This window comes from Paenibacillus sp. 01T442 (genome assembly GCF_056398345.1).
Genome location: NZ_JBFTPF010000018.1, coordinates 1 through 104,651, shown reverse-complemented (window position 1 = coordinate 104,651; position 104,651 = coordinate 1). Strand labels below are relative to the sequence as shown.

At 45.1% G+C, this 104,651-nt stretch carries 96 protein-coding genes, 1 tRNA gene, 1 rRNA gene and 5 pseudogenes; 29 read left to right on the top strand and 74 right to left on the bottom strand.

The window, feature by feature from the left end; all coding sequences use genetic code 11:
• The 3 genes and pseudogenes from AC1DLM_RS16835 to AC1DLM_RS16825 form a co-directional block, all read right to left on the bottom strand.
• Positions 1–185 (bottom strand): annotated as a pseudogene (locus AC1DLM_RS16835) (phage tail protein); the annotation flags it as partial.
• A 23-nt stretch (positions 186–208) separates the two neighbouring features.
• The gene (locus AC1DLM_RS16830; protein ID WP_477570623.1) at positions 209–688 is read right to left on the bottom strand and encodes a GyrI-like domain-containing protein; all 480 of its coding nucleotides are present in this window, start codon (positions 686–688) and stop codon (positions 209–211) included.
• A 116-nt stretch (positions 689–804) separates the two neighbouring features.
• Positions 805–1,227, bottom strand: a complete 423-nt coding sequence (locus AC1DLM_RS16825) for a DoxX family protein (RefSeq protein WP_477570622.1) — start codon at positions 1,225–1,227, stop codon at positions 805–807.
• A 90-nt stretch (positions 1,228–1,317) separates the two neighbouring features.
• Between AC1DLM_RS16825 and AC1DLM_RS16820 the strand changes: the two genes are divergently transcribed.
• Complete coding sequence (locus tag AC1DLM_RS16820; RefSeq protein WP_477570621.1) at positions 1,318–2,283, top strand: helix-turn-helix transcriptional regulator; 966 nt, start codon at positions 1,318–1,320, stop codon at positions 2,281–2,283.
• A 372-nt stretch (positions 2,284–2,655) separates the two neighbouring features.
• Positions 2,656–4,569 (top strand): ATP-binding protein, encoded by a 1,914-nt coding sequence (locus AC1DLM_RS16815; RefSeq protein WP_477570620.1) that lies wholly within the window; start codon positions 2,656–2,658, stop codon positions 4,567–4,569.
• Here AC1DLM_RS16815 and AC1DLM_RS16810 read toward each other — a convergent pair.
• The 4 genes from AC1DLM_RS16810 to AC1DLM_RS16795 all read right to left on the bottom strand — a co-directional run bounded on the left by AC1DLM_RS16810 (position 4,541) and on the right by AC1DLM_RS16795 (position 7,693).
• Entirely contained in the window at positions 4,541–4,783 is a 243-nt protein-coding gene (locus tag AC1DLM_RS16810) for an NHLP leader peptide family RiPP precursor (RefSeq protein ID WP_477570619.1), read from the bottom strand. The two genes, AC1DLM_RS16815 and AC1DLM_RS16810, sit on opposite strands and share 29 nt — an antisense overlap.
• Positions 4,784–5,061: 278 nt before the next feature.
• The gene (locus AC1DLM_RS16805) at positions 5,062–5,313 is read right to left on the bottom strand and encodes an NHLP leader peptide family RiPP precursor (RefSeq protein ID WP_477570618.1); all 252 of its coding nucleotides are present in this window, start codon (positions 5,311–5,313) and stop codon (positions 5,062–5,064) included.
• Between the two features lie 84 nt (positions 5,314–5,397).
• The gene (locus AC1DLM_RS16800) at positions 5,398–6,339 is read right to left on the bottom strand and encodes a hypothetical protein (protein ID WP_477570617.1); all 942 of its coding nucleotides are present in this window, start codon (positions 6,337–6,339) and stop codon (positions 5,398–5,400) included.
• A gap of 160 nt (positions 6,340–6,499) precedes the next feature.
• A complete protein-coding gene (locus AC1DLM_RS16795; RefSeq protein ID WP_477570616.1) occupies positions 6,500–7,693 on the bottom strand; it encodes an MFS transporter in 1,194 nt (397 codons plus the stop codon).
• 270 nt (positions 7,694–7,963) lie between these two features.
• Between AC1DLM_RS16795 and AC1DLM_RS16790 the strand changes: the two genes are divergently transcribed.
• A complete protein-coding gene (locus AC1DLM_RS16790; RefSeq protein ID WP_477570615.1) occupies positions 7,964–8,551 on the top strand; it encodes a TetR/AcrR family transcriptional regulator in 588 nt (195 codons plus the stop codon).
• 144 nt (positions 8,552–8,695) lie between these two features.
• Here AC1DLM_RS16790 and AC1DLM_RS16785 read toward each other — a convergent pair whose 3' ends face one another.
• On the bottom strand, positions 8,696–9,577 hold the full coding sequence (locus AC1DLM_RS16785; protein ID WP_477570614.1) for a MerR family transcriptional regulator: 882 nt from the start codon (positions 9,575–9,577) through the stop codon (positions 8,696–8,698).
• Between the two features lie 178 nt (positions 9,578–9,755).
• On the opposite strand from AC1DLM_RS16785, the gene AC1DLM_RS16780 reads away from it, so the two are divergent.
• From AC1DLM_RS16780 to AC1DLM_RS16765, 4 genes are read left to right on the top strand one after another with little or no spacing between them, the layout of a single operon-like run.
• On the top strand, positions 9,756–10,688 hold the full coding sequence (locus tag AC1DLM_RS16780) for a methyl-accepting chemotaxis protein (RefSeq protein WP_477570613.1): 933 nt from the start codon (positions 9,756–9,758) through the stop codon (positions 10,686–10,688).
• A gap of 33 nt (positions 10,689–10,721) precedes the next feature.
• The gene (locus AC1DLM_RS16775) at positions 10,722–11,732 is read left to right on the top strand and encodes an EAL domain-containing protein (RefSeq protein WP_477570612.1); all 1,011 of its coding nucleotides are present in this window, start codon (positions 10,722–10,724) and stop codon (positions 11,730–11,732) included.
• Positions 11,720–13,531, top strand: a complete 1,812-nt coding sequence (locus tag AC1DLM_RS16770) for a DegV family protein (RefSeq protein WP_477570611.1) — start codon at positions 11,720–11,722, stop codon at positions 13,529–13,531. The genes AC1DLM_RS16775 and AC1DLM_RS16770 overlap by 13 nt, the downstream gene beginning before the upstream one ends.
• Entirely contained in the window at positions 13,532–14,311 is a 780-nt protein-coding gene (locus AC1DLM_RS16765) for a DUF1295 domain-containing protein (RefSeq protein ID WP_477570610.1), read from the top strand. It begins immediately after the preceding gene.
• A 99-nt stretch (positions 14,312–14,410) separates the two neighbouring features.
• On the opposite strand, the gene AC1DLM_RS16760 is transcribed toward AC1DLM_RS16765, so the two are convergent.
• The gene (locus AC1DLM_RS16760; protein ID WP_477570609.1) at positions 14,411–16,150 is read right to left on the bottom strand and encodes an ABC-F family ATP-binding cassette domain-containing protein; all 1,740 of its coding nucleotides are present in this window, start codon (positions 16,148–16,150) and stop codon (positions 14,411–14,413) included.
• Positions 16,151–16,441: 291 nt separating this feature from the next.
• Between AC1DLM_RS16760 and AC1DLM_RS16755 the strand changes: the two genes are divergently transcribed.
• A complete protein-coding gene (locus tag AC1DLM_RS16755; protein ID WP_477570608.1) occupies positions 16,442–17,164 on the top strand; it encodes a YheC/YheD family protein in 723 nt (240 codons plus the stop codon).
• A gap of 86 nt (positions 17,165–17,250) precedes the next feature.
• Here the strand turns inward: AC1DLM_RS16755 and AC1DLM_RS16750 are convergent, their stop codons facing one another.
• Both AC1DLM_RS16750 and AC1DLM_RS16745 read right to left on the bottom strand, forming a co-directional pair.
• On the bottom strand, positions 17,251–17,574 hold the full coding sequence (locus tag AC1DLM_RS16750) for a hypothetical protein (protein ID WP_441990081.1): 324 nt from the start codon (positions 17,572–17,574) through the stop codon (positions 17,251–17,253).
• A 340-nt stretch (positions 17,575–17,914) separates the two neighbouring features.
• Positions 17,915–18,328, bottom strand: a complete 414-nt coding sequence (locus tag AC1DLM_RS16745; protein WP_477570607.1) for a winged helix-turn-helix transcriptional regulator — start codon at positions 18,326–18,328, stop codon at positions 17,915–17,917.
• A 112-nt stretch (positions 18,329–18,440) separates the two neighbouring features.
• Between AC1DLM_RS16745 and AC1DLM_RS16740 the strand changes: the two genes are divergently transcribed.
• A complete protein-coding gene (locus AC1DLM_RS16740; RefSeq protein WP_441990079.1) occupies positions 18,441–18,914 on the top strand; it encodes an SRPBCC family protein in 474 nt (157 codons plus the stop codon).
• A 121-nt stretch (positions 18,915–19,035) separates the two neighbouring features.
• On the opposite strand, the pseudogene AC1DLM_RS16735 reads toward AC1DLM_RS16740, so the two are convergent.
• Positions 19,036–19,653: pseudogene (locus AC1DLM_RS16735) on the bottom strand (phosphopentomutase); the annotation flags it as partial.
• A 159-nt stretch (positions 19,654–19,812) separates the two neighbouring features.
• The gene (locus AC1DLM_RS16730) at positions 19,813–20,199 is read right to left on the bottom strand and encodes a hypothetical protein (RefSeq protein ID WP_441990078.1); all 387 of its coding nucleotides are present in this window, start codon (positions 20,197–20,199) and stop codon (positions 19,813–19,815) included.
• Positions 20,200–21,324: 1,125 nt separating this feature from the next.
• Here AC1DLM_RS16730 and AC1DLM_RS16725 point away from each other — a divergent pair.
• On the top strand, positions 21,325–23,040 hold the full coding sequence (locus AC1DLM_RS16725) for a methyl-accepting chemotaxis protein (protein ID WP_441990077.1): 1,716 nt from the start codon (positions 21,325–21,327) through the stop codon (positions 23,038–23,040).
• A 13-nt stretch (positions 23,041–23,053) separates the two neighbouring features.
• Complete coding sequence (locus AC1DLM_RS16720; protein WP_477570606.1) at positions 23,054–24,016, top strand: HD-GYP domain-containing protein; 963 nt, start codon at positions 23,054–23,056, stop codon at positions 24,014–24,016.
• Between the two features lie 230 nt (positions 24,017–24,246).
• Here the strand turns inward: AC1DLM_RS16720 and AC1DLM_RS16715 are convergent, their stop codons facing one another.
• From AC1DLM_RS16715 to AC1DLM_RS16650, 14 genes and pseudogenes are all read right to left on the bottom strand, one after another.
• Positions 24,247–24,474, bottom strand: a complete 228-nt coding sequence (locus tag AC1DLM_RS16715; protein ID WP_441990075.1) for a DUF1330 domain-containing protein — start codon at positions 24,472–24,474, stop codon at positions 24,247–24,249.
• A 118-nt stretch (positions 24,475–24,592) separates the two neighbouring features.
• On the bottom strand, positions 24,593–25,288 hold the full coding sequence (locus tag AC1DLM_RS16710; RefSeq protein ID WP_441990074.1) for an ABC transporter ATP-binding protein: 696 nt from the start codon (positions 25,286–25,288) through the stop codon (positions 24,593–24,595).
• Positions 25,288–26,409, bottom strand: coding sequence for an ABC transporter permease (locus AC1DLM_RS16705; RefSeq protein WP_477570605.1), 1,122 nt, complete (start codon positions 26,407–26,409; stop codon positions 25,288–25,290). Before AC1DLM_RS16705 ends, AC1DLM_RS16710 begins: the two co-directional genes overlap by 1 nt.
• A 118-nt stretch (positions 26,410–26,527) precedes the next feature.
• Complete coding sequence (locus AC1DLM_RS16700; protein ID WP_477570604.1) at positions 26,528–27,097, bottom strand: TetR/AcrR family transcriptional regulator; 570 nt, start codon at positions 27,095–27,097, stop codon at positions 26,528–26,530.
• A gap of 319 nt (positions 27,098–27,416) precedes the next feature.
• Positions 27,417–34,265 (bottom strand): polysaccharide lyase family 8 super-sandwich domain-containing protein, encoded by a 6,849-nt coding sequence (locus AC1DLM_RS16695; protein WP_477570603.1) that lies wholly within the window; start codon positions 34,263–34,265, stop codon positions 27,417–27,419.
• A 193-nt stretch (positions 34,266–34,458) separates the two neighbouring features.
• Positions 34,459–35,280, bottom strand: a complete 822-nt coding sequence (locus tag AC1DLM_RS16690; protein WP_477570602.1) for a carbohydrate ABC transporter permease — start codon at positions 35,278–35,280, stop codon at positions 34,459–34,461.
• 1 nt (position 35,281) lies between these two features.
• Positions 35,282–36,235 carry a carbohydrate ABC transporter permease gene (locus AC1DLM_RS16685; protein ID WP_477570601.1) on the bottom strand — a complete coding sequence of 318 codons (954 nt, stop codon included), beginning with the start codon at positions 36,233–36,235 and terminating at the stop codon, positions 35,282–35,284.
• Positions 36,236–36,301: 66 nt separating this feature from the next.
• A complete protein-coding gene (locus AC1DLM_RS16680) occupies positions 36,302–37,633 on the bottom strand; it encodes an ABC transporter substrate-binding protein (protein ID WP_441990068.1) in 1,332 nt (443 codons plus the stop codon).
• A 130-nt stretch (positions 37,634–37,763) separates the two neighbouring features.
• Positions 37,764–38,567 carry a response regulator transcription factor gene (locus AC1DLM_RS16675; RefSeq protein WP_441990067.1) on the bottom strand — a complete coding sequence of 268 codons (804 nt, stop codon included), beginning with the start codon at positions 38,565–38,567 and terminating at the stop codon, positions 37,764–37,766.
• A gap of 16 nt (positions 38,568–38,583) precedes the next feature.
• Positions 38,584–39,909 carry an ABC transporter substrate-binding protein gene (locus tag AC1DLM_RS16670; protein WP_477570600.1) on the bottom strand — a complete coding sequence of 442 codons (1,326 nt, stop codon included), beginning with the start codon at positions 39,907–39,909 and terminating at the stop codon, positions 38,584–38,586.
• A gap of 25 nt (positions 39,910–39,934) precedes the next feature.
• Positions 39,935–41,692 carry a sensor histidine kinase gene (locus AC1DLM_RS16665; protein WP_477570599.1) on the bottom strand — a complete coding sequence of 586 codons (1,758 nt, stop codon included), beginning with the start codon at positions 41,690–41,692 and terminating at the stop codon, positions 39,935–39,937.
• Positions 41,693–42,048: 356 nt separating this feature from the next.
• A pseudogene (locus AC1DLM_RS16660) lies at positions 42,049–42,842 on the bottom strand (hypothetical protein).
• 69 nt (positions 42,843–42,911) lie between these two features.
• Positions 42,912–43,731 (bottom strand): annotated as a pseudogene (locus AC1DLM_RS16655) (hypothetical protein).
• 1 nt (position 43,732) lies between these two features.
• Positions 43,733–44,302 carry a TetR/AcrR family transcriptional regulator gene (locus AC1DLM_RS16650; protein ID WP_441990064.1) on the bottom strand — a complete coding sequence of 190 codons (570 nt, stop codon included), beginning with the start codon at positions 44,300–44,302 and terminating at the stop codon, positions 43,733–43,735.
• Positions 44,303–44,451: 149 nt separating this feature from the next.
• On the opposite strand from AC1DLM_RS16650, the gene AC1DLM_RS16645 reads away from it, so the two are divergent.
• Together AC1DLM_RS16645 and AC1DLM_RS16640 are read left to right on the top strand one after the other, a co-directional pair.
• The gene (locus AC1DLM_RS16645) at positions 44,452–45,381 is read left to right on the top strand and encodes a ketopantoate reductase family protein (protein ID WP_477570598.1); all 930 of its coding nucleotides are present in this window, start codon (positions 44,452–44,454) and stop codon (positions 45,379–45,381) included.
• Positions 45,365–45,727: a hypothetical protein gene (locus tag AC1DLM_RS16640; protein WP_441990062.1), complete on the top strand. Its 363-nt coding sequence runs from the start codon at positions 45,365–45,367 to the stop codon at positions 45,725–45,727. Before AC1DLM_RS16645 ends, AC1DLM_RS16640 begins: the two co-directional genes overlap by 17 nt.
• Positions 45,728–45,741: 14 nt before the next feature.
• On the opposite strand, the gene AC1DLM_RS16635 is transcribed toward AC1DLM_RS16640, so the two are convergent.
• The 4 genes and pseudogenes from AC1DLM_RS16635 to AC1DLM_RS16620 all read right to left on the bottom strand — a co-directional run bounded on the left by AC1DLM_RS16635 (position 45,742) and on the right by AC1DLM_RS16620 (position 48,303).
• Positions 45,742–46,284, bottom strand: a complete 543-nt coding sequence (locus AC1DLM_RS16635) for an HNH endonuclease (protein ID WP_477570597.1) — start codon at positions 46,282–46,284, stop codon at positions 45,742–45,744.
• 265 nt (positions 46,285–46,549) lie between these two features.
• A complete protein-coding gene (rlmH, locus tag AC1DLM_RS16630; RefSeq protein WP_056622595.1) occupies positions 46,550–47,029 on the bottom strand; it encodes a 23S rRNA (pseudouridine(1915)-N(3))-methyltransferase RlmH in 480 nt (159 codons plus the stop codon).
• A gap of 231 nt (positions 47,030–47,260) precedes the next feature.
• Positions 47,261–47,516 (bottom strand): annotated as a pseudogene (locus tag AC1DLM_RS16625) (SDR family NAD(P)-dependent oxidoreductase); the annotation flags it as partial.
• 34 nt (positions 47,517–47,550) lie between these two features.
• Positions 47,551–48,303, bottom strand: a complete 753-nt coding sequence (locus tag AC1DLM_RS16620) for an SDR family NAD(P)-dependent oxidoreductase (protein ID WP_441990060.1) — start codon at positions 48,301–48,303, stop codon at positions 47,551–47,553.
• A gap of 181 nt (positions 48,304–48,484) precedes the next feature.
• Between AC1DLM_RS16620 and AC1DLM_RS16615 the strand changes: the two genes are divergently transcribed.
• Entirely contained in the window at positions 48,485–49,129 is a 645-nt protein-coding gene (locus AC1DLM_RS16615; RefSeq protein ID WP_477570596.1) for a TetR/AcrR family transcriptional regulator, read from the top strand.
• A gap of 48 nt (positions 49,130–49,177) precedes the next feature.
• Here the strand turns inward: AC1DLM_RS16615 and AC1DLM_RS16610 are convergent, their stop codons facing one another.
• On the bottom strand, positions 49,178–50,491 hold the full coding sequence (locus AC1DLM_RS16610; protein ID WP_477570595.1) for a purine/pyrimidine permease: 1,314 nt from the start codon (positions 50,489–50,491) through the stop codon (positions 49,178–49,180).
• Positions 50,492–50,605: 114 nt separating this feature from the next.
• Here AC1DLM_RS16610 and AC1DLM_RS16605 point away from each other — a divergent pair, with 114 nt between their 5' ends.
• Positions 50,606–51,481, top strand: a complete 876-nt coding sequence (locus AC1DLM_RS16605) for a LysR family transcriptional regulator (protein WP_477570594.1) — start codon at positions 50,606–50,608, stop codon at positions 51,479–51,481.
• A 128-nt stretch (positions 51,482–51,609) separates the two neighbouring features.
• Here AC1DLM_RS16605 and AC1DLM_RS16600 read toward each other — a convergent pair whose 3' ends face one another.
• Both AC1DLM_RS16600 and AC1DLM_RS16595 read right to left on the bottom strand, forming a co-directional pair.
• Positions 51,610–51,777 (bottom strand): CxxH/CxxC protein, encoded by a 168-nt coding sequence (locus tag AC1DLM_RS16600; protein ID WP_063795715.1) that lies wholly within the window; start codon positions 51,775–51,777, stop codon positions 51,610–51,612.
• Positions 51,778–51,874: 97 nt separating this feature from the next.
• Positions 51,875–53,104 carry a S1C family serine protease gene (locus AC1DLM_RS16595; protein ID WP_441990056.1) on the bottom strand — a complete coding sequence of 410 codons (1,230 nt, stop codon included), beginning with the start codon at positions 53,102–53,104 and terminating at the stop codon, positions 51,875–51,877.
• Positions 53,105–53,354: 250 nt separating this feature from the next.
• On the opposite strand from AC1DLM_RS16595, the gene AC1DLM_RS16590 reads away from it, so the two are divergent.
• Positions 53,355–53,564 carry a hypothetical protein gene (locus AC1DLM_RS16590; protein WP_056622608.1) on the top strand — a complete coding sequence of 70 codons (210 nt, stop codon included), beginning with the start codon at positions 53,355–53,357 and terminating at the stop codon, positions 53,562–53,564.
• On the opposite strand, the gene AC1DLM_RS16585 is transcribed toward AC1DLM_RS16590, so the two are convergent.
• The 8 genes from AC1DLM_RS16585 to AC1DLM_RS16550 all read right to left on the bottom strand — a co-directional run bounded on the left by AC1DLM_RS16585 (position 53,533) and on the right by AC1DLM_RS16550 (position 63,250).
• Complete coding sequence (locus tag AC1DLM_RS16585) at positions 53,533–54,333, bottom strand: MBL fold metallo-hydrolase (protein WP_171636271.1); 801 nt, start codon at positions 54,331–54,333, stop codon at positions 53,533–53,535. The two genes, AC1DLM_RS16590 and AC1DLM_RS16585, sit on opposite strands and share 32 nt — an antisense overlap.
• A gap of 54 nt (positions 54,334–54,387) precedes the next feature.
• A complete protein-coding gene (gene yycI, locus AC1DLM_RS16580; RefSeq protein WP_441990055.1) occupies positions 54,388–55,203 on the bottom strand; it encodes a two-component system regulatory protein YycI in 816 nt (271 codons plus the stop codon).
• 30 nt (positions 55,204–55,233) lie between these two features.
• Positions 55,234–56,520 carry a YycH family regulatory protein gene (locus tag AC1DLM_RS16575; RefSeq protein ID WP_441990054.1) on the bottom strand — a complete coding sequence of 429 codons (1,287 nt, stop codon included), beginning with the start codon at positions 56,518–56,520 and terminating at the stop codon, positions 55,234–55,236.
• Complete coding sequence (gene walK, locus AC1DLM_RS16570) at positions 56,517–58,352, bottom strand: cell wall metabolism sensor histidine kinase WalK (RefSeq protein WP_477570593.1); 1,836 nt, start codon at positions 58,350–58,352, stop codon at positions 56,517–56,519. The genes AC1DLM_RS16575 and walK overlap by 4 nt, the downstream gene beginning before the upstream one ends.
• Before the next feature lie 2 nt (positions 58,353–58,354).
• On the bottom strand, positions 58,355–59,074 hold the full coding sequence (gene yycF, locus AC1DLM_RS16565; RefSeq protein WP_056622616.1) for a response regulator YycF: 720 nt from the start codon (positions 59,072–59,074) through the stop codon (positions 58,355–58,357).
• A 182-nt stretch (positions 59,075–59,256) separates the two neighbouring features.
• Positions 59,257–60,816: a peptidoglycan DD-metalloendopeptidase family protein gene (locus tag AC1DLM_RS16560; protein ID WP_441990052.1), complete on the bottom strand. Its 1,560-nt coding sequence runs from the start codon at positions 60,814–60,816 to the stop codon at positions 59,257–59,259.
• A gap of 318 nt (positions 60,817–61,134) precedes the next feature.
• Positions 61,135–61,812 carry a hypothetical protein gene (locus AC1DLM_RS16555; protein ID WP_441990051.1) on the bottom strand — a complete coding sequence of 226 codons (678 nt, stop codon included), beginning with the start codon at positions 61,810–61,812 and terminating at the stop codon, positions 61,135–61,137.
• A 151-nt stretch (positions 61,813–61,963) separates the two neighbouring features.
• Positions 61,964–63,250 carry an adenylosuccinate synthase gene (locus AC1DLM_RS16550; RefSeq protein ID WP_171636278.1) on the bottom strand — a complete coding sequence of 429 codons (1,287 nt, stop codon included), beginning with the start codon at positions 63,248–63,250 and terminating at the stop codon, positions 61,964–61,966.
• A gap of 686 nt (positions 63,251–63,936) precedes the next feature.
• On the opposite strand from AC1DLM_RS16550, the gene AC1DLM_RS16545 reads away from it, so the two are divergent.
• Both AC1DLM_RS16545 and AC1DLM_RS16540 read left to right on the top strand, forming a co-directional pair.
• Complete coding sequence (locus AC1DLM_RS16545; RefSeq protein ID WP_441990050.1) at positions 63,937–64,254, top strand: transposase; 318 nt, start codon at positions 63,937–63,939, stop codon at positions 64,252–64,254.
• Positions 64,255–64,265: 11 nt separating this feature from the next.
• Positions 64,266–65,129, top strand: coding sequence for an IS3 family transposase (locus AC1DLM_RS16540; RefSeq protein ID WP_441990153.1), 864 nt, complete (start codon positions 64,266–64,268; stop codon positions 65,127–65,129).
• Positions 65,130–66,046: 917 nt separating this feature from the next.
• Here the strand turns inward: AC1DLM_RS16540 and dnaB are convergent.
• From dnaB to rpsF, 15 genes are all read right to left on the bottom strand, one after another.
• Positions 66,047–67,420, bottom strand: a complete 1,374-nt coding sequence (gene dnaB / locus AC1DLM_RS16535) for a replicative DNA helicase (protein ID WP_056622622.1) — start codon at positions 67,418–67,420, stop codon at positions 66,047–66,049.
• Positions 67,421–67,555: 135 nt separating this feature from the next.
• Positions 67,556–68,005 (bottom strand): 50S ribosomal protein L9, encoded by a 450-nt coding sequence (gene rplI / locus AC1DLM_RS16530; protein ID WP_056622624.1) that lies wholly within the window; start codon positions 68,003–68,005, stop codon positions 67,556–67,558.
• On the bottom strand, positions 68,002–69,963 hold the full coding sequence (locus AC1DLM_RS16525; protein WP_477570592.1) for a DHH family phosphoesterase: 1,962 nt from the start codon (positions 69,961–69,963) through the stop codon (positions 68,002–68,004). Before AC1DLM_RS16525 ends, rplI begins: the two co-directional genes overlap by 4 nt.
• 18 nt (positions 69,964–69,981) lie before the next feature.
• Positions 69,982–70,896 carry a DUF2232 domain-containing protein gene (locus AC1DLM_RS16520; RefSeq protein WP_441990048.1) on the bottom strand — a complete coding sequence of 305 codons (915 nt, stop codon included), beginning with the start codon at positions 70,894–70,896 and terminating at the stop codon, positions 69,982–69,984.
• A 6-nt stretch (positions 70,897–70,902) separates the two neighbouring features.
• Positions 70,903–71,214, bottom strand: coding sequence for a MazG-like family protein (locus AC1DLM_RS16515; protein ID WP_056622632.1), 312 nt, complete (start codon positions 71,212–71,214; stop codon positions 70,903–70,905).
• Positions 71,215–71,404: 190 nt separating this feature from the next.
• Complete coding sequence (locus AC1DLM_RS16510; RefSeq protein WP_477570591.1) at positions 71,405–72,145, bottom strand: tyrosine-protein phosphatase; 741 nt, start codon at positions 72,143–72,145, stop codon at positions 71,405–71,407.
• A 36-nt stretch (positions 72,146–72,181) separates the two neighbouring features.
• On the bottom strand, positions 72,182–72,880 hold the full coding sequence (locus tag AC1DLM_RS16505; protein ID WP_441990045.1) for a GntR family transcriptional regulator: 699 nt from the start codon (positions 72,878–72,880) through the stop codon (positions 72,182–72,184).
• Complete coding sequence (locus AC1DLM_RS16500; RefSeq protein WP_477570590.1) at positions 72,880–73,710, bottom strand: carbohydrate ABC transporter permease; 831 nt, start codon at positions 73,708–73,710, stop codon at positions 72,880–72,882. The genes AC1DLM_RS16505 and AC1DLM_RS16500 overlap by 1 nt, the downstream gene beginning before the upstream one ends.
• A gap of 12 nt (positions 73,711–73,722) precedes the next feature.
• Entirely contained in the window at positions 73,723–74,682 is a 960-nt protein-coding gene (locus AC1DLM_RS16495; RefSeq protein WP_477570589.1) for a carbohydrate ABC transporter permease, read from the bottom strand.
• Between the two features lie 102 nt (positions 74,683–74,784).
• Positions 74,785–76,077 carry an ABC transporter substrate-binding protein gene (locus AC1DLM_RS16490; RefSeq protein ID WP_477570588.1) on the bottom strand — a complete coding sequence of 431 codons (1,293 nt, stop codon included), beginning with the start codon at positions 76,075–76,077 and terminating at the stop codon, positions 74,785–74,787.
• A 37-nt stretch (positions 76,078–76,114) separates the two neighbouring features.
• Positions 76,115–76,945 carry a metallophosphoesterase family protein gene (locus AC1DLM_RS16485; protein WP_477570587.1) on the bottom strand — a complete coding sequence of 277 codons (831 nt, stop codon included), beginning with the start codon at positions 76,943–76,945 and terminating at the stop codon, positions 76,115–76,117.
• Between the two features lies 1 nt (position 76,946).
• On the bottom strand, positions 76,947–77,954 hold the full coding sequence (locus AC1DLM_RS16480; protein ID WP_477570586.1) for a metallophosphoesterase family protein: 1,008 nt from the start codon (positions 77,952–77,954) through the stop codon (positions 76,947–76,949).
• Positions 77,955–78,179: 225 nt separating this feature from the next.
• On the bottom strand, positions 78,180–78,467 hold the full coding sequence (gene rpsR / locus AC1DLM_RS16475) for a 30S ribosomal protein S18 (RefSeq protein ID WP_028557221.1): 288 nt from the start codon (positions 78,465–78,467) through the stop codon (positions 78,180–78,182).
• Between the two features lie 25 nt (positions 78,468–78,492).
• A complete protein-coding gene (gene ssb / locus AC1DLM_RS16470) occupies positions 78,493–78,981 on the bottom strand; it encodes a single-stranded DNA-binding protein (protein ID WP_171636291.1) in 489 nt (162 codons plus the stop codon).
• 34 nt (positions 78,982–79,015) lie between these two features.
• Positions 79,016–79,303 (bottom strand): 30S ribosomal protein S6, encoded by a 288-nt coding sequence (gene rpsF, locus AC1DLM_RS16465; protein ID WP_056622648.1) that lies wholly within the window; start codon positions 79,301–79,303, stop codon positions 79,016–79,018.
• Between the two features lie 243 nt (positions 79,304–79,546).
• On the opposite strand from rpsF, the gene AC1DLM_RS16460 reads away from it, so the two are divergent.
• Positions 79,547–79,738 carry a YjzC family protein gene (locus tag AC1DLM_RS16460; protein WP_028557224.1) on the top strand — a complete coding sequence of 64 codons (192 nt, stop codon included), beginning with the start codon at positions 79,547–79,549 and terminating at the stop codon, positions 79,736–79,738.
• A 106-nt stretch (positions 79,739–79,844) separates the two neighbouring features.
• Here AC1DLM_RS16460 and AC1DLM_RS16455 read toward each other — a convergent pair whose 3' ends face one another.
• From AC1DLM_RS16455 to AC1DLM_RS16435, 5 genes are all read right to left on the bottom strand, one after another.
• Positions 79,845–80,279 carry a hypothetical protein gene (locus tag AC1DLM_RS16455; RefSeq protein WP_477570585.1) on the bottom strand — a complete coding sequence of 145 codons (435 nt, stop codon included), beginning with the start codon at positions 80,277–80,279 and terminating at the stop codon, positions 79,845–79,847.
• A gap of 177 nt (positions 80,280–80,456) precedes the next feature.
• Positions 80,457–80,544: transfer RNA gene (locus tag AC1DLM_RS16450), tRNA-Ser, on the bottom strand.
• Positions 80,545–80,620: 76 nt separating this feature from the next.
• Positions 80,621–80,836, bottom strand: a complete 216-nt coding sequence (locus tag AC1DLM_RS16445; protein ID WP_171636294.1) for a DUF951 domain-containing protein — start codon at positions 80,834–80,836, stop codon at positions 80,621–80,623.
• A 1-nt stretch (position 80,837) separates the two neighbouring features.
• Positions 80,838–81,692 (bottom strand): mechanosensitive ion channel family protein, encoded by an 855-nt coding sequence (locus AC1DLM_RS16440; protein WP_477570584.1) that lies wholly within the window; start codon positions 81,690–81,692, stop codon positions 80,838–80,840.
• A 12-nt stretch (positions 81,693–81,704) separates the two neighbouring features.
• Entirely contained in the window at positions 81,705–81,947 is a 243-nt protein-coding gene (locus AC1DLM_RS16435) for a putative Se/S carrier protein (RefSeq protein WP_063868179.1), read from the bottom strand.
• Positions 81,948–82,043: 96 nt separating this feature from the next.
• Between AC1DLM_RS16435 and yyaC the strand changes: the two genes are divergently transcribed.
• Positions 82,044–82,667, top strand: a complete 624-nt coding sequence (yyaC, locus tag AC1DLM_RS16430; protein WP_056622658.1) for a spore protease YyaC — start codon at positions 82,044–82,046, stop codon at positions 82,665–82,667.
• Here yyaC and AC1DLM_RS16425 read toward each other — a convergent pair.
• The 12 genes from AC1DLM_RS16425 to rpmH all read right to left on the bottom strand — a co-directional run bounded on the left by AC1DLM_RS16425 (position 82,642) and on the right by rpmH (position 93,615).
• The gene (locus tag AC1DLM_RS16425; protein ID WP_441990038.1) at positions 82,642–83,133 is read right to left on the bottom strand and encodes a DUF4446 family protein; all 492 of its coding nucleotides are present in this window, start codon (positions 83,131–83,133) and stop codon (positions 82,642–82,644) included. The genes yyaC and AC1DLM_RS16425 overlap by 26 nt on opposite strands.
• 15 nt (positions 83,134–83,148) lie before the next feature.
• Positions 83,149–84,309, bottom strand: a complete 1,161-nt coding sequence (locus tag AC1DLM_RS16420; RefSeq protein ID WP_441990037.1) for an aminotransferase class V-fold PLP-dependent enzyme — start codon at positions 84,307–84,309, stop codon at positions 83,149–83,151.
• Positions 84,310–84,491: 182 nt separating this feature from the next.
• Positions 84,492–85,364: a ParB/RepB/Spo0J family partition protein gene (locus tag AC1DLM_RS16415; protein ID WP_056622671.1), complete on the bottom strand. Its 873-nt coding sequence runs from the start codon at positions 85,362–85,364 to the stop codon at positions 84,492–84,494.
• Entirely contained in the window at positions 85,361–86,119 is a 759-nt protein-coding gene (locus AC1DLM_RS16410) for a ParA family protein (RefSeq protein WP_056622827.1), read from the bottom strand. Before AC1DLM_RS16410 ends, AC1DLM_RS16415 begins: the two co-directional genes overlap by 4 nt.
• A 164-nt stretch (positions 86,120–86,283) precedes the next feature.
• Entirely contained in the window at positions 86,284–87,099 is an 816-nt protein-coding gene (gene noc, locus AC1DLM_RS16405; RefSeq protein ID WP_441990036.1) for a nucleoid occlusion protein, read from the bottom strand.
• A 304-nt stretch (positions 87,100–87,403) separates the two neighbouring features.
• Positions 87,404–88,129 (bottom strand): 16S rRNA (guanine(527)-N(7))-methyltransferase RsmG, encoded by a 726-nt coding sequence (rsmG, locus tag AC1DLM_RS16400; RefSeq protein WP_441990035.1) that lies wholly within the window; start codon positions 88,127–88,129, stop codon positions 87,404–87,406.
• 4 nt (positions 88,130–88,133) lie between these two features.
• Positions 88,134–90,029 (bottom strand): tRNA uridine-5-carboxymethylaminomethyl(34) synthesis enzyme MnmG, encoded by a 1,896-nt coding sequence (gene mnmG / locus AC1DLM_RS16395; RefSeq protein ID WP_441990034.1) that lies wholly within the window; start codon positions 90,027–90,029, stop codon positions 88,134–88,136.
• A 46-nt stretch (positions 90,030–90,075) separates the two neighbouring features.
• Entirely contained in the window at positions 90,076–91,452 is a 1,377-nt protein-coding gene (gene mnmE / locus AC1DLM_RS16390) for a tRNA uridine-5-carboxymethylaminomethyl(34) synthesis GTPase MnmE (RefSeq protein WP_441990033.1), read from the bottom strand.
• Positions 91,453–91,526: 74 nt separating this feature from the next.
• Complete coding sequence (jag, locus tag AC1DLM_RS16385; protein ID WP_056622682.1) at positions 91,527–92,144, bottom strand: RNA-binding cell elongation regulator Jag/EloR; 618 nt, start codon at positions 92,142–92,144, stop codon at positions 91,527–91,529.
• Positions 92,141–92,914 carry a membrane protein insertase YidC gene (gene yidC, locus AC1DLM_RS16380; protein WP_246303121.1) on the bottom strand — a complete coding sequence of 258 codons (774 nt, stop codon included), beginning with the start codon at positions 92,912–92,914 and terminating at the stop codon, positions 92,141–92,143. Before yidC ends, jag begins: the two co-directional genes overlap by 4 nt.
• A gap of 71 nt (positions 92,915–92,985) precedes the next feature.
• Positions 92,986–93,345, bottom strand: coding sequence for a ribonuclease P protein component (gene rnpA / locus AC1DLM_RS16375; protein ID WP_441990032.1), 360 nt, complete (start codon positions 93,343–93,345; stop codon positions 92,986–92,988).
• A 135-nt stretch (positions 93,346–93,480) separates the two neighbouring features.
• Positions 93,481–93,615, bottom strand: a complete 135-nt coding sequence (rpmH, locus tag AC1DLM_RS16370) for a 50S ribosomal protein L34 (protein WP_028557239.1) — start codon at positions 93,613–93,615, stop codon at positions 93,481–93,483.
• A gap of 625 nt (positions 93,616–94,240) precedes the next feature.
• Between rpmH and dnaA the strand changes: the two genes are divergently transcribed.
• The 9 genes from dnaA to AC1DLM_RS16325 form a co-directional block, all read left to right on the top strand.
• Positions 94,241–95,608 (top strand): chromosomal replication initiator protein DnaA, encoded by a 1,368-nt coding sequence (dnaA, locus tag AC1DLM_RS16365; RefSeq protein WP_056622690.1) that lies wholly within the window; start codon positions 94,241–94,243, stop codon positions 95,606–95,608.
• 180 nt (positions 95,609–95,788) lie between these two features.
• Positions 95,789–96,931, top strand: a complete 1,143-nt coding sequence (gene dnaN, locus AC1DLM_RS16360) for a DNA polymerase III subunit beta (protein ID WP_171636310.1) — start codon at positions 95,789–95,791, stop codon at positions 96,929–96,931.
• A gap of 12 nt (positions 96,932–96,943) precedes the next feature.
• On the top strand, positions 96,944–97,159 hold the full coding sequence (gene yaaA, locus AC1DLM_RS16355) for a S4 domain-containing protein YaaA (protein ID WP_056622694.1): 216 nt from the start codon (positions 96,944–96,946) through the stop codon (positions 97,157–97,159).
• A gap of 27 nt (positions 97,160–97,186) precedes the next feature.
• A complete protein-coding gene (gene recF, locus AC1DLM_RS16350) occupies positions 97,187–98,305 on the top strand; it encodes a DNA replication/repair protein RecF (RefSeq protein ID WP_056622696.1) in 1,119 nt (372 codons plus the stop codon).
• Between the two features lie 5 nt (positions 98,306–98,310).
• Positions 98,311–98,559, top strand: coding sequence for an extracellular matrix regulator RemB (remB, locus tag AC1DLM_RS16345; protein WP_173117070.1), 249 nt, complete (start codon positions 98,311–98,313; stop codon positions 98,557–98,559).
• Positions 98,560–98,594: 35 nt separating this feature from the next.
• Positions 98,595–100,511 (top strand): DNA topoisomerase (ATP-hydrolyzing) subunit B, encoded by a 1,917-nt coding sequence (gyrB, locus tag AC1DLM_RS16340; RefSeq protein WP_171636314.1) that lies wholly within the window; start codon positions 98,595–98,597, stop codon positions 100,509–100,511.
• A 48-nt stretch (positions 100,512–100,559) separates the two neighbouring features.
• Positions 100,560–103,052: a DNA gyrase subunit A gene (gyrA, locus tag AC1DLM_RS16335; protein ID WP_441990031.1), complete on the top strand. Its 2,493-nt coding sequence runs from the start codon at positions 100,560–100,562 to the stop codon at positions 103,050–103,052.
• Between the two features lie 81 nt (positions 103,053–103,133).
• Complete coding sequence (locus tag AC1DLM_RS16330; protein ID WP_441990152.1) at positions 103,134–104,201, top strand: HD-GYP domain-containing protein; 1,068 nt, start codon at positions 103,134–103,136, stop codon at positions 104,199–104,201.
• Between the two features lie 326 nt (positions 104,202–104,527).
• Positions 104,528–104,651 (top strand): 16S ribosomal RNA (locus AC1DLM_RS16325); the annotation flags it as partial.

The window sequence follows — 104,651 nt, the reverse complement described above, 5'->3', positions numbered from 1 at the left end:
AAAATTTGGTTCACATAATCAAGGTTCTCCTGACTTTCGCTAGCGGGTATAACCGTAAATTCATGTTTGTATTTGTTCATAAAGTAACGGGCTTCATTCGCACGTAAACCAGCAAGCGCTTCTACGACAGGTGAAGACTCTAAACCTACCGTAGACACATTTTTAAAATCAACAATCTGAGACACGCTAATCCCTCCCATGACCTCGTTTATTTCCCTACAACAGGAATCCATACTTCACCATAGACGAGACCGTCTCGCTGCCCCATCTCAACCGTTGCATTTGGCCCGCCAACATAGGCAAAATTCTGGGCTTCAGGCAGAACTTGACCAAAGGCAATGCCAGTGAGCTTATTACTCAACTCATCCGCCGTCTTCCCTTCGCCTTTAACGACGAGATATTGTCCCTTAGGGAATTGAATAACTCTGTGTTCTTCCGGTACCGATGCTCCTGTCATGACGCCAGCATAATACATCATCTTGTGATTCACCGCTTCGTTCACGGCKAAAATGTAGTCGTTCGTGGCAATTGCTTTTAAAGCGTCAAGCCTTCCATCTTGCTCTACGGCCCGCCAAAAGTTTTCCTTCTCCTTGTTGATACCGGCATAATCCGTGTAATTGCTCTTCAGCTCCGTGCCAATACCTAGAACGATAAAGCTGTCTTTTTCCTCAAGGGTATACATTGTCATAATTAAATCTCCTTTTTTCAAATTAATGATTTTTTTTACTTAATACGTTTATATTAACCTTAAATCATGTCAAAATATGATACTGTTTAGAAGATCCGATGAATCTCAACTACCTATTAAAGTTTGCGGCTTTGGGGACGCAGCGCCCAAGAGGCGATACTAAGCACGGCATAGAAAAGCGGAAGAATAAGATGGAATCCGTAATCACCGTAATCGTTGGCGAACACATGAGATAAGGCCGCACCCGTCATTAGAAAAAAGATACCGCTATAAGCCCATTCCTTAAGTCGGGGGAATCCTGGCATTACGATTGCAATGACGCCAAGCAACTTCCAAGTTCCGAGAATGTTTGTGACATATAACGGGAAACCAATATCGGTCACTAGATCGACATTCCCCCCGTATCGCATTAGTTGCCCGATACCACTTAATGCAATTGAGAATGCGAGTAGGATTGTGACGGTCCAATAAACGGCCATCCTTCCAAAAGGGCGGGACTCTACTTTTGTCATTTTTTCATTACTAATGATCGTACTCATGTTCATTCCTCCTCTGGATTTCTTTTTTTACTTGATAGCTTTATAATAACCATAAACCATGTCAAAAAATGATACTGTTTAGAGGATCCGATGAAAAAAGTAGAACGAATTAACATCATCATGCGGTATATCAATAACCGAGCCCACTTTACCATATCTGAGATTATGCAGGAATTTCATATCTCTCGTTCGACAGCCATTAGAGATATCAGAGAAATTGAGACGATGGGGATGCCGCTTGTCGCTGAAGTCGGGAGGGATGGTGGTTATTTTGTCATGAAAAATTCCGTCCTACCGACTGTCCGCTTTACCGATAATGAGATAAAGGCCCTTTTTATTGCCTTCATGGCCACGAGAAATCAACAACTTCCCTATCTCAAGAGTCGTCACTCTTTAGCGGAAAAATTACTCGGACTTATATCGGAAAACCAACAAGATGATCTTGTTCTGTTAAATCAAATCTTGCTATTTGAGGGAACCAACCCCCACAATCCCGATCTGCTTGATCTGTCCGATCTGCCCCATCCTATGTTAGAACAACTTATCCAAATCATTATTATGGATAGCTACTTAGTGGTTTCCGTCGAAGTAGGGAGGGAAATAAAGACTTATCCCATCTATCTGTTGCACTTATATCGTGAAAAAAGCTCTTGGCAGATTGAAGGCTTTGACCTAGAGGAAGAGAAGAGGCGGATTATTCCTGTCGACAATCTTACCGATGTTACACCCTACTCTGGGAAAAAAAGAACGGCCAAGAAGAAGATTATAGAACAACTAAGCAAACAGGAAAAAGTCATCAATCTTGTCCTTGAACTTGGTCCTAAAGCGATTGCCCAGTTCAAAAAATACCATCCGTTAAAAATGTCAATTTCATACACGAATCCTTATCAGTCTACGGCAATTTTAAAAACGTTCATCAATGTTCATCACTCGGATGAATTGGACGAAATCACAAATTGGCTGCTTTTCTTAGGTGGAGATATCACGATTAGGGAAATGCCTAAAGAGGTTGTGGAAGGTTTACAGGAGAGAATGGTTCTTTTCACGAATACGTAAAATGATTAATGAAGAAGAGGCATCGACTGTTCTAAAAGAACTGGAGAGCAGCCCTCCCTGGAAAAATCTAAAAGCAGTCAAAAACGGAAACGTCCACGTTGTTAACTATAATTACTTGTATAATGAGGATCTTATTGCCGTCGAGAATCAGATCGATATCTTGGCTGATGCCATTCTGGCTGGCCGATAGCATGTAATGCCGTAATCTGAATACAGACCCTCTTCTATCCGTTCGTTTACGGTTGTGAAGTGGGTCTTTTTGCATGTTGAAGGATTTGTAAAAATTTGTCGGCAACTGAAGGATTCATACACTATTTTGTCGAAATTATAGGCATACATGAAAATACTGGGTTATTCCTACGAGGTGCACAAATGAAGCGTTTCCACTTGTTCTTGTTACTACTCACATTAGGCGGCGCTGCCTTCTTGGCTTTGCTCTTGTATCCCTATATAGCTTCTTCGGAGGATTCCGCCAGTACTCCAATATCCACCTGGAAAGTGCAATGGATTCCTGTTGGAGCTCCTGAAGACTCCCCGCCTGACATGGACGGAGAGTGGCTGTCTGCCACGGCAGAAGACCCGTTTAATACGATTCCCAAAGGAAAGGTCGGCGCATGGATTCACCTGACTGTCCCTCCGACGTCCAACTTATCCAAACCTGGCCTATATATTGAACGCTTGTTCGCTATGGACATAACAGTTTATGAGAACGGCAAGCCCGTCTATCAGGTCGATCGCAGCTTTGACTTCGAGCGCACCCTTCTCCAACTGCCGCTCGACCATACTGAGATAGCCAGAGATCTCTATCTGCGGCTCACAGCGAAGGAACGGGCAGGCATCAGCAGTGATATCCATCTTGGCGAGCTTCCCGAAATCTCCCAGCAAGTCATCCGCAAGGAACTGCCTGACCTGTTGCTAGGGGGAGGCTTCATTTTCCTGTCGCTCCTAATGTTTCTCTGCTCTTGGTACTTGAACCGGGCCCTACGCAGTACCGCCCTGGCGCTTACCTTATTCGTCATGTGCAGCGGCATTCTAATCATGGCCTACTCAGATATACCCTACTACTATTTTCCTGAGCTTGGGCACATTTTTGTATTTATATTTGATACGTCTATTTACATTTTGTTTCCAGCCTTGCTGTACTTCGTCACCCACATATTCGAAGGCCGGTATCCATGGATCAAGCGGGTATTCCGCTGGCTTGTCGTCTATTATATGATTAACTTCTGCGTTATGGTAGGGTATAAGATTATTGGAACTCCCTTGTATTCTCTTTACGGATTTCTAACCTTCTGGCTGGGTGCACCGCTCATTATCGGACAATTGATTCTCATTAGCTTCCTCGCCTTTCGGAACGCCATGCAGAATCCCAATTCCCTGATCCTCTCCTTGGGAATATTGAGCCTTGCCCTTTGCGGTGTAACAGATCTCTTGCTGATGTACGCGATAGATACACCCCATATATTCAGTTTATGGAAACTTGGCATCATCATTCTGATTGCCTCTTTGGTAATGATCCTAAACCGCCGCATTGCATTTGACTATGCCCGGCTCCTATCCTACTCCAAAGAATTGGAACTTTACAATCACCAACTGCAGCGGACGGAGAAAATGCAGATCATTAGTGAACTAGCCGCATCCATTGCCCATGAGGTGCGCAACCCTCTTCAAGTCACAAGAGGTTTCTTGCAACTACTCTCGGGAAAATCAATGGAGCACGACAAGTCCTACTTTTCCTTGGCCATTCAGGAGCTGGATCGGGCATCAGGCATTATAACGGACTTCCTAACCTTTGCAAAACCAGAGCTGGATACATTGGTAGAGCTAAATTTGCAGCAGGAGCTAGCACAGATCGAAACGATGATGACGCCGCTGGTCTTGCTGAACAATGGGGAGCTGGAGGTCCACGTGCCCGAACCCCAAATTATTTTGGGCAACTCATCCAAGTTCAAGCAGGCATTGATCAACATCATCAAGAATAGCATCGAATCCCTTCACGAAGAAGGTCACATTACAATCACCGCCTGGGACGAGGGAAGAACCGCTGTCATACGCATTGCAGACAACGGCGAAGGCATGGAACCGGAGCAGATCGCGAAACTAGGAGAACCGTACTTCTCAACGAAAACCAAAGGAACTGGCCTAGGCCTGATGGTTACCTTCCGTATCATTGAAGTGATGGAGGGCACCTTGGAATTCCATAGTGAAAAAGGAAAAGGAACCGAAGCCATCGTCCGGTTCCCTCTCGTTTCCAACCCTAGGTCCAAGTATACTGCACCTCATTAGATTTCATTTGATCCACTTCCTCCGGTTGCGGGGGAATGACAAGCGCATAATGAGCTGGTGTTTCCGCCAGCACACTCAGCTCAATACCTTCAGGAACTTCAATTCCGAAGTCCTGCTTCAGCGCACTTCGGGGATCTGCCAACAAGCGTGCCTTGAAATCTGCGTCTTCCCAAGCCTTCTTAATAATCTTTACTTTCAACGTATCCATGGACATGACAACACAACCCTTCAAAATGTAGGATATCTGCATTTTCATAATACCATGGAACTAGATCTTTTGTACCATTATTAACCATTTATCGACAAATAAATTTTAAATTCGCCATCATTCAACAAACCAGCGTAATGCTCTCTTATCTTGTTAGCCTTGCGCTGCAAGCTTTGACCGAAGGCGGGTGCGAAAACCTGGAGAGTTGGAGGGCACTCTGGCATTCCAAAGTGAAAAAGGAAAAGGAACCGAAGCCATCGCCCGGTTCCCTCTCGTTTCCAACCCTAGGTCCAAGAAATCATCTGTGGTTGTACTCCAGTAGCTGTTAATTCATCCAATTCCTCTGGCTTCGGGGGAATGATCAGCGCATACTTACTAGGTGTTACCGCCATCACATGAAGCTCAATACCTTCAGGAATAGTATGTCCGAAGTCCTGCTGCAACGCACTACGGGGATCTGCCAGCAAACGTGCCTTGAAATCAGGGTCCTTCCAAGCCTTCTTGATGATATCCACTTTCAACGTATCCATGGACATGACAACACAACCTTCCAAATATTAGGATAATTTGCATCCTCATAATACCATAGAACTAGACGTTTTGTACCATTATTAACCATATTAACCATTCATCTTCAAATAAATTGAAAATCCGCCATCATTCAACAAACTATCGTAATGATCTCTGATCTCGTTTGCTTTGCTCTGCAAGCCTTGAGCGATCGCAGATGCGAAAACCTGGAGGGATGGAGGAGCATCCTTCATGGCGCTCAACCGATCTGCATAATCGATTGCAAGGGTCGCAAGCCCTCCTAAGGCCTGCTCTTGATAAATGCTGCGTTTCACCATACTCTCATCCAAAACTTCGCCTGCCTCTAGCTGAAGGTTCTCCCGCAATAACACTAGGAAAGCGTTACAGGCGGCCGTCGGCAAATCCTCCCGCCAATCTATCCAGTCATCGGAGAGTTGGAGTATCGCAAGGGCCAAATCGATGGCTGTTTCCATAACCCGAATCTCTTGGGCCCTTCCAGCTTGGAGCAACAGTGCTGCGGCACACAGTTTCACCGGGGCAGCCTTGCGGGCCAATCGGCCAGGATCCCGCGGGTCCATAGGCTCGTCCACCTCACGGTACATCGCATCTGCCCATTCCGCTAAATAACGATTATAACAAACCCACAGCTGAGCGTTTCCTGAAAAACACCGCTGATAAGCCTCCAAGAACCGTTGATTCAAAAGCGTGCTCAGAGCCAGCGAACGCCGGACCTCCCTCTTCTCATCCATTACATCGTCCAAGAGAAAAAAGGACAACATCCCGTAGACATTTCCCACCGCTAACTCGCGACACAGCTCGATCGGACTCCCCAAGGTCTCTCCAACCCAATACGGAAGCAGGTAGCTGATCATATTAGGTCCTTCACTGTCCTTCCTGTCCAACGGATAGCACCCGCCAAGAAGCGCCAAAGCTTGCTCCTTCAGTTCCTCCGGAAACGTCTGCAATTGAGCCGACGCTTCCCCGAAGATCCGGACAATCTCATCGCTATATTGATCTATTAATCGGTTCATGGATGGGAATCAGTTCCTTCCTTATTGTGAAAATCGTTTATCTAGGTCGGTCACATGTTTTCCATAATTATACTTCTGATCCATCTAGGCGTAAACCTTGCAGTTCACCCATATGATTACTAATCCGTATTCGTCTCTCTTCAACGAACTTGGGAAATGATCACTTCTTCTCTGTCGCAAAATAAAGAATAGCTGCGATGGGGAAAGCCATTCCAATCCATAATACGGCACTCCAACCTCCTGTAGCATATGCCCATCCACCAATTGCAGATCCGATGGCACCGCCAAAAAAGAAGATAGCCATAAAAAGGCCATTCAGCCGACTGCGAATTTCTGGACTCAGTGAGAACAACGCACGTTGTCCCAGCACAAGATTTGCGGATACGCCGGCGTCCAATAAAATAGCTGAAACGACGAGAATAACGATTCCGGTCATTGAACCCGTACGGATCATAAGCGGTATCAACATCGAAATGATGACAGTGCCGAGTGCAATCCCTGTTGCGGGTTTAGTCCAGCCACGGTCCGCCAACCGTCCGGCCACAGGCGCAGCTATAGCCCCCGCAACTCCTACAAGCGCGAACAACGCAATATCTATCTGCGAAAAATGAAAGACTGGGCTGGATAACAGTAACGGAACTGTTGTCCAAAATAGACTAAACGATGCAAACACAAATGCGTGATAAGCTGCCCGACGGCGTAAGATCGGGGTTGTGCGCAGCAAGTGCCACATCGAACCGAGCAGAGCGGCATAGCGTGTGTTCGCCGTTGGCTTTCTTTGGGGTAACACCTTTGAAAGTACGATCGCCAAAATAATAATCGCTGCGGCTGACAAAGCGAATACGGCATGCCAGCCCAGGAATTCGGCCACTAGGCTCGACAATGGTCGCGAGAGCATAATGCCAAGCAACAAACCACTCATGACATTGCCGACAACGCGACCGCGTGAAGAATCCGATGCAAGGTATGACGCAAAAGGCACGAGTACCTGCGCCGCGACTGACCCTACTCCGATGACAAACGATGCCGCCAAGAATGGCGCAGCTTGCTTCGAAACTGCCGCAACTGCAAGAGCAACACCTGTAAGAAGTAAAGATGCGACAACCAACCTTCGATTTTCAACGATATCTCCCATAGGTACAATAAATAACAAGCCGACTACATAACCTATCTGTGCTAACGTCACAATCAAGCCGGAGCTATTTGCGGACAACCCGATGGAAGAGCTGATGACCCCTACCAAGGGCTGCGCATAGTAAAGATTAGCTACAATGACGCCGCATGCGGCAGCCAGCACTAGGGTTAACCATGTTGGGATATTTTTCTCGATAGCTTGTTTTTTTAAAGCAGTCATTTTAAGCAACTCCTTATATAGAAATATATTGTGTTCTATTTTCTCAATACATTCATGGCTTCACGACAGCTACAATTCCATCCTGCTTCCTCCTTACATAATTCCTTTATTTATTTTAAATACTAAACGTATAGTTTATTAAATGTATATTTGTATAATATACTGAACGTGTAGTTTTGTAAATGGGTAATTGCAACTTTATTTCTTATTAATAATTGGTATACTGGACGTATAGTTTATTTGTTTCGGATCAGATATGTATGAAAGAGGATGATGACGATGAATGGAAAAAGAGGCAGGCCGCGGAATATTGAATCTCAAAAGTCTATCCTTTCCGCATCTTACGAGTTATTGCTGGAAAATGGCTTTCAAGCCGTCACCGTGGATAAAATCGCTGATCGTGCCCAAGTTAGCAAAGCCACGATATATAAGTGGTGGCCTAACAAGGCTGCCGTGGTTATGGATGGTTTCCTGCATGCCGCCACGGACAGACTACCTATCCCTGATACAGGTACAACATTTAGTGACATTCTCATTCACGCCACGAATTTAACCGGGTTTTTGACAAGCCGAGAGGGAACCATCATTACGCAGTTATTAGGCGAAGGGCAGTTTGATTCAGGATTGGCGGAGGCCTATCGTGCTCGGTTTTTCCGTCCCCGCCGACTTGAGGCCCGAGGTCTTTTGGAAAAAGGGGTTCAACGCGGGGAATTGAAAAATAATCTCGACATTGGCATATGTATTGATCTCATTTACGGGCCTATTTTCTATCGTTTGCTTGTGACAGGCGAAACCTTGGACGAATTCTATGTCAAGAATTTAGTGAAAAACGCATTTGAAGGAATCCGTTTAATTTGAGTCGTATTTGCCGTTTTTCAAGCGGCTTTGGCGCTTCGTAACCTCTATACAGCAAAACCAAAAGGCACCCGAATCGGGTGCCTTTCGATTTTAGAAGGTCACTACCCTCACTGATAGATGCCCCTCCTACTGACCCAGTTATTCTTAAGCGTTATGCCAATCTTCCCATTCTTCGACAGACATATAACGCACATTAGCTTTAACAGGGCGCCATTCCTCTAAGTCGAATGCGGCCCCCCCGAGAAGGAACCTCAATCGAGGATGGTTCCGTATGGCTACTTCAATCCACTCCAAGAGCTTGTCCACATGTTGTCGGTCCGTAACGGAAACTGCGATAAAAGATACATTGTGATTTACGATGATGCTATCCAGATCCATCAAAGGCGTATCGGGTCCTAGATACAGCACCTCAGCTCCGCGTTTACGCAAGAACAGGCTAAACGACATGAGTCCGAGATGGTGCCGTTCTCCCTCGGGGCAAAAAGCCAATACAACAGGCATGCTTGGATTCACGGGAAAAATTCTGAACAAGGCAGATATTCTTCGCATAATCGTTTCCGTAGCGAAATGTTCCTGTGCTACGACGATTTTCCCTGCCTCCCAATCTGCTCCGGCCCTATAAAGGACAGGAACAATGATGCGTCGGAATGCCTCTTCGAAGTCATACAAGGCAAATGCCAGATCTATCGTCTCGTCTGCTTGGACGGATCTGAATTGGATCAAATCCATGTATAGCTTTTCGGCCAAAATGTCGTATGTTCGTATGCTAGCCGCCTGTTCTGCTTCCTGTACCGGAKGGTTAGACTTGCTTTGCTGCAGCAGTTTTGCCACTGCTTCGCTGATCTTCAAGCCGTTTTGTTCGATTTGGTTTTTAAGGAAGCGAAGCTTTGAAAGATCTTCTTCGCTTAGCAGGCGATGTCCGCCGCCGCTTCGGCTCGGGGAAATAACCCCGTATCGGTTCTCCCAGGCCCGAATCGTCACGACCGGGATGCCCAGCAGCTCGGACGCCTTTTTCATGCTATACATGATTTCGTCCCCTCCTCCACTTAATTATACATAATCAATACAAAATGAGGAGAGCTTTGTCAAAATTTTCGTCGATTTTCCGAAATTTTTCGCTAATTCTCAAAATCCCTTGCTAATATTGTATAGGTTTTGTACAATTATAATCAAAAATCTATACATAATCGAGGTGCTTATTCTAATGGATAAAGAGCAAGCAACGGCTTTAAAAGAGACGCATGGCGATAAGAAACTTCTATCATTGATGACGGCCATTGAAAGCTCCCTTGCCATGATTGAATTCGACATGGAGGGCACCGTGCTTTATGCCAACAATAACTTCGCGAGCTCCATGGGTTATCAGACATCGGAAATGCAAGGAATGCGACATGCCTCGTTCTGTACGCCTGAATTTCGAAATAGCGCTCACTACCACCAGCTGTGGGAAGGATTTCGACAAGGCAGGGCGTTCCAGAACAAAATCCACAGAGTGCGAAAAGACGGGCGTCTTATTTGGCTTGAAGCCACTTATATGCCGATCCTCGGTGAAGATGGACTACCATCCGGCGTGTTGAAGATCGCGACTAACATCGACGAGCGAGAACAGGCGGCTGCCCGATTGACAGGGGATCTTTTGCAAATGTCCGAGGATCTGCTGCATCGGGCACGGGAAGGCATGGCTCGCAGCAAGGAGATCGAAGAAGCGGTTGGCAACGTCGTATCGGGCTCCGAGGAGAATATGGCTGTTTTACTTCAATTGGAACACCAGTCCCATTCCATTCGCAAAATCGTACGATCAATCAAAGACATTGCTTCGCAAACAAATCTTCTTGCCCTTAACGCGGCGATCGAAGCGGCTCACGCAAAGGAGCACGGTCGAGCTTTCGCTGTAGTCGCGAGCGAGGTGCGCAAGCTTGCAGCCCAAGTCGAACAAGCGACTAAGGAAGCAAGCAATTACGTCGAAGAAATCGAGGCCCATGTCCGGGAAGTCGGGGAAAGCACGAAACGCTCGCAGATTTTTGCTTCCGAGAGCCAGAGACGAATTCAGCAAGCTGTAGGAGAGTTCCAGGACATCGGGAAAGCCGCCAATGAGCTCGATGGGAAAGCGAACGAAATCAAGTTGATCCTGAATTAACAACAAATCCGATTACAACGGGAGGAAATGCCAATGAGCTGTCAGGGTTGCGGACTGAATGAGTTGCTCATCGAAATTAAAGTTGAAGGGGCCCATAACCGGAATTTGTTGCGTGATATGTCTAATCTTATGCGAGTTAGAAACGCCTTGCACCATGCGAATGAAGACACTTTAACGATTAAAGAGTTCGGAGCTCGTGAGCTTGCGGACTTTTGCAACGATCACCTGGATCGAGAGAAAATGAGAATTCGGCTGCCAGGAGAGGACTGGAGGCCCATGTCGGAGCTTCCGGTGATTCCTGAAACGAAGTGGATCGACAAGTTAATCGCTGAACGTCAAGTTTGCATGTATTTTCAACCTATTGTTGACAGCGAAGAACGGATTTATGCCTATGAAGCCTTGGCGAGATTCATGGACGAAGACGGTTCCTTGCTATATCCGAACATCGTCTTCCCGGCTGCTAAGACACGTGGTCGGCTATACGCTTTAGACCGGCTATGCAGGATGAAAGCAGTAGAAGAAGCTGCGCCTCTTCGGGCCAAAACGTTTATTAATTTTATACCGACGTCCATTTATTCTCCCGAATTTTGTTTAAAGTCCACCATCGACTTAGCTGCAAAACTGAACATTGAGCCTTCGCTGTTTGTTTTCGAAGTTGTTGAAACGGAGAAGACCGAGGACTTGGCTCATTTGAAGCGTATATTAGCGTTTTATAGGGAAAAAGGGTTTAAATACGCCCTCGATGATGTCGGAGAAGGCTTCAGTACGGTGGAAATGCTGGTGGAGCTTAAGCCTCAATACATGAAATTGGATCGTACCCATGTACATGGAGTCTCACGAAATTCAGCGATGCAGCGGATGGCGGAACTTTTCCTCGAAACAGCTTTACGCATCGGGTCAGTACCGCTAGCGGAAGGGATCGAATCCAGAGAAGATTTCGAATGGTTAAAACAACGAGGGTATCGGCTATTTCAAGGCTACTTATTCGGAAAACCCAGCCTTCCTCCGAGCCCTCAACAGGAGGTCCAGACTTGCAAGTTCTAAATCACCAAACGTTATTCCGCATGATCTTGGCCGGAGCCAACGAAATTATTGCGAGGGAAAAAGAGTTGAACGCTATCAACGTTTTCCCCGTTCCTGATGGGGATACGGGAAGCAATCTTGCTCATTTAATGCGAATGCTCGTACGGGAGATGAAATGGAGCGATACCTCCTCCGAGATGCTCGAAAGTATGAAACGGGCTTGTTTAAGAGGATCTCGCGGCAACTCAGGGATGATTTTCTCCCAGTTTATCCTTTCTATGTGCAGTTATATGGCCGCTCGCCCGGAGCTAAAGAAAGCACAGTTTATTGAAATGTGCGAGCAATCTGTGGCGATGTCTCGGCGTTCTGTGCATGAACCGAAGGAAGGAACCGTGTTGTCAGTCATGGATGACTGGGTCAACGTTCTTCAAACAGCATTCGCTCCTTCGGAGGGGCTTGCGGACATGTTGCAACGCTCGTTCGCCGAAGCGTGTATTTCGTTGGAGAATACGAAGCACCAGCTGGACGTACTTCGAAAGCATAACGTCGTCGATGCGGGAGCGAGGGGCTTTATCCATTTCTTGCAGGGATTTATCGCTTCATTGGACGATACATTCCCGGTTGCTGGAAAGGTCTTTGAAGAACCGGAACCATTCGCTTCATCTGGCGTCGCTGTCCACAGCCATTCACATGAAGTCACAGATTCCCTTGCGTATCGTTATTGTACCGAATTTTTGTTCGATATCAGGACGAATTTGGAAGAAGTCAAAGGGCATATCGCCACTATGGGTAACTCGATCGTAGCCGTTGGTGAGTGCCATCAGGGCAAAATCCATATTCATACAAACGTTCCTGCACAGGTCGCCGAAGTCATTCAAAATCACGGCTGGATCGTCTATCAGAAGGTTGAAGACATGAAGCGGCAGAACGACATGATTTACAACCGCCAAGCGTCCATTGCCCTTGTGATCGATTCTGCCTGCGATATACCAGAGTCGTGGCTAGATGACTATCAGATTCATAGGATTCCTCTACATCTCCAGCTCGGTCGTTCGACATATCTAGATAAAGTAACCCTTCAATTAGATACATTTTATGACAAGCTCGACGGGATGACCGATCAACCGACCACCTCGCAGCCTGCTCAAGAAACCATTACGTTGCTCTATGAACAGTTATTGACTCATTATGACCATATTATTTCTATTCATCTATCTAAGCCGCTAAGCGGCACCTACGATGCATGCCGACAAGCAGCCGAGCGCATTGATTCGGACAGAATACATGTGGTAGACTCGAGGACTTTGTCAGGTGCTTACGGGCTTATCGTTCATCTAACCGCGGAGGCCGTTAAAGCAGGCAAACCGATTGACGAGGTGCTTGATTTGCTAGCTTCGTCCATACCTCGTACGGAAATTCTCGTGAGCGTCCCAACATTGAAGCACATGATTAGAGGCGGAAGAGTAAGCCCGCTTCAAGAGAAAATCGGGAGATGGCTCGATATGAAGCCTATTGTATCAGTCAATCAAGAAGGCCAATCGATCCTGTATGGCAAAACCTTTTATAAACAATCCAATCTTGGCAAAATGCTGAAAATGATCTCCCTCATCCATCGCCGTAATCCAATCCAACGCTATGTTATCCTTCATGCTGGAGCTGAGGCGGACAGCACGCGTTATGTAGAAGAAATGGTCCGGATGACTGGACAAAATCCACTGTACATCACCGGGGTAGCACCTGTCATCGGGCTGCATGCAGGCAAAGGAGCGGTGAGCGTTGCCATGATGCTAAGCAGCGAAAATACGAGGAGGAATACGTAAATGTGGACATTGTATGGAATCAGCGGAGCTGCTGTCTTTATTTTTATGGCCTTATTATTCTTAGTAGCACAAGTCAAGAAAGACAACTCGATTGTAGATATCGGTTGGGGCTTAGGATTCGTCATCATCGCACTGACGACGTTCGGGTATCAAGAAGATTTTGACGGTAGACAATTGCTTATTACGATCTTGGTGTGCATATGGGGTATTCGGTTGGCGGTCTATCTATTCATTCGTTCTATGGGTCGCGGGGAAGATTACCGCTATGCCAACTTCCGTAGACAATGGGGGAACCGCGCAACGCTCATCGCCTTTTTCCGCGTCTTTATGATGCAAGGATTCATTATGCTGCTGCTCGCATACCCGATCATTCGCGTTCATTCGGAACAGAGCAGCGTCTTTGATCTAGCTGCTTACCTAGGTTTGGCTGTTTGGATTGTCGGGTTCGGGTTCCAAACGATTGGAGATTGGCAACTTCGACAATTTAAGAAGAACCGCCGGAATCAAGAAGAAGTGCTGACAAGCGGGTTATGGCGCTATACTCGCCATCCCAATTACTTTGGCGAAGCCGTTATGTGGTGGGGAATCGCACTGATCGTCCTCCCTTTACCCGGCGGTTGGGGTGCGTTAATCAGTTCCCTGTTGATTAACCTTCTACTTATCAAGGTTTCCGGCGTACCGTTCCTCGATCGGCGTTACGCGCATAATCTGGCTTACCAGCAATATAAAAGAGAAACGAATCGATTCATACCATGGTTTCCTCGGATCGAAAGCCGGTAAACTGTCCTCTTCCATGCTACAAATAATTCTCGTTTATGGTCTTAACTAAGAATCACTTTGTGCATGGAACAGAACCACATTCAATCAGAGGGTTGTCATTCAAAGCAACTTAATCAGCTCTTCTAGCTCCTCAACCAATACTTTTGCAAGTTCAAAATTCGTATCTTTTAAAGCCAATTCTATTTTCATTTCAACTGATTTTTTATTTTGTTCATTTTCTAGATAGTCTCTATCAAAATGACTCGCATATATCATCTGTCTAAATTTTCGCATACTCATTTTTCTAATCGTCTTATCGTCAATGATCAGAACATAATCCATACCATTTACAACAGAGTAGAAATCATGCGAAATCATGAGAATCGCACCTTTATAGTCCTCAATGGCTTTCTCCAGTGCTATTTGTGTATAGGTGTCTAAATGGCTTGTCGGTTCATCAAGAAGCAATACGTTTGCTTTACTGGCAGAAACTTTAGCTAATTGAAGCATATTTTTTTCCCCACCAGATAAAGATGCTATCTTTTGATTAACGATTTCTCCTTCAAAGCCATAGTTTGAAATAAACGATCTAACCTCATCATACGTTTTAAACCCAGCATCGATGAATTCTTCTAGTATGGTATTAGAATCCTTTAGCACTTCGCCTTGATTCTGAGATAAATAAGCCACTTTAACATCAGCATTTATTTCAATTGAATCGTGATTATTTGTAAAGATATCGCGGAGTAAAGTCGTTTTCCCGGTACCGTTTGGACCAATAATGGCTACTTTATCCGTAGATTTTATCTCAAAGTTCACATTGTCTAAAAGCAACTCATCAAAGGTAACACGATAATTATTGACATTTACAACAATGGTGTCTTCAATCTCATTTTCAATACCAAAACTAATCTTCGGTTGCTTAATATCAACAAAAGGCGCTTTAATTCTACGCGCTTCCAATCTTTCTTGAAACCTAACTCTAGCTTTTAATGCTCTCCCTCTAGAGGCTTCTGAATTATACGTTGCGATAGCTCTAAGATTATCAATAATGTTATCGTATCTCTCAATTTCTTCTTGTTCAGCGACTGCGATTTCTTGCAACTCAATTTTTGTCTGAAGTAATGAGAAATTATACTCAATATACCGCCCATCAAACTCTTGGATCTCCATGTTTTCAAGGTGTATCATTTTGTTGAAACAATGATTCAATAGATATCGGTTGTGCGTAACAACTAGCAGCATTCCTTTGTGAGAATTAATCAGATTTTTAAGCGCATTTAGGTTTTCAAAGTCTAAAAACACATCTGGTTCGTCCATAATCATTAGGTCTGGACTACTAAGCATTTCCTTCATCACTTGAATAAGTTTGAATTCCCCACCACTCAGGTCGGATACCCTAAGATCTTTTAGCTTCATGAGGTTTGCTAGATTTAGTTTTTTATGAATGTTGCTTTCAAAATCAGCCCCACCGATTGTATCAAATGTGTCTAAAGCTAATTGATACTTTTCTAATAACGCATCCATATCCGATGCTGTTTCCATCTCCGTACAAATCGCTGTTATTTCATTTTGTATCTTAATAAATTCTTCCCCTATATATTCAAAAACTGTTGTTTCTTTCGTTTTGTCGAATTGTGGGAATTGACTTACATGCCGAATATTGCAAGTCGGGTCTATTTCTAACTTGCCCTCGAACAAATATCTTTCTGGATCCATCAGTATATCGATCAATGTACTTTTCCCACTGCCGCTTGTTCCTATAAAAGCGCAATGTTGTCCCTCTTCAAGCGTAAATGAAATGTTGTTATATAGTTCTTTTTGCGGAAATGAGAAGGATAAGTTTTCAACTTTTATCATAGTATTACCTTTCTTTATAACAAAATTTGTGACTATTTTTAAAAGTATTGCAAAATATAAATTTTGAATTCCATATGCCCACCATTCTACCACACATAGCGGAGAAAACAGAAACGATCCGAGTCACGCGGTTCTAGCCGAGCAGTTCTACTTGCAACCCAAAGACCCGTTCCTGACGCCCGAGCATCGGATCACCTGCTTCGGCTCATAAATATAGACGAATAGTCACTTATGCTCATCACCATTTTGACTTAGAATTAACGTAGAAGATTGAAAAAGGCTGGGATTGCCATGTTAATCAAAAGAGACAAATGGTTGCAATATCGCATCCTTCGCAATGGGTCCTTTCTCGCCAGACGGTTGCCAAAAACACAGTTGCTTAAGAAGAACGCCTTATCCAAGATGCTGCATCACTATCAGAGCGTCGTACTGAAACCTCGCGACGGGAGTTACGGAAGGGATATCGTGTTCATTAAACGGAACGGTGCAAACGCCTATCGTATTCATAACGAGAATAATGCTGTCACCATGAGAGACACTGATAAGCTACTCAAATGGCTCCGTAAAAAAAACAGAGGTCGAGGATATATTGTCCAAAGGCGTCTACAGCTTGCTCAAATTGGGCACAGGCCGTTCGACATTCGGATAATGGCTCAGCGAAAAAAAGGCTCTTCATTCACTTGGAACGTGACAGGCTCATACGCGAAAGTTGCGGCGCAAGGTTATCTAGTCACGAATGTGACCAGCCGCACCATCCCAGTGCTTGAGGCGCTAAAACTAGCCCGAATCGGAGATCGGAGCTTGCTTATCAAAGCGGAACGCATCGCACTATTGGCTGCCAAACGACTGGGTGAGCGTTACCCCAAGCTTAGACAAGTCGGGTTCGATATCGGCATCGACAGGAAACGGCGGATTTGGATCATCGAAGGCAATTACAACCCGGACTTGCGCCCTTTCCGGCTCTTGAAAGATTCCTCGATGCATCGCAGAATATTATGGTATAAGAAACATTAAAACAAAAAAGACGACCAGCCTTTTATCTTTGGCCTGTCGTCTTTTCATGTTTGGTACCTATTCTTAATAATGCCCCGCTTGGGAATTCACTTGCGTCTTGTGCCACTTACAACGCGCGTCACTTGGAACCTATTTACCCCTACCTGTATAATGGCAAACTGGCTGAAAGAAGTGCCGGAAGAAGTATAAGGTTCCGCTTCAATATTTCCACTCGGCGTTTTAACCGTTGCGGAGATTTTAGTCACCAAACAGACTCCACGGCTAGATGCTCTCCAAGTCTCGTCACGCTGAACACTATAATTGTCGTCACTACAAAAGATGGATGCATATTCAACTGTCCCAGACGCATTAAACGAAGTGGAGTTAAATATCTGAACGGGGTCATAACCCCCAGGTCCTCTATTTCCCATCCTCAAAGCCTCCTTTTTTATTGATATAGTTCAGTAGATGCAATTGATATCGTTTTGGTAAGGTATAAATGTGGACAAGGAAAAAAAGTACGTTTGTCCGGTGGTCGCGAGGATACGGCAGCTTATGACGTGCGCAATAGAGAGTATTTCCTCGAGAGGTTATGCACAAGTAACGGCATGTTTTTGAAATAAAACAAAGGGCACTCTCTAGAGTGCCCCTGGCTAAAACCCACTGTTTTCAGTTTTTTTGACCGATCGCTTCAAGACCGATATCGATACTTTCTCCGTATACATCTATTTTCATGGCTAAGAACGAACGTAGGAATTGTGACGAGATTTTTTATGATGTAATATCGTCGAAATTCAGCAAAAGGCGCAGCTCCAGCCCTTTTTCGTTTGTTGTTAGTTCTTGCATGATCGGAATCGTCATATCGGTATTGGGGTTGTATTTCAGGCCCCAGTGCATAATGGCAAAAACGGCAGGAAACAGGTCAAGTGCCTTTTGCGTTGGTCGGTACATGGTTTGTGCGCGGTTAGTATCTCCTTCTATCTTGACGAGCAGGCCTGTTTCAACGAGTGATTGGAGCCGTGCACTCAAAATATTAGTTGAGATCTGCTCGCGTGAAGCAAGAAACTCGCGGTAATACCGCTTGTTATGGATAAGGACGTCACGAAGTATGACTAGGCTCCAGGGATCACCCCATATATCGAGCGCATATACGATTGGACAGACTGTGGAAGGTCGCTTTTTCATGAGAATGATTATACAATTCGTGCTTGCATTTTGCAAGTTTGTACTTGCATTTTGAAAGTACAGAATTTATACTCGGTGTGTAGTCAATAATTAACGAGAGGAGATAACTTCTATGAATCAAAGTTACAGTACTTTTTTTAAGGTAGACCAAAGCCCCGAAGAAGTCTTCGCCGCCATCAATAACGTCCGCGGATGGTGGTCAGAGGAAATTGAGGGTAGGACCGACGAACTCGGTGAATTTAAGTATCACTACCAAGATATTCACCGCTGCGCCATCCAAATCACCGAGCTTGTTCCAGGTGAAAAGGTTGTTTGGCACATTACAGACAACTACTTTAACTTCGTAGAGGACAAGAGCGAGTGGAAGAATACCAACATTGTCTTTGAAATCGCCAAGAAGGACGGCAAAACAGAAGTTCGATTTACGCACGTAGGCCTCGTTCCCGCGTATGAATGCTACGCCGTCTGTACGGACTCCTGGGGCATCTACATAAGCGGCAGCCTTCGCGACTTGATCACCAAGGGTAAGGGCCAGCCCAACCAAAGCGAGCAAATTGTAATCAAACACGGCATAGAAAATTCTTAAAAACCCCATGCCATAGACCGAAGCTCGGCGCTTAGCAACTTGTGCTGCCTCTTCTGAAAGCGTCGAGCAAAGTATTGGCAATAGTCACAGGGTGGGATTACCATGTTTATTGAAATGAAGTTTATTTAAGCTGCTGTAAGAGACTCTGTCCATATTGTGGCGCTTTTACATCAAAGTTATCTGCAACCGTTGCCCCAATATCCGAAAATGTCTTACTTACCGGCAGCTCACTTTGCCCAGTGAAACTTTTGCTGTAGATGAGTAAAGGAACATATTCACGGGTATGATCTGAACCAGCATGAATGGGGTCATTGCCATGGTCAGCCGTAATTATGAGAAGATCATCTTCACTCAGTTCCGCGAGAACTTCATTTAATCGCTCATCAAATTGTTCTAGTGCTTTCCCATAACCAATCGGATCTCTACGATGTCCATAGAGTGCGTCAAAATCAACAAGATTCAAGAAACTAAGTCCTGTAAAATCAGTATGAATGATCTCCATGAGTTTATCCATGCCATCCATGTTGGACACTGTGCGCAATGACCTAGTAACACCTTCGCCATCATATATATCTGAGATCTTGCCAATCGCTAGTACATCGAGCCCAGCATCCTTGAGCTCATTCATCACGGTTCTTCCATAAGGTTTCAAGGCATAATCATGACGGTTCGATGTTCTCTTGAAGTCTCCAGRCTGTCCGAGGAATGGCCTCGCGATCACTCTGCCCGGCGTGATTTTCACCGCCTGCCATTGTTCATTCGACAGATCGTAATAGTAGATATCCCCGACGTTGTTAAACCGCCGCTCCAGCGAATGTTCGCTTCCCACGAAGGTAGCCTTCATTTCCATGATGCCGAGTGCTTGTCCCATTGCATCCTCGTCTGGAGCTCTACCTGTCTACTCATAATAATATTTTTTGGTAAGCCATAGCCGAAACTTTTTGCTTTTCACTTTCAAGCATTCAAAGTGATTGGCGCTCGGTACTTTGGCGTAGGCTTCGCTTATCTCGTTGCGGAAATATTCAGCTTCCCCGCACAGTCGGACGAGAATGTCCGCTTGCTTTTCCTTCTCTTCAGTTTTCCCGCCAGCATTGCCTGAATGCTCTGGTTCATACAGGCTCCTTAGCTCAACGCCATCCGTTTCCTTGACGGCTGTTCTTATGGCAATCTGCGACAAGTCCTCCTTTATCGAACCGGAGTATATAGGCGCTGCGGTTCGTATGATCTGCATTCCACGGGCATGTTTTAAGCACGTATTTGTCGACTTTGTTCTGCCAGCGACCATTAACGGCAACCTCCAGCCCGTGCTGATTCACCCATGTTTCCATATTAAGTTGTGCAGATTCAATATGTTTCCTTATTTTCGGCGCTTCTGTATGAGGCGGCCTTAGCTTCTTTGTCAGCTCTTCAATCTGTTCGGCAGATACAATCTCTAATGTTTCCGGATTCTCCGGCAACCCTGATATGCGGTGCGGACGCTCCAGCGTGTCATCACCCTTGCAGGATTGGGTGCCGTAGAGCTTACAAATGCATCACCTTTTCATCGCTATAATGCCAGTCCACCGTTTCAAGGAACTGCTTGATATGGTCCCGGCTGTAACTGGCGATCAACAAGGTTTTGAAGTAGGTGTATAGTATGAGATACAGTTCGTGTATAAGGCGCTTATCATCTTCATTACTCTTCTTGAGTCTTTAGAAGGGGTTACCTCTCAAACGGTCTTAAGATGAAATGGGCCCTCCTTTTTGAAGAGCATCTGTAGAATCGCGTCTAGTCTCTGAGCAAGTCTCAATACTGTTAGTAAGCATGTCCCTCCTCTCTACGAGTGTTTCGTAATCTGACCTATTCTGAATTGGAGTCACCTCCCTTCCTTGTGCGCGGCTGCATAAGCTTCGGAAGAAACAAATGGGATCTCCAATTCGGAAACCTATTTCCAGTTCTATAGGGCTACCCTTACTTTGATGGTAATCGATTGGGGCTGCCCTACTTTCTCGTTGTTCCATTGTAGCTACCACCAAAAAGCGAATCGTACCCTCAGGATCAAAAGATGTTTTAAGAAATTCTATGATACTTTGTTGTTCTTCCTTATCCATAGTAAGTCTTCATTTCCCATAATACGGTTGTTGCCATCTGTTATTTTTCTTTCGTTTTGAAGTTGATTTGCGAGATAGTCAGATTATTAGAACTGCTTCTTATTCGTAGTGTTACAAAATCCGACATTAATCTGTCGATAAATAGCGATATTTCAACTTTAAGATCAAAATCGGAGACAATTTTTGTTGCTATTTTGGTACTTTTGTACTATCATTCGATGTGTTTGTAGAAATGATACCCATTTATGGGATGATTGAGTTGGTTGCATCGAGGATTCTTCCAGTAAATTATCTCCAATTTTCTTGAAGGGAGTTTACTATGAAATTAAATATCAGAATTTTTAGATTAACAATAGGCAAAAAGTTAATGGGGTCATTTTTAATCATTGCTATCCTGCTGGGGATTACTAGTGGTATGTCATTTTATTACTTAAAAGAAATAGACCGTTCMGATTCCGATTTAATCGAGAGACGCGCGGTTATCTTGTCAAATGCACAAGCCATGCAGCTAGAAGCTGTACAACAATCCAGTAGAGTACGCGGCTATCTCTTGACAAAAGATTCACTATTTAAAGATCAATTGCAAACATCCAATGATAACCTGTCTAAGCTAGTCAATAAAACAATGACGTTGGTCCAAAGAGAGGCGGATAAAGAGAAGCTAAGAAAATTAGATGAACTCAACCTGCAGTTCAAACAAAAGTATGATCAGTTGCTGCAGATGGTTCAAACTAACCAAAACTCAACCCAAACGATGGATTTTTATAATAATGTTGTACTGCCTTTAGGGAGACAACTAGAACCAGTTGCTGATGAAATAGCCCTCGGACAGAAGAAATTAATGGACGAAGGAAGTAAGAACAATACCGAAACGACCAACATTGCAATTGCGAGCGTTTCAATTCTAAGTGTTATTGCATTTATATTATCGATTTTGATTGGTTATTTTAGTTCACGTATGATATCCAAACCAATTGTTATTATGGAAAAGTTCGCCCAGAAGATAGCATTAGGTGATGTATCTGTATCAAACATTCTGGTGAAAAACAGGGATGAAATTGGCTCTTTAGCTGACTCCTTTAATCAAATGAAGGAAAATCTCAACAATTTGGTGAGGCAGATTAATCTAAGCGCTGAGCATGTAGCTGCATCCTCGGAGGAATTGACAGCAAGCGCAGAACATACTAGTCAGGCTTCCGAAACAATTACTTCTACCATTCAAGCGGTCGTCGTTAGCGCAGAGAGACAATCATACAGTGTAGAAGAAAGCGTACGAGCAATGAATGAAATGTCCGCTGGGGTACAGCAAATCGCCGCAAATACACAAGTAGCTTCTTCTATGTCTATGCAAGCCGCTCAAAAAACATTGGAAGGAAACAACGCCATTCATTCGGCGGAGGAACAAATGGGATCGATTCAAACTTCATTTAATCAGCTTACTGTTGAAGTAAAAGAAATGAGTGAGCGTTCAGGAGAAATTGGACAGATTATCAACGTGATCTCCGATATCGCAGCCCAAACCAATCTACTCGCTCTAAACGCGGCGATTGAAGCTGCAAGAGCAGGTGAGCAGGGACGCGGATTTGCAGTAGTTGCGGGTGAAGTTCGTAAGTTAGCCGAACAATCATCACAATCTGCTGAGCAAATTACGCAGTTAATTACGCATATCCGAATTGGGATTGAGAAGACGATTCAAGCGGTGGAGAGCGGAACCAAGGAAATTAATGAAGGTATCCGTGTAGTACATACTGCAGGTGGAACTTTCGAAGAGATTAAGGAATATGTAGACCAAGTAGCCAGTCAGGTGCAAGAGGTCTCAGCGGCCTCGCAACAAATATCGGCTAGCTCAGAACAGATCGTTCATTCCTTTGAAGAAATTTCGGAGGGATCGAAATCAGTGGCTTCCGGGTCTCAAAACGTATCCGCTGCCACTGAGGAGCAATTGGCGTCCATGGAGGAGATTTCCTCATCTGCCGCTTCTCTGTCTAAAATGTCGGAAGAACTACAGGCGCTAGTTGGTAAGTTTAAAGTATAGTTGGGGGTACAACATGATCGACTCCATGAACAAGGTTAAGATAAATACTTGGTTAGCTCGGAAGACTACTCCCTTTACTGTAGTCTTCTTCTTCCTTATATTTGTAATCATATTAATTGACGAGATTAACCCCACACAAAATCTGACGAGTATGTATCTAATTCCCTTAGTAGTTGCAGGCTTTGCATTCTGGAAGAACATGTTTATACAATTTATTGTATCTGGCGTTTTGTCATGGGTTCGTGATCATTTTGCCCCATATGGTCATGATCTAAGTATACATTTGGTTGTATCTCATTGGTTAACCTACACATTGGCCATATTGTCCGTATCCAATTCGATAAAGTTTTATATTAGGGAGAAAGAGAATACACTTAATCTAACCCTTGCACTAGCCAAATCTTTGGATTCTAGAGATACTCACACAGCGTTTCATTCAGAGAATGTTGCAAAATATGCATTTAAAATAGCTAAAGAAATGAAGCTATCTAGCAGACAATGCGATCATATTTACTTAGGAGGTCTCCTACATGATATCGGGAAAATAGGGGTGCCGGAATCTATTTTATCGAAGCCTACACCACTAACAAAGGATGAATATGACTCTATTAAACAACACTCTATCATCGGTTATAACATGGTTAAGCATATCCCCTCGTTCGAAAAAAGTGGTATTTTGGATATGATCTTATATCATCATGAACGGTTTGATGGTACTGGATACCCTGGTAGGTTAAAGGGTGAGCAAATTCCCCGATTAGCCCGTATATTGTCTGTCGCTGATTCTTTTGATGCGATGACTTCTACACGGGTATATAGAAACAGGATGGAACTGGAGTATGCCGCCAACCAGATCCGAAAAAATAGGGGGACACAATTTGACCCCGAAATTACCGACGTTTTCCTAAAGATACTGGAAAAAGAAGGATCGAACATTTTATTGCACATAGAAGGCATCAAAATGGGCCCGTATTAGCCTTATACCAAGCTAATCGGGCCTTTCTATGCCATTGTCACTTTACCCGCTCCAACCTCTACCTTGCCTCTTCGCCCTTCCGCACGAAAAATTTCGGCATCACTTATGATACGGTTCCCCGTAACGAGGTATCGGCGAAAAATCAGCCAAAGTGTGTCGCACGGCGGCCTATATGATCCCCAAAGTACTATTTTGCCGCCAGTAACTTTTACCATCCCATTATTGATTCCTTATTCTTTCCCTTCAACAATAATGCCCCTATAGGCTGCTCCTTTGAGGCGATGCTTCACAGCTTCTTGATAAGCTGGGCTGTAGTACCATGTCTCAGCTTCTTCAAAGCTTGGGAATTCCATCTTCAATTCATTTGTATTTCCATCCCTCAACTGTCCACATAAAACCATCATATCATCAGCGCTTTTTGCATACTTGATTCGAGTTGTACAATAAAACAAGGGCACTCTCTAGAGTGCCCCCGGGCTAAAACCCACTGTTTTCAGTTTTTGTTGACTGATCAACGAAGACTCTTGTGGGTTTCTCCCCAGATTTGTCTGTCCAATGACTTGCACCATTAACACCTTAGTGGATGGACTCAACTTTCGCTAATGATAACTTCCCGTCTTCCATCCGGTATACCTTGTCGCAGTAGGTTAGCAGCCGCTCATCGTGGGTTACCATAATTGCCGCTTTATGGCGTGTTCTCACCTCATGAGCGATCAAGGAAACTACTTCATGGGCACGCTTGGTATCAAGGCTTGCTGTAGGTTCGTCCGCCAAGATGACATTAGGATCGTTAATTAGAGCCCGGGCAATGGCGGTACGCTGTTTTTCTCCCCCAGATAGCTCCTCAGGGAAGCTCTTCAGCTTTGTGCCTAGACCCAGTTCTTCAAGCAATTTTGCAGCAAAAGCTTGATCTGCTGCACGAACCTTTCCCGACATCCGCTTGACGACAAGCAACTGATCAAGTACGTTCAGGTATGGAACCAAATTCGAAGCTTGCATAATAAAACCAATCTCATGCAATCGGATGTCGGATAGTTGGTTACCTGACAATTTCGATATGTCCTTACCATTTAATATAACCTCACCCTCGGAGGCTCTAAGCAGTGCGCCCGCAACGGATAAGAAGGTGCTTTTTCCAGAACCGGATGGTCCTACGACCGCGATGAATTCGCCCGGTTCCACTTTAATGGATACGTTATCTAGTGCCGAAATACGATTCAATCCTTCATAGTAATACTTTGATGCCGCCGTAATTTGCAATCCCTTAGTCATTATTCAACCCTCCCAAGCGCCTGCAGCGGATCAATTTTCGATATCTTGCGAACCGATACCAACGAACTAAGCAATGAAATCACCAGCAAAACGATCGAATACGTGAAAACCAACTTTGTGTCAAGCATGAAGGGCATGCCTTTTGGCATGATTGCCGCTGTTCCATAAGTCAGGATTATGCCAACTATAATGCTAGAAAGCGACAAAACGAACACCTGTGAGACGACCGCTTTGCCCAAGAACCCATTTTTGGCTCCGATCGCTTTCATTATCCCGAACTGGTTGGTCTTCTGCATCGTAAATACATAGAAGAAAACGCCAAGTACGAATGCTGAAATCGCAAGCAGGAACGCAAGCATCATCATGATCGTGCCATTCTCTTCTTTGTAGCCAGGCATTCCCTGTACCGCTGCTGCACGAGTAACAATATTGGTACCCGATAGCTGTTCATTGATGGCAGTAGGATCAATATCATTACCTTGAAGCATTATCGCATTGACTGGGATCGTGACTCCTTTGTCCGAGCCAGGTGCCGCAAACGCAATTTTTCGCCACTCTGCAATGGGTGTAAAAACAGCTGCTACGTGGTTATAAGTCTGATCCTTGACGAAACCGACAATAGTCAATGACTCCGTCGAGCCATCCAGCTGGAAGGTGTCCCCCAACTTAAACCCCTCGTCTTTCATGGTGTCATTTACGATAACCTTCGTCATGCTATCTGATGTCAGTCTCGAACCTTCTATTGTCACCGGTTCTAAAAAACTCCCCGGCTCAATCCCAATAATAGCTATATCTACTTTATCCTCACTCAACTTGCTTTTTCCTTTGATGGCTGATGCCATGATGGTTCCCATTGACGACACGGCATTTACGTTCGGGATCTCTTTTAATCTCACTGTCAATTCATTAGACAATAAAGACTTACTCATTGAAGCTTTCGAGCCTTGTTCAAAAACTACGTAATCTGCCTTCATATTCTTGAACGTCGAAGCCGCTAGTGTAGATAACCCATTCCCCAAACCAGATAGTATGAATACCAACCAAGAAATAAGCACAAAAATGATGGCAATCATCAAAAACCTTGTCTTGTTGTGTTTCAATTCCCTCAATGCCAAAAACATAATCTATCCCTCTCCTCCGTAAAAATAAATGACACGAGTGTCAAATTAAGCCTCCCTCGTCTGACAAGTATTTATTATAATCTTTATTTGACACGGGTGTCAAATAAATTCGTACTCCTTAGTGTCTCCCTGCCCCTCCTAACCACATTTKGTACAATAACTTACTCCACTGAGATATAGGAATATTCATCATATTGGGAGTATCGATAAGGTTAAAAAAGACACCTATTATCGCAGGGAGTGGGATGCTTGGATTGAAGTGCCCCTCTTCCTGTGCACGAACGAACAATCGCTCAAGTTGATTTTTTAAAGTCATATGTGCTTGCTCAACAAATTCAAGATCATCGGCCGCCGCTACAGAACTAGCTTTATTAACTTTGTGCGCATCTCCAAGCAGTTGGTGAAAATTCGCCTCTTCCAGATATATAGTAAGCAGACTCTGCAGGGCATCCATGCAATCCGTATCATCAATAGCCGACGCCTTTTGTAGTACATTTTCCATTACTCGTTTCATACATGCAGCAACAATCTCTTCTTTATTGGCATAATATTGGTAAATTGTACTCCTTGCTCCAACCAGACTTCTCGATAACAATTTAAGCTGAAACCCCTCATAACCGTGTTCGAGAAGCACTCTCTTGGTTTGGTCAAGTAACTCCGATTTTGTAAAAGCCTGCTTTCTTCCCATGTTAATCACCGTCCCTAATCGCTAACATACTCGACATTATAACAGAAATTACGCCCTATTTGTGATAAGGTTCACCGTAACGCTCATAACGGCGAAAAAGACGAATGGAGCTGTCGCGGCCAGCTCCTATAGTCCCTTGCTCCATCATTTGATATTTCAAATTGCAGTCAAAATGGCCGCCAGCTTCGGATTGATGGACAGGCTTAAATCGTACACTTGGCTGCCCGACTGAATTCCTGCATTTCGCCGTGCCGAATGTATCATCGGCATAATAACCAAACGGGGTTTCCCAAATAAAAGGAAAACCCCGTTTGCTAGACTACCTGTTATACAAGTTATAAATGATAACTGCTGTTTCAGCCCTTGTTGCTGTAGCCTTCGGATTTATTGAATTGCCGCTGCCTTCTATAATTCCAGCTTTAATCAAAGCTGCAACATTATTTAATGCGTAACCGCTTATTTGTGCCGAATCAGAATAGCCCTTCAGTTCCGATTCGGAAGCATTTGCCAATTGTCTTCCAGCCTTATTCATAGCTCTTGCTGCAAGAACAATCATGTCTTCCCTTGATATCTTGGCATCTGGATTGAAATTATTGTTACCAACCCCAACTGTAATTCCAAGAACCTTAGCTGTTGCCAGAGCTTCTGCATAATAGGCACTTGAGCTTACATCTGCAAAGTTGCCCTGTGTTTTTGCAGATAACCCAAGAGCCTTAACAAGCATGAGTATGAAGTCTGCCCGCTTAACATCGGCAGAAGGATCGAAGGTTGTTTCAGAAGTACCGTTAATAACACCTTTAGATGCCAAAACTTCGATTGCCCTACTTGCCCATGAATATCCGCCAATGTCTCCAAAGCTCTTCTTCACATGTGCCACTGCATAATTGCCGAAGTGTGTTGTTTTAAAGGTTACCTTACCCGTTCTGGAATCATATTTGCCTGTTGGTACCGCCACTGCCTTTCCTGCTTCATCAATGTACCATACGACGATATGTTCTGGATCGGCAAGCTCAGCTGCTGTAGGCGTATACGGTATTTCCACGGTAACAGGCGCTTCAGGATTGCTCCATGATATCCTGCTGCCGTTTATACTTACATTGAGTTCTACTGCAGGTCTCATACCTATTTGTGACTTTACTGCCTTATCAATCACTACGTTTGTATCTGCTTTTGCTAGGGTGAGGCTTATACTCTGTGCCCCTTTTACATCTAATGGTGTGAGCATGTTTCCAGGTATTGATACCTTACCGAGTTCCGTTGCTATTTCGATCTTCTTTGATGCATGTTCTGCCATCAGAGCTGGTACCGTGAAGACCGCTTCATATGCACGGGCTCCCTCAGCCTTCGGTACATTGATTATTGCTGTATCCGATGTTTTGAGAGCTTTGGTCAATGCATCTGCATCAATGGTAGTTGAAGCTACGCCTGCATCATTCACTACAGGTGCAGATGCCTGAATTGTACCCGGAGCATTTTCTATCGGCGTTGTTGGCGGTGGGGTTACTGGCGGTATTGTTCCCGGTGTTCCGGATGAATCACCTCCGCTAGGATCGCTTCCACCATTACCGCTTCTTCTGACGGTTACCAAACATGTTGCTGTCTTACCTCCGTCTTCGGTTGTTACGGTAATTATCGCTGTTCCTGCTGCCACAGCGGTTACCCTACCATTACTGTCGACTGTTGCAACACTGGAATTACTGCTCGACCATGTTACATTCTTGTTTACTGCACTGGACGGTGTTATGGCAGCTGTCAGCTGTCCGCTACTTCTTACCGTCAAATCCATTGTGTTCTTGTCAAGTGTTACTCCATTTACTTTCTTCGCTGCTTCCACCAGTTCCTCATACTGTCTTTCTGCAACTGCCAGTTCTTCATAGTTATCCACTAATGCTTTCGGATCATCAGACAGTTCATTATACGCTTGCCGTGCAGCATCGATATCTCCCTTGCTTTTCAAGGTAACCACACCGATTGCATGAATCAATGCCTTTACTGTTTCCACTTCTGCATCAACAACTCTTATCTCCTGTTCATACATAAGCTGCGGATTAGCAACACTGATCGCTCTTACAACCACGGTTCCTACGCTAATTGCTTTTATTAAACCTTCGTTCGTTACGAGGAGTACACGTTCATCACTGGAAGTCCAGCGAATGTTCTTTATTGATGCATTATCGGGAGTAACTGAAGCATCAAACTGAGCAGTTGTCCCTTTCTCGATGATAGCTACACCACCTCGCACCTCAAGACTGGAAACTGGTATGGGAGCACCGATATAATCGGTTACCGTTACTTCACTACTCGCATAAACAGCATCAGAAACCGTAGAATACGCCTTAATGATTGCCGATCCTGTTGTTATACCCGTAACAACACCTTTATTTGATACCGTTGCTATTTCAGGGCTTAGGCTGACAAATGCAACACTTCCCTCATTTATATAGGGTGGATCTGTAAGAATAGCAGCTGTTTTCTTATGGTTTCGCAAAACAGTAAATTTTTCAGAAGCAAACTGAATGGAATTAACAGTTGTTTCTGCCAAACTTCCAATGACCTCAAATTCATATAAAGAATATCCAAACGTGGAACCGCGCTTAATACCTTGCATACGAACGTATCTTCCCTGTATCGGCTCATCAAATACATACCGCTTCCATCCGGCAGCACCGCTTTTTTCATAGACTACATTCGTTACCGAATCGCTCTCATTGTACACCTGAATGTTATACTCTTTACCATAAGCTGCTTCCCAAAGCAAGTTAATCTGATAAATATGGCTTTGAGCACCTAAGTCAATGGTATACCACTGATTGTCTGATCTCGCAGACGCCCAACGCGTTGATGGATCTCCATCTATAGCAGCTTTAGGATCGCTATTCGTGGTGTCATTGCCGCTTGTTGTTGCGATTTTTCCAAGTGCAAGATTTTGAAGTACAACTCCATCTTGTCCGCTTTGTGCTTTAAACGAGAGAACACGGAACTCATAAAGTGAATAGGCAGCAGGTGCTTGTGTACCACTTAATCTAACATATCGATATTTTTGTACTTCATCAAATGCAATCCAGACATTACCGCCCTTACCGTTCGTCTCCGTATAAAGATTTACCCAGACGTTGCCATTCAGAGAACCCTGAACCACATAATTGGTTGCATATTGCTGCCAGTTAAGCTCTATTGCTCCAAACCCCTTTGGTGATCCTAAATCGACCTGCAGCCATTGAACATTTCCTACACTGGATTCCCATCGCGAAAGATAATCACCATCTGTCGCTTTATTAGCAGTGTAAGTACCATTGGCAGAACTTGCAGAAGTATTTGCGTTAAGTGCGAGGTTTTCTGAAGTACGGACATGAATATTTGCACTTACATCTTCCTTCGTTCCAAGAACCTTAGCTGTCAGAACCGCTGGTCCGAGTGCCCCAGCATGCAATGCCCCTGTTGAAGAATTCACTGTAGCAATATCCTTATCTGAAATCGTATAGTTTATTTCACCGGTCGCATTCATCGGTGCCAATTTGACGACCGGGGCTAAATTATACTTCATAACGGCTTCTAGCTGCTTATCCTTAAAACGGATCTTTTGTATGGGTGCAATTTCATGGACATAGGATAAGTGTAGGTCGGCAATCGCAATTGAATCGGCTTCACCGCTTATTGTAAGCAATAGGTAGTTCGTACCATCCTCTAATTCAGGAATGTTGTAAACCACTTTATTGTAGTTCCCATAATCACGACCGGCAATCTCTTGACTGGAAGCAACAGGCATATAGCTTTTCCCGTCTTTGGAAGACATAATCGAAACGGTACCGCCATTTGCTTTGGCGATAAAAGCAGTAAAATTGGCATTTCGTATATTGGTATAACTATAAAGCATCGTTGCATGTTCAGAGCCGTTTTTTATCAGAATATCCTTATCCCCGCCGAATTTAACACCATCTCCCTTTATATAGGCGGCATCACCTTTTACCTCATAGGTTCTGGAATCATCCAGCATCGTATCCATTACAAAACGGTCAGAAGACCAGGCATAATTGATTACCAGTTTTGAAAGCTGTGGTGCCCAAATTTTGGTATTATTGGAAACGGAAATCTTAATAAACTTTATGGAGCGATCCAATTCCGCTGAATTGGTATATACAACTTTACTCCATTTATCTTTAACTACGGTTCCGTTTTTTGTTGCCGGAATAGGAATCCAGTTCTCATTATCTGTTGAACCAAAGAATTGAAGGATGGTATTATCCCCTGCACTAGCCAAACCATAATCATAGGTTGTCAGTTCAAAGTCTTTTGGCGTTGGCGTATAGTAGGTTACATATTCCTCTCGTCTTGGATTCGTTTTATCAGCATCATTTCTCTTAAAACGAGTAGAATCTCCATCATAATAAGTATTCGCATTGGAAGCGTCGAATGCCCATCCACCGGAATAACTGACCGTCTTGGAGAAATCTTCGAATTCTTCGATCAAAGTACGTGTGTTGCCAATACGATAGGATATTTCAGGCGATAGGCTGCCTTCCCCTGAATCATTCATTGCTTTAACTGCAAAATAATAAGTCGTATTTGCATTTAATCCTTTGATTTGCGCTGTATTTCCGAAAGTAAAAAGCGATTCCGTATAATTTCCACTTTCCGTACCGTAAACCAGTTTATAACCTGTTGCTCGCGAAGCTTTTGCAAATTCAAGACTCAATGTGACATCGTTTAATGCCATATTTGTAATAGATGTTTCTCCTGGCGCCTCAAGTGGTTGGAAGGCAAACTCAGCTTCGATCGGATTCCCAAAAGAATGATCGACATCCAGCTCAAACCTAATTGACGGAGAAGTTTGAATAACTTTAATCCGGCTATCTTTAGATATAACCCCGACAGCTGCCCGATTAATATCCACGGTAATTGTGCCCGAATTTCTATTTGTCGTATCTGAAAGAGCAAAGCTAAGTTTATGATCATCTTCTTTTATCATCATAGATGCAGCTTTATCAACAGTAAGATAATCTTTTACACCCATTGCATCAATGGATTGATCACCATCTTGCCAGAAGTTTGCGCCAAGAGTATGGAGCGTTTTCTCATATACAGCGTGTACATTATTATCCTGGCGGATGATTTCAATATCGCTGGAATCTGCATAGTTTTCAACCTGCTCTGCGGTCATTTCAGGCAATAGAACGTATGCATAGCTTTCATTCACCGGCTTTGAGCCATGATCAATCCACATCGTAAGGTAATCGGCTGATTGCACATCTTCATCTACATTATAAGAGCMCAAATCCGTCCATTTTCCTTTACGGGTTTCACGGACTGCGCCGATCTTGGTTTCTTTCGGGAAATAAACGCCAATATTGGAGCCTTTAACATTTCCTTCTATTAGTGCCCACCTGGCATTATCGATTTTACCGTTCCAGCCAAGCTTGTTCGACTGTTTTTCTCCATTGATAATTAGAGCATTATTACCTGTAATATAATGGTTGTCAATCGTAGTTTCAACATTGTTATTATGTGTAGAAGTAATACCTGATCCTAATGCTACAACTTCGTTATCAAACATAAACCACGATTTTTTTGCGCTCACTTTTGTGCTGCCGGATGAAATCTCCAGGCCGGCAGTACTGTAAGAACCATTAAGCGTGGTGCTTCCTGCAAAGGAGTTTGCATTTTTATGGCTGCCAACCGTGATGCCATTAACGGCAGTTACACCAGCAAGCCGATACCAGTCAACTGTTGGTTTTTGATAGGTATACTGTCCAATATCAGGTGTATACACATAAGTCTGTCCAAGACCCGTATACCAACCTTTTGTATTACTATCCCCTTGCTCAAAGGTTGTGATATCTTTGCTATACATAGAAAGACCAAAAGAGAACTTGTCTGTAGTATGAACGGTTCTTACACCTTTACCAAAGGTATAGCTTTTTCCCGCATTGGAAACCGGCTTGATTGAATCATCCTTAAGGATTTCCAAAGTTTTGGAGAGATTATATACGGGGAACATATACCATGCAACACCAGCACCCTCATTTAAAGTACGTATTGCATTTTCATTATTCATCCATTCCTTAATCATTCCTTTAAATCTCTTGCCCGTTTCCTCAGATACCGATTCGGAGAACAGTAGAACATCGAGGCTAATGGTAATGCCAGCATAGGCATCGGTCGTATCTTTACGGGTGATTTCACGTCCCCTTACCATATCCATGAAGACGCCTTTATACATAAAAGGCACATAACTTTTTTCCACGATGGTACTCATATTATCTCTTTCAGGGCCGGTAATTTTCCATGGAGAGTCATCAAGCATATAAATAAAGTGACTCACATCGGAGAATGCTTCTTTACCATAACCGCCATTATAAACAACATTTCCGTGCTGCATAAAAGTACCGTCTTCATAATAGCCATCGCCGCTTTTAACATATCCCATAAAGGAAGGAACATCATTTTTTACATATGCAAGGATTGAACTATCTTTAAGAAGAATTCCCGAATACATGCGGACACGATCTCTCCACAAAGCATTTGCACCCACATACATATAGGGGTCTCCCCCGACTTTGGTCGCTCCCCGATAAGCAGTTGATGTATAAGCCTGGATCTGTTCTGCTGTCAGATAATCATACATAAGCAGAACTGTCTCGCTAAAATAAATCGGCCCCCCAATTTCCCAAGTAAACCAATTCCCATAGGAATTCGTTTCTACTCCTATCTTAAAATGATTTTTATAAATATAATCCATTCCGCGGAGTATCTCATTTTTCAATCTTTCATTCTGATAAAGTTCACAGCCTTTCGTCTGAAGGGCTAATGCCATAAACTTAAGGCTTCGGATCGTGAACTGGGTATTATTTGAATCACTATATGCAGAACCGCGATTGCCAAGCATATATTCCTTCCAAAGGTAATCATTGTCGCCCCAATCCGGTGTAGGATTAGGATTGATCCTGTCAAGAAGATCCTGCGCCACATTATTGATAGCGTGAAGCAACCCTTGCATACTCGGGTCCTTGGGATCATAATCACCGCCCATAGCCAAATACCGCCATTTTTCTCGCAGTTTATCAAATTCATCGACTGTTTTCCCTTGGGCGGGAACCGTTACACTGTTCAAAACCATGGTCAGCATCATTAGAAACGCTAAAATAATACTCAATAGTCGTTTTTGCTTCATAACGACTCTCCTTCATAAAATATTTTCAAGTGAAAAAAATTAATACACTTCATACCGGATTGTCGTATTTAGGCCTTGACCTTTGCCGCTGCCGGCGTAATCAAGCGTTGCAACCGCTTTCTTACAGCTGGAACTTGAGGCCCAGCCACTGCTGGCCGGGCCTATTTCATAAACGAATGACAGCTTGGAGTGGCTATCCTTTAATCGATCCCGCGAGCAATCCGCGTATGAAGAATTTTCCCAAGAAAATATATACGGCGAGGGTGGGCGTTGCCGCCAACAGCGCTCCCGCCATCTGCACGTTCCATTGCACGATCTGGCTTCCGGACAGGTTCTGCAGCGCGACCATAATCGGCTGCTGTTTCTGCGAAGTGAGCGATACGGCGAACAAGAATTCGTTCCATACGCTCGTAAACTGCCAGATGCCGACGACGACGAATCCGGTGATCGACAGCGGGAAAATTACCCTTCTGTAAATCCCCATGAAGCCGTTGCCGTCGATTTGCGCCGCTTCCAGCAATTCGTTCGGTATGCCGGCGTAGAAATTGCGGAACATTAGGGTGCATATAGGCAGACCATATATGACGTGAATCAGGATGAGGCCGGGGATCGAGTTATAGAGCTGCACTTGCTGCAAAAATTGAATCAGCGGAATGAGAATGCTCTGGTACGGGATGAACATCCCGAACAGCATCAACGCAAACAACGTATCAGAGCCCCGGAATTTCCATTTGGACAGCACATAACCGTTCATAGAACCCAGCAGCGAAGACAGCAGCGTCGCCGGGACGGCCAGATAGAAGCTGTTGGCCAGGTTCGGAATCAGCTTGTCGTAAGCTTCGTTATAGGCTGAGAAATTCAGACGGGAGGGAAGCTTCCACATCTGGTCCAGCGTAATTTCATCCACGCTCTTGACGCTCGTGACGAGCATGACATAGATCGGGACGAGGAAGACGGCTGCAAGCACAGCGAGTGTGAAGTACAGAACAAGCCGTTTCGAGCGCGGAATCGCCATTCTACGACTTCTCCTTTCGGAACGCGGAAATCAAATAGGGCACGATGACGAGAGATATGAGCAGCAGCATGACCATCGCGATACCCGCGCCTTGGGCGTAATGATTCCCGCGGAAAGTCGTCTCGAACATATACATGCCGGGAACGTCCGTCACGAACATGGCGCCGGGACCCGTCATCGCGTAGATTAAATCGAATATTTTCAACGAGACATGCGCCAGAATGATGATCAGGCTCATAGAGATCGGTTTCAGCTGCGGAAGGATGACTTTGCGGAAGATTTGACGTTCGGCTGCACCGTCAACGCGTGCGGCTTCACGCAGATCTTCGGGAATGGCCCGTAATCCGGCCAAATACATCGCCATGGCGAAACCCGCCATTTGCCATACGGCGGCCAACACGACGGCGATAATCGCCATCGGAATGCCGAAATCGATCTGCCCGGTATGAACTTTCGGTATGATCTGGGTGCTGACGAACCAATCGGGCACATGCGTAAAACCGATATCCTTCAGAATCAGATTCACTCCGGTTTTGGGCGATAGGATCCATTGCCAAACGACCCCGGTAACGATGAAGGACAATGCCATCGGAAAGATGAATACGTTGCGGAAGAAAATCTCCCCGCGGACTTTCGTATCGACAATCCGGGCCAGGAACAGGCCGACCATCATGGACAAGCCGATGAACAACACGGTAAAGAAGAGCGTATTGCGCAAATCGGACTGAAACCGAAAATCCTGAAAAAGGAAGCGGTAATTGTCAAAGCCGATCCAATTGGACGATTTCACGAGCGTATTCCAATCCGTAAAGGATACATAACCTGTCCAAGCGATGAATCCGTAAACGAATATCCCGATGACCACAAAAGACGGCAGGATCATCAGAATCGGCGCCATCCGGGCGAATGTCCGGCTGCGGCGTCTTGGAGCTGTTACGGAACCAGTGTCTGTCATAAGCGATCACTCCCAATAAGGAGGGCCAGCCGCGCGATTCACGCGTCTGGCCCTTAATGCTATTCTCTACTTGATGCTAGAGCTTTGCGCTTGCTTCAGCGCTTTCAACGCTTGATTCACATCGCCGTTGGTGACGAAAATGTTGACGGCCTGGTTCGCTTGCGTCGTGAAGCCTTCGGGAGCGGCGGAGCCGTGAGCCATGCTCGGCGCCAGCTTGCTTGCCTTGAAATCTTCAATCGTCGATTGCCCGTACACGTCATACTTGGATTTGTCCGCATCGATGCGAGCCGGAATGGAGCCCTTCAGCGGGTTGAACACATCCTGTCCTTCTACCGAGCCGAGCACTTTCAGCCATTCTTTGGCTGCCTCTTTGTGCTTGGTGCCCTTCGGAATCGCGAACGTGTCGGTGACGACCATGAACATGCCGGACGAGTTCGGCGTCGCCACCCAGCCGAAGTCTTTGTTCGCGGTTAATTTCAGATCCGTCGTGAAGTAGCCCTTCGCCCAATCGCCCATCACGTTCATCGCTGCTTCGCCTTTCGCCACCAGCTGCGCGGCGTCCTGCCAGTTGCGGGCGGCATGGTCGGAGTTGATATAAGATAGCATCTTCTTGAACGTTTCCAGCGAAGTCTTCACCTTCGCGTCGTCGAAAGACAGCTTGCCCGTCCACAGTTTCTTGTAATCCTCCGTGCCGAGCTGACCGAGCAGCACGTTCTCGAACAGCATCGTGGCCGTCCACGGCTCCTTGTCGCCCAATGCCAGCGGAACGATGCCCTTGGCTTTCAAAGCGTCAGCCACCGCGAAGAACTCGTCAAACGTCGTCGGGGCTTTCAGGCCGTTGCTGTCGAAAATTTTCTTGTTGTAGAACACCACGTTGCCGCGATGGATGTTAACCGGTACCGAGTAGATGTTGCCGTCTTTGCTAACCAGGTCGATCAGATCTTGCGGAAATTTGGTTTTCCAACCTTCCGCCTCGTACAGATCGTTCAGCGGGATGACCTTGTCAGCCGCCACCCAGCCGGTATTCAGTTCAGCGCCGCCGTGCACCTGAAACGCATCTGGCGGATCTCCGCCCTGCATCCGGCTTGCCAGCACCGCCTTGGCGTTTGTGCCGGCGCCGCCGGAGACGGCAGAATTGATGACTTTGATGTTGGCATGCTTGCCTTCAAATTCCTTGATGAGTCCTTTCAGACCCGCTTCCTCGCCCGCGCCGGTCCACCAGCTGAAGATTTCGACTTGTTGATTGCCGCCGGGCGTGGCGGATGCGCTTGCGCTCGGCGGTGTGCTTGGAGAAGCCGCGGAAGGCGAAGCGCCGTTGTTCGATTTGCTGTTGCACCCCGTCAGCAGCATGCCGAGGGCGGCCGCCGCCGTAAAAACCAGGCCCGCTTTTTGTTTCATGTCATTACCCCTTTCGATCCGATGAATGATGTAATCGCTTAACATCCTTTATCCTAATCGATCGGGACAATCGATATAATGAGGCGAATCTATCTTTTCGTCCGTTTTTTCGCCCAATTTTGAACCGCTTTCATATTTGCCTTTTCCGGAAATCCCCCGGCGACATGCCCATATTTTTCTGGAACCACTCGCTGAAATAACGCGGATTCGGATAGCCGACCGCTTCTCCCACTTGATAGATTTTCAGCTTGCCCTCCGTCAGCAGGCTGCAGGCTTTATCGAGGCGTATCCGGGACAAGTATTCGATAAACGATCGTCCGGTCTCCTGGCGAAACAATCGACTCAAATAGTTCGGCGTCACGAACAACTCGCCCGCGATCTCCGCCAAATGAACCTCTTCGGTAAAGTGCGCTTGAATGTAGTTTAGTGCCTTCTTGATCAAATAAGAGCTTGGTTCCTCCAATGGCTCGATGGCACCCGGCATTCTGGACGGAGAAACTCTGTCCGAAGCGCAAAGCGCCTTGGCCTTCAGCAGGGCGTTTTCGATCTCCTCCACCTCTGTCGGCTTGAGCAAATAATCGACTGCTCCCAGCCGCAGCGCTTCCTGCGCGTATTGGAAATCACCATAACCGCTCAAGAAGATCACCTTGATGCCGGACAAGTCTTTGACCGTGACCGCGTCGGCTTCCCCGTCTACGCGGCCGCTGACGCGAAGCCGGGCCACCAGTTCGAGCCCGGTCATATTGGGCATGCGTATATCGGACAAGACGATGTCAACCGGGTCTTTCTCCAAATAAGCAAGCGCTTCGGCGCCGTCCTCGAAAACGTTAACGAGCTCAATGCCGAGCTTCTTCCACTCGATATGTTCGCATAGTCCTTCCCGAATCCAGGCCTCATCGTCGATAATCATCGCGCGGTATTCTGCGTTAGCCAACCTGATCCCCTTCCTTTCACGGAGCCGCCCGCACCGCCAGACGGCGCAGAACGGTGGACGCCTCCCGGAATGCGTCCTGCGGTTCTTCGTACAGCGTCACGACTTTGGCGAGAGCCCGTTCCACCGCATCCACCATCGCCGGATAGTAAGTAACTGACGGCTCGTTCTCAGCCATCTTCATCGATTCCAGAATGAGCGAAAAATCTGGGCGCTTCTCCCGGAACGCCGGGTCGCCGAGCAGCGAACGTCTCGCCGGCACGCCGTCGGCATCGGCGTAGATCATTCCCCCGCGTTTACCGGTGGCATATGCGAGAAACTTCCACGCTGCTTCCTTGTTGTCCGAGTTCGCGTTGATCGCCAGCGTCCAGCCGTGCTGGAAAGGAACGCGTTGAACCGCTCCGTCGCTGTCTTTCCTCCCCGGAAGCAACGCGATCCGAATGAAGCCCGCGTAAGGGCCGTCGCTTAGCTTGATCATCGGATATGCCGAGTTCCAATACGGTGCTGCCATGGCGGCTTCCCCGGACAAGAGAGCGTCCCTCGTCCGCACGAAATCCCAGGACAGAAGATTGTCCGGTACAATCTTATCCCGAACAAGCCGCTGCAAATAGTCTCCAGCACGGACCGATGCTTCCGAATCCAGCAGCACCTTGCCACTGTCTTCCTCCAGGAAGTTCCCGCCAAAAGACCACAGCAAGGAGGCGAATATTTTGGTCCGCTCTTCCGGAACGACGCCCGGCATCGCCAGCCCCCATCTCGTAGGGGACTTCGGGTTCCCGAATTGCGAGAATCTCTTTGCGGTCTCGTACACTTCCTCCCAGGTATCGGGCGGACTCGGAATCAAATCGCTGCGGTAGTACAGAAAATGCGTACTGATGTCCGTGGGCAAAGCATAGATCGAACCTTTGTAGCGATACACCGTCAGAAAATCGTCGAGATCGAACCCTTCGGGATCGGATGATTGCGCACTGCTTATGTAACCGTCCAAAGGCGCGATCGCTTTCGCCGAAGCAAACTGGGCGATAGACGTGTTCGGGACGAAGACGATATCGAACGTGTTCGAACCGGCGAGCAGTTGCGTACCTACAGCTGTAAAGTAACCGTCGCGACCGATCTCAATGAATTCGACCTTGATCCCCGTATCGTTTTCAAATGGTGCCAGCAGCTGTCGCAACGCTGCAGACTCGGTTCCCGTCCGGATCAGTACCTTGATTTTGCGAACCGGCTCCGAAGCAGCCGGCGAATCCGCAGTCTCGAGATTCAGCAGCATGGTTCCGCTCATTGCCCAGACGAGCAGCAAGACGAAAGAAACGATGATCAACCCGTTGTATTTCCTGCGATTCAAGCCGTCCCCTCCTCAGCGCCGTTATCTAATTCAATTCGTTGTGGGGAATGCAAACCGTTACCGCCGTCCCTTCCGCTTCGCCCGCTTCCAGACGGATGCCGTAATCTTGGCCGAATGCCAGGGAAATGCGCTGCTGGACGTTGCGAAGCCCCAGATGCTCATTGGACGATTCCTGCAAAAGAAGGCTGACCCGCTCCATATCGACTTTCCGCCCGGTATTGTGGATGACGATGTTTACGCATTCGCCCTTCTTGAAGGCGCGGATCGTGACTTTGCCGCCCCCGCCAACCTTGGATATACCGTGTTCGAGTGCGTTCTCGACAATCGGCTGCAGGAGAAGAGGCATAATTCTCGTATCCTTTGTATCCGGATCGGCGACGATTTCATATTGAAGCCGATCCCGGTAGCGGAATGATTGAATTTGCAAATAGTTTTCGATATGCTCGAGCTCCATCTGCAAAGTGGTCCATTCCTGCTCCGCGTTCAAGGTGAACCGGAAAAACTTGCCCAGCGCGGTCACGAGCTTGCTGATCGGTTCCGCCTTGTGCTTCTTCGACATCCAGTAGATCGTGTCGAGCGTATTGTACAGAAAATGCGGCTTGATTTGCATTTGGAGCGCTTGAAGAAGCGCCTTCCGCTTCTCCTTCTCCTGCTGCTCGTTCTCTTGGATCAGCTGTTGAATCCGCTGCATCAATCGGTTGAAATTGCGCTGCAGGACGCCAATTTCCTGAACGGAACCCTGAATTTCACGCACCTGCAGCTGGTCGATTGAAGGTGACGACATCAGCTTGGCCAAATTGATGACCGGCTTGGATATCGCGGTTGCCATGAGAACGGACACAATGGTGAAGATGACCGCGCCCAAACCCGCCATGACGAGCAAGTATTTCAAAATTTTCTGATTCGGGCTCATGAGCTCGTTTAACGGAACAACCGCTGTCATTCTCCAGCCGCTTACTGCAGACGTTTCGTGGGCCGTCAACCATCTTCCTGCGAATTTACCGACTGCCTCTGCGGGATGCGACAGCGATTTCACCAAACCCTCAATGCCCGGCTCATCGAACAAGGCCGACTGCTGCCGATAAATGTCGTCCCCCGCCGCGTCGGACAACATGAGAGCCCCGGTCGAGCCGATTCGGACTGGGGCTAGACTATCGTCGATAAAGCGATCGTTCAATTGGATGAACAGATACCCTCTCAGTTCGGACGTATTGCTGTCGATGAGTTGCCTCGCCGCCGTCACGGAATCGCGCACCGGGGTCTTAAAGCCGTCCTTGGCCCGATAAATCGCCCACTTGTCGCTGAACCAACTCATTTTAAGCGGCTTCATCTGAATCTGTTCGACAATATAGTTGAAATTTCCGACATCCAACTGTTCGTAAGATTGAAAGGCGTTGTCCGTGGACAGCACCGTTCGGTTCGGGGTGATCAAATAAACGGCGCGGATATGATCCAGCCGGCCCCGCAGCAGGTCCGAATACATCAACTCTTTGAACTTCTGATTCGCTTCCTGCAGCAAGTACGGGGTATTGATGGGCTTGTCCAGAAAATCGAGCGGGCGCTGATACAGCAAGGGCCACGTAAGCCGGTCGATCTCCGTAAGATCCGCTTCCAACGCTCGCTGGGTCTGACTGACGGTCTGCAGCAAATATTGGCTGACMTGCTTTTGAAAAATCCCGTTTTGTTTCTCGTACGTGATATAGGTGATGACGACCAAAGGAAACAGCATAAGAAGCAAAAAAACGGTTAGCAGCATCGCTCGTATGGAAATCGGCCTGTTCAACGCAAAGATTGTTTTTCCTCCTTCCCGCTCCCGGTAGTTTCCCTTTATCGCTCGGTATTGCGAATAGGGAATGCCCCCATCGTAAATTGGCTAACTCCTTGAGCGTCGTTTAGCGCCCTTCGGTGCAAATAAAGCGCTCTCAAAATGAAAGCCTCAACGATCGATCCGCAAATTGACATCGGATAAGAAGATCATACAGAACCTTAGCCGAAAATTTAATGAGGCAAAACTTACTTTTATTCTGTTTTTATACACCCCCTCAACAAGTATAACATTACCCACCCTCCCCAGGAACGGCGGATGGAACAGAGCCCGAGCCCCGGATTTCCGGTGGATGATACGGCTCTCCGTATCGTCTAAAGAGCGTAAGCCCCGAAGTAATAGTCAAGCGCTTCTTCGGAGTATCATCCCCCTGCCACTTCGAAACGGAGTTAAAATCATGACCTGCACCTCTATGTTTATGGGGCGTATCACACCGCGTCAGCAATCCGGCATATCCCCATACTTCCATCACCACATCCCGTTCTTGTTTGCTACAAACCATCGCATTCTTCCAACGCTTCTCCAACATCCGGGCGCTCTCATTGTCCGCACAGCTCCGAATCGCTTCGAGCATGTTGTAAAGGATGGCCACATCCTCGTCCGTACATTCCATTGTTTCCTCTCTACTGAGTAGTTCGAGGTCCAGCCAACAATACAGAAGATCGTTCAAACGGACGCCCCCCCATTTGACCCGCTCGAAATTCAGCACATTTAAATCCTCCTCCACATATTCCCGATCCGCCATGAGTTGATGATAATTACAATCCCCGCAGCTGCTGGTATTTGTCCCCACCGAGCTCCGCTATTCATAGGTATGCAAAGGCAATCCGGAAGTCAGAGCCCAGCTTGAAAGGGAGCTCCTCAGATAGACTTTTCTCGTAGACAGACTGTGCAGGAACGCAGCGGCTACCCGTTCCTTAGTAATCTCCTGATGCAATTCGTGCAATCGCTTAATGAGATCATCATGATGGATCGTTATAGGATCGAACATAAGCCCTTTGCTCTTGGCATAGTTGAAGTCCTCGCCAGCAAAGGCATACGGTCCGTCTTTCCACCCCCTTGAAGACCAGAAGGTATTCAGCAATATCTTTTGGGCTTTTTTATCCATTCGGCCTCCTCCTTTTCCGGCGGTTTAGCGACCGTACTGTGATATCCGACCACATTGTTCTCATATAAATCAGTATTTGCGCGCTAAATCGAACCAGCGTAGAGCCATATCTTCCGTTATAGGCTGGCTAATCAGGTGATCAGCCTGGCTGAGCTGCCAAACGGCTTCACCAAGGTCCTCTCGTTCGGTGGTTTCGATGCCTTTGAGCGTGTTGAAACGCATGGTGAACGCAGTAATTGCCGCCTCGGCTTCGGCAAAGCTGCCGGCCTGTGCTAGGTTTGCCAGGGCAACGATGTAAGCTTCGTTAGCCAGCTTGGCCAGATGTTTAGGCCAGGACKAGAACGGGCGTCCGAACTCGGCAGCCCACCATTCAGGCTTCCGCAATTGAAATGTAGTGAGTTTAGGTTTGGGAAGCGGCTCAGAAATGCTAGCGAGATGGGCTGCCCCAGCGGTGCATTATGTAAGGCAAGGCTCGTCACTTGGTGCAGCTCACCCAGGTCGGGCATCAAGAATGGGGTGTCATTCTTGCGTCTACCGGTACGCGGCGCCAGTGTCAGAGAAGATGGCATATCGCCTGTGCCCGAGAAACGTGATAAATTGCCGGACACGCCCAGAAGGAAACATCGCTTCGGAAGCTTCAGGGTTAATCGCCCGCCTGCGTCACTTCCCGTATAATGCAGATATCGTGGCCAGAGTGAACCCGCCGGCGTAGAAAAGGCATCGAATACGGTCCAATCGATTTTCGCATCAGGCGCAACATGAAGGTCAGCCTTCTTCCCCAGCTGCGACGGCCCAACCGATAGACTGCCCGGACTGTCAGGTCGATGGGATAACAACCATCTTCTCTGATCGAGCCAACGGGAGGACGAGCTTGGTTATCTTTTGACATTTTACTCTTTCTTGACCGTGCCAAAGATATGAAACGGCGTTATCCCATTTGCGAATAGGCTATCTATCAGCTTGACCAATTCTTCCGACGATAAATCTTTGCCGTTGCGTATCCAAAGGCGAAACAAAGATAGCAATGTTGATATATAAAACTCAATCAGGTATGGCGCTAAGATATCATTTGTTGGAAGATTCACAATCAATCTCTCAAAGGGAATTTCTCTTTTCAGGCGTTCAACGAAATGAACAGAACCATAGTCACCCAGGAGGGCTTTTAGGACAGAAATATCTTCTGTACTTTCCAAGCATTGAAGCGCATCTTGGAAAGTATGCGTTGAAAGCTCCCTGTTTGCCATTTCCTCGTTAATGGATTTCAAAACCTTCTCTTCAACATAGTCCAACAACTCATAAATATCTGTAAAGTATTGATAAAATGTACTGCGGTTATATCCTGACTTGTTGGCAATCTCTTGAATAGATATTTTTTCAATTGGCTTTTGGCTATATAAATCACAGAACACATTTATAAAGGTCTGCCTGGTTTTGTCCGTAATTTCAGGTTGCTTGTTCATGCTTTGTCTCCATTTCCGGTTCAATAGATGATCCGACAGATATTGAAAATCTGATGGTTGATGTCCGTATAGTGAATCCATACAATATTATTATACAACACGTTGTTTGATCATCAATAAGGAATATCAACTCTTTGGGGGAGTCTAACATGAAAATTTTATTCTTCGGTAGAGGTGTAATATCGACCCAATATGCGTGGGCTTTCGAACAGGCAGGTCATACAGTTGAGTTTTACGTTAGAAAGGGGAGGAAAGAAACCTTCGGAAGCAGTATCGAGCTTGAAATGTGGGACGCACGAAAAGGGAAAAAGCTAATAAAAGAAAGCTGGAACGTCAAACTACATGAGGAGATCCTTCGAAATAATGATCTCATTATTGTGAGCGTCAACACGGAACAACTCCCAGAAGTAGCACAATTCCTATCAACTGCCGCAGGAAATACCCCTATCCTCATATTCAATAACATTTGGCAAGACCTAAAGTCATCGATCGCACCATTGTCTATGAACAATGTTGTCTTTGGCTTCCMCGGAGCAGGAGGCGGCATAGCGGACAATAAGCTTAGAGGCGGCTTTTTGAAAATGGTATTTCTAGAAAAACCACGGACAGGCACTGAACCTATTAACCAATTGGTCAAGGAATGTTTTGAAAGTGCCCATTTTAAAATTAGCTGGGTAAAGGATATGCAAAACTGGCTATGGAATCACTTTGCCATGAATGCAGCGATGGAAGCCGAGGTGTTAAAACGGGGAAGTTTTCCAGCGCTCATGAACCATAGTGACTCATTTTCCAATCTTGGGTTGAATATGAGGGAAATGATTCCTGTACTTAAAGCAAGAGGTGCAAAGCTTGATACCATTTCTCTCCTGCTGACTAAAATTCCACCGGGACTTCTCGGCACACTTTTTAACAAGATTATTTTTGCAAAAGGCAGCTTACCGCGACTTTTTGTGGAATACAACAATAGTAAAGCAGGTTTTGCGGTACTTGAAGTTGTGAGAGAAGCAAAAAAGGTAAGCATACCTTTGCCGCGTCTTACGATGGCATTTGAAAATACTGAATATGCAAAAGAAATTTAAAGAAGCCTTCGATATAACCGCTATGAGAACTGGAGCAACAAGCGCAGACGAGGCAAGAGTGATGAGCCGATTATATCCGATGGAGAACATGAAGCCATTATCCACGATACATACATTATGGGAGAGAGTCCAGTTCCTTCTCCAGAAGAAGTCGTTCACGCCATCTCGCTTCTTTGACGGTGAGTTCCTGCTGTCCGGGCTGATCCGCTGTCCGAAGTGTGTCGCAGCGATGGTTGCTTGCCGTACCCGGAGCAAGGGACTCACCACCGCTTCATACGAACAGCGAAAAACGTTGCTGCACATGTATATCAAGCGGATTACGATGAACACAAGCAAGACAAGCTAATGGAAAATGTGTGTCTAGCTGCGTCTATTCAGTTCCTCAGCTATCTGAACAAATATGCTTGAAAGGGTAATTTCCGATCCGCCCTTAGTTTGATTCATATGAACGCCAGAATTACTAAAGAAGCGTTTCATTAAAGCTTTATCTGTCAGTATTTCATTTACATCATCAATTCGGTCTAAGAGTTCAAAACTCCTCAGCTCTCTCAATATATCTTCTTGAATCAGTGTTGTGTAATCTTGTCTTTCAACCCAATTTAAAAATGCCTCACGAGATTTTGTTTTTGGAGCCCGATCATGACAGCTTTTACACATCAGAAATAGATTTTCCGGGATGTCCTCTCCGCCAAATTGACGTGCAATAATATGGCAACGTTGGAGAGGTGCCTTTTCCCAGTTTTTTATAATTTCTACACGGTTAGCACTAGCCTTTTTCAAATCATGTTTAGTATCGAAATGGCGCTTACAGGCCCAGCAACATGGCTCGCCCCAGTCGAATCCACTTCTATCTAACCAGTCCATCCAATGTTCGAAAATCTGAGCTTTTGTGGGCATAGTCATAGTTAAGCTCCCTCTCCCTCAATTTCTTAATTAGCTTATAAATTTATAACAGGATACCGGATATCCATGCTAAATTCGAACATTAAATGTATAGTTATGGGGAGAATGTCGATAAGGAGCGATAATATGGATACCAGTGAAGCAACTGCCCTACGTATAAAATGGGGCAACAAACCTTGCAGTCATCCTCATGTAGTCAGTGAAACCACACCTGTCCATTAATTCAATAGCTTCTAGCCGCTCGCCTAAAGGCTTATTTTCGCCGTCACTTATGGTAAGGTTCCCCCCGATTTATCCGCATCGCGCGATAAATCTGCTCCACCAGCACCAGCCGCATCAGCTGGTGAGGCAGCGTCATGCGGCCAAAACTCAGCCGCATATCCGCACGGCGCAGCAGCTCGCTGGACAGTCCCAGCGAGCCGCCTATAACGAAGGCCACCTGGCTCCGCCCATAGGTGGCCAACTTATCGAGCGAGCTCGCCAGCTGCTCGCTCGACCACATCTCGCCGTCGATGGCCAGCGCCACGACGTACACATCCGGGCGCAGCGCAGCCAGCAGCCGTGCGCCCTCACGATCCCGCACCTGCTGCTCCTCAGCAGGGCTCATGTTCTCAGGTGCCTTCTCATCCGGCACCTCAATCATCTGCATCTTGGCATACGGGCCAAGACGCTTCACATACTCCGCGATCCCATCCACGAGATAGCGCTCTTTTAATTTTCCAACGGTCAGTATCTGTATATGCATAACGTACCCCTTCACTTATCTCAATCATTTTTGTCCCATTCAATCAAATATTCATTCTTTTCTCTCATGTAACCATTCATTCCTCCCATCATACCATTCGATGCATATACGTACCAATAGCTCTCATTCATACCAAAAAGCCCAGAGTTATACCAACTCTAGGCCTTCTTTACTCACTATTTAAATTAAACTTGCGCCAAAAACTGATTAAAGTCCGCTATGCTCGGATTCTGTTAAGGTACTATACTGTGTAACCGTAAAATCGACCGCATGTTTGATCGAGTCCTCATTAGAGGCATCCAAGAATATGCCGACGGCTTCTCCACCCTCGTTAATGATCTTCTCTTGCTGCTTCTTTCGCAGCATCGACATTGAAATCGGTAATAACGAATTTGGCACCTTCTCTGGCCATTAAAGTGGCTGATGATAAGCCAATACCGGAGGCTCCTCCCGTTATTAACGCTACTTTGCCTTCCAGGCGTCTCATATCGAATCCCCCTTCGTTGATCGCATACGAATCTTTATTTAGCTGTAACGCCGCCATCGACAGGCAGTTCAACACCTGTAATATAGGCTGACTCATCAGAAGCCAGGAATAATACAGCTTCGGCTACCTCAGATGCGCGCCCGACTCTTGGCAATGCAGTCTGAGACAAGAACCATTGCAGCATCTGCTTATTATTTACAAATTCAGAGCTCATCGGCGTTTCGATAAAGCCAGGATGAACTGAATTGACACGAATGTGATCCTTGCCAAAATCCACAGCAGCCGCTTTGCTTAGCATGCGGACGCCACCTTTGGAAGCCGTGTACGCACCCGCTCCACTGCTGCCAGTTAGTCCTGCGATAGAGGAAATATTGACGATGGACCCACCCTTATTCACTTGCATATGTGGAATAACGTGCTTCATGCCCAAGAACGTACTCGTCAGGTTAATATTCATGACTTTATTCCATTGTTCAATGGTCGTATCCAGCAATCCAACTGCAAGGGAAATACCCGCATTATTGACCAAGACGTCCACTTTGCCGTAAGTCGCAACAGCTCCCTCGACTACTTTGATCCATTCTTCTTCAGAAACAACATTGTGTGCATAAGCTATGGCTTGACCTCCGGCAGCTTCAATCTCCTTCACAACAGCTTGTACAGCAGCTTCGTTAATGTCTGTTGCTACCACCATAGCCCCTTCTTTGGCAAATAATAGTGCTTCTTCACGGCCCATACCACTGCCTGCTCCGGTAATGATGGCAACTTTATTAGTAAGACGAGTCATTGCGATCTCTCCTTTTATGAAATGAAATTTTTAAATTATTACATAAATGATAGTATTACTATCACTACAATATTTATTATATCACCACGGTATTATGAACTCAACTTCCACTTGCTGAAAGAATACCCAGTCGATATAATACTTGTATTGAAATACCTCAGTTGAAAGGTTAATAACCCTCATGGATCCGAAAGCAAGATACGAGAAAGAACGATTTGACGGCAAGCAGCAACGACTATATCTGATTCTCGACGCAGCTGAGCGTGTATTTACGCTGAAGGGAATCGAAAAAACCACCATGCAGGATATCGCCAGTGACGCGAATATCGGCATCGCAACCTTATTTCGGTATTTTCCCAAAAAAGAAAAACTGATCGTTGCCGTAGCTACCAAATTGCTTGAACCGATGCTTCATCGTTTTCAATATGTCGCTGACCAGCCCCTGTCTTGTCTTGAAAAGCTTGAACGTTTATTCGATTCCTTTATCGAAGATCAGAACGATTCGAGCATCAAATTCATGGTGGATTTTGAAAGCTACGCATCGCACTCACTGGAGCCGTTGGAGGGTATTCTCGACTTCAATGCCTTGAACCGTAAGATCTCACGCGAGTATGGCAGGATTATTCAAAATGGCATCGAAGACGGCTCAATTCGTTCCGACCTTCCGGTTAAGGAGACCTTGACTACGATCATTAACACGTTCGGTCTCTTTTCCAAAAAACTGTCACTGCAGAAAAACATTCTCCTACTGGAGTCTGATCTGGACAACGAGCAGCAGTTGACTATTCTCAAGAGCATTCTGATTGATTACCTGAAAGCTCGATAAACAGAACAAAGAGCCAGTTTCCTCCGTAGAGGAACTTGGCTCTTTCTTTTAGTTCGAAACGATTAATTTCGGGTCCGTCTGCCAGAACCGCTCAAGGGCCATGACCACTACAGTGGCAACTAACAGCCCGTTACCAAACGCATACTGCATGACTACAGGAAGCTCAGGCATTGGTGAAGCCGCGATGAGGGTGAATCCGGCACCGACAAGAATTCCGATTCCCAGAATCGTCAACTGGCGCTGTGTTTGAACGACGCGCGATAAGGAAGAGAATGAGTTACTGGTCATTTGCACGAAAGTCGCTAACGAGACCGCACTAGCTACGGACGTAGGCAGCTGAGCAAGGAAATGAACGATCGAAGGGACAAGAGCAATTGCCGAGAGCGCCAAGCAAGCGATGATGAACGGCATTCTTCTCGTTTGCCCCGTCATTCTGATAAAACTCGCCGTAACCGGAAGCGAAACGACACCGACAGCGGAAAATAAAGCCGAAAGTCCGTGAGATACGCCTGCAATTAGGCTAGCCCGGTTGTAGACATTCTTGCTAGGGAGTTCCTTCCTCGGGACAGCCTGCTGAGCCGCTGTAATAGCGGCAACAAGATTTGAAACAAGGATCAGCGTAAATAGCGCGGCTGTTAAAGCCATGCCTGGATTCAACTGGGGGAATCCCCATGCCCATATATCGGGAAGTTTGATCCATGCACCGGAGGCCGAGCCAGCACTAGAGACCCCTCCGACAGCCAATGCTTGAAGCACCCAACCGCCGGTAATCCCTAGCAGTACGGCATAGTTACGCGTCCATCCTTTCCCTTTCACATTCAGGAACACCACGCCACCGAATACCGCTAACGAGATCAGAACCGTTCCATAATCTACGACCCCTTGCCCTGCTTTCAAGCCGAACATGCCTTTCAGAAACACACCACTCAGCTGCAAAGACAAGATGAACAAGAATAAATTCGTCACGAGTGGTGTAAATAGATTAAGGAGTTTATAAAAGAGGCCTGTTATGCCCAGTAAAAACAACAGCACACCGGCCATTAGCAGCCCGCCTTCTAGAACCTGCAGCGCTTCTTTGGCCGTGTGACCTTGGTTCGCGGAGATACCGGCCATCATGACAAACACGCTTACCCATGATCCCGCTGGACCATCCACGATCGGAAATCGATGCCCGAGTACTGCTTGCAGCATTGAACTGAGCCCGACTACGAAAAATGTACGCTGCATCAACGAGGCAATTTCGTCCTGAGACAAATGAAAAAGACCACCAATTACGATAGGAAGTGCCACGGAACTAGCGGTCATAAAAATAAACCATTGTAGAACATGTAAATATGGATTGGAATGATACTTCCGAAGCATAAAGGCTCCCCCTTTTCTGTCCGGTTCTATGGTATCATATTGATAAGCATACGAAAAATATCTATATCCTTTGGTTTTCATACTTTTATCGTTTGGAAAGGAATCGTCACTACGATGGATATTCGCCAACTTCGCTATTTCATCGCAATCGCTGAAGAGAAGCAAATTACGGCTGCCGCCCAAAGATTGCACATGACGCAGCCCCCGCTAGGACAACAGTTGAAGCTCATGGAGCAAGAGCTCGGCGTCGAGCTTATTCTACGAACAGGTAAAGTCATCGAGCTGACCGAAGCCGGACAGGCCTTATATAAGCACGCCCTACATTTAACGAAGCTTATAGAGGAAGCGGAGAATGATGTAAAAGAGATCGGCAAGGGTACGCGCGGCAAGTTACGAATAGGCGTTAACACGTTGTCCTCGGCCCAACTGCCGCAATTGCTGCGTATTTTTAAAACCCGCTACCCAGAGGTTACGTATAAAATACAACAGAATGAATCCGCGCAGCTGCTTCGGCTTATTCGAGAACACACCATCGAGCTTGCTATCATCCGGCTCCCGATGGAATTAAGTGATTTTGAAGTCATCCAGCTGCAATCTGAACCTTTTTATTTCGTTACAGCTAAATCCTTCGCGTCGGAATCACAGGCATTCACTTACGCTGATATTCAACGTTATCCGCTCATTTTGCCTAGTACAGAGGGTCTTGGGTTGTATCATAGTATCATCGATCAATTCAACGAACGCGGTTTGCAGCCTAACGTAATCGGGGAATGTTCCGATATGGTCACGCTATTGGACTGGGTATCCTCTGGGGATGCAACAACGATTGTACCCGAGTCCATTGTTAAATTGCATCGCGAATATGCGTTCCAAGCTTATGAAATCGCAGACAGTCAGCTCAAATTAGCAACCGGATTAATATGGCTGAAGGATCGCCATGTATCCAAAGCAGCCCAGCATTTTATCGAGCTTATGCAAGAAAACCAATAACATTAGTGTGTTTATTTGGGGCGGTTCCGACTTCCCCTCCCTCAATGGTCTGCTTTTCCATAAGGTAATCTGCACTTACCCCAAAACTTATAAATTCTGCACAGAAAAAAGAGGCCCTTAGGCCTCCCTCATACGATAAGAAAACGTGATAATGACTGGCAATGCTCGCAGTGCTCAGGCGGTGCCCAGTGGGCGAAGTGGGTTTTCTGCAAATCCACCACGTCTGGCGCTTCCTCATACTCATCAACAAATTCATCTATGGCTATTTCCACATGATCTTTACAAACGACATGCATGTTTAGTACCTCTCATCCGCTGGCGGCTCTGTAGATTTCTATTCTATCACTAGTTCTTGCACTAGTTCTTGCACTAGTTCTTGCACTTACACTTCCACTACTTATCCGTCGCCTCAACCAGCGTCAGCACCGTCGTCAGCTTCTTCCCGCCGCGATAGTACACCACGTTGATCTTATCGCCGATTTTCTTTTCATTGTAAAGGTACTTCCTCAGCCCAATCGTGCTCTCAATCTTGCGATCGTCCAGCTGCACGATAACATCCTGAGCCTTCAGTCCCGCTTCTTTCGCAGGGCCAGAGACGTCGAAGACAATAACTCCAGTTTTGACATCCGCAGGCAGCTTTAATACATCCGTCCCCTTAAAAGCTTGCAGCTCCTGCGTCGACACCCCAATCAACGGTCGTTTCACCTTGTGGTCCTTGATGAGACTATCAATAATCGGTGTCACACTATTAATGGGAATCGCAAAGCCTAAACCTTCAACGCCTGTGTCCGAAATCTTCATCGAATTGATGCCGATCACTTTGCCTTCGATATTGACCAGCGGTCCTCCGCTGTTGCCTTGATTAATCGCGGCATCCGTTTGGATGACGTCCATTTCCCAGTCATAGTCGGTACCTTCGCGTGAAAGTGAGACAGGTATCGTCCGCTTCGGTGAAGAAACGATGCCTTGCGTCACGGTTGGTGAGAAGCCAAGGCCTAGCGGATTACCCACGGCTATCGCCATCTCGCCCGCTCTTAGCTTATCGGAATCGCCAAACTCAGCAAGTATTTTCACATCTTTGCCATCTGCCTCTAGTACAGCCAAATCGGTAATCCGATCGCGGCCAACCAACGTAGCTTTGCGATGCTCGCCTTCGAAGTTCACGATTTCGAACTGGTTTCCATTCTCCACAACATGGCTATTCGTCACAATGCGAACTTTATCACCGCTGCGTGCGAACATGACACCTGACCCGATACCAATGCCTGTTTCCTGCCCCGCATCGTCCTTCTTCGAAGAGATGACACTGACTACGGCTGGTTTTATTCTCTCCGTCGCTGCAACAACCGAGTCATTGCTATTCATCGGATGCACATCCGCTTTGGCTACCACAGGAATCGCAAGTGCGTTTCCTGATGAGTTACTTCCTCCAATAGCGTGGACAATTCCTACCATGATGAGCATGCCTAGTGCCCCAATGAGTCCTGCGATGAGGGCTACATACCGTCTTCGACCAGCGAAGCTTGTGAAACTCGTGAAATTCCCTGTCCCTTTGGGACGCCAGACCGGCTCGCGCCTTCTGGACCTTTTGGTCGAATAAAAATCATCATCAAACAAACTCATTTCAGGTCCCTCCTCGCTGACGGGGTTTGAAGCTCACTCGCCTTGCTTTATTTCAATCCATGGATGGGGTCACGAAGACATCACCCTGCGATTGTTTTTTCACAAAATATAGGAATGTTTCGCTCGCTTCTTGCCTACAATAATAGTAAACCAAATCTCTCACCGAATTACTAGAGTGTTACGAAATTTTTCCACATAGGCTTCGATAGAAATTTTTCTCACTAGACCTTATTTAAAGGAGAATGCCACTATGAACCGTATTCCATCCCATTTTGAAGAAATTAATATGATCGGCAAGCTTGCTGACCTTAAGGAAAGCCACTATCACCAATCGCTCGTTCTCTCATCTCTTATTCAGGTCTTGATTGATAAAGGTCTTATTACCGCGCAAGAAATCCAGCTCAAGTCCCAGGAACTCGACGCTGCACTTACTCCGAATCCAATACATCCCATTTCGTAGAACGGTCAAAATATGTATCCATCAGCCGCAGCTGTTTCGCCTCAGGCGCTCGCTCCTGTACTATGTTATTCACGGTTAGCCTGGCCAAATCCATTAAGTTATGATCACGGCTAAGGTGCGCCATATAGACAGATTTCGTCTTATTCGTCATGATATCACAGAGCGCTTCCCCTGCGGCTTCGTTGGATAAATGTCCCTTGTCTCCGAGAATACGTCGCTTAATGCTCCATGGATAATGCCCCACGCGCAGCATGTCCACATCATGATTGGTTTCGAGAACCAAGGCATCCGAATCCGAGATCTTTTCTTTCACTTTTTCGCTCATATACCCGAGATCCGTTACGACACTTAATTTCTGTTCGCCTTCATAAAAGACGTAACCCACCGGCTCCGCCGCATCATGAGATATCCCGAAGGATTCCACCTTCAATGAGCCGAACTCCTCTACGCCGCCTGTATCCATCACACGCTTGTTGCCTTCGGCGATCACGCCAATTTGGCGATCTAACTCAACCCACGTCTTTTCATTGGCGTATATCGGCACATCATATTTCCGAGCGAACGCACCGAGTCCCTTAATATGATCAGAATGCTCGTGCGTGACGAGAATACCGTCAATACTACTCGCGGCGAGCTCCCGCTCCTTCATGAGCAGCTCCATCTTCTTCGCACTGAAGCCTACGTCAATCAGCAGCTTAACTTCACCGTTATCGACAACTGTTGCATTCCCCGTTGAACCACTTGATAACACCGTAAATCGAATTCCCATCTTCCCTACTCCTCTATGCCTACCTGTGTGCCAGTTGGTTATTCCTTGCTAGTGTTACTTCTTCGGTGTGTTCTTTGCACCTGGAGCTGGAGAACCAGTGGATGTCTCTCCATCAACCTTCAAGCCAAATGGGGTAAGTGCTGCCCCCTTCTCCACCGCGCCATTGAAAGCTTGTAAATAATAAATATCTCCGTTATCAATCGTTATGCGCCAGTGCGGATACATCGGCTGTGTTTGCGAGTTATAAGGTTGTCCGTGATACCCCAACCGAACCTCGGTAATAATAGAGCCATCGCTTAAATAATTGTCCACTAAGCTGCGGACCGCTAATTGGGCCGAAATCATCTTCTGCTCCGTCTGTTCTACCTCTGATTCTACTTCAACGAAAGCTTGACGGTAACTGGTAATTTCTCCATTTTTCTCATTCAGCTCGACCATCACATCAAATAGTGGAATCTTGCTATACAATTGGGAAAATACATAGATTCCGTCTCGACTAATCGCTGAGTCTAGCTGATACATCGTAAAGTTTGGAATCTCCGACAGCGACTGAACCTCTTTGCTTGCGCCTTTACCTAGCAGTGCACTCATGTAAAGTGGCGTTTTGAGCGTTCTCTCCTCGCCTGGCTTAATACTATCATCATATTTCACCGTGATGACTTTCAACTTAGGCGGATCCGTTGGAAGCTCGTCCGCAAGCCGAATATTTTTGTTGCGGAGCGCACGGTTCAAATCCTCCACAGTACTAGATGGATCCAAGGATACGCCAGTCTGATTGGAACGATTGGTGGACCACAGCTGGAAGCCGAGAATCATATTCAACAGTAAAAATGAAGCGATCAAAATCGACTTGGCCCTACTCCAATTCATAATCTCACCAACCCTTCCTTGTCATCCTGTCTATTCAATAAAATCATAGGTTCCGTCACGCAGCTCGATTGCCCACGTACTCGTTAATGTTAATGTCTTCTCCATAATAACCGGACGATACGCTGGGAATATAGAAACGATGCTGGATCGACGTTGATAATACTGTAATCGTTGCTCTATGGCTTCGCCCGACATCAACTCATTCTCCTTGCGTTGCCCCGACTTCAGATCGGGAATCACCATCGATCGTTCGAATCCTGAAATAACACCTTTCTGTACTTGCATATTCATCGTTCCAAAGCCTTCTGGCTGTGCGGTCACAATCGGAAGTGATTCATAGTACTGGCGGAATATGAAGGTCTGGTTGTCCAACTGCTTTTCTGGCGTGCGGGCTACCATATATTTCCCATCCCAACCAATATGTTGATTGATAAATTTAATGCCAGCCATCAAATCTTCCAACACCTCGGTTTTACTAGCCGCTGGTGCTACCGGATCGAAATACGTCACCCACCGCTGGTCTCGATTCAGTTGGAAACCGCGCTTGCTATCCGTGTAGATCTCCGAGCCATCCCGTTCTTTCAGATAGCGTGTAATGCCGGGGTCTACGAACAAGCTTTGCTTCAATTGATCCGCCGTAAGCTGCGTATAAGTAAATGTATAGCTAGGTAGATGCAGCGTCTTCAACGGTAGATAATAATCTCCGCTATTCGTGGTCTTATATAAATTGCTTGGTTCCCCGTAGGCCACGAAATTCTCAACGTCCTTGCTCGTGAAATCCGCTCCAATGACTTCATAACCAACACCTGGCGAATCCGTGAAGAAGAACGCACGAACCTCATCATTTGTCCCCTTGGAGTAGATCCAAATCTTCGTAATTTTATCATTCTCAACGGGAATTTCACCTTCAATTCGGAACAGCTGCTGAAGAATGGTGAAGGGAATTCCTTCCCTGAATCGAATCTCCACGCCCAGCTGCTTGGTCCGAACTTCTTCCCAATTCACATTGACGAGATACATGGACGTCTTACGGAAGCCTCTGAAGCTACGTTGCTTAATATTATCCAGCAATCTGGTGTAGTAGTAATTGCTTGGGTACAACACGGAATGCTGTTGATTTCCTAGGTGAATGATGAGTTGATCAGGAAATAGCATATCAGCTAGCTCCGCTTGCTTACCGAGCGTTTCTGTCTGCACATAGTTGCTTTGCTTAATGGGCTCAATCTTCGGAGGACTATATGAAGCTAGGATAAAGCTCTGATACAAGCTTGTTCCAATCAATAGAACGAGCAAGACCGATTTCAGACTCTCTATCATACTTCCCCCTCCTCTTCCTGCCTAATTGGCAATGTAAATAGGACGCGTGTTCCTTGACCCAACTCTGACTCTAATGCAATTGTTCCACCATGTGCTTTCACTATTTCCCGGGCAATGGACAGACCTAATCCTGTGCCTCCCATGTTGCGAGAGCGTGCTTTATCTACGCGATAGAAACGATCGAAAATCCGCGAAAGGTCTTTCTTCGGAATCCCCATTCCGTTATCTTGTACGGATATTTCCAGTATCTCTTTATCAATCTTGCGAGCTTCCAAGCGAATCGTACCTTCGTCGCCGGTATATTTAATCGCATTGGATACCAAATTATCGAGCACCTGATCAATTTTATCACGATCAAGCAAGAGACTCGTTACGCCATATTCCACGTGTAACATAATTTGAATTTTCCGTTGCTGCAGCTGAAAAGAAAACCGGTCCGCGACCTCCTCCAGCATCTCGCTGACGAGCGTCGAGGACTTGCTCATCATCGACTGTTTCGAATCTAGTCGCGAGAGATGCAAGAGATCCGTCACCAAGCGGATCATCCGCTCGGTTTCGCTGCGCGTCACGCTGATGAAGCGTGACGCCAGCTGCGGCTCTTCAATCGCTCCGTCATCGAGCGCCTCGAGGTAGCTCTTGATCGTCGTCAGCGGCGTGCGCAGCTCATGAGAGACGTTAGCCACGAACTCTCGTCTGGCTTGCTCCAGCTTCTCCTGATCCGTTACGTCCTGCAGCACCGCAATGATCCCGTGCTGGCCCTCACCACGCTTATGAATCGGCGTAAACGTAATACGAACCGACAGCTTTTCATCCTCGTCATCTGGCAGCTGAATATCCAGCAGCGTCGTATTGACTTGCCCCGTCACTAAGCCGCGGATCGTATCTATCGGAATCCCGATGACTTCGGATATATCCAATCCCAGCGTTGTTTCCTCTTCCACTTGCAAGATCTGCTTCGCCCGGCGATTCAATACGATTACTTGTCCTCTATCATCCGTAGCAATAACGCCGTCATTCATATTCGTTAGAATGGACGCTAGCTTCTCCTTCTCTTCTTCATTGAGCGAGAGCGCCTCTTTCAGTCGATTCATCATGAAATTAAAGGTCTGCCCCAGCTGACCGATCTCGTCGGTCCCTTGAATGATGACCTGTTGATCAAAATTCCCCTCAGCTACAGCTGTTGCCTGCTTCGTAATCTCTTTAATAGGGTTCGTAATCGTGCTCGTTAAGAGAACACCTAATAAAGCAGTTAACCCCAGCGCAATCAACGTCGCCGAAATGAGAATTCGGTTAATCGAACGAATCGTCTTGTACACATCTTCCATGGAGGCGATGATGTACACCGCCCCTAAGACACGGGCCCCGCTGCCGACTGGCTTTGCGATAATAACCTTCCGATACCCATCCTCGTCCGTGAAGATCCGTTGATTATCCTTAATCCCTTGCAAGGCACGAATGACTTCTGGCTGTGTATTTTTTTGCTTCAAATGACTCGCGACCGACGTGCTAATCACGTTACCATTCGCATCAATGATTTGAATTTCCGCATTATTAATGGAAAAAAGATTGCTCACGAATTCATTCAAATCCGCGTAGGTTTTCTTACCCTCTGTCGCATTCTTGCTCTCCTGATCCCCCGTCAAATACGATTCAACGAAGCCAGCAAGCAGCGTGACCTGACTATTGCGGGATGCTAGGAAATCATTCTTAAAATATGTTTCTACCGTCTTATAGAAATACACCCCAATGAGCTGCATCGCGATCAGAATCAGCAGAACATAAATAATAATTAGCTTCGCTTGAATCGATTGAAAGAAGCGGATGCCCTTCATGTTTAGAAGCCTCCGGCTTTCGGACTGCGCATCAAATAGCCGAGACCCCTGCGCGTCATGATATATTCTGGACGACTTGGATCCGTCTCCAGCTTCTCGCGCAGGCGGCGAATCGTCACATCGACAGTTCGTACGTCGCCGAAATATTCAAAGCCCCACACCGCTTGCAGCAGGTGCTCACGAGTCATTACTTTGCCGGAGTTTTTGGCCAAATATTGAATGAGCTCGAACTCCCGATGTGTCAGATCAAGGGGTGTTCCATCCTTGTAAACCATGTACATGTCGTTATCGATAAAAAGCGCATGAATGCGCATCCCATTCCGCTGTGCCTCCGGCTCGTTCGGTGCCGTTTGCACCTTCGTCTGTCTGCGCAGATGCGCCTTCACACGGGCGAGCAGCTCCCTGGTGCCGAATGGCTTCGTCACATAGTCGTCTGCGCCCATCTCTAAGCCCAAGACCTTGTCCAGCTCTGTATCCTTCGCTGTCAGCATAATAATCGGCGTATTGAGCTTAGAGCGCACCTCACGGCATACATCCATGCCATCCTTCACAGGCAGCATGAGATCGAGCAGGATGAGATCCGGCTGTTCCGAGAACGCAAGCTCTACAGCGCTTCCACCATCGTACGCACAGATGACCTGATAGCCCTCTTTCTCTAGGTTAAACTTCAAAATATCTGCAATTGGTTGTTCGTCATCCACCACGAGAATTTTCCCAAACATACGACCACCGCCTACTATAAAGTAACTGACGCTGACACGCCTGAACGCGTGCAACTGCCAGAGTTAGATCCGTTTTTCAGACAGTAATTTCCTACATACTCTTCTTCATTTTAACATACATTGATTGAAAAAGAGACAAGGCCCCCCGAGTTGTTCGGATCGACCTTGCCTCTTATCTCATCTTAACGGTTCAAATATTTCAAAGGATTTTCCAAGTTACCGCTGCTGTGTATTTCAAAATGCAAATGCACACCAGTAGAGTCGCCTGTGCTCCCCATAATTCCAATTTTTTCGCCCTTTTCGACGATGGTGCCTGACTTCGTAGTAATTTGGCTTAAATGTCCATATAGTGTTTCATATCCATTCAAGTGGTTAATAATAATATAATTGCCGTAATCTGACTTGTAGCCCGTTTCGATGACTTTGCCGTTATCTGCTGCCATAATATTTCTGTTACCTGTGATGTCGATGCCCTTATGTAATTTGCCCCAACGATAACCGAATGTACTTGAGATACTAGGAGAAATAACAGGCCATGCGAACTTCCCTGTACCTTCACCTTTAATAACTTTTGTCCCTTTTTTCACCTTGGCAGTGACGGGCTGATCAATGATTTCTTCATTTACGACTTGCTCTTCGGTCATTAAACCATCGACCTTCGTTACTTGAATGGTTACTTTCTTAAGCCCATTCTTTCCTGGCGAAATCGGTTGGACGACGCCTAAGCGCATCGAATCGTCTTTCACATACTCGGTATCATACTGAATCTCTTGATTCTTTACGATTTTCTCCGTCGTTTTCACAGAAAGCGTTGGCTTCAGCACGGTAACTTCCAACTGATTCCCAATTTTAAGCTTATCATCTTGAAGCCCTGGGTTATTATCATAAATAAATTGCTTGGTGATGCCTAATTTCTTCGCAATACAAGAAACGCAGTCACCTTCAACAACGGTGTACTTCGCTGGTGCAACATCCCCAGTTTGCAGGGTCTTCACGACATCCTCTGGCTTAGCTAAATCCGTTGGATCGATAGGCACTTCCTCTTTTTCGACCTTTTGAACGAATTCCACCTTTTCAAGCTCAGATGGTGCTGTTGAGATATCCTCACCTAGACCGGTAGATAAGGCAGCTACTTTTTCGCTATTTTTCCCTTTAGGTGTAAATGGTTCGCTGACTTGATTTAGAATTTGATCGGCTGTTGCCTGATCCTTCACAATCGCTATCGTCTTGCCATCCACTTTCAGTGCCACACCCACAGGTTGCGGTATGAGTAATTGATCCAACGAGGAAATAACAGCAGAATCGTCCGTTTTCATATTGTAAGCCCTTTCAGACGTGTAGGTGATTCCGTCTGTTTTGAGTACGACATGAACATCTGGGAAATTCTTCTGAACATCTAACGGTTTGTTCTTCTTATATTCATCAATTATCTTATTATCGCTTACGATACCCACTTCTTGGTTGTTAAGCATCACATGATACACTTCATCCATGCCAGCTTCTACATACTGATGTCCGGTGAACGTAATCGCTCCCGTAAGTGCAATAACACCTACGCCTACTGCAAGAGACCATTTATGTCGTTTGATTACCGTTAGTGTCGTGGATGTCTGAACATCGGCTGGTTGAACTTCCTCTAGCTGCTTGTCTGATAATGATTCATTTCCGGTCAAGCTTTCTCGCTTAGGCGTGAATCTCTTAACGAGATCCATGACAAAACGCATTCCCCTGAAACCTGTCATGATCTTCTCCCTTTGAACGGTTTTGCATCCCTAGAGTAAACACTCGTAGATACATAAATAAACCTTGATTAGACATAATATCCATTATGCTATCTTTCTTTTGTTAAATTTAACACACTTTCCGTGCCTATTTCAACAAAATACTCGATCACCATGTGATAGATTCGTGTCCACCACCAAAAGAAGTCGCTAAAAGTCTATTTTTTTGTTCGAAATCCCAACTGTTTTGCCTGCAAGTTAAGAGAAATGACGAAAAGGCATGAAACTTAGAAGGGAAGCTACGGATTGAGATCCATTGGTCAGCAACTTCCCCTGAGCCTAGTACTTATTTAATATATCTGTTAATTGTGATAGCTCTTTGTCACTCAAATACTTCTTAAGTGTCGCGTTTACTTCATCAAGTTCTTGCGTAGTAATCCCATCTTCCAGGATCGCGGATAGTGTCTGCACCTCGGTCTGCGGGAGCTTAGCGACAACAAGTGAAAATATTTTCATTTTATCATCGCTTGAGAGGGCTTCTTTCTTTTTCGCAAAATCCTCTGTGGACATAACAAGATCCTTCTTCTCGCTCTCCTCCGTTCGAGCGCTTCCCATCACGGCTACCGCATCGTCTTGATTCACAGTCGATGTGTCTACACCGCGGCTTGACGAACTAATTCCGCCCACAGGTTGTTGATCATTCGGATTTGGACTTGAACTCGGGCTTGGAAAGGCCCCTGACGAGCCCCGACTAGGAGTTGGCGAAGGCTTCGTTGTTGGGGTTACTTCTACTGCAGCCTTCTTCCCCTCGTCTTTCCCCTTAACTATATTCAGCTCTCCCGCCAATCTTGACGCAAATTCACCAAATTGAATCTTTTTACCCATCGCTGGTAGCTGATATTGTCGAAATATATCCTCCACGTACATGTTCACCACGTACCATGTTGTAAACATCGTAATTGATGTAATAAGGACGGTACTTATGACGATTTTACTTAACCAAGTTAATAGTTTCATACGATTTATATCACTCCTAACATTGCTTACAGCTAGATATCCTTCTCCTCCCAGTATGGACGAAAACCCTGCCATTATATCCCTGTAGGCAAAAAGAAAAATCCCCTAAGCTGCGAGAGCAGCCTAGAGGATTGTTTAGGTTATCTATGATTTAAGCGTAGATAGGACGAACCAAATTCGTTTGTTCACGGTTACGGCCTACGGAGAAGATCGCGATCGGGATGCCTGTAAGCTGAGATACACGCTCTACATAGTGTCTTGCGTTCTCTGGCAAATCACTCAACGTACGAGCTTCAGAAACATCTTCTGTCCAACCTGGAAGCTCTTCGTATACCGCTTCACACTCGGAGATAGCTTTCAAGCTCGCTGGGTAGTGCTCAATCAACTCACCGCGGTACATGTAGCCTGTGCAAATTTTGACCGTTTCTAGACCTGTCAGAACGTCAATGGAGTTCAAGGACAAGCCCGTGATGCCGCTAACGCGTCTTGCGTGACGCACAACAACACTGTCGAACCAGCCAACACGACGAGGGCGACCCGTTACTGTACCGTATTCGAAGCCTTTTTCACGAATCCAAGCACCGATTTCATTGTCCAATTCCGTTGGGAAAGGACCGTCTCCGACACGTGTCGTATAGGCTTTAGCCACACCGATGATGTTGTGAATCTTCGTTGGGCCTACGCCTGAACCGATACACACACCGCCAGCTGTTGGGTTGGAAGAAGTAACATACGGGTATGTCCCTTGGTCGATATCCAACATAACGCCTTGCGCGCCTTCGAACAACACTCTGCGACCTTGGTCGATATATTCGTTCAAGATAACGGACGTATCCTTCACGTATGGACGAATGATTTCTGCATACGCAAGGTACTCTCTGAGGATTGGCTCCACATCAAGACCTGTCGAACCGTAGACTTGCTCGATCAATACGTTTTTCTCAGCAACGATACGACGAAGCTTCAATTCGAACTCTTCTGCATCCATCAAATCCGCGATACGAATCCCGTTACGTGCTGCTTTATCCATATAACAAGGGCCGATCCCTTTGCGGGTCGTACCGATTTTGCTATCACCTTTGCGATCTTCTTCCAGACCATCAAGCACCAAATGATACGGCATAATGACATGCGCGCGATCACTGATATTCAGGTTCGTTGTTGTAAAACCATTATCATGAATGTAATTAATTTCTTCAATGAGTGCAGCCGGATTAATAACCATCCCATTCCCGATCACACAAGCTTTATCTCTGTAAAAAATACCGGAAGGAATCATCGTCAGCTTGTACTTTTTCCCGCTGATAATGATCGTATGGCCTGCATTGTTACCACCTTGGTAACGCGCAACAACCTCAGCAGATTCCGCTAAGAAATCCGTGATTTTACCTTTCCCTTCATCTCCCCATTGCGTACCGACAACAACAACCGTTGACATATGCACTTACCTCCGTACGGTGACTAGTCACCCATAATGAGCCGTTATGGCTGTAAGACCACAGAGGAAAGTTGGACTTCATTAAAGCGCTAAAGCGTTCAGCGTCCATTGCACTTTCTCTCTGGCGATTCTGGTGATGCAACTACCTCTATTCACTGCTACACGCGGCAACAGACAAGAGAGCTAACTCTCACTTACTCACCGCAAAGGAATACTGGGTCTCTTTCGGCAGTGATCTGCAGGAAGGAAACCTACCCTTCGGCATGAAAAAACGACCTTATTTCGAGTTACCTGCCTGGGGCCGGCTTGTCGATCAAGGTTTTTTCACCGTCTTTAGTTTAGCAGTCCCCCTTGCCAAAGTCAATGAAAAACGAACGATTATAGGGGTGTCTGTATAATTGTTCGGAATTTACGCAAACTATTTCATTGCTGCCGCTTAAAGAAGGGAAACCTCTGTCTTTGCCAGTTTCACATGCATTCTGTTCCCCATAAGATTCCTCTTGAGGGCATTTTTTATGTCTGTTGCTGGAGAAAAACGCAGACCTCAGCTGTAACGGTGTTTTTCATCACTATTGCGGTGCTTTCTCGGATTCCGCTTACTGTAGTGATGATTTTGCAACTAGAATAAAAAGTGGACACCTCGTTAACAAATTTAAGATAATAGACATAACGAGGAGGTGTTCACAATGGGTGAACAACGGCAAAGGTACAATGATGAATTTAAACAACAAACGGTGAGATTTATCCAAGAACAAACGAAAACGGTGGCGGAAATCGCTGAGGAGCTAAACATTCCAGCGGGAACTCTTCATCAATGGGTAGCGAAGTACCGTCAATTTGAAAGTGAGTCCCTTGCGAGTCCAGAGAAAATTCGTCAATTGGAGCAGCTCTTAAAGGAGAAGGAACGTGAACTCGCAGAGAAAGATCGCCGGATAACTGAAGCTGAAGAAGAACTAGCGATTGTAAAAAAGGCCGTGCACATCTTCAGCAGACCAAGGAACTAAGGTTCCAGTTCATTGAAGATCATCGCTCTGAATTTTCAGTGGAGAAGATGTGCCAGACACTTGAGGTGTCCCGGAGTGGTTATTACAAATGGTTGCACGGAAAAGCCTTAATGAACAGCTACCAGAAGCGCAGAGCAGCTCTATTAGCACGAATTACATTCATCTTCCATGACCATTTTGGACGGTATGGAAGTCCTAAAATCACAGAGACTTTGCAGCGTGAAGGCTGGACGGTATCAGAGCGTTTGGTAGGAAAACTCATGAAAGCTGCTGGACTTCGCTCCTGTGTATCCAGGAAGTTTCGAGTTCAAACAACTGATTCCAAGCACGATTCTCCCATTGCGCCTAACGTGCTGAATCAAAACTTCCAAACAACGGCGCCAAACAAAGTCTGGGTCACGGATATTACCTACGTTCCGTGCCGTCAAGGCCGTTTGTATCTTGCTAGTGTTTTAGACATATATACACGTAAAATTGTAGGTTGGAAGCTCGGAGACCGTATGACGACCGACTTAGTTTTGGCTGCCTTAGATCAAGCCTATGAGGCTCAAAAACCGCCTAAGGGACTGCTGCATCACTCCGATCGTGGTTCACAATATGCATCAGAAGAATACCGCGCAAGACTTAAGAAATACCATATGCGAGCTAGCATGAGTCGGAAAGGCAACTGTTATGACAATGCTTGCATCGAATCTTTTCACAGCGTGCTAAAGAAAGAGTTTATTTACTGTACGAGATTTTTGACCAAAGTCCAAGCACAACAAGATATGTTCGAGTACATTGAACTTTTTTACAATCGTAAAAGAATCCATGGTTCTTTAGGTTACCTTTCACCAGTTAAATTTGAAGAAAACTATTACAAAAAAGTTAGTTAATTCACTTAACAGGTGTCTACTTTCTTGACAGAGGTCCATTTTCAATCTTACAGTGTCTGTAACCGACGCATTCGACCTGATACTCAGCTGTAACGATGTTTTTCATCATTATTGCGGTGCTTTCTCGGATTCCGCCGACTTTAGTGATGTTTTTCACGCTTACTGCCTACGTAACCGACAAATCCTACCTGAAACTCAGATGTAACGATGTTTTTCATCACTATTGTGACAATTTCTCGGATTTCGTCTGCAGTAGTGATGGTTTTCATGCTTACTGCCTACGTAACCGACAAATCCGACCTGAAACTCAGCTGTAGCGATATTTTTCATCACTATTGCCGCGTAACTCCTACTGTAGTGATGTTTTTCATCCTTACAGCGCATCGAACGCTCCCCTGCCCCGACACTCCCCCCCCAATAATATGAGTAGTGAGTAATAGGACAGTAATGAGTGTAATTGGAGAGTTATGAGTGTTATGGATTGTAACTGGAGAGTAGTGCGGATAACGAGAAAAACGTGCAGAAAAGTGGGGTAATGTAAAGGAGGAGGAGACTGTGGAGTAATGTAGCGAGCTAGTGGTGGCAACAAATGTATTGCCGATGGAGCAAGGTTGTTGATTGTCTATGAACTCTCGTGTTCAAGTCCTCTACCCCTGTCAAACATGCAAAAGAGCACTTTTCGAATGATTTTCCCCTCCGATAATGGAAATTGATGCAAATAGGCATCAATTTTCATCAATTTCAAGAGATTATCTTGAACTATGTTAAAAAGGTAGCCTATTTGCACGCATTTACCAATACCAACCATAAATCAGTGAAAAAGGTTGTCTTTTTGCATTTTTGAGAGATGGGAGAGGAAGTGGAAGTGGAATTGCTCATCCGCCGGAATACCACCCTCTAACAACAAAAAACAGCCGTCAATACTGCGCGGCTGCTGCTTCTTGATGACTGCGATCCATATTCACGAATTTATTGAATTGCTTCAGGAAGGCCAGCTCGACGGTACCTACGGGACCATTCCGCTGCTTAGCAATAATAATCTCGATAATGTTCTTCTTCTCGGACTCCTTATCGTAGTAATCGTCCCGGTAGAGGAACGCTACGATGTCGGCATCTTGCTCAATGGAACCGGATTCCCGAAGGTCAGACATCATTGGACGCTTGTCCTGACGCTGCTCAACGCCCCGGCTCAGCTGCGAGAGCGCGATGACCGGTACATTCAGCTCACGGGCAATCTGCTTCAGCGTACGGGAGATCTCAGAGACCTCCTGCTGACGGTTGTCGCCACCCTTACCGCCCCGGCCCGCAATCAGCTGTAAGTAGTCGATGAGGATCATGCCGAGCCCCTTCTCCTGCTGCAAACGACGGCATTTTGCACGAATATCCGCGACCGTAATCGTCGGGGTATCGTCGATATAAATATTCGCCTCTGACAAGGCACCAATCGCCATCGTCAGCTTCTCCCAGTCGTCGCCTTCGAGATAACCCGTCCGCATGCGGTTCGCATCGACGTTGGCCTCGGCGCAGATCATACGTTGTACGAGCTGCGCGGCACCCATCTCGAGCGAGAAGATCGCGACGGTCTCTTTGGCCCGAACGCCGACATTCTGCGCCACGTTCAGGGCGAACGCGGTTTTACCAACAGAAGGTCGGGCGGCCAGAATGACTAAGTCTGAACGCTGGAAGCCAGACGTCATCTTGTCGAGGTCAATGAAGCCCGAAGGGATTCCCGTTGACCCGCCCTTGTTCGAGTAGAGGTTTTCAACCTTCTCGAACACTTCCATCAGCACGTCGCGAATAACGACGAAACCGCTGGAACTGCGACGCTGCGAAATCTCGAGGATCTTCGCCTCCGCCTCACTGAGCATCGCCCCAACATTATCCTCATTGGCATAGCCATTGGTGACGATCTGCGTCGCGGTCCGGATCAAACGACGAAGCATCGACTTCTCTTCAACAATCGCCGCGTAGTAGTCGATGTTGGCAGCAGTTGGCACTGCATTCGCCAGCTCCGATAAATACGTCACACCGCCGATCTCCTCAAGCTGCTGCTTGTTTTGGAGAAGCGCTGTTAGTGTAATAAGATCGACAGGCTCTTGATCCTCTGCGAGCTCAACGATCGCCTCGAAAATGCGCTGATGAGCGCCGCGATAGAAATCATCGCTAGTTATTCGCTCCATCGCAGTGATCAAGGCATCCGCATTAATCAGAATCGCACCGAGGACGGCTTGCTCAGCTTCTATATTTTGAGGCGGAACACGATCCACAAACATATTATCTCCGTTGCTCATGCTACTGTGCCCGCCTTTCATTTTCACAATTGATAGTTTACTAGCTGGTTTATGTCTACAAGAGAGAAGAGCCCCATCAGGGACTCTCGTTCTACTGCTTGCTATTCAAATCTTCATATCCTATGTGGCTGAAACTTACTTCTCTTCCGTTACTTGAACGTTCAAACTAGCTGTTACTTCTGCATGCAGCTTAACTGGAACTTTCGTTACGCCTAGGGTACGAATCGGCTCTTCCAGAACGATTTTACGCTTATCAATTACGATTTTATACTGCTTCTCAAGTACTTCTGCAATCTGCTTACTAGGAATGGCTCCGAACAAACGGCCGCCTTCACCAGACTTCGCTTTAATTTGAACGGTCATTTCACTAAGCTTCTCGCCTAACGCCTGCGCATCTGCCTTCTCTTGGTCCTTGCGGCGCTGCTCGGCTTTCTTTTGATTATCTAACACTTTGACTGTGCCCTGAGTAGCTGGAGCTGCAAGTCCTTGTGCGATTAGGAAATTCTGTGCGTACCCTTCGGATACTTCTTTCACTTCGCCCTTCTTACCTTGGCCTTTAACGTCTTTGAGTAAAATTACTTTCATTCGAAAAGTCCCTCCTCTTCCTGCATATCGGCTAGTACTTGTTTTAAGCGGTTCGTTGCTTCTTCTAATGTGCCCTCTGTTTGTGTCGCTGCATTGGTCAAATGCCCGCCGCCGCCCAGACGCTCCATCACGACTTGGACGTTCATTTGGCCGAGCGATCTCGCGCTGATCCCAATTAATCCATCCGGTCGTTCGGCAATTACGAAGGAAGCCATAATATTCGTCATATTTAACAATGTATCAGCAACTTGCGCGATCATCAACTGAGAATATTTACGTGATGGCTCAGCAACTGCCAGAGCCACGTGTTCATAGATGGTTTCTGTGTGCTTTATAATCTCGGAGCGCTCAATATAAGAATCCAAATCTTCCTTCATCAACTTCTGAATGAGAGCGGAATCTGCCCCATTGCGTCGCAGGTACGACGCGGCTTCGAAGGTTCTTGCCCCAGTCCGAAGACTAAAGCTCTTCGTATCTACAACAATTCCTGCGAGCAGCATCGTGGCCTCTAGAACCTCCATCGATAGCTTCTCGTTGATGTACTGCAGCAGCTCGGTCACTAGCTCACACGTAGAGGACGCGTAGGGCTCCATATAGACGAGTGTAGCATCATGGATGAACTCCTCACTCCTACGGTGATGATCGACCACCACGACCCTGTTTGTCAGCTGTAGCAGCTTAGGTTCAGCGACCATGGATGCCTTGTGCGTATCCACGACCACGGCAAGTGTTCGCTGCGTCGTAATCTGCATACCCTGCTCAGGCGTAATGAACCAACGATGCAGCCGCTCATCAGCGGAAATCGTCTCCATCACCTTCTGAATGGCTGGATTCACGCCTTCTAGTACAATATAGCCTTCTTTGCCGACGACTTGGACAGCCTTGAGCACACCAATCGCCGCGCCGATGGAATCCATATCTGCAAATCGATGGCCCATGATGATGACTTTATCACTATCTTTCATCAGATCACGCAGTGCATGCGAGATCACCCGAGCTCTAACTCGCGTACGTTTCTCGACCGCGTTCGTTCTCCCACCGTAGAAAGACAATCGCTGTCCAACCTTCACCGTTACCTGGTCACCACCGCGGCCGAGCGACATGTCCAGCCCCATTTGTGCCATTTGACCAAGTTCAGTGAGTTGTTCAGCACCAGATGCGATCCCGATACTAAGCGTTAGAGGCAGCTTATTCTCAATCGTAAGATCGCGAACATCGTCTAGAAGTTCAAAACGTGTTTGTTCTAACTGGCGCAATGCCTTCTGATCCATCAAGATTAGGAAGCGGTCTGATGAAGTCCGACGTAAATACAGCTGATTCTTCTGAGCCCACTCGGTAATTTCACCAGTGACCTTGGCCAGCATAAGGCTTCGTGTCTGATCATCCAGTCCCTGTGTCGCCTCTTCCAAATTATCCATCATAACGATACCAATCGCCGTTTTACTATCTTCGTATTTCTTCGCTAGCATGGCTTGCTCCGTAATTTCACGCAGATAGAGGAGTCTCTCCTCGGGTTTGGACCAGACTTGATAAATAAATTGGCCAACTTTAAGCTCGAGTGTTTCGGCCTTGTCTTTCTTATTCTTGAGATCGGGGAAATAATCAAAGAGCGACTCACCAATCACCGAGTCTTGCCCTAGCATTTTCGCTACAAAAGGATTGTGCCACTCTATGCGCTTCTCTTCATTATATAAAATAATGCCGATGGGCAGCCCGCTCATGACTTCATTGCCGGCTTTTTTCACCCGATGAGTTATCGTTCCGACGTACGTATTCAATTCTCGACGAAAAGCTGTCTCCGCTTGCAGCGTGAAATACGCCATTACTCCGCAGAGTAAGAGAGCCGTTAGGCCAAGCCACCATTTGAACATATAGATAATGGCTGTCAAGGCGATGAGCAGAACGAACATCCACACAATATGTTGACCGTGCCACCGCTTCAAAAGGAACTTCGGCATTCGAACTAGCTCCTAATCCTATAAATTTTTCTTGAACCGTTCACGGATTGGAAACGCAACATCAAATACCCCTAATAAGCTATACACAATAAATAGTGGCGGCATAAAGATGAGGATGATAATGGCCACAATTGGCAGGATCGGTTTCCACTTATTTGCATGCGCCACAAAGAACAGAAAGCCTATCGCTTGAACTGCAAATACGAGCATTAACAACGGCATCGCATTCATCAGCAGTGTTGAAATGAGTGAACTTGAATCAGGCTTTGAGAATAAATCTAAAACAAAAGCCACTAAATAAATCCAGACAAGTGATCTTTGCAGCTTCCACTCTCGCATTGGGCGCAAACCAGGAATACCTTCTCCTGTTTTGTTCAAAAACCACCGCGTTACGCCATGTGTCACAAAGGTAATAAACAACGCCACGAAAATCAAATACAACGGTATCACTTGCACGATGAATCCAACGTACCAGTCCTGATCTTTAGGTAAAATCTCCTGAATGCTACTCGGCATCGTTGCAATACTATCTATCATGAATTGCTTGAACTTAGTCACCGGGTCAAGACCTAAAGCAAAGCCTAGAAGCAGGCTTAATAATGACTCAGCCAAGACGGTAACGATACCCGCTGTTAATACGGATCTTGCTGCCGCTTTGCGTTTGTACAGGTTCCCCATCACTAACACTGGTGGTAATATGAACAACGCAATTGTTATTAAATAGAGACCTATCCACTGGGTAAGTATGTAGACAACGAGCAGACTGAGTACATAACTTATGACGAAGCGCTTCGTACTTGTTTTGACGTAAAGCATTAGAACGGGTACCAACAGAAAACTACATGTAAAAATAATAAATGGTGTCATCAGCGATAGCAATGAAATAATCATAACAACGCTCCAAATGACACTCTGCCAACTTCGATTCCCCAACCGGGCTCACCTCTTACGTAAATGTTCTTCGAGCGATGAAATGTCGCCGTACCAGTCCTCAAGTTGATGGCCCTCTTGGCGGTGCTTCTTCATTTTCTCAACAATAGCTTCGTCCAAACTGCGATAAGAAATCCCCAGTCTTCGGCCTAAAATATAGCCACTCGAAATCAAACTGGCTAATCCATCGACCATTTTTACATGACTACCTTCCCACATGCCTTTGAGCAAGTGAGCTACATGATCTACGACTTCTGTTTTGAGCCACTCAATGACTTTGGCCCGTCTGGCTAGGTCAACTTCTTTATCCCTATTCAGCAACCGTCATCACTCCTCATATCAGCAGAAACGATATTGATCAATTATACCACAAATAGGTACTAGAAAAGAAAGCCTCTAATCGAGCTCTCCGATGCCATAGAAAAAGACAGCTGATCTGGATAGCTGCCTTGTTGGGGAATTGTATTCTTTTAGGAAAAATGCCTCGAGATTGGGAATCTAGATTACTCCCTCAATTTGTAATTAACTGCTCCTTCAACGCTAGAATCTGCCCTTCCGTTACACCAATCGTTAGTAAATAGCGTTCCGCATTGCCGTACCGAAGCTCCAAGTGGGATAGCAATGCCGCCATATAAGCGGGGTCACAACCTAAGAAGCTCTCATACACTTCATCAGGCACATTCACAGGTTTCCCCTTACGCAATTCATCCATGATTGGCGTAATACAGGCATTCGTTAGCACATAGTCTTCCAAAATTGTTTCATGTGGAACATTTGCAAGATCTAACAAGAGGGCTGAAACGACACCAGTACGGTCTTTACCTGCCGCGCAATGGAAGAGACTTCCGTGGATGGCTCCCTCAGCAAGCAAACTGAAAACACGTAACAACTCGGTTTGCGAAGTTTCAAGCAAGTTAATATATAAATCACCTAGATTGCGAATTTGTGTCAGACTCGATGTCGCTGGATTGATCAAACTTACATTATGATAGCTCACTTGCTCGGAATCTGCGAACACGTTCTTACTCTCCACAAGCTCATGCGCATTTCGCAAATCAATAATCGTCCGTACACCTCTGTTCACCAAATCTTGTTGGCTATCCGTACTAAGTTTGTGCAAGCCATCCGCGCGGAACAGTACGCCCCAACGCGTCATTCGCCCGTCCTTCGTCTTGTACCCTCCTAGATCACGCAAGTTATATGCGCCTTCAACCTGTAGAACGCGCTGCTCATTGGCCATATGTGTTGTCATGGTTATTCATCCGCCTCTATTCAAATTTGGTGTAAGTCAAATATCGAATTGCTTCAATTGCTGATGCAAAATCTCATTCGCTTCATAGATCGCTTCTTTCGCATCTTGGATGTTCCCTTGCTTAAAAGCCTCATAGATGCGGGAGTTGATCCTTCTCCCCTGTCTCGGATTGGATAGAGACTGCGGATTCATTGTTCGATAGGAAACAACTTTGCACATATATTTACCTTTTATTTGTTCCAGAATCTGCATCATGTTCTGATTGTGAACTGTAGTTAGAATCGTCTCAATAAATAGCAGCGAACTTTCATAATAGAGCCAGTGATCACCGTCATCCGCCGCTTGAATTTGACGATCCAGATGGCCTCGTAACGACGTCAAATCGAAGGAAAGTCCTCGCTTATCAGCAACATCGAATGCATAAATCTGCATAGAAACCAATACTTCAAACATGTCACAAAACTCTTTGAACGAAATATTTTTAACAAAAACGCCCCGGCCCCTTATCGACTCCACGAATCCTTCTTGCTCCAGTAAGGAAATAGCCGCCCGAATCGGCGTTCGACTCATGTTCAGTTGATCCGCCAATTCATTCTCTGATAAAAGGGTGCCAGGCAAATAATTCGCATGAATAATGTGATTCCGAATTTCTTGGTAGGCTTTCTTTTCTAGCGATGGTTTGGCCTCGCTTTTTGTTTGAAGAAGATGTCGTTGCTGTGTAAATAATGAACTCATTAACGCAAACCGCCTTTGACGAACGAATCGATAATTTGACGCTGTAGAATAAAATAAAGCAGAAGAATCGGCAAGCTTGCCATGGTTGTCGCCGCCATCATCGGGCCCCACAGATTAGCGTCTGTGGACATAAACGACTGCAACCCGATTTGGAGCGTGGCATGCTCCGGTTTGTTTGTGACCAGTAACGGCCAGAAGTAGTCATTCCATGAGGAAATGAATAGTAGCACGCCTATAGAGGCAATCGATGCACGTAAATTCGGGAAAATCGTTCGCCACAACACGCTCCAGTCGGTTGCCCCGTCCAAATGAGCTGCTTCAATTAACGTTCGCGGGAACGATTTGAAGGTGTTGTACAGCTGGAGCACCGCGAATGCTGACACGATGTTAGGGATGATTAACCCCATCAAGGAATTTCGCAGCCCCCAACCGCTAATGACCACATAGTTAGGAATCATGATGACCTGAAACGGAACTAGCCATGTCAATGAAATTAAGCCGTAGAAGAAACCTTTACCGCGAAAATCCCAGCGCGTGAACGCATAAGCCGCCAGAATGCTCGTGAGCAATTGGGCTGCTGTTTGACTAACAGCAACAATAATCGAGTTCGTCATCATACGGGCCATAGGAATGGCGTGCCATGCCTGCACATAGTTGTCGAACGTCCAGTGCGAGGGAAGCAGTGACGTGGAGTACACTTCACCTGCTGGCTTAAAGGATGTGTTTAACATCCAGTAGAATGGGAAAATCGCAAGAAAGCTAAGCAATATCAACACGGTATGCTTACCGACGGTTGCGCTGCGGGATCCATTCAATCGCGGATTCTTCATGCTGATCCTCCTTTAGTTGTCGTAAAACGAGAGCTTTTTCGAGAGTTTCATGAAGCCTAATGAAATAAGTCCAGAACCAATAAACACGCACACAGCGGCTGCTGAGCTCCAACCTACGGAGAACGTTTTGAACCCGTACGTCCATAGCAAGTAATAAATGTTTGTTGTTGAATTTAACGGTCCTCCCTGCGTCAATACATTGACATAGGAGAAGCTCCATTCTGCTGCAAACAACGTGCTTAGCATCGCCATAAACATTATCGTTGGCGACAACAATGGCAGCAAAACGTACCAAATGATCTGCCAACGATTCGCCCGATCGATTCTAGCGGCTTCTATATAATCTTTGCTAATACCGGTCATCGCTGCGGAGAAAATCAACGTACTGAAGCTGAGCAGCTTCCAACCCGTGATGAACGTGATCGACCAGATCGCCCACCGCTCATCGGAGAAGAAGCGTATCGGTTCCTGAATGTGCAACACAGCCTGCAACGTTTTATTGAGAATACCGCCCATTGGATTCATAATCCAGTTCCAAACGGCTGATACCGCAACAGGTGCCATAATCATGGGTACAAAAATTAACGCTCGGTACGCATTGCGAGTACGCTGCCCAATGTTGTCCGTGGCAATCGCAATCAGTAGCGGCAAAAGTAGCGAAAATGGCATAACGCCCACCGTGTAAAACAGGGTGTTCAATAAGGCTCTACTCATCTCGGGAAGGGTAACTAGCTTCTCAAAGTTATCTAATCCCATGAATTCCTTCGGGGATGTCGGCAGCATGTTCCACTCGTAGAAGCTGAGCTGAAAGGTCTCGATTAAAGGACGATAGATCCAGAAGCCAATCGAAATCATCACCGGCAACAAATATAAATAAGGGATCAACTTTTTATAGGGGAACGGTCTTTTTACCTGCTGCACCGACTTCGGACGAGCCTTAGAAACTGTCCTCGTGATTGCATTGCTATTCATGGTATCCCTCCTGTATGTCTAGAACGGTCTCTCGGCGATCATCGAATGACCGATTCATGGCAGAAGACAGAAGGAAATGACTACCTCCTGTCTTTACACCCATTATGGCATTAGTGATTGTGCACGTTTCTGAGCATCCTGCATGATGGACGTGGTATCACCCGAACTCTGAATCGACTTCTGCACGCCTTCAAGCAAAATCGTCTCTATTTGGCTCCATTTCGAGCCTGGATAGGATACCCAAGGCTGCAAGCGAGTAAGCTGGTCTAGATTGGGTTTCACCAACGGATTGGCTGCCACCCAGTCCTTCAAATACTTCGGATCTTCCACAATAGCTGGGCGAAGCGGCAGGTACCCGATTTTGGACGTAATGATCGTGTAGCCCCGCTCACTAGTGACAAACTTGAGGAATTCCCAAGCTGCCTGCTGTTTCGCTTTATCATCAGATAACACGAACAAGGCACTTCCTGAGTTCACTGGTGTTGTAGGTTTACTTCCGAATGATGGCATCTGGACAGCTTTCAGATCCCAGCCTCCAGCTTTAGAGGCGCTAAGCAAGGCGCTCTGTAATGCGCTTGTATACAGCAGCATCCCAACCTTCGATTCGCTGAACGCTTGGATCACTTCCGTGTCGTTCATCTTGTCGCTTGCGCCACTTTGAACGAGATCCTGCCACATCTTGATTGCGCCAATCGCTGCAGGTTCACCGAACTGGATCGTTTTGCGGTCATCTGATAGCACCTTGCCGCCGTTACTGCCGATCAAGGCCTGAACAATCCAGTCCGCTCCGGCTGCACCACCTAAATGCACACCAGAAGCTTTCGTTTTGGCTGCGATCTGTAGGGCATAGGTCTTCACTTCCTCCCACGTTTTAGGAGGGTTTTCTGGGTCAAGACCCGCATCCTTGAATAGCTTTGCATTATAAAATAAGACCGGTGTACTGAATGTAAAAGGAAGTCCATATGTTTTGCCCCTCAGTTGACCTAATTTCAGTCCATTCGGAGAGAAGCCTTCGAAATTCTTCTTCAGCTCGTCAGCAGGCACAATATCTTCCAATGCCTTCGCATTGTAGTTCTGAACAGCATAGTCCAAACCATCAAATACGAGCTGTGCAACGTCAGGTCGCGAACCCGCCGCGATATCAGCTTGTACCTTCGTATTAATTTCCGTTGAAGTAACCGGAATCGCATCGATCTTAATGTTCGGATGAGCTGCCTCGAATTCCGTAATCAGTTGCTGCGTGCCTTCCTTTTGACTAGCGATCGCTAAGTTGTAGCTATAGAAAGAAATCGTAACTGGCCCAGTTGATGCACTCTCCTTGCCATTTCCACAGGCTGCTGTTACCAGTGCAGTTAATGAAAGCAACATCATGATCTTTGTTTTGGTTCGTGACATGTCACAGCTCCTTCTTATTATCGATCTATGGATAGGATTAGGCCTCAGCATGAATCTTGGATACATTCATTTCATAGAGCAAGCGTTGTTCACCAGGTAGGGTCATGGGTTGTACGATCATTTGTCCGTTCTTCACCGTGATCATGTTGTAACCAGATCTATCGATGAATCGCATGTTCGTCGAAGCTGAAGGATCCAGACCGAAGGCAAGTCCATCTGCGGCTGCACACAAAATACCATTAAAAACACCGACATTATGATAATGAATGTGCCCCGACAATAAGCCAATCACGTCCGTTCCTTCGATGACGTTTGCCAGGTCCTGCGGGTTTTCCAATAGATGATCATCCATTATTACCGTAGGTGTCTTCACAACCGGATGATGGTGCACAATAATCGTTCCAGATGGTGCCGGCTCAGCTAGCACTCGCTTTAGCCAGGCGAGTTGTACGTCATCGAGTCTACCGCCATGGGTTCCTGGTACTTGTGTATTTAACATCACGATACGGAGGCCATCGGCCATAAAGCTATAGTAATAGGACTCGTTCGATGGCTCTTCCTCTAAGAAACCTTCGCGAAATGGCTCGCGGAAATCATGGTTGCCCAGCGCGACATGAATCGGAATTCCGAGAAGTTCTACTTGTTCATCTATCAGCTTTTTGAGGAAACGATAGTCTTCCAAATTGCCATCATGTGTCAAATCACCACTAATCACTACGAAGGATGGTTTCGCCTCCAAGGTGCGAATTTCCGCACAAGCAGCGCGCAGCTTATCTGACATTTCGAGGCCGAACAATGGTTTCTTTCCTGGTGTGCTGATGTGAATATCCGTTAATTGTATGAAAAAGATCGGTTCTTTCGTCGTCATGTTAGACACTCTCCCCGTGAACGTGTTGATGAGGCTGATAAGCTGTTAAATCATTGACACCATCCAGATGAATAACGCGATATGTAGGCATTCCTCCGCGCATGGTGACCCATAACACGACATTCTCGTCACTAGGATTCGTGCCATCCCCATGTGCAAGACCACCTGTTCTACCTAGCTGTATGAACTCTGCATTACCTTTTCGAGAATACTCCATCGCATGCAAATGCCCAGCAAAAATGGTGTAGGAGCGTTTCCCAAGCATCTGAATGAGCTCTTGGTATTCTTCGTTTTCTGATTTCCAACCTGGCTTATGCATGTTGACGAACGTCCATTTTACATCTGCATTGTTGGCCAGTACGCGTCTAAAGTAAGCAAGTTGCTCCTCGCCCAAACTCAGCTTGATCTTGCCTAAACCTTGTAGTTCCTCAGGTGTGAGTTGCCCTTTCAGTTCATCAACAAAAGCACTCATGTGTTCATTGGCGCGTTCAGGTTCGCGTTTCACGTCCGCTGTTATCCGTTTGATGATGTCGATAAATGCATCGGAGAACTCATCCGGTGTATGCTCCGTATTTAAAGAAAGGAAGAGTGTATCCCCTACACGAAACGCGTAGTAGTCCAAGCCTCTGCGCTCGCGCCATACCTCTGCCATCGTTAGATTGCCATAGTCGTGATTGCCGATGACCGGAAGAAAAGGTAGTCCCATCGCTGCAATTTTGCCGTCAATGTCATCCCATTCCTTATGTGTGTCCGCGGCGTTATTCCAATAGCCTTCGATCAAATCACCAACCGCCAAGACAAAATCAGGCTTCAAATCCTTCACCATGTCCAGCGCCTTCTCAAAAACCCCCTCCGTCGCCATCCCGCAACGGTCCCCCATCACAACAAACGAAAAGTCTTMTCCCAGTTGACTAGGCATGCTCCCAAACCAAGGGCGTTTCTCTGTGGTCACTAGCTGATCCTCAAAGATCGTTACGTTCTTCTTTTCATCAAGCTGTACAGTTTGCATGGTTTCCTATCTCCCTTCTATTGGTGAAAGCTTGTTCTTATCCTTAGTATGCAGGTTGTATGTAAGCAGAATATTAGCTAGATTTATAGTTATTATTAATCTAGAGTCCTCGAGTCTGGCTGCGGCAAAAGAAAGCTAACGCCAAAAAAGCGAGCCCCCGCGGGCTCGCTTCTCAATATAAATAAAAAGAGCAACCGGTTGCCCGATTGCTCTTTATTCCGAAACCTATTCCGTTGTGTAAGGAAGCAACGCGATTGTACGGGAACGCTTGATAGCGATCGTCAAAGCACGTTGGTACTTAGCGGAAGTTCCAGTTACACGTCTAGGAAGAATCTTCCCGCGCTCACTGATGAACTTTTTAAGAGTCTCGATATCTTTATAATCAATATGCTTGATTTTGTTTACAGTGAAGTAACAAACCTTACGGCGTTTGCCTTTACCGCCTTTGCCACGAGGAGCAAATTTGCGATCAGCACGATCATCACCATTATTGTCTCTTTTTTGGAAAGCCATTGTGTCTCTTCAGTCCTTTCTACGTTTAAAATGGCAAATCATCATCGGAAATATCGATCGGTTTCCCGTCATCTATGAAAGGATCCTGCTGCTCGCGCGATCCACCGCCACGATTGCTGCTTCCGCTTCCGCCGCCGTAGCCTGCATTCGCGTTTGCATTAGATGATCCGCCCTCTTCGCGATTTCCGCCGCCGCTAGATTCAAGGAAACGTACATTGTCGGCAATAATTTCGGTCACGTAAACACGTTTTCCTTCATTGTTGTCGTAGTTACGCACTTGAATGCGTCCTTCAACTGCTGTTAAACGACCCTTACGCAAGTAATTCGCGCATGTTTCGGCAAGCTGCCTCCACGTGACGATATTGATAAAGTCCGCTTCACGTTCTTTCGAGCCACCGCTCGTGAAAGGACGGTCTACAGCAAGTGTGAATTGGGTAACTGCTACCCCAGCAGGTGTATAACGAAGTTCTGGATCTCTGGTCAATCGACCGATAAGAATGACACGGTTCAACATGGAATAACCCTCCTGACGAAAATACTGGCATTGATTAAGCTACGTCGTTTACGATTAAGTGACGAATAACTTCGTCCGAAATCTTAAGTACGCGATCAAGTTCAGTTACAACAGCAGGTTCTGCGTTGAAGTGTACAAGCACGTAGTGCCCGTCACGGAACTTCTTGATCTCATACGCAAGACGGCGTTTACCCATCAGGTCATGTTTGGAGATTTCTCCCCCACCGTTCGAGATGATGCCTTGAAATTTTTCTACCGTAGATTGAACAACTTCTTGCTCAACGTCAGTACGAATGATGTACATCAATTCATATTTGCGCATGTATTTCACCTCCTTTTGGACTAAGCGGCTCCTATTCTAACTTGCTAGGCAAGCGAAGGAGCAAGGAGCGAGGATTCTTATTCAAAACTCGCACCTGAATACTATAGCAAATCATGCGGCAAATTACAAGTTTTTATCACACGCTTCGCACAGGTGGAAGCTGGAAGCTCATCAGGTACATGCTTCCCTCTCTTGCGGGCATTCTAATTATGATTGTTATTCTTACAAAGAGGTGATTCAATCGTGGGTGAATGGACACATTTTAATGAAGGCGATCATGTTCCTAACGACGGTGAATATATGGAAATTGGCGAGAACGCCTTCCATATGGGGATTAACAATCCCAAGACAGTTACCCTCCGCAAAGGTGACACCTTTCCAGCAACAAGCAATCATAATCGCAAATGGCACAAAAAGGGCGGCAAGAGGATGTAGGTCTACTATATGAAAAGAAAGGAACACCCCTCCAGCTTTATGGAGAGGTGTTCCTTTCTTCTACATTCTTTTACATCCACATCGTCATCTTTACTACTTAAATCCCCTACTTCTGGAACACACGCTTCTCTGAAATCTTCCCATCGTTAAAATAGACGATTTCCGCATAATACCCTGCTTGATTAGAGATCGCAAATTCATAGGTCCGTTTGCCATTCTCCTCTTTCACTAGCTTCCCTTTGGATCCCGTCTGCTTAACCAAATCATCGTAGGTACTCGTCAACGTGATTTTCTCCACTTGTTCCTTCGTTAACGTGGAAGGTGTCTCTGCTGCTCCGCCACCTGTTGTTCCCTTTGGTGTAGATGTAGGTGTCGCTGTTACAGCGCCTCCTGCACTCGTCCCACTAGGCGTCGCTGAAGCCCCTGCTGAGGGCTGTACCGTCACACCTGCTGATGGACTAACTGTCGACGTATCATCCTTCTTAGAGCAGCCTGAGGCCACTACAGCAARCATTGCTAGGGATAGTATCCATTTATTCATTTATCTCGTCCTCCTACGTAACTATTTGCCATAACCTAACTGTTAGGTTGCTTCGGATCTTTACTTTTTATCCCTTCTCTTCATATAAACCATTATCACGATCTCGAAACAGGACAATAAAAAAGCCGCCCATATCCCCGAAGGATATAAACGGCTTTCATCTGGTGTGTTCTAGTACGGAAAGAGTGGGAGTCGAACCCACGCACGCCTCGCGACGCCTAACTGATTTCGAGTCAGCCCCCTTGGACCACTTGGGTACCTTTCCAAGAAAATGAGAACAGGACTTATTGTATCAAAAAAGTCTGTCTCTCGCAAGTGTTTTACTAATATTTATGGAAAAGCTAATTGGACTCTTCCTCTGCTGCCGCATTGCTGCGCAATATTTTTTTGAGCTTGCTTTCGAACTTCGTTCTCGGCACTAAGACGCTGTGCTTACAGCCCACACATTTAATCCGGATGTCCATCCCCATTCGAATAATTTCCATTTCATTTGTACCGCATGGATGGGGCTTTTTCATCTGTACAACGTCGCCAAGTTGGTATTCCTTCTTCTCCATCTTAGTTCCCCTCCACCTTTTCCTGTTTAATGCCATGGGTATCTAAATACTTCTTAATCTCTGCATTTAGAATTCGCCCGACTTCCCCTTGTTTGTTCGGCTTACATTCTGCAATAACTCGTATCTTCAAATCCGTGTTTCCAATCATTTGCACACCTAGCACCTGTGGCGCTTTAACGATATTCTCTGTGCGCTCATGCACTTCAGCAACAACTTCATTTAATAAAACCATCGCACGATCAATGTCAGCGTCATAAGCGATAGATACATCGACGATAGCAATCGAATTATAGGTGGAAAAGTTCGTCACTTGCTTGATGTTTCCGTTAGGGATGATGTGAACCTCACCGGTCCAACTTTTGATCCGAGTCACACGAATACCAATTTCCTCAACGGTCCCTTTGAACTGGTCAATTTGAATGACATCACCAACACCAAATTGATCTTCGAATATAATAAAGAACCCTGTAATGWCATCCTTCACCAAACTCTGTGCTCCGAAACCTATCGCCAATCCAAGAACACCTGCACCCGCTAGTAAGGGGCCTAAATTCAATCCTACTTGACCGAGGATCAACATGATAGCAACTAGATTTACCGTATAGGCAATAAGATTATGTACGAGAATTGAAATGGTATTCGATCTTCGTCTATCAATTTTAAGTGGTGACTTCTCTCTCGCAATTACCATGTGAGCGATAGTTTTGTCAGCAATTTTGATAATAACTCTAGCAATGACATAGATAAGTACAATTTTGATAGTGATCCAGAATATTGAGGCAATGATTTCAGGTTTACTGATATGCTCCCGAATCCAATGCATCAAATCTTCGAAATATTGTGTTTCAAAAGACACTAGTAAGCCTCCTTACTTTTCTACTATGGTACCATATCCATCTTCTTTTTTAAAATAAATGCCTCTAATCTCAACATTCTCGCTCTCTATAATCTCTTGAACTCGCACAAGATCTGCTCCTGGAAATTCAATAGAAAGAGCGCATCCTGCTGTAATCTCTTTCGGCGTAGGCCTGATATCGATCTCAATATCCGCGTATTCTAGCAGCATCTCAGCTCTTAGTGCTTGTTGGGTAGAATCGAAAGCTAGCAACATGATAGAAAATTCCAGAGAAAGCTCTCCTCTCTACGTATAAATGTACCTCTCTCTCCATATACTAGTAAAAAAGATTTACTACTTTGGAGGGATATCATGAAATTCCATTTCGGATTCGACGGCGATAAAACCCCAGTGCAAGAACCTTTGAAAATTCAACATACCGATTCCAATACACCTCATCTGCTCGCCAAGCATTTGCAATCGATTTTTAGTAAACTACCAACCTATCAACCTATCGTCGTCATTTGCGTAGGAACGGATCGTTCTACAGGGGATGCGCTCGGTCCTCTCGTTGGCTCCCATCTTAATCGTACGACCACACTCCGCAATCTTCATTTGTTTGGTACCTTGGATGAGCCTGTCCACGCGATGAACTTAGCCGAAACCGTTGAAACCATTCACAAGCAATTTCAGAACCCTTTCATCGTCGCGGTTGATGCTTGTTTAGGGCAAGTTGCCAGTGTCGGCTGCATTCAAGTCGCGCATGGACCACTTAAGCCAGGTGCCGGTGTCAATAAAGATCTGCCTCCTGTTGGTGATATTCATGTAACTGGTATCGTGAATGTTGGCGGCTTCATGGAATACTTCGTCTTGCAAAATACGCGGCTCAGCCTCGTCATGAATATGGCTACCGTCATTGGTGATGCCCTCTACGCTTCGATCAGACGGACGCAATCCTTTGCACCGAGTGCTACGACTGCTTTAAAGTTTGAGTAAGTGTTTCCTTTTCTTCTGGGCTTAACGTGTAACTGGATTGCCCCTTTGCGACCGGCTTCGCATATACATACATTTGCTCTCGACTATGTATTCCTGTAATGATCACACCATCTTGCTCTTCGTTCAGCATCGCCAACGAGAAACTGAGATCACTACCACCTTCATTAAATGCATTGTAGCGACGAACTTTGATGTTCGATGTCATCTTCTTCATGGACTGATGAATACCAGATATTTGGGTCGAAGCCTTAACGGATTCGGCCTTTTGCTCGTTCAAGGAGTTCTGCATCTCAATAAGTAATTGTTCCATATTCTCAGCGCTTGTACCATTGATCATCCGGTTATATCGTTTCCGCAAGGATGACAATCGAATTGAAATAATGATGACCATAACCAATAACACAAGAATGAATGCGAAACAAACTAACATCACGTATTCTGCATTCAAGCCAAACAGTTCCCCCATGCCTTATCCCTCTTTCTACTTCGCATATTGCGCTTGAATCTCTTTGACAGCTTCAATGAGTGCCGTTACCTCTTCGTCCGTGGTAAAATACCCGATGCTCGACCGTACTGCTCCCTTGGCCAACGTACCGGCAACTTCATGTGCAAGCGGTGTACAATGATAACCCGCTCGCACGGCAATTTGAAACGAATGGTCGAGGATAAAAGCAACCTCCGATGAATCCACATTTTGAATGTTAAAGGAAACGATTCCTGTTTTATTTTGTCCAAGCTTTGGCCCTAGAATCGTAACTCCTTCAATTCCCAGTAGCTCTTCCATTAATTGCTGGGTATGTGCCCACTCTTTCGCATGAATCTTGTCCACGGTTTCCGCTAGGACGAATTTCACACCTTCATTCAATCCAGCGATGCCTGGTGTGTTCTGCGTCCCTGCTTCATAGCGATCTGGCCGTACTGTCGGCTGGTGGATGGCCTCCGACTGACTGCCCGTCCCACCATGCAGCAACGGTTCCAAATCAATGTCCGGATGGATGTATAATCCACCCGTTCCTTGAGGCCCCAGGAGCCCCTTGTGGCCTGGGAAGGCGAGCATGTCGATATTCATATCAACGACATGAATAGGCAGAACACCGGCGCTCTGAGCCGCGTCTACAAGCAGCTTCACGCCGCGGCTTCTGCAGAGCTCTCCAATTTCTCCAATTGGCATAATGGTGCCAAGTAAATTGGAACTGTGATTCACCACAACGAGTGTCGTATTCGCGCGAAACGCTTCTTTCAAATCATTGATTTGCATATTCCCCTGCTCATCGTGTTGCAAATAGGTAAGCTCGACGCCAACTGAGGCTTTTAAATATTCTAGCGGTCTTCTCACCGAATTGTGTTCAACATTCGTACAGATTACATGATCGCCCGGCTTTACAAAGCCTTTGATCGCTTGGTTTAGTGCATGTGTCGTATTTAATGCGAATGAAATATCGTTAGGGTTTCTGACACCGAATAACTTGGCTAGATTCTTTCTCGTTTCGAACAATGTGCGGCTTGCCTTCACAGCCATTTGATGGCTGCCTCTACCAGGATTCGCTGCATACTCCTGCATGCATTGCATCATCGCATCCATCACGGATGGCGGCTTCGGCCACGAGGATGCTGCTTGGTCGAAATACATAACGTCTTTCATATGTCCAGCCCCTTTCGAGAAGTCCCTACTCTACCTGCATTACTTAAAAATACCTTATTCAATTATATATGGTCAAAAATATAGCATACCTTAGTTTGTTCCTTCTGTTCGAAAGAAAAACATAGGAGACAGTCCGTTCACAATTAATGAACAGACAGCCTCCATAGGTACGCTAGCAATTTCTAAGAGATTTTACCTTGCAATAATTCTAGCAGTCGGTTGAGATCGTCTTTTGAATAGTAGAGCAACTCGATCTTGCCTTTATCCTGCTGACTCTTAATTTTCACGGATGTCCGATAAATGTCTCGCAATTGCTCTTCTGCTTGATTGATATACGGATCTCTATTTTTTTCTTTTTGTTTTGCCTTTTCCTTTTCAGGGCCAGGTGGTTCTTCTAGCATCTTAATTGCTTCTTCAAGTTCTCTAACACTCCATTGTTTAGAGATCGTTGACTCTGCAAGTTCTTTCTTAATCTTATCGTCCTTCACACCAACAATTGCTCTCGCATGACCCATGGATAATGTTCCACGTGAAACATATTGTTTAATCGATTCAGGCAGGGAAAGCAATCTTAGGAAATTGGCAATATGAGATCTACTCTTACCAACCTTCGCTGAAAGTTCTTCTTGTGTTAATGAGAACTGATCAATGATGCCTTGATATGCAAAAGCGATCTCCAGCGCATTAAGATCCTCACGTTGCACGTTCTCGATCAATGCGATTTCCATTACCTGTTGATCAGAGAGAATTCTTTCTACAGCTGGAATGGTTGGCGTTCCAGCAACTTGTGATGCACGGAAACGACGTTCGCCCGCAATGATCTCGTAGCCCTTAAGTACCTTCCGAACAATGATAGGCTGAATGACGCCATGCTCTTTGATCGATTCTGAAAGTTCCTTAATACTATCTTCATTAAAATGCTTTCTAGGCTGATACGGATTGGCTCTCAATTGAGCCAGTGGAATCTGAATGACTTTATCGCTCTCATCAATATGCAAGGACGTAATTAATGCGTCTAATCCTTTACCTAAACCTTTAGAGAGGCCTTTGGTCATACTGAGATCACTTCCTTAGCAAGTTCTAAATAAACTTCCGCGCCCTTTGATCTAGGATCATACGTAATAATGGATTGCCCATGACTCGGCGCTTCACTCAAACGTACATTACGAGGAATAATCGTTTGATAAACCTTTGTTTGGAAGTACTTTTTAACTTCTTCAATGACCTGAATACCTAAGTTCGTTCTTGCATCAAACATCGTCAATAGGACACCTTCAATTTGAAGTCCTGTATTTAAATGCTTTTGCACCAATCGCACCGTGTTCAGAAGTTGGCTTAAACCTTCTAATGCGTAGTATTCACATTGAATAGGAATGATTACGGAATCCGCGGCAGTTAAAGAATTGATCGTTAAAAGGCCAAGTGATGGAGGGCAATCTATCAAAATATAATCATATAAGTGTTTGACAAGTTGAAGTGACTTCTTTAATCGAACTTCTCTTGAAATGGTTGGAACCAATTCAATTTCTGCACCAGCCAATTGAATCGTTGCCGGTACAATTTTAAGATTCGGTACATTTGTTTCAACTGTTGCATCTTTCGGATGTACGTCATTAATCAATACATCATAAATGCAATTTGTTACATCAGCTTTATTCACACCAATACCACTTGTTGTGTTCCCTTGAGGGTCAATATCAACCAAAAGGACGCGTTTACCAAGCGAAGCTAATGAAGCGCCTAGATTCACAGAAGTCGTCGTCTTGCCGACGCCACCCTTCTGATTCGTTATTGCAATAATTTTAGACAAAACCATTTCACCTCTATCGCTTATGTTCCATAATGCTATTTAACAAGCAGTAGTACTATCTTACCATATCTATCAACCAGTTACCTTATGAATATTTGATAGATTCGTGCCATTAGATGCAAAAAAAACGGCTTGCGCCGTTTTAGGTAGCAGTAATGCCTAAATTATCGCTTAGGAATCTTAATTATAATTTCGTAATGATCTTCATGATCTTGTTCTGAGGTATTAATATGTAATCCCGAGCTTGATACCATCTCAACGGATTGTCGAATTGTATTCAGAGCAAGCCTAACATCTTTCGTAAAAGATACACGGCGTGTCTTCTTAAGCTTGGCTGCTTCCTTTAGGAAACTAATTTTAATCTCCGTTTGTTTTACGTTTAATTCTTTGGTTATGATTTCTTCTAACAATTTCACCTGTTGCTCTTCTTGATCCAGAGCTAGTAAAGCTCGTGCATGGCGTTCCGTAATCTTGCGCTCCATCAATGCCATTTTGACAGGTTCGCATAATTGCAATAAACGAATCTTATTGGCGATTGTGGATTGGCTTTTGCCCAAACGCTGTGCAAGGCTTTCCTGCGTGAGATCATGCATCTCGATCAACTGGTGATAAGCTGCCGCCTCTTCAATCGCAGTAAGTCCTTCACGCTGCAGATTTTCAATTAGCGCAATAGATGCCGCTTGTGAATCGTTGAAATCCCGAACAATAGCTGGAATTGTATCAAGACCTAACTTTTTAACAGCACGCAAGCGTCGTTCGCCAGCAATTAATTCAAATGTATTATTTTTGACTCGAACAACGATCGGTTGAATAATACCATGTGTTCGAATGGTTTGGCATAATTCATCAATACGATCATCATCGAATAACGTTCTTGGCTGATAGGGACTTGGAATAATACTATTTACGGGTATGTTTTTGACCTCATCCGTCGTCGAACGATCTGCAAGGCCAAATAGCTTCGATATTTGTTCTTTCATAGGAAAACTTACCACCAACTCTTCCCGTAGTTTAAGCGATCAGTACAGTTTCAATAAACGGATACAACGCCCTGTACAAGGTGCAAAGATCTTTTCGCCATTCCGAGACGATGTCATTCATGCTGTCTGATTCTAGTAAATTTAATCTATCAATTGCGAATATCCAACCACAACATCACAAATAAAAGGTAAGGCGAAGCCAGTATATGACGGGCTTTCACCTTATATAGGTATTCTCCATCGAAGGCCATAATCCTTCTCTACAATAGGTAAGCTGGCAAATGTTTCACGTGAAACAATTCTATCATTTGAAAAGTGGTTCCTTTAAAGGGATCCCCGCTTTCCTAGGATATTTAGCTGGTGTAGCAGCTGTCTTCTTAATCTCTACAAAATGTCTTACAGATTCTTCGATGGGCAAAATCATGCGATTAACCTTCGTAACTTTCCCTCGCAGCTCTACTAAACTAAAAGAAGAATCTTTAATCTCATCATCCACTTCGGAACCCTTCATCGCAATGAAAGTTCCACCACTCTTGGCAAAAGGAAGACAGAACTCATTCAGCACTTGCAGTTTCGCAACAGCTCTAGCTGTAACGAGGTCAAAGTGATCACGATAGCGAGGAAGCCTAGCAATATCCTCTGCCCTACCGTGCACACAATCCATCTCCATTAGAGCAAGTTGAGAAACAATTTCATTTAAGAATAAAATCCGTTTATTCAAGGAATCAACAATGGTAACTTGAAGATGAGGAAATGCAATTTTAAGAGGTATGCTTGGGAATCCAGCGCCTGAACCGATATCAGCAAGAGATTTAACCTTCCCCATATCGTAATTGAAAGCCACAGAAAGAGAATCATAGAAATGTTTAAGATACACTTGGTCTCTCTCTGTGATACCTGTTAAATTCATTTTCTCATTCCACTCTACAAGAGTCTTGTAGTACTGTTCAAACTGAGCTAACTGTTCCGTAGAAAGAGTGATGTTCTCTTGGGCTAATAACTCTGCGAATTGTTGCTGTATAGCATCCATATCTTTAACCTCTAGCCGCTATGACTCTATTGTAATGTTCGAGATAAACAAGCAAGATCGAAATATCCGAAGGTGTAACCCCGCTAATCCGAGATGCTTGGCCAATTGAGATTGGACGGATTTTCGCGAGCTTCTGTTTCGCCTCTGTGGCAATTCCATGGATCTCGCTATACTCAATATCATCCGGAATCTTCTTCTTTTCCATTTTTCGCAAACGATCAACTTGATTGCTTTGCTTTTCAATATAACCAGCATATTTCACTTGAATACCAACTTGCTCCTTCATATCTTCATCTAAGTCAAAAGGAGACATCGTCATTTGCTCAATATGTTTATATTCAATCTCCGGACGACGCAGTAAGGAAATCGCTGGTACCGAATTCGTCAATTCCACGCTTTCCAAGCTTCGAAGCAATTCTTGAACGTGAGGCTCAGGTCTCACCTTCACTTCAGATAAACGTTCAATTTCTTGCTCTACTAGCGATTTTTTGTTCGAAAATCTCGCATAGCGTTCTTCAGAAATTAATCCAATTTCATGACCAATCGGCGTCAAGCGGAGATCAGCATTATCATGACGAAGCAACAAGCGATATTCTGCGCGTGAAGTTAGTAAGCGGTACGGCTCACTAGTTCCCTTGGTCACAAGATCATCAATAAGAACTCCGATATATCCTTCCGAACGATCCAATACAATTGCTTCCTTCTCTTGTACTTTACGCGCGGCATTAATTCCAGCCATAACCCCTTGACCAGCAGCCTCTTCGTAGCCTGATGTTCCGTTGATTTGTCCAGCTGTGAAAAGTCCGCTAACCAACTTTGTCTCCAACGATGGCTTCAATTGTGTAGGTACAACTGCATCGTATTCGATCGCATAGCCGGTACGCATCATTTCAACTTTTTCTAACCCCGGTATGGAACGTAAAATCCCCAACTGCACATCTTCCGGCATACTCGTAGAAAGACCTTGAACATAATACTCCGACGTACTGTGACCTTCTGGCTCTAGGAAGATTTGATGCTTTGCCTTATCAGCGAAACGAACAATTTTATCTTCTATAGAAGGACAATACCTCGGTCCAGTCCCTTCGATAGCACCAGAGAACATCGGAGCGCGATGGAGATTATCATTAATAATTTGGTGAGTTTCTGCAGACGTATAAGTTAACCAGCAAGGCAATTGTTGATTATGATTGGAACCATACTTCGTTTCGAACGAGAAAAACTTTGGTTGCTCATCGCCAGGCTGAATTTCTGTTTTGCTAAAATCAATCGTATCTCCATGAACGCGCGGTGGCGTTCCTGTTTTAAATCGAACTAAGTCAAAGCCTAGCTTACGCAAGGACTCCGATAATTTAACCGAGGGTTGTTGATTATTGGGCCCGCTCTCGTACATCAGTTCGCCCATGATGACCTTACCGCGCAAATACGTACCGGTGGTCAAAACGACAGATTTTGCATAATACTCAGCGCCTGTCTTTGTAATCAAACCTTTGCAAACACCATTCTCAACGATAAGCTCCTCTGCCATTCCTTGACGGAGTGTCAAATTAGGTGTAGCTTCAATCGTTTCTTTCATTTTGTGCTGATACGAAAATTTATCGGCTTGAGCGCGCAGCGCATGAACAGCTGGTCCCTTACCTGTATTCAACATACGAAGTTGAATGTAAGTTTTATCAATATTGCGACCCATCTCACCGCCAAGCGCGTCGATCTCACGAACAACGTGTCCTTTCGCTGGACCACCGATAGATGGGTTACAAGGCATGAAAGCAACCATGTCCAAATTGATCGTTAATAACAACGTATTACAACCCATGCGAGCTGAAGCTAATGCTGCCTCGCAACCTGCATGTCCGGCACCGATAACGATAACGTCATAATTCCCTGCGTGATATCCCATAGAAACGTCCCTCCCTCTTTTATGAAAACGCAAATGCTGTCGATTTTCATTTTCCTAAGCAGAATTGTGTAAAAATTTGATCGATTAAGGATTCCCCTACAGAATCTCCGATAATCTCCCCTAGCTGCTCCCAAGCAGCCCGGATATCAATTTGAATCATATCAATCGGCACATATTGTTCATTGGCATCCAACGCATCCTGCAAGGAACGCTTAGCCTGCTTCAACAAAGAAATATGACGAACATTACTCACATATGTTAAATCACTGGATTCGAGCTTTCCTTCAAAGAAAATCGCCGCGATCGCTTTTTCCAAATCCTCAATACCTTTATTCTCAATCAGGGACAGTTCCACAATACGCTCATGCGGGAAATAACTGAGTACCTGTTCCACATCTAATTTGCGATCCAAATCAATCTTATTCAAAATAACGATCGTTTGTTTATCCGCTAACTGCTTCATCAACGCAATCTCGTCGAGTTGAAGCTCATCGTTACTATTCAGTACCAGTAAAATGAGATCAGCCTCGGCTAAGGCAGTCTTAGAGCGCTCCACACCAATCTGTTCGACAATATCCGAAGTTTCACGAATACCAGCTGTATCAAGCAGCTTCAATGGGATACCGCCAATATTAACGAACTCCTCAATGACATCTCGCGTAGTTCCTGGAATATCCGTAACAATGGCCCGATTCTCTTGGGCTAATTCATTCAACAAGGAAGACTTCCCAACATTAGGTTTGCCGACAATGGCCGTCTCAATGCCCTCGCGCAATATTTTACCTTGTTCTGCGGTCACCAATAAACGATCAATATCTAACATGACCGTATCACACTTCGTCTTGATGAATGCATTTGTCATTTCCTCTACATCATGTTCCGGGTAATCAATATTCACTTCAACATGAGCCATTAACTCCACCAGAATGTATCGTAAATGCTTAATCTGTTTCGATAAATTGCCTTCCACTTGCTTCAAAGCTACCTTGAATGCTCGATCGGATTTAGCCCGAATTAAATCTATAACCGCTTCTGCTTGCGTTAAGTCAATACGACCATTCAAGAAAGCTCGCTTCGTAAACTCACCTGGCTCAGCTAAGCGAACCCCTTGTATTAGCAGTAAATCAAGTACTTTCTTAACGGAGACAATCCCACCGTGACAACTAATTTCAACAACATCCTCCATAGTGAAGGATCGCGGAGCTTTCATTAACGTAACTAGAACCTCCTCTACCTTTTCGGCGGAAGCAGGTTCTATAATGAATCCATAATGTACCGTATGCGTGTCAGCAACAGATAATTTCGTTTTGGAGCGGAAAATACGTTCAACGTATGTGACAGAATCCTCGCCGCTCACACGAATAACCGCTATCCCACCCTCACCAAGCGGTGTAGAAATAGCAGCAATCGTATCATTTAACATAGTATTTGCACCTCGAATTTACCTCATCTTAAAGAAAAAGCAATGACATATGAACCCAGTCATTGCGATCTGTGTTATTTAACAGCGATGACAACCCGACGATTCGGTTCTTCGCCTTTACTGTACGTTTTGATAACTGGGTGCCCTTGTAATTCCGCATGAATAATTTTACGTTCTTGCGAATTCATTGGCTCCAAAATAACTTCTTTTTTCGACTTGATCACGCGATTAGCTAGTCTTAACGCCAGCTCTTCCAACGTTTTCTTCCGTCGATCACGGAAATTTTCCGCATCTAAGATGATACGGAAATGAGAATTCGCATATCGATTACCAACAATATTGACTAAATACTGAAGCGCATCCAGTGTTTGTCCTCTTTTTCCGATCAAAATACCTAATTCCGAGCCACTCATGTTTAAGATATAGCCTTCACGATCTTTATGTGTATCTATGGTGATGGAAATTTGCATCGCTTCGAACATATCTTGTAAGAAAGCTATCGCTTCCTCAAGTGGATCGGGTATCAATTCGAGCTCAACCTTCGCAACTCTGGAGCCAATAAACCCGAACAACCCTCGTGAGGGCTGTTCCAAAATATGAATTTGTACACGATCCTCCGAAACTTGCCATTGATCTAGACCAGATTTAACTGCTAGTTCAATTGTCTTTCCAGTCACCACGATTTTCTTCATTTCGACAGGCCACCCTTATTATTTTGAGATCCAGGCTTTTTTTGTGAACCAGGAGCACCATAGATGAAATAAGACTGAACGATTGTGAAAATGTTACCGTAAATCCAGTAAAGCGGAAGTGCCGACGCAAAATTCATGGACATAACGAAAATCATGACCGGGAAAATGTACATCAAGCTTTTCATTTGTTGATTCATCTGGGAAGACATAAACATTTGTTGAATGAACGTCGTAGCCGCGGCAATCAACGGTAAGATGTAAAGGTGATCCGGCTTACCAAGATTCAACCATAGGAACGTGTGCTCATGAATTTCTTGATTACGCATAATCGCTTGATAAAGTGCGATTAGAATTGGCATTTGGACAATGATTGGAAAACAACCAGCTAACGGATTTACACCATTTTGTTGAAATAGTTTCATCGTTTCTTCTTGTTGCTTTTTCGCATCATCTTTATATTTCTCTTTAAGCTTTTTCATTTCAGGCTGCAGATCCTGCATCCGTTTGGAGCTTTTGTATTGCTTAAGCGTAAGCGGCAAAATAATCAATCGAATAATCAGTGTAACAACCAAGATGGATAATCCATATTGACCCCATAGATGATCGGCGAACCAGTCAAGCGTTTTTGAAAGCGGGTACGTAAAGTACTTAGTGAAAAAATTAGCCGTGTTCGGGTCGATTGGCGCTGATGCTGCACTTGACGGGCTACATCCGGACAAAAGTAAAATCACCGAAGACAGTGCTACTAGCATATAAATTCGACGAGTCAAAATGAGATCCTCCTAAATGTCTTTTCCAAGATAAACTATAACACATCTTCAGTCCGCAAGGAAATATTGCGTCACTTTTTTGTGGCGTCATTTTTTTTATATAAAGAAGCTTTACGAATGACATGCCAGATACTCTTCTCCATGTCTGCGTAAGCCATATCAACAACAGGTTTTCTAGCTAGCAGAATGTAATCATATTGAGGCGTCATGTTTTCTTTTTTCAACCGAATAATTTCTTTCATCATTCTTCTCAAACGATTACGTACAACGGCATTTCCAATTTTCTTGGAAACCGATACACCGAAACGAAAATCTTCTGCTTTCGGCTGCGGCAAATAGTATAGAACGAATTGCTGATTGGCCATCGATTTGCCATAGCGATACACCTTACTAAAGTCTTCTCTTTTTGTTAACCGATATTGTTTCTCCACACCCATGTACACTCCAGACAGATCACATTCATTAGTTGAAAGAACACTACATATCTAATCTAGTTTTAACAAAACCAGCTCGATGTAAACCGAACAACAAAATGCAAAAAAAAAAGCCCCTTTCGGAGCCTCTTCTTACGCGCTAAGAACTTTTCTTCCTTTAAGACGACGAGCTTGTAGAACTTTACGACCGTTCTTCGTGCTCATTCTTTTACGGAAACCATGGTTCTTCTTACGCTTTCTCGTATTCGGGTTAAATGTTGGACCCATCTATAGCACCTCCCTACCTGGCTGAGGATATCCATCCTACAAAATTTCTACTACTCATTAAATCATTTTCACAGAAGAAAGTCAACCTACCCAAGTGTGCAGTATTTAGATGGCAGAATACCTCGAGAACGACAAAAAGAATAAGCTGTGCATAAAGTTTTGACGAGAAAGAACAAACTTTGTCGAAAATCAACAGAATATCAACAATATCTTGTGTTGTGAACAATTTCTACCCACAAGTTGTTGTTATTGTGGATAATACGAAACAATCCGTTGATTAACAAGGTATCTTTTGTTAAGATAGTAATGTTTCTGCTGTGGATATACACCACTAATCCTCCGAGTTATCAACACCCTGTGGATAATAATGTGCACAAACTTCCCTCTACAAGAATAAGTCATTTCTGCGGATCCTTAGTAATGTGGATAAAACCGACAAAAGTCATCCTTTTTTGACCCCACCAGACACTAGATTCTTTTAGACGATATTTGGGCACACTACATGCTAACTACCAATTCTTCAAGATTCCAACGTGAGTTGTTTATTTTCACGTTTTATTCATAAATCATAACCAAGTTTCCCCTGGCCTATGCCACATGTTTGATTCAAAAGGAGTGAAGTACTGTGGAAGGCCATTCTACGGACCTTTGGCAACAAATTTTAACGATTATTCAAACGAAGCTCAGTAAACCAAGTTTTGACACCTGGCTCAAATCGACGAAGGCCACTGTATTCAACGATTCAACAGTCATTATTTGCGCACCTAATAATTTTGCGCAGGAGTGGCTTGAGAGTAGATACACGAAACTAATCGAAGGAACAATCTACGATTTTACGGGAAAGCATGTATCCGTTAAATTCATCATCGAAACTGAAGATCAGAAGTCACAATCGATGCAAGCCATTCAACCCGTTGTCATTCCTCCCAAAGGTCCAGCCATTGTTGCTGGTGAAGAAAACTTTACAAGTATGATGAACGCTAGGTACACATTTGATACCTTCGTTATCGGATCTGGCAATCGTTTTGCTCACGCTGCTTCCCTCGCCGTAGCTGAAGCGCCGGCGAAAGCGTATAATCCCCTCTTTTTATATGGGGGTGTTGGACTAGGTAAAACTCATCTCATGCATGCGATCGGACATTATGTACTCGAACATAACCCTGGCTCTCGGGTTCTATATATATCCTCCGAAAAGTTTACGAATGAATTTATCAATGCAGTCCGTGATAACCGCGGGGAAGGCTTTCGTAACAAGTATCGAACCATTGATGTACTGCTCATCGATGATATTCAATTCCTTGCGGGGAAAGAAGGAACACAGGAAGAGTTTTTCCACACATTTAACGCGCTTCATGAGGAAGGAAAACAAATTATTATCTCAAGTGACCGCCCGCCCAAAGAGATTCCAACCCTTGAAGATCGGTTACGCTCACGATTTGAATGGGGACTTATCACAGATATTCAACCGCCAGATCTCGAAACACGTATCGCTATTTTACGCAAAAAGGCTAAAGCCGAGAATCTAGAGATTCCGAATGAGGCCATGATCTATATCGCGAACCAAATTGATACGAATATCCGAGAACTGGAGGGTGCTTTAATACGCGTTGTCGCGTACTCGTCCCTTATTAATCAAGATATTAGCGTTCATTTAACGGCTGAAGCGTTGAAGGATATCATCCCATCAAACCGACCAAGAGTCATTACGATACAGGATATTCAAGCGCGAGTTGGAGAATTCTATGGCTTAAAGCTCGAGGATTTCAAAGCTCGTAAACGAACGAAAGCCGTGGCTTTCCCAAGGCAAGTAGCCATGTACCTTGCACGGGAGCTCACAGACTTCTCATTGCCGAAAATCGGAGATAATTTTGGGGGTCGTGATCATACGACTGTCATACATGCGCATGAGAAAATTGTGCAGCAGCTCAAAGTGGATCAAGAATTATATAAGATTGTCCATAACTTAACGGAACGCATCAAAAACCCCTCTTAATAACATCACTTTTTCCATAAGCCTATGCACAATCTATTCACATGTGGATAGGCTTGCTCTATCTCAGGTTCATCCACATATCCACATATCCAGAGCCCCTACTGCTATTACTAATAAAGAATGTTATTATATAATGATTATGCTAACGCACCGTAAAAAAAGAACTGCAGGAGTGAAGTCATGAAATTAACTATCCTAAAAGACCATTTAATCGAATCCATTGGTCACGTTTCCAAAGCCATATCCTCTCGAACAACGATACCCATTCTTACAGGGATCAAAATAGATGCAACCTTAAGCGGTGTTACGCTAACAGCTAGTGACACCGACATTTCTATTCAAAGCTTTACAGCAAGTGAAAACAGCACAATTAAAATTATTGAACTTATTCAAGCTGGGAGTGTTGTCCTTCCCGCTAAATTTTTCGTTGAAATCATTCGCAAGCTGCCAGCACAGCTAATCGAAATTGAAGTAAAAGCCAACTTCCAAACGATTATTCGTTCAGGTTCTTCCGAAATTCAAATCATGGGCTTAGACCCAGATGAGTATCCACTGCTTCCTGAAATCGAAGAAAGCAAAATGCTTCGCCTTCCAAGTGATTTGCTTAAAACAATGATTAAACAAACGTCCTATGCCGTATCAACCAATGAATCCACGCCTATTCTTACAGGGGTTCTTTGGAACATTACAGGTGATAAGTTGAAATTTATCGCATGCGATCGTCATCGCCTGGCAAGTAGAGAAGTCACCGTTGATAACGAACAAGCACAAAACCTGCCTAATATCGTTATTTCAGGACGTACACTGAATGAGTTAAGCAAAATTTTGCCTGATCAAAACACCCTTATAGATATAGTTATTGCGGACAACCAGGTTTTATTCAAAATTCAAAACATTTTATTTTATTCGCGTATTTTAGATGGCACTTACCCAGATACGTCTAAGCTAATTCCGCAATCCTTTCAAACGGAAATGGTTGTTCCAACGAAAGAATTGGCAGAAGCGATCGATCGTGCCTACCTTCTCTCCAAAGAAGACAAAACGAATATTGTTAAAATGATGATGCTTGAAGACAAAACCATCGAAATCTCATCCAGCTCCTCCGAGCTAGGTAAAGTAACCGAACAAATTGCCCTGCAGCATATTGTTGGTGATTTACTTAAGATTTCGTTTAACTCCAAATATATGTTGGATGCACTGAAGGTACTCGACTCCGAATTTATTCAAATTGGATTTACGGGAGCTATGCAGCCGATCATTATGAAACCGCAAGATTCGACGAATATTTTGCAGTTAATTTTGCCATATCGAACAACGAATTAAGGGAGCGCTCGTATGAAACAAATAGTTATCAACACTGCATATATTACACTTGGTCAGTTTCTGAAATTATCGGACTGTATATCCACAGGTGGACAAGCTAAATTTTTTGTTGTGGAAACCAAAATCGAAGTGAACGGGCAAGCTGAAAATCGCAGAGGTCGGAAACTTGTGCCGCAGGATATCGTCAAGGTAGAAGGTTTTGGACAATTCGAGGTCATAAGCTCCTGATCGAAATAACCAGGGGGATGATCGGCCATGTTTCTGAACAAACTCGTACTCAGTCATTATAGAAATTACGATCATGTTGAATTAACAACATCGAATAACGTGAATATTTTCGTTGGGCCCAACGCACAAGGTAAAACGAACTTGCTGGAATCCATCTACGTGATGGCAATGACCAAATCACATCGTACCCACCAGGACAAAGAACTGATTGGCTGGAACGGTGAGCAAACACTACTGCATGCTGAGATTCAGAAATTGTACGGGAACTGTAAGTTGGATCTCTCCATCTCTTCAAAGGGGAAAAAAGCGAAGATTAATGGTCTTGAGCAGAAAAAACTCAGTAATTTTATTGGTGCACTGAACGTTGTGATGTTTGCGCCGGAGGATTTAGAGATCGTCAAAGGAACACCTGGCATAAGACGACGTTTTCTTGATATGGAAATCGGCCAAGTACAGCCCTCCTATATTCACGACTTATCTCAGTATCAGAAAATCTTGGTGCAACGAAATAATTATTTAAAGCAAAATTACCCCGGAAAAAGCACACCTGATGCCATGTTAGACATCTGGAATGAACAATTAGCACAGTATGGTGTTAAAATTATGAAAAAGCGTCAAAACTTCATAAAGAAGCTTCAAAAATGGGCGGAGAATATCCACAGAGGGATAACGAACGACAGTGAATCGTTAGTGATTCGCTACTCCCCTTCTTTTGACATGGAGCCATTTGAAGATGAATCTGTTTTATTAAACCAATTTATGATAAAGTTATCTTTGGTGAAAGATCAGGAATTCCGAAGAGGCGTAACTTTAGTAGGCCCTCATCGTGACGATCTTCTCTTTTTCATAAATGACAAAGAAGTCCAAACGTACGGTTCCCAAGGCCAGCAGCGTACAACCGCGCTATCACTCAAGCTAGCAGAAATTGAGCTCATTCATGAAGAAGTTGGCGAGTATCCTCTGCTATTGCTAGATGATGTCCTATCGGAACTGGATGAATATAGACAGACACAGTTAATTCGCACGTTTCAGCAGAAAGTCCAAACGTTTATTACGACAACAGGTCTAGAGAGTGTTCATTTGGACCAACTGGATCATGCTTCCGTGTTTCATGTTTTGAAAGGAAATGTAAGCGGCAGGAGCTGAGAAGCATGTTTATTCATTTGGGTGGAGAGAAAATCATTAGAGCGTCTGAATTGATTGCTATATTTGATATTTCGATTGAGAAGTCATCCAAAATATCAAAGCAATTCATTCAACAAGCATTAAAGGATAAAAGAACGGAGCAAATTGGTGAGGAAGATTGCAAATCACTAGTCGTTACCAAAAGTAAAGTCTACTATTCCCCCATTTCCTCAACCACGCTCAAGAAAAGAGCTAATCAGTTATTGACGAATTAACTTCTTTTAATATAAAAAAGCAGGTGAAGAGTAGCATGTCTGTGAATCAAAATGCGTACGATGACAGTCAGATTCAGGTTCTGGAAGGTTTAGAAGCCGTTCGCAAAAGACCGGGTATGTATATTGGTTCAACCAGTGCCCGAGGACTGCACCATCTCGTTTGGGAAGCTGTAGATAACAGTATCGATGAAGCCCTGGCCGGTTTTTGTACAAAGATCGATGTGATTGTCCATAAAAATAATAGCATATCCGTTATCGATAACGGACGTGGGATTCCTGTCGGTGAGAATGCCAAACTGAAAAGACCGACACTCGAAGTTGTTCTTACCGTGCTTCATGCTGGTGGGAAATTCGGTGGGGACGATTCTGGTTATAAAGTTTCAGGCGGACTTCACGGGGTTGGTATCTCTGTTGTAAATGCGTTGTCAGAGCTGCTTTTGGTTCAAGTTAAGCGTGAAGGCCAAATTCATCAACAAGAATATCGCCGCGGTGTGCCTCAATATGATGTGAAAATCATCGGAGAAACGGAAGAAACAGGTACGACAGTTACGTTCCAACCGGATCCAGAGATTTTCAAAGAAACGACAGAATATGATTTCGATACGCTGCAATCCAGAATTCGCGAACTTGCTTTCTTGAATAAAGGCATCGAGATTAACTTAATAGATGAGCGTACGGATACGGTGGCAACGCATATGTACGAAGGCGGTATTGTGTCCTTTGTACAGCATTTAAATCGCAACCGTGAAGTCGTCAATGAATTGCCGATCTATGTTGAAGGTGCTAAAGACAATATTTCGATCGAGATTGCACTACAGTACAACGATAGCTATACCGAAAACATTTACTCTTTTGCTAACAATATCAACACACACGAGGGTGGAACGCATGAATCAGGATTCAAGAGCGCACTGACGCGGATCCTGAATGACTACGCCCGTAAAAATAATTCGATCAAAGAAAGCGACTCGAATCTTTCTGGGGATGACGTGCGCGAGGGTCTTGCTGCGATTATTTCCGTGAAAATTCCAGAGCCTCAGTTCGAAGGTCAAACGAAGACGAAACTTGGTAACAGTGAAGTTCGTGGTATTGTGGAATCCCTTTTCGCAGAGAAACTGCAAGAATTCCTGGAAGAGAACCCAGCCGTAGCTCGCAAAATCCTTGAAAAAGGTATTCAAGCTGCTAGAGCCAGAGAAGCTGCGCGTAAAGCTAGAGAATTGACTCGCCGCAAAAGTGCGCTTGAAGTTAGTGCCCTGCCAGGTAAACTAGCAGATTGCTCTTCCAAAGACGCTTCAATCAGTGAGATTTACATTGTAGAAGGTGACTCTGCAGGTGGTTCAGCTAAGCAAGGACGTGATCGTCACTTTCAAGCGATTCTGCCTCTGCGTGGTAAAATTTTGAATGTAGAGAAAGCACGCTTGGATCGTATCTTATCCAATACTGAAATCCGTGCTATGATTACAGCTTTCGGGACAGGAATCAGCGATGATTTTGATATTACCAAAGCACGTTATCACAAAATTATCCTCATGACGGATGCAGATGTGGATGGTGCGCATATTCGTACCTTGCTGCTTACCTTCTTATACCGTTACATGAAAAAACTAATTGAGACTGGCTATGTGTATATTGCACAACCACCACTCTTTAAGCTTGAGCGTAATAAAACGATTCGATATGCGTATAACGAGAAGCAACGTGAAATCATTATGCAAGAGTTTGGTGAAGGCGTGAAAGTCAATGTCCAACGTTACAAAGGACTTGGCGAGATGAATCCGGGGCAGCTTTGGGAAACAACTATGGATCCGGAAAGCCGTACACTTCTGCAAGTGACGATCGAAGATGCTATAGAAGCAGATACACTCTTTGATTCATTGATGGGCGATAATGTAGAGCCTAGACGTGATTTTATCGAGGAACATGCGAAATACGTGAAAAATTTAGATATCTAACGTCGTCCGTGACGTTGCAAACGATGTAAGCTTTCAGGAGGAACATTCATGAGCGAAGAATTACATTCGCAAGTCAAAGAAATTGACATTTCGACCGAAATGCGTACATCCTTCTTAGACTATGCGATGAGTATCATTGTCAGTCGCGCACTGCCAGATGTTAGAGACGGTCTGAAGCCGGTTCATCGCCGTATCTTGTTTGCGATGTCTGAACTAGGTATGTCTCCAGATAAGCCACATAAGAAATCAGCGAGAATCGTTGGTGAAGTTATCGGTAAATATCATCCACATGGTGATACCGCTGTTTACGAAACCATGGTTCGGATGGCACAAGATTTCTCCCTGCGTTATATGCTGGTTGATGGGCATGGGAACTTTGGATCCATCGACGGTGATATGGCAGCAGCCATGCGTTATACCGAGGCTCGTTTGTCGAAGATTGCTATGGAGCTTCTTCGTGATATTAACCGAGAGACAATCGATTATAAACCAAACTACGATGGCGAAGAAAATGAGCCCGTCGTTCTCCCTTCTCGTTTCCCGAACTTACTCGTTAACGGTAGTTCAGGGATCGCCGTAGGTATGGCAACGAATATTCCTCCACATAACCTAAGAGAGGTTATCGAGGGTATTCAGATGATGATTGAGAATCCAGATGTCACGCCTATGGAATTAATGCAAGCGATCAAAGGACCTGATTTCCCAACGGCCGGATTCATTCTTGGACGCGAAGGTATCAGATCAGCCTATACCACAGGTAGAGGCTCCGTTACGATGAGAGCTAGAACGGTCATTGAAGAGAATAATAATAAGGCTAGAATCATTGTGAATGAGCTGCCTTATCAAGTAAATAAAGCAAGATTAGTAGAGAAAATCGCTGAGCTTGTGCGCGAGAAGAAGATCGACGGAATCACAGATCTTCGAGATGAGTCAGACCGCAACGGGATGCGTGTGGTTATTGAGCTGCGACGCGATGTTAATCCTAACGTTGTTCTGAACAACTTGTTCAAACAGACAGCCATGCAATCCAATTTTGGAATCATTATGCTCGCTCTCGTCAACGGAGAACCAAAAGTTTTGAATCTTCGTGAGATGCTGCATTATTATCTTAAACATCAACAAGAAGTCATTCGTCGTAGAACCGAATTTGATTTGCGTAAAGCGGAAGCTAGAGCGCACATTTTAGAAGGTTTACGTATTGCACTTGATCACCTGGATCAAGTTATTGCATTAATTCGCTCTTCTCGTACAACGGATGAGGCGAGAGAAGGACTCATGACGACATTTAGTCTGAGCCTGGATCAAGCACAAGCCATTCTTGATATGCGTTTACAGCGTTTGACTGGTTTGGAACGTGAGAAGATTGAAGCGGAATATGTGGAACTCATGAAGAGAATTGCTGAGCTTAAAGCGATTCTTGCCGATGAGCAGCTGATTCTTGCGATCATTAGCGAAGAACTGAATGAAATTAAAGAAAAGTTCGGTGATGACCGACGTTCTGAGATTACAGTTGGTGAAGAAAGCATTGAAGATGAAGACCTTATCCCACGTGAAGATGTCGTTATTACGATAACGCACACTGGCTACATTAAGCGCCTACCGGTTACGACGTATCGGAACCAGAAGCGTGGAGGACGTGGTGTCGTCGGTATGGATACGAAAGATAATGACTTCGTGGAACATTTGTTCGTAACGAATACACATCATTATCTGATGTTCTTTACGAATAAAGGTAAAGTCTATCGTTTGAAAGCTTATGAGATTCCAGATTTGAGCCGTACAGCTCGTGGAACACCAATTATTAACTTGATTCAAATCGAACAAGGGGAAACCGTCAATGCGGTCATTCCTGTTGAAAGCTTTGAAACAGAGCAGTATCTGTTCTTTGCAACTAAGCAAGGGGTTGTTAAGAAAACACCAATTGATGATTATTCAAACATTCGTAAAGGCGGTTTAATCGCCATTAATTTACGAGAAGATGATGATCTCATTGGTGTGAAGCTTACGGACGGTAACCAGGGCATTATTATGGGGACCAAGCTAGGAATGTCCATTCACTTCCCAGAGAGTGATGTGCGTTCAATGGGCAGATCGGCTACGGGAGTAAAAGGTATTCACTTGGATGATGAAGATGCTGTCATCGATATGGACGTTGTTCATGAAGATAATAGTGTACTAATCGTAACATCCAAAGGCTTCGGTAAACGGACACCTGTTTCCGAGTATCGGATTCAATCACGTGGCGGTAAAGGGATCAAAACTTTAAATGTCACGGAGAAGAACGGTCCGATTGTCGGTCTTAAAGTGGTGCAAGAAGATGAGGATCTGATGATTATTTCCGCATCGGGTACTGTCATACGTACAAGCATGGACGGCATTTCTGTTATGGGTCGTAATACGCAAGGTGTTCGTCTGATTAACATACGTGAAGATGACGAAGTAGGGACGTTGGCTCGCGTTCAGAAGAATGAAGAACAGAACGAGTCTGAGGATGACGGCGACTGGGAAGAGTCAGCAGAAGCAACAGAGTCAGAAGAATAAAATGTAGGGATGGGGCTTACAAACCCATCCCTTTTACTTTACAATAAGAAGTATACGAAATAGTAAGGTGAGTGAATGACCGTGCCGACAGTAGCCGTTTCGCAATTAAAATATGGTGAAAGATTAGGCGATATTGTAATAACCAAGATGGGCAATACGCTTTTTCACAAAGGAAGAATCATTCAGGAGAGAGAACTCGAAATTCTGAAAGCATTTCTCATTCCTTCTGTTTATATTGAAGTTAAGAACGGCAATGAAGTGGAGCAAGTGAGTGAAGAGCCCAAAGTGAAAGAAGTTGAGGCTGTTCATCCGTTTTATGTGGAATATCATAATATGGTGAAACTGCTGAAGAGAGTTTTTCTTCTTGCTAATGGCGGACAACAGCTTCCTATTTTAGAAATACGGACAGGTCTCGAAACGCTAATTCGACATATTGATGCTTATAAAGTGCTCACCTTCACACCTAAGAATCGGAATCTACATGAGTATATTTATCATAAAAGCATTTTAGTGAGCTTAGCCTCGTACTCCTTAGCAAAATGGGCAGGTCTTCCGCAGAAGGATTTACTTCAAATTGCAATGGCAGGTTTACTTCACGATATTGGTACCAGCAAAGTGGATCGCACACTTCTGGAGAAGAAGACGCCTTTAAATGCTTCAGAAATGGACGAGATTAAGCAACATACACTGATTGGCTACCAGATTCTTAAGAATATGTCTGGCATTAATGAAGGTGTGAAATTAACAGCCCTTCAACATCATGAAAGAGAAGATGGTTCAGGCTATCCGCTCGGTGTAAAGTCAGATAAGATTCATATGTATGCCAAAATTGTTGCTATTGCTGATATCTATAACGCGATGACAAATGAGCGTTATTACAAAGGTGCTCTGTCGCCCTATGTAGTATTAGAGCAGTTGTTGAACGAATCCTTCGGTAAAGTAGATCCTACACTCGTTCAAGTCTTTATGAACAAATCTACGCAAATTAGTAACGGAACACTTGTGAAACTAAGTGACAACCGTGTAGGCGAGATCGTGTTCTCTGATCGCTCACATCCTACAAGACCATGGGTTAATGTCAATGGTACAATCGTTAACTTAACCGTCGAAAGAAATCTATTCATTCAAGATGTGATCGGCCATATTTAAAATACTCTAGTCAACCTTCACTCGCTGAGAGTGGAGGTTTTTTTTATATTGTAAATAAAACTTGCAATCCTTTCAGGTATTTGTTATATTACTCCTTGTCGCTTCGGCGGTCGAACGAAAGAACGAAAGAAATTTAAAAAAACTTCTTGCAATCGAGTAGGCCGATGTGGTATATTGATCAAGTCGCCTTTGAGGGGCGAAGGATTGATAAGGAAATAATTGATCTTTGAAAACTGAACAACGAGTGAGTAAGCACAGTCGGGCAATCGACTATAAAAGAGATTGCAAAATCTCGCTAGCATCAAAATGAGCATTTCAGCTTTTCTATTATGGAGAGTTTGATCCTGGCTCAGGACGAACGCTGGCGGCGTGCCTAATACATGCAAGTCGAGCGGGTTTATCCTTCGGGGTAAGCTAGCGGCGGACGGGTGAGTAACACGTAGGTAACCT

What these genes read in the sequence shown, in the direction of transcription:
- AC1DLM_RS16825 (WP_477570622.1), bottom strand. Translation starts at nt 1,227, where the DNA reads ATGAGTACGATCATTAGTAATGAAAAAATGACAAAAGTAGAGTCCCGC.
- AC1DLM_RS16820 (WP_477570621.1), top strand. Translation starts at nt 1,318, where the DNA reads ATGAAAAAAGTAGAACGAATTAACATCATCATGCGGTATATCAATAAC.
- AC1DLM_RS16815 (WP_477570620.1), top strand. Translation starts at nt 2,656, where the DNA reads ATGAAGCGTTTCCACTTGTTCTTGTTACTACTCACATTAGGCGGCGCT.
- AC1DLM_RS16810 (WP_477570619.1), bottom strand. Translation starts at nt 4,783, where the DNA reads ATGTCCATGGATACGTTGAAAGTAAAGATTATTAAGAAGGCTTGGGAA.
- AC1DLM_RS16805 (WP_477570618.1), bottom strand. Translation starts at nt 5,313, where the DNA reads ATGTCCATGGATACGTTGAAAGTGGATATCATCAAGAAGGCTTGGAAG.
- AC1DLM_RS16800 (WP_477570617.1), bottom strand. Translation starts at nt 6,339, where the DNA reads ATGAACCGATTAATAGATCAATATAGCGATGAGATTGTCCGGATCTTC.
- AC1DLM_RS16795 (WP_477570616.1), bottom strand. Translation starts at nt 7,693, where the DNA reads ATGACTGCTTTAAAAAAACAAGCTATCGAGAAAAATATCCCAACATGG.
- AC1DLM_RS16790 (WP_477570615.1), top strand. Translation starts at nt 7,964, where the DNA reads ATGATGACGATGAATGGAAAAAGAGGCAGGCCGCGGAATATTGAATCT.
- AC1DLM_RS16780 (WP_477570613.1), top strand. Translation starts at nt 9,756, where the DNA reads ATGGATAAAGAGCAAGCAACGGCTTTAAAAGAGACGCATGGCGATAAG.
- AC1DLM_RS16775 (WP_477570612.1), top strand. Translation starts at nt 10,722, where the DNA reads ATGAGCTGTCAGGGTTGCGGACTGAATGAGTTGCTCATCGAAATTAAA.
- AC1DLM_RS16765 (WP_477570610.1), top strand. Translation starts at nt 13,532, where the DNA reads ATGTGGACATTGTATGGAATCAGCGGAGCTGCTGTCTTTATTTTTATG.
- AC1DLM_RS16760 (WP_477570609.1), bottom strand. Translation starts at nt 16,150, where the DNA reads ATGATAAAAGTTGAAAACTTATCCTTCTCATTTCCGCAAAAAGAACTA.
- AC1DLM_RS16755 (WP_477570608.1), top strand. Translation starts at nt 16,442, where the DNA reads ATGTTAATCAAAAGAGACAAATGGTTGCAATATCGCATCCTTCGCAAT.
- AC1DLM_RS16750 (WP_441990081.1), bottom strand. Translation starts at nt 17,574, where the DNA reads ATGGGAAATAGAGGACCTGGGGGTTATGACCCCGTTCAGATATTTAAC.
- AC1DLM_RS16745 (WP_477570607.1), bottom strand. Translation starts at nt 18,328, where the DNA reads ATGAAAAAGCGACCTTCCACAGTCTGTCCAATCGTATATGCGCTCGAT.
- AC1DLM_RS16740 (WP_441990079.1), top strand. Translation starts at nt 18,441, where the DNA reads ATGAATCAAAGTTACAGTACTTTTTTTAAGGTAGACCAAAGCCCCGAA.
- AC1DLM_RS16730 (WP_441990078.1), bottom strand. Translation starts at nt 20,199, where the DNA reads ATGGTCGCTGGCAGAACAAAGTCGACAAATACGTGCTTAAAACATGCC.
- AC1DLM_RS16720 (WP_477570606.1), top strand. Translation starts at nt 23,054, where the DNA reads ATGATCGACTCCATGAACAAGGTTAAGATAAATACTTGGTTAGCTCGG.
- AC1DLM_RS16710 (WP_441990074.1), bottom strand. Translation starts at nt 25,288, where the DNA reads ATGACTAAGGGATTGCAAATTACGGCGGCATCAAAGTATTACTATGAA.
- AC1DLM_RS16705 (WP_477570605.1), bottom strand. Translation starts at nt 26,409, where the DNA reads ATGTTTTTGGCATTGAGGGAATTGAAACACAACAAGACAAGGTTTTTG.
- AC1DLM_RS16690 (WP_477570602.1), bottom strand. Translation starts at nt 35,280, where the DNA reads ATGGCGATTCCGCGCTCGAAACGGCTTGTTCTGTACTTCACACTCGCT.
- AC1DLM_RS16685 (WP_477570601.1), bottom strand. Translation starts at nt 36,235, where the DNA reads ATGACAGACACTGGTTCCGTAACAGCTCCAAGACGCCGCAGCCGGACA.
- AC1DLM_RS16680 (WP_441990068.1), bottom strand. Translation starts at nt 37,633, where the DNA reads ATGAAACAAAAAGCGGGCCTGGTTTTTACGGCGGCGGCCGCCCTCGGC.
- AC1DLM_RS16650 (WP_441990064.1), bottom strand. Translation starts at nt 44,302, where the DNA reads ATGAACAAGCAACCTGAAATTACGGACAAAACCAGGCAGACCTTTATA.
- AC1DLM_RS16640 (WP_441990062.1), top strand. Translation starts at nt 45,365, where the DNA reads ATGCAAAAGAAATTTAAAGAAGCCTTCGATATAACCGCTATGAGAACT.
- AC1DLM_RS16635 (WP_477570597.1), bottom strand. Translation starts at nt 46,284, where the DNA reads ATGACTATGCCCACAAAAGCTCAGATTTTCGAACATTGGATGGACTGG.
- rlmH (WP_056622595.1), bottom strand. Translation starts at nt 47,029, where the DNA reads ATGCATATACAGATACTGACCGTTGGAAAATTAAAAGAGCGCTATCTC.
- AC1DLM_RS16620 (WP_441990060.1), bottom strand. Translation starts at nt 48,303, where the DNA reads ATGACTCGTCTTACTAATAAAGTTGCCATCATTACCGGAGCAGGCAGT.
- AC1DLM_RS16615 (WP_477570596.1), top strand. Translation starts at nt 48,485, where the DNA reads ATGGATCCGAAAGCAAGATACGAGAAAGAACGATTTGACGGCAAGCAG.
- AC1DLM_RS16610 (WP_477570595.1), bottom strand. Translation starts at nt 50,491, where the DNA reads ATGCTTCGGAAGTATCATTCCAATCCATATTTACATGTTCTACAATGG.
- AC1DLM_RS16605 (WP_477570594.1), top strand. Translation starts at nt 50,606, where the DNA reads ATGGATATTCGCCAACTTCGCTATTTCATCGCAATCGCTGAAGAGAAG.
- AC1DLM_RS16600 (WP_063795715.1), bottom strand. Translation starts at nt 51,777, where the DNA reads ATGCATGTCGTTTGTAAAGATCATGTGGAAATAGCCATAGATGAATTT.
- AC1DLM_RS16595 (WP_441990056.1), bottom strand. Translation starts at nt 53,104, where the DNA reads ATGAGTTTGTTTGATGATGATTTTTATTCGACCAAAAGGTCCAGAAGG.
- AC1DLM_RS16590 (WP_056622608.1), top strand. Translation starts at nt 53,355, where the DNA reads ATGAACCGTATTCCATCCCATTTTGAAGAAATTAATATGATCGGCAAG.
- AC1DLM_RS16585 (WP_171636271.1), bottom strand. Translation starts at nt 54,333, where the DNA reads ATGGGAATTCGATTTACGGTGTTATCAAGTGGTTCAACGGGGAATGCA.
- yycI (WP_441990055.1), bottom strand. Translation starts at nt 55,203, where the DNA reads ATGAATTGGAGTAGGGCCAAGTCGATTTTGATCGCTTCATTTTTACTG.
- AC1DLM_RS16575 (WP_441990054.1), bottom strand. Translation starts at nt 56,520, where the DNA reads ATGATAGAGAGTCTGAAATCGGTCTTGCTCGTTCTATTGATTGGAACA.
- walK (WP_477570593.1), bottom strand. Translation starts at nt 58,352, where the DNA reads ATGAAGGGCATCCGCTTCTTTCAATCGATTCAAGCGAAGCTAATTATT.
- yycF (WP_056622616.1), bottom strand. Translation starts at nt 59,074, where the DNA reads ATGTTTGGGAAAATTCTCGTGGTGGATGACGAACAACCAATTGCAGAT.
- AC1DLM_RS16560 (WP_441990052.1), bottom strand. Translation starts at nt 60,816, where the DNA reads ATGACAGGTTTCAGGGGAATGCGTTTTGTCATGGATCTCGTTAAGAGA.
- AC1DLM_RS16555 (WP_441990051.1), bottom strand. Translation starts at nt 61,812, where the DNA reads ATGAAACTATTAACTTGGTTAAGTAAAATCGTCATAAGTACCGTCCTT.
- AC1DLM_RS16550 (WP_171636278.1), bottom strand. Translation starts at nt 63,250, where the DNA reads ATGTCAACGGTTGTTGTTGTCGGTACGCAATGGGGAGATGAAGGGAAA.
- AC1DLM_RS16545 (WP_441990050.1), top strand. Translation starts at nt 63,937, where the DNA reads ATGGGTGAACAACGGCAAAGGTACAATGATGAATTTAAACAACAAACG.
- dnaB (WP_056622622.1), bottom strand. Translation starts at nt 67,420, where the DNA reads ATGAGCAACGGAGATAATATGTTTGTGGATCGTGTTCCGCCTCAAAAT.
- rplI (WP_056622624.1), bottom strand. Translation starts at nt 68,005, where the DNA reads ATGAAAGTAATTTTACTCAAAGACGTTAAAGGCCAAGGTAAGAAGGGC.
- AC1DLM_RS16525 (WP_477570592.1), bottom strand. Translation starts at nt 69,963, where the DNA reads ATGCCGAAGTTCCTTTTGAAGCGGTGGCACGGTCAACATATTGTGTGG.
- AC1DLM_RS16510 (WP_477570591.1), bottom strand. Translation starts at nt 72,145, where the DNA reads ATGACAACACATATGGCCAATGAGCAGCGCGTTCTACAGGTTGAAGGC.
- AC1DLM_RS16505 (WP_441990045.1), bottom strand. Translation starts at nt 72,880, where the DNA reads ATGAGTTCATTATTTACACAGCAACGACATCTTCTTCAAACAAAAAGC.
- AC1DLM_RS16500 (WP_477570590.1), bottom strand. Translation starts at nt 73,710, where the DNA reads ATGAAGAATCCGCGATTGAATGGATCCCGCAGCGCAACCGTCGGTAAG.
- AC1DLM_RS16495 (WP_477570589.1), bottom strand. Translation starts at nt 74,682, where the DNA reads ATGAATAGCAATGCAATCACGAGGACAGTTTCTAAGGCTCGTCCGAAG.
- AC1DLM_RS16490 (WP_477570588.1), bottom strand. Translation starts at nt 76,077, where the DNA reads ATGTCACGAACCAAAACAAAGATCATGATGTTGCTTTCATTAACTGCA.
- AC1DLM_RS16485 (WP_477570587.1), bottom strand. Translation starts at nt 76,945, where the DNA reads ATGACGACGAAAGAACCGATCTTTTTCATACAATTAACGGATATTCAC.
- rpsR (WP_028557221.1), bottom strand. Translation starts at nt 78,467, where the DNA reads ATGGCTTTCCAAAAAAGAGACAATAATGGTGATGATCGTGCTGATCGC.
- ssb (WP_171636291.1), bottom strand. Translation starts at nt 78,981, where the DNA reads ATGTTGAACCGTGTCATTCTTATCGGTCGATTGACCAGAGATCCAGAA.
- rpsF (WP_056622648.1), bottom strand. Translation starts at nt 79,303, where the DNA reads ATGCGCAAATATGAATTGATGTACATCATTCGTACTGACGTTGAGCAA.
- AC1DLM_RS16445 (WP_171636294.1), bottom strand. Translation starts at nt 80,836, where the DNA reads ATGGAGAAGAAGGAATACCAACTTGGCGACGTTGTACAGATGAAAAAG.
- AC1DLM_RS16435 (WP_063868179.1), bottom strand. Translation starts at nt 81,947, where the DNA reads ATGTTGCTAGCTTTCGATTCTACCCAACAAGCACTAAGAGCTGAGATG.
- yyaC (WP_056622658.1), top strand. Translation starts at nt 82,044, where the DNA reads ATGAAATTCCATTTCGGATTCGACGGCGATAAAACCCCAGTGCAAGAA.
- AC1DLM_RS16425 (WP_441990038.1), bottom strand. Translation starts at nt 83,133, where the DNA reads ATGGGGGAACTGTTTGGCTTGAATGCAGAATACGTGATGTTAGTTTGT.
- AC1DLM_RS16420 (WP_441990037.1), bottom strand. Translation starts at nt 84,309, where the DNA reads ATGAAAGACGTTATGTATTTCGACCAAGCAGCATCCTCGTGGCCGAAG.
- AC1DLM_RS16415 (WP_056622671.1), bottom strand. Translation starts at nt 85,364, where the DNA reads ATGACCAAAGGCCTCTCTAAAGGTTTAGGTAAAGGATTAGACGCATTA.
- noc (WP_441990036.1), bottom strand. Translation starts at nt 87,099, where the DNA reads ATGAAAGAACAAATATCGAAGCTATTTGGCCTTGCAGATCGTTCGACG.
- rsmG (WP_441990035.1), bottom strand. Translation starts at nt 88,129, where the DNA reads ATGGATGCTATACAGCAACAATTCGCAGAGTTATTAGCCCAAGAGAAC.
- mnmG (WP_441990034.1), bottom strand. Translation starts at nt 90,029, where the DNA reads ATGGGATATCACGCAGGGAATTATGACGTTATCGTTATCGGTGCCGGA.
- mnmE (WP_441990033.1), bottom strand. Translation starts at nt 91,452, where the DNA reads ATGTTAAATGATACGATTGCTGCTATTTCTACACCGCTTGGTGAGGGT.
- jag (WP_056622682.1), bottom strand. Translation starts at nt 92,144, where the DNA reads ATGAAGAAAATCGTGGTGACTGGAAAGACAATTGAACTAGCAGTTAAA.
- rpmH (WP_028557239.1), bottom strand. Translation starts at nt 93,615, where the DNA reads ATGGGTCCAACATTTAACCCGAATACGAGAAAGCGTAAGAAGAACCAT.
- dnaN (WP_171636310.1), top strand. Translation starts at nt 95,789, where the DNA reads ATGAAATTAACTATCCTAAAAGACCATTTAATCGAATCCATTGGTCAC.
- yaaA (WP_056622694.1), top strand. Translation starts at nt 96,944, where the DNA reads ATGAAACAAATAGTTATCAACACTGCATATATTACACTTGGTCAGTTT.
- recF (WP_056622696.1), top strand. Translation starts at nt 97,187, where the DNA reads ATGTTTCTGAACAAACTCGTACTCAGTCATTATAGAAATTACGATCAT.
- remB (WP_173117070.1), top strand. Translation starts at nt 98,311, where the DNA reads ATGTTTATTCATTTGGGTGGAGAGAAAATCATTAGAGCGTCTGAATTG.
- gyrB (WP_171636314.1), top strand. Translation starts at nt 98,595, where the DNA reads ATGTCTGTGAATCAAAATGCGTACGATGACAGTCAGATTCAGGTTCTG.
- gyrA (WP_441990031.1), top strand. Translation starts at nt 100,560, where the DNA reads ATGAGCGAAGAATTACATTCGCAAGTCAAAGAAATTGACATTTCGACC.